General features: G+C 44.3%; 85 protein-coding genes, 2 pseudogenes and 1 riboswitch (1 of these 88 running past the window's edge). Of the genes and pseudogenes, 57 read left to right on the top strand and 30 right to left on the bottom strand.

Going from position 1 to position 94,877, the window contains the following annotated elements:
• The first annotated feature begins 397 nt into the window (after positions 1-397).
• Positions 398-1,003, top strand: a complete 606-nt coding sequence (locus BLA28_RS17635; RefSeq protein ID WP_069158345.1) for a PBECR4 domain-containing protein — start codon at positions 398-400, stop codon at positions 1,001-1,003.
• A 37-nt stretch (positions 1,004-1,040) separates the two neighbouring features.
• Here BLA28_RS17635 and BLA28_RS17630 read toward each other — a convergent pair whose 3' ends face one another.
• A complete protein-coding gene (locus tag BLA28_RS17630; RefSeq protein WP_044971057.1) occupies positions 1,041-1,289 on the bottom strand; it encodes a helix-turn-helix domain-containing protein in 249 nt (82 codons plus the stop codon).
• A 358-nt stretch (positions 1,290-1,647) separates the two neighbouring features.
• On the opposite strand from BLA28_RS17630, the gene BLA28_RS17625 reads away from it, so the two are divergent.
• The 19 genes from BLA28_RS17625 (at position 1,648) to BLA28_RS17535 (ending at position 23,827) form a co-directional block, all read left to right on the top strand.
• Entirely contained in the window at positions 1,648-2,676 is a 1,029-nt protein-coding gene (locus BLA28_RS17625) for a GGDEF domain-containing protein (protein WP_069158344.1), read from the top strand.
• A gap of 103 nt (positions 2,677-2,779) precedes the next feature.
• A complete protein-coding gene (locus BLA28_RS17620; protein WP_009252107.1) occupies positions 2,780-3,952 on the top strand; it encodes an AI-2E family transporter in 1,173 nt (390 codons plus the stop codon).
• A gap of 3 nt (positions 3,953-3,955) precedes the next feature.
• Positions 3,956-5,491, top strand: coding sequence for a cardiolipin synthase (gene cls / locus BLA28_RS17615; RefSeq protein ID WP_009252108.1), 1,536 nt, complete (start codon positions 3,956-3,958; stop codon positions 5,489-5,491).
• Positions 5,492-5,623: 132 nt separating this feature from the next.
• The gene (gene alaS / locus BLA28_RS17610) at positions 5,624-8,230 is read left to right on the top strand and encodes an alanine--tRNA ligase (RefSeq protein ID WP_242879842.1); all 2,607 of its coding nucleotides are present in this window, start codon (positions 5,624-5,626) and stop codon (positions 8,228-8,230) included.
• 208 nt (positions 8,231-8,438) lie between these two features.
• Complete coding sequence (gene rpsU / locus BLA28_RS17605; RefSeq protein ID WP_009252110.1) at positions 8,439-8,615, top strand: 30S ribosomal protein S21; 177 nt, start codon at positions 8,439-8,441, stop codon at positions 8,613-8,615.
• A gap of 143 nt (positions 8,616-8,758) precedes the next feature.
• Positions 8,759-9,352: a putative ABC transporter permease gene (locus BLA28_RS17600; RefSeq protein ID WP_069158655.1), complete on the top strand. Its 594-nt coding sequence runs from the start codon at positions 8,759-8,761 to the stop codon at positions 9,350-9,352.
• A 121-nt stretch (positions 9,353-9,473) separates the two neighbouring features.
• Positions 9,474-10,736 carry a glycoside hydrolase family 25 protein gene (locus BLA28_RS17595; protein ID WP_009252113.1) on the top strand — a complete coding sequence of 421 codons (1,263 nt, stop codon included), beginning with the start codon at positions 9,474-9,476 and terminating at the stop codon, positions 10,734-10,736.
• 246 nt (positions 10,737-10,982) lie between these two features.
• Positions 10,983-12,173: a D-alanyl-D-alanine carboxypeptidase family protein gene (locus BLA28_RS17590; RefSeq protein ID WP_009252114.1), complete on the top strand. Its 1,191-nt coding sequence runs from the start codon at positions 10,983-10,985 to the stop codon at positions 12,171-12,173.
• Positions 12,174-12,230: 57 nt separating this feature from the next.
• Positions 12,231-13,112, top strand: coding sequence for a metallophosphoesterase (locus tag BLA28_RS17585; protein WP_009252115.1), 882 nt, complete (start codon positions 12,231-12,233; stop codon positions 13,110-13,112).
• Complete coding sequence (locus tag BLA28_RS17580) at positions 13,112-13,945, top strand: segregation and condensation protein A (protein WP_044968800.1); 834 nt, start codon at positions 13,112-13,114, stop codon at positions 13,943-13,945. Before BLA28_RS17585 ends, BLA28_RS17580 begins: the two co-directional genes overlap by 1 nt.
• A gap of 1 nt (position 13,946) precedes the next feature.
• Positions 13,947-14,516, top strand: a complete 570-nt coding sequence (gene scpB, locus BLA28_RS17575) for an SMC-Scp complex subunit ScpB (RefSeq protein WP_009252117.1) — start codon at positions 13,947-13,949, stop codon at positions 14,514-14,516.
• Between the two features lie 165 nt (positions 14,517-14,681).
• Positions 14,682-16,190, top strand: a complete 1,509-nt coding sequence (locus BLA28_RS17570; RefSeq protein ID WP_016359791.1) for a flotillin family protein — start codon at positions 14,682-14,684, stop codon at positions 16,188-16,190.
• Positions 16,191-16,279: 89 nt separating this feature from the next.
• Entirely contained in the window at positions 16,280-17,653 is a 1,374-nt protein-coding gene (locus BLA28_RS17565) for a D-alanyl-D-alanine carboxypeptidase family protein (protein ID WP_081330107.1), read from the top strand.
• Between the two features lie 307 nt (positions 17,654-17,960).
• Positions 17,961-19,391, top strand: a complete 1,431-nt coding sequence (locus BLA28_RS17560; protein WP_069158343.1) for an acyl-CoA carboxylase subunit beta — start codon at positions 17,961-17,963, stop codon at positions 19,389-19,391.
• 18 nt (positions 19,392-19,409) lie between these two features.
• Positions 19,410-20,165 (top strand): OadG family protein, encoded by a 756-nt coding sequence (locus tag BLA28_RS17555; protein ID WP_009252122.1) that lies wholly within the window; start codon positions 19,410-19,412, stop codon positions 20,163-20,165.
• A gap of 29 nt (positions 20,166-20,194) precedes the next feature.
• Positions 20,195-20,575 carry a biotin/lipoyl-containing protein gene (locus BLA28_RS17550; RefSeq protein ID WP_044968797.1) on the top strand — a complete coding sequence of 127 codons (381 nt, stop codon included), beginning with the start codon at positions 20,195-20,197 and terminating at the stop codon, positions 20,573-20,575.
• 84 nt (positions 20,576-20,659) lie between these two features.
• A complete protein-coding gene (locus BLA28_RS17545; protein WP_044968795.1) occupies positions 20,660-21,811 on the top strand; it encodes a sodium ion-translocating decarboxylase subunit beta in 1,152 nt (383 codons plus the stop codon).
• A 55-nt stretch (positions 21,812-21,866) separates the two neighbouring features.
• Positions 21,867-23,273 carry an oxaloacetate decarboxylase subunit alpha gene (locus BLA28_RS17540; RefSeq protein ID WP_009252125.1) on the top strand — a complete coding sequence of 469 codons (1,407 nt, stop codon included), beginning with the start codon at positions 21,867-21,869 and terminating at the stop codon, positions 23,271-23,273.
• A gap of 131 nt (positions 23,274-23,404) precedes the next feature.
• Positions 23,405-23,827, top strand: coding sequence for an acyl-CoA thioesterase (locus BLA28_RS17535; protein ID WP_009252126.1), 423 nt, complete (start codon positions 23,405-23,407; stop codon positions 23,825-23,827).
• A 10-nt stretch (positions 23,828-23,837) separates the two neighbouring features.
• Here BLA28_RS17535 and BLA28_RS17530 read toward each other — a convergent pair whose 3' ends face one another.
• Entirely contained in the window at positions 23,838-24,647 is an 810-nt protein-coding gene (locus BLA28_RS17530) for a helix-turn-helix transcriptional regulator (protein ID WP_069158342.1), read from the bottom strand.
• A gap of 186 nt (positions 24,648-24,833) precedes the next feature.
• Here BLA28_RS17530 and arfA point away from each other — a divergent pair, with 186 nt between their 5' ends.
• The 7 genes from arfA (at position 24,834) to BLA28_RS17495 (ending at position 36,239) form a co-directional block, all read left to right on the top strand.
• Complete coding sequence (arfA, locus tag BLA28_RS17525; RefSeq protein ID WP_069154299.1) at positions 24,834-26,333, top strand: arabinosylfuranosidase ArfA; 1,500 nt, start codon at positions 24,834-24,836, stop codon at positions 26,331-26,333.
• Positions 26,334-26,552: 219 nt separating this feature from the next.
• On the top strand, positions 26,553-29,021 hold the full coding sequence (locus tag BLA28_RS17520) for an efflux RND transporter permease subunit (RefSeq protein ID WP_069158341.1): 2,469 nt from the start codon (positions 26,553-26,555) through the stop codon (positions 29,019-29,021).
• On the top strand, positions 29,018-32,971 hold the full coding sequence (locus BLA28_RS17515) for a GLUG motif-containing protein (RefSeq protein ID WP_071699268.1): 3,954 nt from the start codon (positions 29,018-29,020) through the stop codon (positions 32,969-32,971). The genes BLA28_RS17520 and BLA28_RS17515 overlap by 4 nt, the downstream gene beginning before the upstream one ends.
• A gap of 243 nt (positions 32,972-33,214) precedes the next feature.
• Complete coding sequence (locus BLA28_RS17510; RefSeq protein ID WP_069158339.1) at positions 33,215-33,664, top strand: LytTR family DNA-binding domain-containing protein; 450 nt, start codon at positions 33,215-33,217, stop codon at positions 33,662-33,664.
• Positions 33,661-34,101 carry a DUF6608 family protein gene (locus tag BLA28_RS17505; protein ID WP_009252134.1) on the top strand — a complete coding sequence of 147 codons (441 nt, stop codon included), beginning with the start codon at positions 33,661-33,663 and terminating at the stop codon, positions 34,099-34,101. Before BLA28_RS17510 ends, BLA28_RS17505 begins: the two co-directional genes overlap by 4 nt.
• Positions 34,079-34,771: a hypothetical protein gene (locus BLA28_RS17500; protein WP_069158338.1), complete on the top strand. Its 693-nt coding sequence runs from the start codon at positions 34,079-34,081 to the stop codon at positions 34,769-34,771. Before BLA28_RS17505 ends, BLA28_RS17500 begins: the two co-directional genes overlap by 23 nt.
• Positions 34,772-34,844: 73 nt before the next feature.
• On the top strand, positions 34,845-36,239 hold the full coding sequence (locus tag BLA28_RS17495; protein WP_069158337.1) for an RsmF rRNA methyltransferase first C-terminal domain-containing protein: 1,395 nt from the start codon (positions 34,845-34,847) through the stop codon (positions 36,237-36,239).
• A 39-nt stretch (positions 36,240-36,278) separates the two neighbouring features.
• On the opposite strand, the gene BLA28_RS17490 is transcribed toward BLA28_RS17495, so the two are convergent.
• The 5 genes from BLA28_RS17490 to BLA28_RS17470 form a co-directional block, all read right to left on the bottom strand.
• Entirely contained in the window at positions 36,279-37,151 is an 873-nt protein-coding gene (locus BLA28_RS17490; protein ID WP_069158336.1) for a GNAT family N-acetyltransferase, read from the bottom strand.
• Positions 37,152-37,153: 2 nt separating this feature from the next.
• Positions 37,154-37,606 carry a DUF3021 domain-containing protein gene (locus BLA28_RS17485; RefSeq protein ID WP_159464068.1) on the bottom strand — a complete coding sequence of 151 codons (453 nt, stop codon included), beginning with the start codon at positions 37,604-37,606 and terminating at the stop codon, positions 37,154-37,156.
• 2 nt (positions 37,607-37,608) lie between these two features.
• A complete protein-coding gene (locus BLA28_RS17480) occupies positions 37,609-38,052 on the bottom strand; it encodes a LytTR family DNA-binding domain-containing protein (protein WP_069158335.1) in 444 nt (147 codons plus the stop codon).
• 205 nt (positions 38,053-38,257) lie between these two features.
• Positions 38,258-41,062, bottom strand: a complete 2,805-nt coding sequence (locus BLA28_RS17475; RefSeq protein ID WP_069158334.1) for a response regulator — start codon at positions 41,060-41,062, stop codon at positions 38,258-38,260.
• Between the two features lie 518 nt (positions 41,063-41,580).
• The gene (locus BLA28_RS17470) at positions 41,581-42,438 is read right to left on the bottom strand and encodes a tyrosine-type recombinase/integrase (RefSeq protein ID WP_069158652.1); all 858 of its coding nucleotides are present in this window, start codon (positions 42,436-42,438) and stop codon (positions 41,581-41,583) included.
• 242 nt (positions 42,439-42,680) lie between these two features.
• On the opposite strand from BLA28_RS17470, the gene BLA28_RS17465 reads away from it, so the two are divergent.
• The 8 genes from BLA28_RS17465 to guaA all read left to right on the top strand — a co-directional run bounded on the left by BLA28_RS17465 (position 42,681) and on the right by guaA (position 50,732).
• Complete coding sequence (locus BLA28_RS17465; RefSeq protein WP_069158333.1) at positions 42,681-43,124, top strand: hypothetical protein; 444 nt, start codon at positions 42,681-42,683, stop codon at positions 43,122-43,124.
• A gap of 210 nt (positions 43,125-43,334) precedes the next feature.
• Positions 43,335-44,009, top strand: coding sequence for a GTP pyrophosphokinase (locus BLA28_RS17460; protein WP_069158332.1), 675 nt, complete (start codon positions 43,335-43,337; stop codon positions 44,007-44,009).
• Positions 43,997-44,677, top strand: a complete 681-nt coding sequence (locus BLA28_RS17455) for a response regulator transcription factor (RefSeq protein WP_069158331.1) — start codon at positions 43,997-43,999, stop codon at positions 44,675-44,677. Before BLA28_RS17460 ends, BLA28_RS17455 begins: the two co-directional genes overlap by 13 nt.
• On the top strand, positions 44,674-45,921 hold the full coding sequence (locus tag BLA28_RS17450) for a sensor histidine kinase (protein WP_069158330.1): 1,248 nt from the start codon (positions 44,674-44,676) through the stop codon (positions 45,919-45,921). Before BLA28_RS17455 ends, BLA28_RS17450 begins: the two co-directional genes overlap by 4 nt.
• 188 nt (positions 45,922-46,109) lie before the next feature.
• Entirely contained in the window at positions 46,110-47,303 is a 1,194-nt protein-coding gene (locus tag BLA28_RS17445; protein ID WP_009252148.1) for an NEW3 domain-containing protein, read from the top strand.
• A 2-nt stretch (positions 47,304-47,305) separates the two neighbouring features.
• Positions 47,306-48,331: an ABC transporter ATP-binding protein gene (locus tag BLA28_RS17440; RefSeq protein ID WP_071699267.1), complete on the top strand. Its 1,026-nt coding sequence runs from the start codon at positions 47,306-47,308 to the stop codon at positions 48,329-48,331.
• Positions 48,309-49,271, top strand: a complete 963-nt coding sequence (locus BLA28_RS17435) for an ABC transporter permease (RefSeq protein ID WP_069158328.1) — start codon at positions 48,309-48,311, stop codon at positions 49,269-49,271. Before BLA28_RS17440 ends, BLA28_RS17435 begins: the two co-directional genes overlap by 23 nt.
• Before the next feature lie 168 nt (positions 49,272-49,439).
• Positions 49,440-50,732 (top strand): glutamine-hydrolyzing GMP synthase, encoded by a 1,293-nt coding sequence (gene guaA, locus BLA28_RS17430; protein ID WP_069158327.1) that lies wholly within the window; start codon positions 49,440-49,442, stop codon positions 50,730-50,732.
• A 140-nt stretch (positions 50,733-50,872) separates the two neighbouring features.
• Here guaA and BLA28_RS33450 read toward each other — a convergent pair.
• Positions 50,873-51,043: pseudogene (locus BLA28_RS33450) on the bottom strand (TfoX/Sxy family protein); the annotation flags it as partial.
• A 160-nt stretch (positions 51,044-51,203) separates the two neighbouring features.
• Here BLA28_RS33450 and BLA28_RS17420 point away from each other — a divergent pair.
• The 3 genes and pseudogenes from BLA28_RS17420 to BLA28_RS17410 all read left to right on the top strand — a co-directional run.
• Positions 51,204-51,383, top strand: a pseudogene (locus BLA28_RS17420) (TnpV protein); the annotation flags it as partial.
• 49 nt (positions 51,384-51,432) lie between these two features.
• Positions 51,433-52,011 (top strand): TetR/AcrR family transcriptional regulator, encoded by a 579-nt coding sequence (locus BLA28_RS17415; protein ID WP_009252153.1) that lies wholly within the window; start codon positions 51,433-51,435, stop codon positions 52,009-52,011.
• Positions 52,012-52,527: 516 nt separating this feature from the next.
• Positions 52,528-52,908 carry a DUF4180 domain-containing protein gene (locus BLA28_RS17410; RefSeq protein WP_069158325.1) on the top strand — a complete coding sequence of 127 codons (381 nt, stop codon included), beginning with the start codon at positions 52,528-52,530 and terminating at the stop codon, positions 52,906-52,908.
• Between the two features lie 62 nt (positions 52,909-52,970).
• On the opposite strand, the gene BLA28_RS17405 is transcribed toward BLA28_RS17410, so the two are convergent.
• Complete coding sequence (locus BLA28_RS17405; RefSeq protein ID WP_069158324.1) at positions 52,971-53,756, bottom strand: class I SAM-dependent methyltransferase; 786 nt, start codon at positions 53,754-53,756, stop codon at positions 52,971-52,973.
• An 812-nt stretch (positions 53,757-54,568) separates the two neighbouring features.
• On the opposite strand from BLA28_RS17405, the gene BLA28_RS17400 reads away from it, so the two are divergent.
• From BLA28_RS17400 to BLA28_RS17350, 11 genes are all read left to right on the top strand, one after another.
• Positions 54,569-55,480, top strand: coding sequence for a prolyl oligopeptidase family serine peptidase (locus BLA28_RS17400; protein ID WP_141702961.1), 912 nt, complete (start codon positions 54,569-54,571; stop codon positions 55,478-55,480).
• Between the two features lie 89 nt (positions 55,481-55,569).
• Complete coding sequence (locus BLA28_RS17395; protein WP_069158322.1) at positions 55,570-56,184, top strand: DEAD/DEAH box helicase family protein; 615 nt, start codon at positions 55,570-55,572, stop codon at positions 56,182-56,184.
• A 111-nt stretch (positions 56,185-56,295) separates the two neighbouring features.
• Positions 56,296-57,021 carry a DUF3788 domain-containing protein gene (locus BLA28_RS17390; RefSeq protein ID WP_044970740.1) on the top strand — a complete coding sequence of 242 codons (726 nt, stop codon included), beginning with the start codon at positions 56,296-56,298 and terminating at the stop codon, positions 57,019-57,021.
• Between the two features lie 274 nt (positions 57,022-57,295).
• Entirely contained in the window at positions 57,296-58,126 is an 831-nt protein-coding gene (locus BLA28_RS17385) for an ornithine carbamoyltransferase (RefSeq protein ID WP_069158321.1), read from the top strand.
• A gap of 135 nt (positions 58,127-58,261) precedes the next feature.
• A riboswitch (cyclic di-GMP riboswitch) is annotated at positions 58,262-58,337 on the top strand.
• Positions 58,338-58,565: 228 nt separating this feature from the next.
• Positions 58,566-59,390: a zinc ribbon domain-containing protein gene (locus BLA28_RS17380; protein ID WP_016359783.1), complete on the top strand. Its 825-nt coding sequence runs from the start codon at positions 58,566-58,568 to the stop codon at positions 59,388-59,390.
• Positions 59,387-60,823 carry a zinc ribbon domain-containing protein gene (locus tag BLA28_RS17375; protein WP_069158320.1) on the top strand — a complete coding sequence of 479 codons (1,437 nt, stop codon included), beginning with the start codon at positions 59,387-59,389 and terminating at the stop codon, positions 60,821-60,823. Before BLA28_RS17380 ends, BLA28_RS17375 begins: the two co-directional genes overlap by 4 nt.
• Positions 60,824-61,037: 214 nt before the next feature.
• A complete protein-coding gene (locus BLA28_RS17370) occupies positions 61,038-61,820 on the top strand; it encodes a zinc ribbon domain-containing protein (protein ID WP_071699266.1) in 783 nt (260 codons plus the stop codon).
• A gap of 338 nt (positions 61,821-62,158) precedes the next feature.
• Positions 62,159-63,097, top strand: coding sequence for a zinc ribbon domain-containing protein (locus BLA28_RS17365; RefSeq protein ID WP_069158318.1), 939 nt, complete (start codon positions 62,159-62,161; stop codon positions 63,095-63,097).
• Between the two features lie 250 nt (positions 63,098-63,347).
• The gene (gene argJ / locus BLA28_RS17360; protein ID WP_069158317.1) at positions 63,348-64,595 is read left to right on the top strand and encodes a bifunctional glutamate N-acetyltransferase/amino-acid acetyltransferase ArgJ; all 1,248 of its coding nucleotides are present in this window, start codon (positions 63,348-63,350) and stop codon (positions 64,593-64,595) included.
• 102 nt (positions 64,596-64,697) lie between these two features.
• Positions 64,698-65,456 carry an endonuclease/exonuclease/phosphatase family protein gene (locus tag BLA28_RS17355; protein ID WP_069158316.1) on the top strand — a complete coding sequence of 253 codons (759 nt, stop codon included), beginning with the start codon at positions 64,698-64,700 and terminating at the stop codon, positions 65,454-65,456.
• A 45-nt stretch (positions 65,457-65,501) separates the two neighbouring features.
• Positions 65,502-66,515 (top strand): S66 family peptidase, encoded by a 1,014-nt coding sequence (locus BLA28_RS17350; protein WP_069158315.1) that lies wholly within the window; start codon positions 65,502-65,504, stop codon positions 66,513-66,515.
• Positions 66,516-66,520: 5 nt separating this feature from the next.
• Here the strand turns inward: BLA28_RS17350 and BLA28_RS17345 are convergent, their stop codons facing one another.
• The gene (locus BLA28_RS17345; RefSeq protein ID WP_069158314.1) at positions 66,521-67,090 is read right to left on the bottom strand and encodes a TetR/AcrR family transcriptional regulator; all 570 of its coding nucleotides are present in this window, start codon (positions 67,088-67,090) and stop codon (positions 66,521-66,523) included.
• 202 nt (positions 67,091-67,292) lie between these two features.
• Between BLA28_RS17345 and BLA28_RS17340 the strand changes: the two genes are divergently transcribed.
• The 5 genes from BLA28_RS17340 to BLA28_RS17320 all read left to right on the top strand — a co-directional run bounded on the left by BLA28_RS17340 (position 67,293) and on the right by BLA28_RS17320 (position 72,166).
• Positions 67,293-67,997, top strand: coding sequence for an SDR family NAD(P)-dependent oxidoreductase (locus tag BLA28_RS17340; RefSeq protein WP_141702960.1), 705 nt, complete (start codon positions 67,293-67,295; stop codon positions 67,995-67,997).
• On the top strand, positions 67,988-68,494 hold the full coding sequence (locus tag BLA28_RS17335; RefSeq protein ID WP_069158313.1) for a hypothetical protein: 507 nt from the start codon (positions 67,988-67,990) through the stop codon (positions 68,492-68,494). Before BLA28_RS17340 ends, BLA28_RS17335 begins: the two co-directional genes overlap by 10 nt.
• A 105-nt stretch (positions 68,495-68,599) precedes the next feature.
• Positions 68,600-68,860, top strand: coding sequence for a helix-turn-helix transcriptional regulator (locus BLA28_RS17330; protein WP_069158651.1), 261 nt, complete (start codon positions 68,600-68,602; stop codon positions 68,858-68,860).
• Positions 68,835-69,287, top strand: coding sequence for a peptide deformylase (def, locus tag BLA28_RS17325; RefSeq protein ID WP_044970731.1), 453 nt, complete (start codon positions 68,835-68,837; stop codon positions 69,285-69,287). The genes BLA28_RS17330 and def overlap by 26 nt, the downstream gene beginning before the upstream one ends.
• A 293-nt stretch (positions 69,288-69,580) precedes the next feature.
• On the top strand, positions 69,581-72,166 hold the full coding sequence (locus BLA28_RS17320; protein ID WP_069158312.1) for a glycoside hydrolase family 38 N-terminal domain-containing protein: 2,586 nt from the start codon (positions 69,581-69,583) through the stop codon (positions 72,164-72,166).
• 100 nt (positions 72,167-72,266) lie between these two features.
• Here BLA28_RS17320 and BLA28_RS17315 read toward each other — a convergent pair whose 3' ends face one another.
• The 3 genes from BLA28_RS17315 to BLA28_RS17300 all read right to left on the bottom strand — a co-directional run bounded on the left by BLA28_RS17315 (position 72,267) and on the right by BLA28_RS17300 (position 76,591).
• Positions 72,267-72,767, bottom strand: a complete 501-nt coding sequence (locus BLA28_RS17315; RefSeq protein WP_009252176.1) for a hypothetical protein — start codon at positions 72,765-72,767, stop codon at positions 72,267-72,269.
• Between the two features lie 17 nt (positions 72,768-72,784).
• Positions 72,785-74,308 carry a GH25 family lysozyme gene (locus BLA28_RS17310; protein WP_081330102.1) on the bottom strand — a complete coding sequence of 508 codons (1,524 nt, stop codon included), beginning with the start codon at positions 74,306-74,308 and terminating at the stop codon, positions 72,785-72,787.
• 1,524 nt (positions 74,309-75,832) lie between these two features.
• The gene (locus BLA28_RS17300; protein WP_143131505.1) at positions 75,833-76,591 is read right to left on the bottom strand and encodes a hypothetical protein; all 759 of its coding nucleotides are present in this window, start codon (positions 76,589-76,591) and stop codon (positions 75,833-75,835) included.
• Between BLA28_RS17300 and BLA28_RS33445 the strand changes: the two genes are divergently transcribed.
• Positions 76,578-76,871 carry a hypothetical protein gene (locus BLA28_RS33445; protein WP_141702957.1) on the top strand — a complete coding sequence of 98 codons (294 nt, stop codon included), beginning with the start codon at positions 76,578-76,580 and terminating at the stop codon, positions 76,869-76,871. The genes BLA28_RS17300 and BLA28_RS33445 overlap by 14 nt on opposite strands.
• Positions 76,872-76,879: 8 nt before the next feature.
• On the opposite strand, the gene BLA28_RS33440 is transcribed toward BLA28_RS33445, so the two are convergent.
• A complete protein-coding gene (locus BLA28_RS33440) occupies positions 76,880-77,200 on the bottom strand; it encodes a hypothetical protein (RefSeq protein WP_141702956.1) in 321 nt (106 codons plus the stop codon).
• A 332-nt stretch (positions 77,201-77,532) separates the two neighbouring features.
• On the bottom strand, positions 77,533-78,531 hold the full coding sequence (locus BLA28_RS17295) for a tyrosine-type recombinase/integrase (protein ID WP_044971945.1): 999 nt from the start codon (positions 78,529-78,531) through the stop codon (positions 77,533-77,535).
• Positions 78,532-78,617: 86 nt separating this feature from the next.
• Between BLA28_RS17295 and BLA28_RS17290 the strand changes: the two genes are divergently transcribed.
• On the top strand, positions 78,618-79,214 hold the full coding sequence (locus tag BLA28_RS17290) for a hypothetical protein (protein ID WP_071699265.1): 597 nt from the start codon (positions 78,618-78,620) through the stop codon (positions 79,212-79,214).
• Positions 79,215-79,326: 112 nt separating this feature from the next.
• On the opposite strand, the gene BLA28_RS17285 is transcribed toward BLA28_RS17290, so the two are convergent.
• The 9 genes from BLA28_RS17285 to BLA28_RS17245 are packed head-to-tail and all read right to left on the bottom strand — an operon-like array spanning position 79,327 to position 89,870.
• The gene (locus tag BLA28_RS17285) at positions 79,327-79,929 is read right to left on the bottom strand and encodes a hypothetical protein (RefSeq protein WP_071699264.1); all 603 of its coding nucleotides are present in this window, start codon (positions 79,927-79,929) and stop codon (positions 79,327-79,329) included.
• Positions 79,930-79,943: 14 nt separating this feature from the next.
• A complete protein-coding gene (locus BLA28_RS17280; RefSeq protein ID WP_069158307.1) occupies positions 79,944-80,246 on the bottom strand; it encodes a hypothetical protein in 303 nt (100 codons plus the stop codon).
• Positions 80,247-80,260: 14 nt separating this feature from the next.
• Complete coding sequence (locus BLA28_RS17275; RefSeq protein WP_069158306.1) at positions 80,261-80,557, bottom strand: hypothetical protein; 297 nt, start codon at positions 80,555-80,557, stop codon at positions 80,261-80,263.
• Positions 80,558-80,572: 15 nt separating this feature from the next.
• On the bottom strand, positions 80,573-82,180 hold the full coding sequence (locus BLA28_RS17270; protein ID WP_069158305.1) for a DUF5048 domain-containing protein: 1,608 nt from the start codon (positions 82,178-82,180) through the stop codon (positions 80,573-80,575).
• 3 nt (positions 82,181-82,183) lie between these two features.
• Positions 82,184-83,086 (bottom strand): hypothetical protein, encoded by a 903-nt coding sequence (locus BLA28_RS17265; RefSeq protein WP_044969319.1) that lies wholly within the window; start codon positions 83,084-83,086, stop codon positions 82,184-82,186.
• A gap of 17 nt (positions 83,087-83,103) precedes the next feature.
• Entirely contained in the window at positions 83,104-84,252 is a 1,149-nt protein-coding gene (locus BLA28_RS17260) for a hypothetical protein (protein ID WP_069158304.1), read from the bottom strand.
• Positions 84,253-84,262: 10 nt separating this feature from the next.
• Complete coding sequence (locus BLA28_RS17255; RefSeq protein WP_069158303.1) at positions 84,263-85,360, bottom strand: hypothetical protein; 1,098 nt, start codon at positions 85,358-85,360, stop codon at positions 84,263-84,265.
• Between the two features lie 30 nt (positions 85,361-85,390).
• Positions 85,391-85,642 (bottom strand): hypothetical protein, encoded by a 252-nt coding sequence (locus BLA28_RS17250; RefSeq protein ID WP_069158302.1) that lies wholly within the window; start codon positions 85,640-85,642, stop codon positions 85,391-85,393.
• A 40-nt stretch (positions 85,643-85,682) separates the two neighbouring features.
• Positions 85,683-89,870 (bottom strand): hypothetical protein, encoded by a 4,188-nt coding sequence (locus tag BLA28_RS17245; RefSeq protein WP_141702955.1) that lies wholly within the window; start codon positions 89,868-89,870, stop codon positions 85,683-85,685.
• Between BLA28_RS17245 and BLA28_RS33825 the strand changes: the two genes are divergently transcribed.
• Positions 89,839-90,000, top strand: coding sequence for a hypothetical protein (locus BLA28_RS33825; RefSeq protein WP_169897264.1), 162 nt, complete (start codon positions 89,839-89,841; stop codon positions 89,998-90,000). The genes BLA28_RS17245 and BLA28_RS33825 overlap by 32 nt on opposite strands.
• Before the next feature lie 589 nt (positions 90,001-90,589).
• Here the strand turns inward: BLA28_RS33825 and BLA28_RS17240 are convergent.
• The 6 genes from BLA28_RS17240 to BLA28_RS17215 all read right to left on the bottom strand — a co-directional run.
• Positions 90,590-92,179, bottom strand: coding sequence for a phage tail tape measure protein (locus tag BLA28_RS17240; protein WP_069158300.1), 1,590 nt, complete (start codon positions 92,177-92,179; stop codon positions 90,590-90,592).
• Positions 92,180-92,215: 36 nt separating this feature from the next.
• Complete coding sequence (locus tag BLA28_RS17235; protein WP_009252190.1) at positions 92,216-92,509, bottom strand: hypothetical protein; 294 nt, start codon at positions 92,507-92,509, stop codon at positions 92,216-92,218.
• Positions 92,510-92,556: 47 nt separating this feature from the next.
• Positions 92,557-92,853 carry a hypothetical protein gene (locus BLA28_RS17230; RefSeq protein ID WP_242880625.1) on the bottom strand — a complete coding sequence of 99 codons (297 nt, stop codon included), beginning with the start codon at positions 92,851-92,853 and terminating at the stop codon, positions 92,557-92,559.
• Between the two features lie 4 nt (positions 92,854-92,857).
• Positions 92,858-93,136, bottom strand: a complete 279-nt coding sequence (locus BLA28_RS17225) for a hypothetical protein (protein ID WP_069158298.1) — start codon at positions 93,134-93,136, stop codon at positions 92,858-92,860.
• 269 nt (positions 93,137-93,405) lie between these two features.
• On the bottom strand, positions 93,406-94,140 hold the full coding sequence (locus BLA28_RS17220; RefSeq protein ID WP_009252193.1) for a hypothetical protein: 735 nt from the start codon (positions 94,138-94,140) through the stop codon (positions 93,406-93,408).
• 55 nt (positions 94,141-94,195) lie between these two features.
• Positions 94,196-94,877, bottom strand: partial view of a hypothetical protein gene (locus BLA28_RS17215; protein WP_069158297.1) — the 3' portion only. It continues 137 nt past the right edge of the window; only the last 682 of its 819 coding nucleotides appear in the window; its start codon lies off the right edge, out of view — the gene reads right to left on this strand; its stop codon occupies positions 94,196-94,198.

Genomic DNA, 94,877 nt, shown 5'->3' with positions numbered 1-94,877 from the left:
CATGCGAGAACAGACTCCTTTGTATTTATTTGTGTTGTGGTGATTCAAATATAACACAAAAATCTGTTCTCGTATTTTTTATTTATACTGGTGTAACACATGTATTGTAATCCTACAACAGGGAATCGTATAGTTTGATATTTCCTGTTGACTAAGGTGGGAAGTTTGCATATACTATAAGTAGGTAAAGAGATTTGCCTGGGGTGTGCTGACACCTTAAAAATCTGACATATAAACCGTATATAAAAGGACGGTCGGTTGGGGAGCAACAGAAAAACTCCACATTTATGCCGCATATAAAAGGGCGGCCGGTTGGCAGACAACAGAAAAATCAGCATATATCAAAAACAAGAGGTTGCCCGGGAGGGCAGCCTTTTTGTGACATGGGGATAATAGGATGAAGTACGATAAAAAACAGGCGCTAAATATTATTGTAGCAACTGCTGCAAATTATAAGGAAAAATTAGAGGATAAGCATTTTCTTATTATATATCAATCAGAAAAAGGGATTCAGTATATACAGGCAGGGTTCAGAAGCAGCCATTTTTTACATATGACAGGCGCGGAAACCAAATTGACGGCACAGCGGTTTTATGAAAGATGTATTGATGGGAAATTGGCCGCCGGGGATTTCGAACTTGATTCCAAAGGAAATGCGCAGAGAAAATTGGAAGTGCTTCCTTATGTCCCGGAACTTTTATACAATAACTGTATGATTGGAAATTTTATTAACAGTGGAATATATATCAGGGCAGATTATTTTGTTGGAAACACAAAAGCAGTATTGAGTGTGGGATTTCGTTTTGGCAAAAAAGTTGACTATCCGGTTACCTTATATAATGAGGACATTAGAAAATTATCAAGCCCGACTTGTAAAGTTCTTGCTATTTTCAGGAAGAGGTTTGATGATGGGTTTTATGGAAAATGCACTTATTTGTCTAAAGGGTTACAGGCGGAAAAGCTGCCTGTTCCAAAAGAACTTAAAGGATTCCTGAAAGTGTAAATTGAATAAAGTCCATGTATATATTGCAATGTACTGCTCAGCCATAATCTTCATCTGCAGTCCGGAAGAAATCTTTGAGATCTGCGTGGAAAACCTCTTTCATGGCCAGAAGCTCCTGCACACTGATATTCTGAATACCTGCTTCTATTTTTGCATAGGATCCCCTTGTAAGGCTGCAGCCTAAAAGCTGCAGCTTTGCTATTGTCTGTTCCTGCGTAAGGCCGCAGGAATTGCGGAGAGTGCGTATATTGGCACCCAGAGAAACATCGTGTTTTACTTTCTGCATAAAAACTACTCCCTAGTGTTTAGTTCAGCCTCCGCCGCCATTTCCTGCCCGCCTTTTAAATACTCCTTAAGGCTGTGTCAGCCATAGCTTCCGATTCCATAAGGACACTGCAAAGTGACCTGCCTCATGTATGAGACTTATGCAAGACTCACCATATTATTCATTTACTTCAAATAAAATAATTATTCGGCAAATGGTTCCCAAGAGACTCGGATGGCGGGTGGAAAATGGAGACGGAGGCTGAACTAGAAGCTCCCGATCTCATTATTGGTATATATTATTGATTTTATTAAAAAAGTAGGATATAATTGCTCTATAATTAGAGCAAAAAGAAGATGTGCCCGGGAAAGGTGTTGGAATGATTGAAAAGGAATTATGTGCTTTAACAAAACAACTGATGCTTACCTGTATGGGCGGTCGTAATCTTGATAAAATACAGGAAATTACCGGGTTTTTCACAAATAATGCCGTGGTGATCGGAAGCCGCTCTGACGAATTCTATACATCTGTAGAACAAATAGAAAATGCACTGAATAATGATAAATGGAAAGAGGGCCGGAACTATATCTGCAGGCCTGTGAAAGAATGGTTCCAATGCATTCCATTGTCTGAAAAAGTCTTTCTGGTATGCGGGAATATCAGGCTTGAAATGATTTTTGGCTCAGGGGATGCAGGTGAGGCCGCACAGGACTACAGAGCCGGGCTGTCGGAGGCTGATGTCAGAGTCAGCGTGGTATGGAAGCTGGAAAAGGAACAGATTCATGCCTTACATATCCATTTTTCCCTGCCGGAGGAGGATTTCCTGCCATGCAGGGCGGAAGACCTGACAGGCACAGCCGCTGATGAATATCATGGCAGTGTGGACCGCAAGGAGGCAGCTTATTACAAGAAACTTTCGGAACGGGATTTGATGACCGGCCTGTATAACAGAGGAAGTTTTGAAAAATATGTGAAGCTGCAGCTTAATGAAGTCGGCGGCGGCACTTTTTATATGATTGATCTGGATGATTTCAAGGCGGTTAATGATACCTACGGACATGTGGCCGGGGATCGGGTGATTGCAGGTATGGCAGGAATCCTCAGAGAGGTATTCGGGGAATCGGCCGTCATAGGGAGGTTAGGCGGTGATGAATTCGCCGTTTTTGAAAATGGCAGCAGCTCAAGAAAAGAATCGGAGGAAAAGGCCAGGAGGGTCATGCAGGCATATCGGCTCATGTCGGAAAAATACGGGAATGAAATCCTGCTGAGCTGTTCCATCGGCCTTTACCGGGAAAAAGGAAAGGAAACCTTCGAAAATTTATATTCCTGTGCGGATGAAGCGCTTTACTTTTCAAAAAACAGTTATAAAGGGACTTTTCACTGGTATTACCGTCAGTGCAGAACATAACAGGTCTGCTGCTGACGGTTCTTTATTTCTGGAAAGATTTATGGTAATATAAGTTAATGCTGTGCAAAGCAGAACTTTAACGGCCATTTTGATTGGAGGTATTATGAAAAAGAAAAAGACGGACAGTGCTGTAATTATCTACATCTGCCTGGCCGCATTGCTTATTCTTGCTATCCGGTATTTTGATGATATCGCAGGAATGGCAGTCAATTTGTGGAATGTATTCTTTTCGCTTGTCCTTGGAGCGGCGGTGGCGTATGTGCTCAATATTATCATGGTGCGTGTGGAGCGGTTTTATTTTCCGGGTTCCCGTAATAAATGGATTAATTCCAGCAGAAGAGGCGTGAGCATCCTTCTTTCCATTCTGCTTGTGATGGGAATTATCGCGCTGATTGGAGGACTGGTCCTTCCTGAGCTGGGAAAAGCGTTCGGAGTGATCGGCCGGAATGTTCCGGTCTTTTTAGAGGAAGCCGCCGGATGGCTTGAGAAAAACAATGCCATGAACATCGCGGCGGGTATCAAGGACGTGGACTGGAACAGCATGATGGACAGGGCTGTGGACTTTGCAAAATCGGGCCTTGGGGATGTGCTGAATTCCACAATAACCGCGGTGGGCGCTGTGGTTGGCAGTGTTGTGAATTTTTTTATCGGGCTGGTATTTGCCATTTATATCCTTTCCGGCAAAGAAAAGCTGCGTTCGCAGGCGGGGAGAATCCTGCGTGCCTATGTAAAAGAAGATACGATTATAAGGTTAAGGAATATTTACAGGACTGCGGATGAGACTTTTTCCAGTTTTATTATCGGACAGTGTACGGAGGCCGTAATTCTGGGTACACTCTGTACTGTAGGGATGCTGCTGCTGCGTTTCCCCTATGCGCCCATGATAGGCGCGTTTATTGGGGCGACAGCTCTGATTCCCATTGTAGGAGCTTATCTGGGAGCCGCTGTCGGGGCGTTTATGATTCTCACGGTAGATCCTCTGAAGGCGCTGCTGTTTATTATTTTTATTGTAGTTCTCCAGCAGCTGGAAGGCAATCTGATTTATCCTAAGGTAGTGGGTTCTTCCATCGGCCTTCCGGGAATTTGGGTGCTTGCGGCTGTTACGGTGGGCGGCGGACTGGGCGGTATAGGAGGAATGCTCCTTGGAGTCCCTGTTGCGGCGACCGTATATAAGCTTATCCGCAATGATGTAAACAGGAGAAATCAAAGCGAAAAAAAGATTCCGGTTGAGGGGGCAGCATCTGCAAGGCAGAACGGAAAGCAGAAAGGAAGATAGCAGATGAAAGGGAAATACAAAAGACTGGTGGTCAACCGTATTGTGGTTACGGTTGCGCTTATTTTGCTTCAGATCCTCTGGATTGTTTTTATGCTGGAGGAGCTTGCGAAATATTCCAGTTGGATAACAACAGCTTTTACGGTACTCAGTATTGTTATTGTTTTGTATATTATAGGAAAAGATGATAATTCGGCTTATAAAATCGGCTGGATTGTATTAATTATGGTGCTGCCTTTGTTCGGCGGCCTGCTTTATCTGTTCTCGGGTGATAAAAAGCCTTCCCGCGGGATGCGCAGAAAGCTGAATGAGCAGCACGAACTGTTTAAGGAAAGCCTGCTTCAGGAAGCTGAAATACAGGATCGCCTGGGCAAGGTTCACGGACGTGCGGCGGGGACCTTTGATTATGTGAGGCGGGTGGGTGATTTTCCCGTCTACGGAAATACCGATGTTACCTATTATCCCAGCGGGGAAGAAATGTTTGTGGATATGCTGGATGAGTTAAGGGCTGCCAAACATTTTATCTTTGTGGAGTATTTTATCGTTTCCGAAGGGGAAATGTGGGAAGAGGTTCTGAAAATTCTGAAGCAGAAGGCGGATGAAGGCCTGGATGTCCGGATGATATATGATGATATGGGTTGCGTGACCCTGCTTCCGGGCGGCTATTTCAAATGGCTGGAGAAATGCGGGATTAAATGTATGGCCTTCAATCCGGTGATTCCGTTCTTTTCCCTGGTCATGAATAACAGAGATCACAGGAAAATCCTTGATATTGATGGGCATACCGCCTTTACCGGAGGGATCAACCTGGCCGATGAATATATTAACAAAAAGGTGCGCTTCGGTTACTGGAAGGATACCGGGGTAAGGCTGAAAGGCGAGGGCGTATGGAACTTTACGGAGATGTTTCTGGAAATGTGGAATGCTTTCCGGAAAGAGGATACGGATATCAGCTGCTTCAAGCCCCATGTGTACCATCCGGAACCCTTTGAGGGAGAAGGCTTTGTACAGCCTTATACCGATTCTCCTCTGGATAATGAAACAATTGCAGAAAATGTGTATCTGGATATCCTGAATCAGGCGAAGAAATATGTCTACATATTTACGCCGTATCTTATTGTGGATGACGTGATGCGCAATGCCTTGTGCATGGCTGCCAAGAGGGGAGTGGATGTGAGAATTGTCACACCGGGAACACCGGACAAGCCCACGATCTTCCGTCTCACCCGTTCCAATTATCCTCCGCTTTTAAGAGCAGGGATCCGGATATATGAATATACTCCCGGCTTTATCCATGCAAAAAGCTATATCAGTGATGATGAATTCGGTGTCGTGGGCAGTGTGAACATGGATTTCAGAAGCCTGTACCTTCATTTTGAATGTGCGACCCTCTTATACCGGACAAGCGGGCTGAAGGAACTGAAGAAAGACAGCCTGGATACGATTGAGGTGAGCAGGGAGATTACGCTGAAGGACTGCAAGCAGGGCATTATAGGCGGCCTGTTTGATTCCGTGCTCCGTGTCTTCGCTCCATTATGCTGAGGAATCGTAAAGTGTACCGGGAAAAGAACAGGGCGGCGTTGACAAGGGAAAAAATTAAATTTATAATAGGATAGATTAGCGATTTTGGAGGAAAGAAACGTGAATAAATACGGAGTAAATGAACTGAGGAAGATGTTCCTGGACTTTTTTGAAAGCAAGGGCCATCTGGTGATGAAAAGCTTCTCTCTGGTGCCCCATAATGACAACAGCCTACTGTTGATCAATTCCGGTATGGCGCCTCTGAAGCCTTATTTTACAGGGCAGGAAATCCCTCCCAGGAAGAGAGTGACCACCTGCCAGAAATGTATCCGTACCGGTGATATTGAGAATATCGGAAAGACGGACAGGCATGGAACTTTTTTTGAGATGCTGGGCAACTTTTCCTTTGGTGATTATTTCAAGCATGAGGCTATTGCCTGGTGCTGGGAATTTTTGACCGAAGTGGTCGGACTGGATCCGGACAGGCTTTATCCTTCCGTATATCTGGATGATGATGAGGCTTTTGATATCTGGAATAAGGAAATTGGTATCCCTGCGGAGCGTATTTTCCACTTCGGCAAGGAGGATAACTTCTGGGAGCATGGTTCCGGTCCCTGCGGCCCCTGTTCCGAAGTCTATTATGACAGAGGGGAAAAATACGGCTGCGGAAAGCCGGGCTGTACGGTCGGCTGCGAATGTGATCGTTATATTGAAGTATGGAATAACGTATTCACCCAGTTTGACAATGACGGGCACGGCAATTATACCGAGCTGGATCAGAAGAACATAGATACCGGCATGGGGCTGGAGCGTCTGGCGGCCGTAGTGCAGGATGTGGATTCCATTTTTGATGTGGATACCATCCAGGCGCTGCGGAACAGAGTATGCGAGCTTGCCGGAAAGACATATAAGGAAAACCATGACTGGGATGTTTCCATCCGTATTGTGACGGATCATATCCGTTCCGCCACCTTTATGATTTCGGACGGCATCATGCCTTCCAATGAAGGCAGGGGCTATGTCCTGCGCCGTATCATCCGCCGCGCGGCACGTCACGGAAGGCTTCTCGGAATTAAAGGGGATTTCCTGGCAAACCTGAGCCATACCGTAATTGAGGGAAGCAAGGACGGCTATCCGGAGCTGGAAGAGAAAAAAGACTTTATTTTCAATGTGCTGACACAGGAAGAAAGTAAATTTAATAAAACCATTGACCAGGGCCTGAGTATTCTTTCCGATATGGAAGATACTATGATGAAGGAAGGGAAGACTCAGCTGTCAGGCGAGGATGCCTTCCGCCTTTACGATACCTATGGTTTTCCTTTGGATCTCACGAAGGAAATTCTGGAGGAGAAAAACCTTACCATCGATGAAGACGGTTTCCAGGCTGCCATGAAGGAGCAGAAGGAAAAAGCCCGCGCTGCCAGAAAGGTCACCAACTATATGGGCGCGGACGTTACGGTTTATGAATCCCTGGATCCGGCAATCAGTTCGGAATTCGTAGGCTATGATAAGCTGGTATGGGAATCGGAGGTCACAGCCATGACAACGGAAGAAGCCGTGGTTGACGCCCTTACGGACGGAGAAAACGGAACCATTATTGTTTCCCGGACTCCTTTTTACGGAACCATGGGCGGACAGTGCGGCGATACCGGTGTGATCCGCTGTGCCGACGGTGAATTTGAAGTAAAGGATACGGTTCATCTGGCCGGAGGCAAGATAGGCCATATCGGCAGGATGACCAAAGGAATGATTAAAAACGGGGACAAGGTGGAACTTGCCGTAAACGCGTCGGAAAGAGCGGCTACCTGCAAGAACCACAGTGCAACCCATCTGCTTCAGAAGGCTCTGCGTACAGTGCTTGGTTCCCACGTGGAACAGGCAGGATCCTATGTGGACGCAGGCAGGCTTCGTTTTGATTTCAGTCATTTTTCCGCAATGACCCAGGAAGAGCTGGACAAGGTGGAAAAGATTGTCAATGAGGAAATCGCAGCCCATCTTCCCGTGCAGACCTCTGTCATGACTCTTGACGAGGCGAAGAAAACAGGCGCCATGGCTCTGTTCGGGGAAAAATACGGCGACAGCGTACGTGTGGTTCAGATGGGGGATTTCTCCACAGAACTCTGCGGCGGTACCCATGTGGCCAATACCGGTGACATTGCCGTGTTCAAGATACTGTCTGAAAACGGTGTTGCGGCAGGCGTGAGAAGGATTGAAGCCATAACGGGAACGGGTGTTTTTGCTTATTATAAAGAAGTGGAAGAAAAGTTAGCCGAAGCGGCCAGAATTGTAAAAGCAACTCCCGCAAACCTTGCGGAGAAGCTTACCCACCTCATGGCAGAAGTAAAACAGCTTTCCAGTGAGAATGAATCCCTGAAGAGCAAGGCAGCCAGGGAATCACTGGGCAATGTAATGGATCAGGTAAAAGAGGTCAGGGGTGTCAGGCTGTTGGCAGCCAAAGCAGATAACGTGGATATGAACGGACTCCGTGAGCTGGGCGATCAGCTGAAGGAAAAGCTGGGAGAGGGCGTAGTCGTACTCGCTTCTGAAAAGGACGGCAAAGTAAACCTGGTGGCGATGGCAACGGAAGAAGCCATGGCAAAGGGAGCCCATGCGGGAAATCTGATTAAGGGAATTGCCGCTCTTGTAGGAGGAGGCGGCGGAGGCCGTCCCAATATGGCTCAGGCTGGCGGAAAGAATCCGGCGGGAATACCTCAGGCGATTGTCGAAGTCGAAAAAGTTCTGGACGGACAAATAAAGTAACTGGTAACGGCACGGAAATAGGAAAAATGAACAAAAATTGCTGAAAATTAACGTTTTGACTCACTTTTTCATAAAATATACTTAATTTATTAAAAAAGTAGTTGACGTCCTTTCAATTTTTGGTATAATATTTCTTGTGCATTGGTATGCATAAAAAACCCAATCAGTCGTGAACTTGAAGGGACTGAAGGGAGGTCAGGTGTGAGCTATGTCTAACATTATCGTAAAAGAAAATGAGACTTTGGACAGCGCATTACGTCGTTTTAAAAGAAGCTGCGCAAAAGCTGGAATACAGCAGGAAATCCGTAAGAGAGAGCATTACGAGAAGCCCAGCGTAAGACGTAAGAAAAAATCCGAAGCGGCTAGAAAACGTAAATATAACTAAGAAAACGGAAGTCCTTGGCATTTATTACCAAGGACTTGTGTTTTATACGGTAGAGAATGCGCCGGTCCGGCAGTGGAAAGACAGCCGGGCGGGAAGCTTTCTATGAGGATGATAAGTCCGGATTATCAGAAGGGAAAGACAATATGTGGATAAATGGAATACTGGGAGCTGATGTTTGGCATCTGGTCGCGGCGTTCTGTATTTACAGTGTTCTGGGCTGGCTTGTGGAATCGATCTATATGTCAATCTGTAACCACAGACTGACTAACAGAGGATTTGCCAAAGGTCCGTTCTGTCCTATTTATGGGTTCGGAGCACTTGTCGGTTATTTTTTGCTGCGTCCTTTTGCCGGGAATCCGGTGCTGCTGTATTTGACAGGAGCTTTTATTGCCACGGTATTTGAATACCTGGTCGGAAGAGCCATGCTGCGTATATTCGGAGAGGTATGGTGGGATTACAGGGAGAAGCCCTTTAATTATCAGGGCATTGTCTGCCTGGAAAGTACGATTGCCTGGGGATTTTATGCGGTCATTATTATTGGATATCTGCATAAGGCCGTAATGAATATGGCTACATGGTATACATATGGACCAGGGCTTTGGGTGCTCAGGATTATTATTATATTATTTACGATTGACTTTTTACATCAGTTTCTGTCTGCGCTTCACATTAATGTGATGGAGCAGAGAGACAGGCTGATGGAAAAATACGAGGAATTTAAGGCCAGATGGTATTAACTCTGACGTATAAGGCGGGGACCTTCAGGCCCCTGCCTTTCTATTGTTCAGAATTGGCAGGAATTTCCGGGAATATGGAACAAATGGACATTGGTACAGAAGAGCAGGAGGAAAGTTACAGATGAACTGGAAGAAAAGAATTGTCAGCCTCGTATTGGCGGCTGTCATTGGTGTTGGAACATTTTTATCTTCGGGTGTGGAAGCGGAAGCAGCCGGAGTGATAGGCAAGGGGATCGATGTATCCAAATACCAGGGGGCTATTAACTGGAGCGCAGTGGCGGCAGATGGCTACAGCTTTGCGTTTATAAAGGTGGGAAGCGCCAAAAGCGGCCTGGATCCTTATTTTGCGGCGAACATGGTGGGCGCTAATGCCGCCGGGCTGAAAACAGGCGTTTATCTTTATTCCTATGCGACAACGGTAGAAGCGGCCATGGCGGAGGCCCAGTTCACGCTGGCGGCCATCGCTCCCTTTACGGTGAATATGCCGGTTGTATTTGACCTGGAGGATGCGGTACATAAATCTATGACGCCGGAACAGCTGGCTGCGCTTACCGTAGTTTTCTGTACCATTATCCAGAGTGCGGGTTATTACCCCATGGTGTATTCCAGCAAAAACTGGCTGACACAGCGTATCGGGCCTGTTCCCTTCGATGTTTGGGCTGCCCAGTATGCGGATGCCTGTGAATATCCGAATCCGGCCTTCTGGCAGTTTACCAGCAGCGGTACGGTAAACGGCATTCAGGGAAGAGTTGACCTGAACTTCCAGTTTAAGGATTATTCTAATATCATTATCCCTTATGGTTTTACCACAAGGGGAGGCAAGACCTATTTCTATAACAATTACCGTATGCAGTACGGCTGGGTTGATTATGAAGGCAACCGTTATTTCATGAATGCGGACGGTACCCTTTATAATAACGGCTGGCTGACAGACGGTGTGAATACGTTCTATATGGATACGAAGGACGGCCATATGCTCCGTGATTTGGTGACGATCCAGGGCAAGAATTATTATTTCGATGTCAACGGCTTCATGCAGAAGGGCTATGTTACCATTGCTGGCCTCACCTACCTGTTCGGTGCGGACGGTTCCATGCAGTATGGCTGGTTTACTGATGAAAAGGGTGTTCGCTACTTCCAGGAAGACGGCAGCATGGCTATGAACAAAACGCTGGTACTTGACGGAAAGACTTATGTGTTTGATGCTTCCGGCTATGGACAGGAAGTGGTTGCTCCGGATATTGATCTGACCGGTGTGGATCCTTCCACGTGGGTACTGGATCCGGCAACAGGCAATATGATTGACACCGCTACAGGACTTCCTGTGGATCCGGCGATTGCGGCTGCTGTAATCGCGCAGGCACAGGCGGCAGCGGCGCAGTAAAGCGATGGCGCGGCAGCCCGAGAAAAGCAGCTGTTCCGATTTGCCGGCTATTAAGCCATTAATAATACGGACTGTCCGGAAGGCGATCATGCCCTCCGGCGGTCCGTTTTTGTGTCGGAAGCCCGATTTGTGCAGGGACATGCCCAAAATCTGCCGAATACCGGAAATTAAAGAACACTCCAGGAATAATCCCCACGCACGTACATAAAATGTGTTATAGAACTTATGTGGAGGGGAGTTTCCCTTATGAATTGTGTGAAACAAAAGGCAATAGCGAAAAAGCTTATTTCCTTCATGCTGGTCATATGTCTGATAGGAATGCCGGAAATAAAAGGATATGCCCAGGAAGGGGCCCCGGTGTCCATTTCGGCGCCTTCCGCCATTTTGATGGAAGCATCCACCGGGACGGTGATATATGAGCAGAATGCGGATGCTTCCTGTTCCCCGGCAAGTATTACGAAGATTATGACGATGCTTCTTATTTTTGAGGCTTTGGACAGAGGGGACATAAAGCTGGAGGATGAAGTGATGACCAGTGCCCATGCCCAGTCGATGGGAGGCTCCCAGGTGTTTCTGGAGGAAGGTGAAATGCAGACTGTGGACACCATGATCAAATGTATCGCGGTGGCCAGCGGGAACGATGCGGCGGTAGCCATGGCGGAATTCATCGCAGGAAGCGAGGAAGAATTTGTTTCCCGCATGAATGAAAGGGCGGAGCAGCTCGGCATGCAGGGGACACATTTTGAGGACTGCTGCGGCCTGACGGATTCGGATAACCATTACACTACCGCAAGGGACGTCGCAGCGATGTCAAGGGAACTGATAACCAAACATCCTGCCGTTTTTAACTATACCATGATCTGGATGGAAGATATTACGCACAATACGGCCAGGGGAAGTTCCACCTTTACCCTGTCCAGCACCAACAAGCTGCTGAAGCAGTATCAGTGGACCACAGGCCTGAAAACCGGTTCCACGAGCAAGGCGAAGTACTGTCTTTCCGCAACGGCCCGTAAGGATGATATCGACCTGATAGCCGTGGTGATGACGGCACCGGATTATAAGGTCCGTTTCAGTGACGCGGCCACCCTGTTGAATTATGGCTACAGTGTCAGCGCCCTGTATAAGGATGAAAATAAGGATGCGCTGCCCCGTCTTATTGTGGACGGCGGCGTGGCGGAGGATGTGGGCCTGGTTTACAAGGAAGGATTTTCCTATCTGGATGTGAAGGGAAATGACCTGAGCGCGGTGGAAAAAATACTGAATCTGCCGGGAGCGGCCAGAGCGCCCATAGAAGCGGGAGAAAAGGCCGGAGAAGCCGTCTACAGGCTGAACGGGGAGACGATAGGAACGGTTCCGGTCCTGTTTGCGGAATCGGTTGCAGAGGCTGTATACAAAGATTATGTTTTGAAAGTTCTGGGATATTTTCTTTTATAATGGAAGAAAATATGATATACTTCTGAAAGAAGAGACTCAGAGGCAAAGGAGTAAATAGTGATTCAGATTGTTGCAGGCCTGGCGGCCTTGGTGGTCTTATTTTTTCTCGTTGTTATCATACGGGATGTTAACCGGTTTGTTACGATAGAGTACCATATACCCTGTAAGGGGCTTAAAAGAAGTTATTGTTTTGCAATGCTCTCCGATCTGCACAACAAGCAGTTCGGGGAGCATAACAGCAGGCTGCTGAACGCTGTGGATGGCTGCAGGCCGGACAGCATCCTGGTGGCAGGTGATATGCTGACCTCACAGATGCCCGCAAACTATACGCCGGCGCTGGAGACCATGAAGGCTCTGGCCGGAAAATACCCGGTTTATTATGCTAACGGCAACCATGAATACCGCCTGAAAACAGATACGTATAAATACAAAAATGCCTATGCCGATTATGCCGGACAGCTCAGACGTGCGGGGGTTGTGCTTCTGGAAAACGGGAATGTTCTCCTTCCCGACGCGGGTATCCGGATATTCGGGGCGGAAATAGATATGGATTATTATAAAAAGCTCAGCCGCAGGGAAATGAAGGTTTCTTATCTGAACTCCCTTTTGGGACGTCCTTCCTCAGACGAATACAATATCCTGATCGCGCATAACCCGGATTATTTTAAGGCCTATGCGGCCTGGGGAGCGGATTTGGTGCTGTCGGGCCATGTGCACGGAGGGATCATGCGGCTTCCGGTGCTCGGCGGAGTGCTGTCGCCTTCACTGCGCCTGTTTCCCAGATATGACGGGGGGCTTTATACGGAGGAAAAAGCTTCCGCGGAAGAAAAAAGCCGTATGATCTTGGGAAGAGGGCTGGGAACACACACGCTGCCCGTCCGTGTATTCAATCCGGGAGAATTGATTGTGGTCCGTCTGGATCCGGAAAGAGGAAGCTGATGGCAATTGAGGTAAAGCTGCAGGTATTTGAAGGCCCGCTGGACCTTCTTTTGCATTTAATAGAAAAGAACAAAGTGGATATTTATGATATACCCATTGCGGAAATTACGGAACAGTATCTTGATTATATACGCCAGATGCAGTCCGAGGATATGAACGTAATGAGTGAATTCCTGCTGATGGCGGCTACGCTGCTGGATATCAAATGCAGGATGCTTCTCCCGAAGGAAGTGAATGAAGAGGGAGAGGAAGAGGATCCCAGGGCCGAACTGGTACAGAAACTGCTGGAGTATAAGGCCTATAAGTATATGTCTTATGAATTGAGGGACATGCAGGTGGATGCCCGTAAGAATTTTTACAAGGCTCCCACGATACCGGCGGAGGTGGCAAAATATAAGGCGCCAGTGGATTATGAGGAACTGCTGGCGGACGTTACGCTGACACGCCTTCATCAGATTTTCCAGACCTGTCTTAAGCGGCAGGAGGACAAGGTGGATCCTGTCCGCAGCCATTTCGGCAGGATTGAACGGGATGAGGTCAACATCGATGCCAAGGCCAGTTATGTGGCCGGATACATAAAGAGCCATAAAAGAATGAATTTCAGGGAGCTTCTGGAAAACCAGGGGAGCAGGATGGATGTGATAGTCACTTTTCTGGTGGTTCTGGAGCTTATGAAGACAGGCGCTGTTTTTGTGGAACAGGAATCCATAGAGGATGATATTATTATAACGACCAAAGAGCTTCCGGAAGGGGAGCTGGAATTTCACGGACTGACATCTCTGGGCGAAGGCGGCGGGACAGAGGCGGAAGACGTGGACGGAGAGGAGAAATAGGATGGAGCGCAGACAGCAGGAGGCTGCCATGGAAGCGGTGCTTTTTGCTATGGGGGAATCCGTGGAGATTGGCAAGCTGGCTGAAGTGATAGAGGAAGACGAAGATACTGCAAGGCAGATCATTAACGAAATGAAAGAAAAATGGGAAAAGGAGGGAAGAGGCGTATCCATTGCGGAATTTGAGGATTCCTTCCAGATGTGCACGAGAGGGGATATGTATGAATACCTCATAAAGGTGGCAAGTACTCCCCGTAAATATGTGCTCACGGATACCCTTCTGGAAACCTTATCCATTATTGCTTATAAGCAGCCTGTAACCAAACTGGATATCGAAAGGATCCGTGGGGTTAACTGTGACCATGCGGTGAACAGGCTGATTGAATTCGAACTGGTCACGGAGCTGGGAAGGATGGATGCGCCAGGAAGGCCCCTGCTTTTTGGGACAACAGAGCAGTTCCTGCGCAGCTTCGGGGTGAAATCACTGGAGGAACTGCCGGAACTGAATGAAATGAAGCTGGAGGAATTTAAGGTGGAGGCCGAGGAAGAAGCCAGTTTGCAGCTGCATTTATAATGTTGCTGCTATGTATTTGCACGGCCCGGGCAGTAAATGCGCAGGCCTGTCCCAACTGATATGTTTCCAGGGCCGCCTGAGCGGTCATAGGAAAACAGCCGCGGTGTATGGCGGCTGCAATAAACATGGTGCCCGAAAGAGGCACGCACAAAAGGAGGAGAAGGTATGATAGGTTACATCATTGCCGGAGCAGTCATCATTTTAGTCATTGCTGTTTTATTTTCCGGGTACAAGAAAGCACCCCCGGATACGGCGTTCATTATTTCGGGTCTCCGGAAGAAAATCATTATCGGGAAGGCCAGTGTAAAGCTTCCTTTCTTCGAACGGATGGATAAGCTGAGCCTGAAGCTGATAGCCATTGATGTGAAGACTACCAATGCGGTCCCCACAGCGGATTATATCAATATCCAGGTTGATGCGGCGGTAAACATTAAAATCAGCAGCGAGCCTGATAAACTTGCCGTGGCGGCAGAGAACTTCCTGAATCAGAATACCCAGTATATCGCAGCGATTGCCAGAGAAGTACTGGAAGGCAATATGCGTGAAATAGTGGGACGTATGCGCCTGGAAGAAATGGTGAGCGATCGCCAGAAATTCGCCAACCTGGTAAAAGAAAATGCGGAGCCGGATCTGGCGGCAATGGGACTCGATATCGTCAGCTTCAATGTACAGAATTTTTCCGATGGAAACGGCGTAATTGAAGATCTGGGAATCGATAACATATCCCAGATTAAGAAAAAAGCGGCCATTGCCAAGGCGGAAGCGGAAAAGGAAATCGCTGTTGCCAAGGCGGATGCAGACCGTCAGGCGAATGACGCCCGGATCAATTCGGAACGTGAAATTGCCAAGAAAAACAACGAGCTTGCCCTTCAGAAGGCTGAACTGAAAAAGCTGGAGGATACCAAGAAGGCGGAAGCGGACGCTGCATACAGCATTCAGCAGCAGCAGCAGAGAAAAACCATCGAAGTGGCTACCGCAGAGGCCAGCATTGCCAAACAGGAAAAAGAAGTTATCCTGAAGCAGCGTGAGGCTGAGGTACAGGAGATGGCGCTGGACGCACAGGTAAAGAAGAAATCCGAAGCCGACCGTTATGCCCGTCAGCAGCAGTCTGAGGCTGAACTGTATGAAAGACAGAAGAGAGCGGAAGCGGAGAAATTCGAAACCGAAAAAACAGCTATGGCAATGAAGGCCACGGCAGAAGCGCAGAAATTTACCAAGGAGCAGGAAGCAGCAGGTATCCGTATGGTCGGTGAAGCGGAAGCGGAAGCTATCCGGGCAAAGGGTATCGCAGAGGCGGAAGCCATGGAAAAGAAGGCGCTTGCTTATCAGAAATACAACAATGCCGCTATGGCGGAGATGATGATCAACGTGCTTCCTGAAATCGCAGGAAAGATTGCCGAGCCTCTTTCCCAGATCGACAAGATCACTATTATCGGAGGCGGAGACAGCAATGGTGTGGCTTCGGTGGCGGATAACGTTCCCGTAGTCATGTCCAAGCTTTTTGAAACGATGAAGGATACGGTGGGAATAGATATGGCGGAAATCGTAAAGGCAGGAACCTATGATGCCAAGGTGAACCGCAATATCAATATCAACGGTGCTTCTGAGGAAGAAACCGCCAGGCTTGCACGCGCTGTGGAAACGGCTGCGGCTGTGGATTCCATAAGGGAGTAAGGGTCTTCGGAAGGAAAGGGAAAAGTAGTGCACATAAAAACGGATACCGTTAAATAAAATATAACAATACAAAGTGAACAGGTATCTGTATGCAAATGAAATATTTTCATTCGAAATCCTTTCGTTCGAAAACCATTCGCCCGAGATTTTTTTTCACTAAAATTTATCAGGCCATGTTTCTATCCTGTGTTTTGATTCTGAGCCCGGTTGTCCTGTTTTCTGTACAGACTATTGAGGCCTGTGCACAGGAGAATGACAAAGATGGTACAACCAGTGAATTATACGCCCTGTCCGCTGTCCTTATGGATGCGGACAACGGGCGTATTTTGCTGCAGAAAAACGGGACAGAGGTGCTGCCCATGGCAAGTACCACCAAGATTATGACCTGTATCCTTGCTTTGGAGCAGGCCAATCCAGATGATTATGTTTCCGTATCCTCTTATGCAGCGGGAATGCCCAAGGTACATCTGGGAGTGAGGAAGGGAGATGTTTTCCGGCTGGGGGACCTGCTCTATTCCCTGATGCTGGAATCCCACAATGATTCTGCGGCAATCATCGCGGAGCATGTGGGAAACTGCCTCGCCGGAGGAGGCAAGCGGAGCGCGGATAATTCAGAAGAGGAAAGCAAGGAGGCTATTCTGCGGTTTGCGGGCCTTATGAATGCCAAGGCGGAGGAAATCGGATGTGCCGATACGTTCTTTGTCACCCCCAACGGGCTGGATGCCATTCTCACCTATCAGGATGACAACGGCAACGAGGTGCAAAGACAGCATTCCACCACTGCCAGTGACCTGGCCCGCATCATGAGCTACTGTATTATGGATTCTCCTAAAAAAGAGGAATTTCTAACCATTACCCGGACACCGGCTTACTCCTTCTCCGATTATAAGCTGGGTGAGGACGGACAGTGGGCCGCCGGAGGCAGACAGTTTTCCTGCAGCAACCATAATGCCTTCCTGAATATGATGGAGGGCGCGCTGTCGGGGAAAACGGGCTTTACCGGCAAAGCGGGCTACTGCTATGTGGGAGCCCTTGCCCGGGACGGGAAGACCTTTACCATTGCCCTGCTTGCCTGCGGGTGGCCGAACCATAAAAGCTGGAAATGGCATGACGCCAAGCTGCTGTATGAGTACGGACTCTCCAACTTTGAAAAAAGGAATATTTACGAAAAGGCGGATCTTTCTCCGGTACCGGTGGAAGGCGGAATCTGTGAGGATACTGTCCTGCAGGTACAGGAACAGGATATATCCCTGCTGCTTTCCGAACAGGATGAGGTACATATGGAGCTGGAGGTGCCGGATTCTCTGACGGCTCCTGTGGAGGCCGGCAAAACGGTGGGCTGGGAAACCTACTATGTGAATGGAGAGGTGTATGCCCAGCTGCCGATTACAACGGCGGAGGATGTCCTGGAGCTGACCTACCGTTATTGTCTGGATCGCATTCTGGAGCTGTTCTGGCTGTAAGGAAAGTCAGGACTGCGCTCATTCCTTCCTCCATGACGTCCGGGAGCAGCATGTTGACAGGCAGGTATGTCGAATTGCTGCTCCCGCTGTGAAAAAAGAAGGGAAAATTTACGTTTTCCATCTAGTCCTTTTTTGGGTTTCGTGTTATACTACTAAAATACGGGTGCTATGAGTACAGGCCGCAGGACGGTGGGGAGGGTTCCTGATCGGAACCACTGTTTCTGGGCAGCAGATTTCAGCCTGCAGTGCTTGTACAGCCGTAGATTAAAGTTAACTTTTTTATTAATATAAAATGGAGGGCTGAAAAATGAGTATTACTTCACAAGCGAGTCAAAGAATTACCGCTTTGCTCGATGACAACAGTTTCGTTGAAATTGGCGCTATGGTAACAGCCAGGGCGACTGATTTTAATTTGAAACAGACAGAGACTCCTTCCGACGGTTGTATTACCGGTTATGGAGTGATTGACGGCAATCTTGTGTATGTTTACGGCCAGGATGCTTCTGTATTAGGCGGCAGTATTGGTGAGATGCATGCAAAGAAGATCGCCGGCCTCTATGATCTGGCGATGAAGACAGGTGCTCCTGTAATAGGGCTGATTGATTCCGCCGGACTCAGACTGCAGGAAGCTACAGATGCTTTAAACGCATTCGGTGAGATCTATAAGAAGCAGACAATGGCTTCCGGTGTGATTCCCCAGATTACTGCAGTATTCGGAACCTGCGGCGGAGGGCTTGCATTATTCCCGGCGCTGACCGACTTTACTTTTATGGAAGAAAAGAAGGCCAAGCTGTTTGTAAACACCCCCAATGCACTTGCAGGCAATGAAATTTCCAAATGTGATACCTCCAGCGCTGCTTTCCAGAGCGAAGAAGCGGGTATCGTTGACTTTGTTGGTGATGAGGCAGCTATTCTCGGACAGATCAGAGATTTGGTATGTATGCTTCCTTCCAACAATGAAGATGACAATTCTTTCGTAGAATGTGCGGACGATCTGAACCGTGCTGACGCGTCTTTAGCTAACTGCGTGGGAGATACCTCCATCGCGCTTTCCACAATCGCTGATGATAATGCATTCGTTGAGGTTAAGGCTGCCTATGCAAAAGAGATGGTAACCGGCTTCATGAAGCTGAACGGCGTTACCGTAGGCGCTGTGGCAAACCGCAGTGAAGTATACAATGAAGAAGGCGGGAAGGCAGAAACCTTTGATGCGGCTCTTTCTCCTGCAGGATGTGAAAAGGCAGCAGAATTTATCAGTTTCTGTGATGCTTTCAATATCCCCGTCCTTTCCCTGACCAATGTCAACGGATTTAAGGCGGACAAGTGTTCTGAAAAGAAAATCGCCAAGGCAGCGGCAAAGCTTACATATGCATTTGCGGATGCAACCGTTCCGAAGGTAAATGTTATCATCGGAAAGGCATACGGAAGCGCTTATGTTGCAATGAACTCCAAGGCTATCGGAGCAGACATGACCTACTGCTGGCCGAATGCTGAAATCGGAACCATGGATGCCAAGCTGGCAGCTAAAATTATCTGCGACGGACAGGGTGCTGACGCAGTGAACGAATGTGCAAAGGAATATGCTTACCTGCAGACCAGCGCAGTTTCTGCTGCTAAGAGAGGATATGTGGATGCTATTATCGAACCCGCCGACACAAGAAAATATGTTATCGGCGCATTCGAAATGCTCTTCACAAAGAGAGAAGACCGCCCTGCAAAAAAACACGGTACAGTATAAGAAAGGATGATACTTAATATGAAAAAAAGGTTATTAGTATTAGGTATGGCTATCATCTGTATCTTCGGCATGACGGCCTGTGGCAAAGCCGCAGATGAATCTGCTGCCAATACACTTGGTATAACGGAAGAGGGAGCCATTAACTATGCAGACCAGGTTCTGGATTCCGTAAGGACCATAGTGGATCAGAATATGCAGGAACAGTATGCAGGCGATGCGGTTGTTTCCGCCGCTCTGACAAGCTGGACCTCTGCGATGGAAGACATCGGCGAATTCAAGTCCATTACGGATCACGAAGTGATTACGGACAAGGATGGGGCCACTATCAATGTGATGATAGAGGGAACCGACCACAACGCAGTTGTGGAAATCCTTTTGGACAGTGAACTGACATTGACGGGCATAACAACGAATGTACAGTATTCCTTCGGAGAGCTGATGGAAAAAGCGGCGCTGAATACCATACTTGGTATGGGAACTGTTTTTGTTGTTCTGATTCTTATCAGTCTGCTTATTTCCTGTTTTGTTTTCATTCCCAAGATTCAGGCCGCCTTCTCCGGGAAAAAGGATGAAGATACGGCGGAGCCGGAGGCAGCAGTTGCAGCACCGGTGAGTACAGCAGCAGCCGTTACAGAAGATTTAACTGATGATTATGAACTGGTAGCAGTTATTGCGGCCGCGATTGCAGCAAGCGAAGGCGCTGCATCCACAGACGGATTCGTAGTAAGAAGCATCAGACGTGCCAATACCAGCAAATGGAAAGCAAATTATTAATAAATGAATTAACAGGAGGAATTTTCATCATGAAGAACTATACAATTACCGTTAACGGAAACGTATATGATGTAGTAGTAGAAGAAGGCGCTTCCACAGGAGCACCCGCAGCGGCTCCCAAAGCAGCACCTAAGGCAGCTCCCAAAGCAGCTCCTGCACCCGCAGCAGCACCTAAGGCAGCTTCCGGAGCAGCAGGCAGTGTGAAGATTGAAGCCGGAGCAGCCGGTAAAGTATTCAGCATTGATGCAAAGGTTGGACAGGCAGTTAAGGCCGGAGATGCAGTTGTTACCATTGAAGCTATGAAAATGGAAATCCCTGTTGTTGCACCTTCCGACGGAACCGTAGCAAGTATTGACGTAGCTGTTGGCGATGCTGTTGAAGCAGGAGCACTGCTTGCAACATTAAACTAATCAGAAGGAACGTAAAACGTCCTACCAAAGCCCATGAAAATGAGTTTATGAGTTTTGGCTGAATTAACATGGGAGGTCAACAGAATGGATTACATAGTAACCACATTAGACAATCTGGTGCATCAGACGGCGTTCTTCAATTTGACCTGGGGAAACTACCTGATGATCGCAGTAGCTTGTTTATTTCTCTACCTGGCTATAGCCAAGGGATTTGAACCGCTGCTTCTTACTCCGATTGCCTTCGGTATGCTGCTTGTTAATATCTATCCGGATATTATGCTGCATGCGGAAGATGCAGCCAATGGAGTTGGCGGTCTGCTTTATTATTTCTACAAACTGGATGAATGGGCAATCCTGCCGTCCTTGATTTTCCTGGGAGTAGGCGCCATGACGGACTTCGGTCCCCTGATTGCCAATCCTAAGAGCTTTTTATTGGGTGCAGCAGCACAGTTTGGTATTTTTGCCGCATATTTCGGAGCTATTGCCCTTGGCTTCAACGACAAGGCAGCGGCAGCTATCTCTATTATCGGTGGTGCTGACGGCCCTACTTCCATTTTCCTTTGTGGTAAACTCGGGCAGACGACGCTTTTGGGGCCTATTGCAGTAGCAGCATATTCCTATATGTCCCTGGTGCCGATTATACAGCCGCCTATTATGAAGCTGCTTACTACGGAAAAAGAAAGAAAAATTAAAATGGAACAGCTGCGTCCGGTTTCCAAACTGGAAAAAATCCTGTTCCCTATCATTGTTACCATCGTAGTATGTCTGATTCTTCCTACCACAGCGCCCCTTGTTGGTATGCTGATGTTAGGTAACCTGTTCCGGGAATCCGGTGTTGTAAGACAGCTGCAGGAAACTGCTGCCAATGCTCTGATGTACATCGTAGTTATTCTGCTGGGTACCTCTGTAGGAGCTACCACCAGTGCAGAAGCATTCCTGAATTGGGACACTATCAAAATCGTTGTCCTCGGCCTTATTGCTTTCGCATTCGGTACGGCGGCAGGTGTTCTGTTCGGTAAGCTGATGTGTGCGATAACACACGGCAAGGTTAATCCGCTGATCGGTTCTGCCGGTGTGTCCGCAGTGCCTATGGCCGCCAGAGTTTCCCAGAAGGTAGGAGCGGAAGCAGATCCTTCCAACTTCCTTCTGATGCATGCGATGGGACCTAACGTAGCCGGCGTTATCGGTACGGCAGTTGCTGCCGGTACCTTTATGGCTATCTTCGGAGTATTCTGATTGAAGCAGCCATTCAGATTACTGAACTTTATTAGAAATTTAGGAGGAAAAGGAAATGTCAGACCCGAAACCCATTAAAATTATGGAAACCGTATTACGTGACGCCCATCAGTCTCTGATCGCCACAAGAATGCCTACCGAATTAATGCTTCCTATTGCAGAGAAGATGGACAAGGTTGGCTATGAGGCAGTGGAGTGCTGGGGCGGCGCTACTTTCGATGCTTCCCTGCGTTTCTTGCATGAAGATCCCTGGGAAAGACTGAGAAAATTAAGAGCAGCATTTAAGAATACTAAGCTTCAGATGCTTTTCAGAGGACAGAATATCCTGGGTTACCGTCACTATGCAGATGATGTTGTAGAGTATTTCGTACAGAAATCCATCGCAAACGGTATTGATGTAATCCGTATTTTTGACTGTCTGAATGACCTGCGCAACCTGGAATGTGCGGTGAAAGCCTGCAATAAGGAAAAAGGACATGCACAGGTTGCACTGAGCTATACACTGGGCGATGCTTATACCATGGATTACTGGATGAACATCGCAAAAGAGATTGAAGATATGGGTGCTGATTCCATCTGTATCAAGGATATGGCAGGACTGCTTGTTCCTTATGAAGCAGATAAGCTGATCCGTTCCCTGAAGTCAGCTACCAAGCTGCCTATTCAGCTGCATACCCATTATACATCCGGTGTTGCCAGCATGACTTACTTAAAGGCAGTGGAAGCAGGCGTTGACGTTATCGACTGTGCAATTTCTCCTTTTGCACTGGGTACCTCCCAGCCTGCAACAGAAGTTATGGTTGAAACCTTCCGCGGAACTCCTTATGACTGCGGATACGATCAGGCTCTGTTAGCTGAAATCGCTGATTATTTCAGACCTTACAGAGAGGAATGCTTAAAGACCGGACTGATGGATCCCAAGGTTCTGGGTGTAAATATCAAGACCCTGATGTATCAGGTACCCGGCGGTATGCTTTCCAACATGGTTAGCCAGCTGAAAGAGCAGAATGCAAGCGATAAGTATGATGAAGTGCTTCAGGAAATCCCCAGAGTGCGTAAAGACCTGGGTGAGCCCCCGCTTGTTACTCCTTCATCCCAGATCGTTGGTACACAGGCTGTATTCAACGTATTGATGGGTGAGAGATATAAGGTTGCTACTGATCAGACCAAGGATCTGCTTTCCGGAAAATACGGTGTTACTGTTAAGCCCTTCAATCCGGAAGTACAGAAGAAGGTTATCGGAGATGCAGAGGTTATTACCTGCCGTCCTGCCGACCTGATTCCTAACGAGCTGGAAAAGATCGAGTCCGAAATGAAAGAATGGAAGCAGCAGGATGAGGATGTGCTTACTTATGCACTGTTCCCTCAGGTTGCAGTTGATTTCTTCAAATACCGTCAGGCTCAGCAGGAAAAGGTTGATATGACCCAGGCTGATACCAAAAACGGAGCTTATCCGGCATAAGTAATGCCTTAAGTTAGATTTTACATTGACAGGCGGACATCTCAGGGTGCCCGCCTGTTTAAACTGTGTGCGCAGGCCTGAGGAGAGTATGAATTTTGTGTGAGCAGGAAAGGGATAGTACGAGGTGAAGCATGACAGAAGTTAAGGAATACGGAAGAAAAATTCAATATTATGAAACCGACAGGATGGGAATTGTCCATCACTCCAATTATATCCGCTGGATGGAAGAAGCCAGGACGGACGTGCTGGAGCAGATAGGGCTGCCCTATGATAAGATAGAAAAAGCAGGAATCCTGATCCCGGTCCTGGGAGCCTCCTGTGAGTACAGGATTTCTTTCAGATATGCGGAAAATTTCAGGATTAAGGTAATCCCCAATGGATTTAACGGTATTAAGATGGGGCTGAAATATGAAATATACGGACAGGAGGACGGAAAGCTGCATGCGGCAGGGGAAACCAGCCACTGCTTTCTGGATCGGAAAATGATGCCTGTACATTTAAAACGGGACTATCCGGAGATTTATAACAGGCTTGTCGCATATATGGGCGATTAAATTGGGGTAATTATTGGGAGGAGCCAGGTACAGGCTCCTCTTTCTGTTTGCAGGAAAGGCCGTATTCCCTGGGGGAACAGCCGCAGTATTTCCGGAAATACCTGGTGAAGTGCTGCAGGTTGGTAAAGCCGCAGAGACGGGCCGCTTCCTGTACCTGGAGGGCCTCGTTGCTCAGGAGACTTTTGGCCTTTTCCATGCGTACATGGAGGAGGTCAGTCTTCGGGGTGGTGGAAAAGAAATGGTGGTAATAAACATAAAACTGGCTCTTTTCCAGATTCACTTCCTGGCAGAGACGCTCGATGGTCCATTCTTCCTGGCAGTTTGACAGCATTTTCAGGCGCAGATTCTGGAAAAGAAGATAGAGGTTTTCACCATCCTCCTTCCGGTCGGCACGGTGGAGAAGATCCCGGGAGATGGAAATAAACATCTGGGATATCAGGCAATGAATATACTCATCCCGGTATTCTGCAAGAGAGAAATACTCCATCTGTACGCTTCTGATAAAGGAATCAATCTCGGCAGGGTTGGAGGGATAGAAGATTTCATTTTCCGGAAAGCCATATTGTCTGGCAGGACTCAAATCGGAAGAAAAGTGAAGATAGCTGTTGCAGAAACGCTTTACGGCCTGGTAATGCTGAGGGGTCTGCGGAGTGAACAGAAGGCAGGCATTTTCCTTGGTGATGATGAGCTCCTCCTGCAGATAGATTTTCATGGGGGTTTTCAGCAGAAGGAACAGATAATCCCCGCTTCCGCCGGGGCGGAAAATCGTATCATAGTCCTGGTTAAAACGGTTGTATTCGCAAAAATGAAGAGTGATCATGGGTATCCTCCTGAGGAATGTCTGCGGTATAAAAACGGCGGAAGTTCTTTTCATGAGGATAGCATAGAACCGGAAGAAAAGTCAAATATATCGGAGAAAAAGAACTGGCGGTTTTTTATTTCAAAGATTATGATGAAAATACAGATATAGGTAAGCTTGCCGGGACACGGCGGAATGGAGAATGGTATGAAAAAAGCAGAATTGATTGTAGACAAATATTATCTTACCGGAGAGGTGGACAAAAGAATCTTCGGTTCCTTTATTGAGCATCTCGGGAGGGCTGTTTATGAAGGCATTTACCAGGAAAACAGTCCTTTTGCCGATGAACAGGGGATGAGAAAGGATGTCATTGATCTGGTAAGGGAACTGAAGGTTCCTATCGTGCGTTATCCCGGCGGCAATTTTGTATCCGGCTATCATTGGGAAGATGGTGTCGGCCCCAAGGACAAACGTCCTTCAAAGGTGGATCTGGCATGGTCTGTTATCGAAAGCAACCAGTTCGGGCTGAATGAATTCGCCGATTGGGCTAAAAAAGCGGGCACGGATATCATGATGGCTGTGAATCTGGGGACCAGAGGACCGGAAGAAGCTAAGGATGTATTGGAATACTGTAATTTTAAGGGCGGTACATACTATAGTGATTTAAGAAAGAAACACGGCTATGAAGCGCCTCATGATATCAAGCTCTGGTGTCTGGGCAATGAAATGGACGGCCCCTGGCAGATGGGACACAAAACGGCAAAGGAATACGGACGTATTGCGGCGGAAACAAGCCGTCTGATGAAATTTATGGATCCTACCATTGAAACGGTAGCCTGCGGAAGCTCCTCTCTGACCATGGATACCTTCGGTTATTGGGAAGAGGAAGTGCTCAGCGAGTGCTATGACCAGGTAGATTATCTTTCCCTGCATCAGTATTATGGAAACAGGGACAATAATACAACGGAATTTCTGGCAAATTCCAAGGGCATGGATGAATTTATCAGCTCCGTCCTTTCCATCTGTGACTGTGTGAAGGCAAAGAAGAGAAGCAAGAAACAGATTAACTTGTCCTTTGATGAATGGAACGTTTGGTATCACAGCAATGATGCGGACGCTCAGCTGGAAAAATGGGTACAGGCTCCTCATCAGCTGGAGGATGTATATAACTTTGAAGATGCACTGCTGGTGGGCAGTATGCTCATCACCATGCTGCGTCATGCGGACAGGGTAAAGGTAGCCTGCCTGGCTCAGCTGGTAAATGTTATCGCCCCTATCATGACTTCCGATACCGGGGCATGGAGACAGACCATTTTTTATCCTTATATGCACGCGTCCGTATTCGGAAGGGGAACTGTTCTGAATACGCAGGTACAGGCTCCTGTTTATGAAAGCAGGACTTATGGAGAGGTTTCCTGTCTGGATAGTGTATGTATCTGGAATGAAGAAGAGGAAGAACTCACTATTTTTGCGGTAAACAAGGATCTGGAGGAGGATCTGGAAGTGAGCTGTGATTTCAGGCAGTTTGCGGATTATAAGGTAGCGGAGCATATCGTGCTGACCAATGAGGATATGAAGGCCGTGAATACAGAGGCGGCTCCGGATTGTGTTGTACCCGGACACAGTGAAGCATCCAAAATGGACGGAGGACACTTTACGACTCTGTTCGGAAAGCACAGCTGGAATGTGGTAAGACTTAAGAAATAAACGAATGTGATAACAAAAGGGCGTTTTCCTTTACAGGAAGGCGCTTTTTTTATGATTTTCTTTTAAGGGTGTAACATATTTTGAATTACCGTTTCCTTTTTGGACAAATGAAACAAAATGGGTAAAAGGGAAACAGGAAATCCTCTTGCCTTCCCCTGGCGGCAGGGCTATAATTTCCTCTGACGATTCGAAGAAATGGAAAAGTAAGAGGTGTATCAAATGGAAGAAAAGAAAGAAAAAGGGAATTTTTGGCTTACGGTTGCGACTTTTATCGTAAACAAACGGAAGGCAATTTATGTTCTCTTTTTTATTGCTGTAATTTACAGCGTGGCGTCTATGAACAAAGTATCGGTGAATCAGGATATAACCAAGTACCTGCCCGCTGACAGTGAAACCAACCGGGGACTTTCCCTGATGGAAGAACAGTTCCTTACTTATGGAAGCGCGCGGGTTATGGTTTCCAATATTACATACACCAGGGCAGAAGAACTGGTGGAAAAGCTGGAAGAGGTAAATGGGGTAAAAGAGGTTGCCTTTGATGATACAGAAGATCATTATGCAGGGACTAATGCGCTTTACGATATTACTTTTTCTGCGGAAGAGGAGGAACAAATCAGTAAGGATGCCATGGAGGAAATCCGGGATATGCTTTCCGGTTATGATACCTATGTGTCCACTGAGGTTGGTTCCGAAGAGGCCTCAAGTAAGGCTTTGGAAAAAGACATGAACCTGATACTGGTTCTGGCTGTTATAATCATTGTTACGGTTCTGCTTCTTTCCACAAAGGCATATATGGAAATTCCCGTCCTGCTTATAACCTTTGGCGTGGCGGCAATCCTGAACAAGGGTACCAACTACTGGCTGGGGACCATATCCAGCGTTACAGACTCCATTGCTGTTGTGCTGCAGCTGGCGCTGGCGATTGACTATGCCATTATCCTGTGTGACCGCTTTATGGAGGAGCACGAGACCATGGATGCGGAAAATGCGGTGAAGGTGGCTTTGTCCAAGGCTATTCCTGAAATCAGCGCTTCCTCCCTGACGACTATTTCAGGTATGGTGGCCATGATGTTCATGCAGTTCCGGCTGGGCTATGACATGGGAATCGTACTTGTTAAGGCTATTATTTTCAGCCTGATTTCCGTGTTCATGCTGATGCCCGGGATTCTGCTCCTTTTTGCAAAGGGGATTGACCGTTCCCATCACAGATGTTATGTTCCCAACATTACTTTTGCCGGGAAGCTGGCAAATAAAACAAAATATATCATTCCGCCTCTTTTTGTGCTGGTACTGGTTTTCGCTTTTTTGAAATCAAATAACTGCCAGTATATTTATGATACCAGCTCCGTGGAAAGTGCAAAGAAAAGTGAATCGAAAATTGCCCAGGAAAAGATCGAAGAGGCTTTCGGCGTTTCCAACCAGCTTGTGGTCATGGTTCCTGGCGGCAGTTATGAAAGTGAAGAAGGGGCGCTGAAGGAAATTGAAAAGCTGGATTATGTGGACAGTGTCCTGGGGCTGGCTAATGTTTCCATAAATGATGATTATATGCTTACGGATAAGATTTCACCCAGAAATTTTTCTGAGCTGACGGATCTGGATATTGAAATCGTAAGGCTTCTTTATGTTGCATATGCTTACAATCAGGAGCAGTACGGTCCTGTATTTACAGGGATTGATGAATATGAGGTGCCTATTATTGATATGTTCCTTTTCCTGTATGCTCAGTATCAGCAGGGCTACGTGACCCTGGATTCGGAAATGGATAAAAATTTGAATGAACTGTATGACACGCTTCATGATGCAAAGCAGCAGCTTCAGGGTACGGATTATTCCCGTTTTGTGCTGTCTCTGCGCCTGCCGGTGGAAGGGGAGGAAACCTATGCGGCCCTGGATGAAGTGAGGGCTGTCTGCCAGAAGTATTATCCGGGAAAGGAAATCATTCTGGTGGGCAATTCTACCAGTGACCACGATCTGATGTCCTCCTTCGGTTCGGATAACCTGATAATCAGTATACTTACGGCATTGTTTGTCATGCTGATCCTGTTCTTTACCTTCCAGTCGGCGGGACTGCCGGTGCTGCTGGTGCTGACGATCCAGGGCAGTATCTGGATTAATTTTTCCGTACCTGCCCTTTCGGGCAGTCCGGTATTTTTTATCGCGTACCTGATCGTTTCCGCCATACAGATGGGGGCTACCATCGATTACGCTATTGTTATTTCCAACAGGTATCTGCAGCTGAAGCAGGTTATGCCAATCAGGGACGCTATCGTGGAGACGCTGAACCAGTCTTTCCCCACGATATTTACCTCCGGTTCCATACTGACCTGCGCCGGGTTCCTGATAGGCAAAATCGCTTCGGATGCAACCGTGGCATCCATCGGAATCGCTTTAGGACGAGGAACTTTAATATCCATTATCCTTGTTCTGTTTGTGCTTCCCCAGATTCTGCTGTTCGGCGACTTTATTATAGAAAAAACAGCTCTTACCATCAATCTGTCCAAATACAATACCAGGGAAATCGGGGGCCGGATGACGGTAAACGGCCATGTGAAAGGTTTTATCCAGGGTGAAATTGACGCGGAAATCAAGGGCAGCTTCCAAGGCCGGATGAATGCTTCTCTGGAGACCCGGATTCCCGGGAAGCAGACGGAGATTGAAATGCTGGAGGATGGAGGAGAAGAGAAATGAGAGGAAAAGTATATACAGGGAATAAAAGAATAAGAAACAGGCATTCCTCAAAGGCCATCCGGGTTTTGGGGAGGGTATCGGCAGTGGTTCTGCTGTCCGTTTCCCTTTTGCTTTCAAATGCAGAAACCTGTCTGGCCGTGAATATCGGGACAGGGAATAGTATACAGGAGGAAGAAAGCGACGGAGGGGAAGCTGCCGGCAGAGATACTGTCAGTGAAGATACGGCTGCAGCGGTGGAAATTGCTTCACAGGAGGATCTGGTAAAACTGGCACAGGATTGCCGGGACGACTGGTACAGCTATGGAAAAGTATTTACTCTGACGGCTGATATTGATTTGAAGGGAGTCGATTTTCAGGGAATCCCTTATTTTAACGGAACCCTGGAAGGCGGCGGACATAAAATATCCGGCTTTGTTCTCTCCCGTAAGGGTTCTGATTTCGGATTCTTCCGTTATCTTGGCAGGAATGCCAGAATAGAAGATTTGACGGTTGAAGGATATATCAGAATGGAAGGGAGCGGAGAAAATATCGGCGGCCTGGCCGGGGTGAATTTCGGCACGCTGTCGGGATGCCGTTTTACAGGTGATGTCTCCGCTTCGAAATCCGTGGGAGGGATTGTCGGCTATAACAAGGCTGATGGCAAAATCGTGGACTGCAGCTCGGCAGGAACGGTAACGGGGACTAACGGAACCGGAGGAATCTGCGGAGAAAATAAAGGCATTATCAAGGACTGCAATAACGAGAGCACGATAAACGGAGAGGATTTGAAGACAACACTCAATCTGGACGGAGTGGATTTGGGTGAACTGAATCTGACCCAGAATGTGGTAACAAGAAATGACAGCGGCGGTATTGCGGGCGTTTCTTCCGGCACCATTACGGGCTGTACCAATAAAGGTAAGATAGGTTATCCTCATGTGGGCTACAATGTGGGAGGCATTGCCGGGAGACAGAGCGGAACCATTATGGACTGCAAAAACGAAGGGGACATTCTGGGAAGAAAAGATGCGGGAGGCATTGCAGGCCAGGCAGAGCCCTATATGGAATCGGAATACCTGTCGGATCGTCTGGAAAAGCTGCAGGATGATCTTGGGAACATGAACCGCCTTGTGATTCAGATGTCCGATGCACTCAGCCAGACATCCAGCGATGCGGGACAGTATACCAAGGCCCTTCAGAAGCAGTATGAGGATACGATTGACAGCCTGAACCGGGAAGTGAGTTCCCTTCAGAAGAGTATATCCGATGATAAACAGCAGACGAAGAACTATCTTAATGACATCAGTGACGCACTGGACAATATCGGAAGTCTGGGGAATGAGACCATGCAGCGGATGGTGGACGGTATTCGCAAGGATATGAATTCCGCAATCGATGCCGTAAATGGTACGGTGAATGATGTAAAGGATAAGATTGAAAATATCAAACCGGGGGATATTCCGGGCATTGGGGATAAAGACAATGAAAATGACGGAGGAACGACGCCGGGGGAAACAGAAAATGGCGGAAATGACGGCGGTTCCGGAAATAATTCCGGGGGAACCGGCGGAAATGAAGGCGGAGGAACACAAGGAGGCGGAACGCAGGGCGGTACGGACGAGGATAAAAATGGAAATACCGGAAGCGGAAGCGGCGGAAATGAAGGAGATAATACCGGCGGCAATAAGGGAGAAGGCGGCTCGGGTACAACGGAGAGCGGAAGCACAAATACTGGTGAAAATACTGGAAACGGCGGAAATACCGGAAGCGGAGGAAATACGGAAGGCAGCGGAAATACGGAAAACGGCGGAGAAAATAAGAATTCCGGTGGAGAGAATAAGAAATCAGTAAGCGAGAGGAATGAGAATCCCTCAAAGGAGCCGGACAGTGCCAGAGTGGATAGTGTCGGAAGGGTTGATGCAGCAGCTGACAGTATTGCTGTCAGGGCCGGAGGCGTAATCAGGCAGGCTGGGTACGGAGGCAATCTGGTATATGTGGCGGATTTCCCGATAGGAAAGAGCAGAAGCGCAGCTCCCGGGAAAAACATCGGGGATGGAAGGGCAGTTACCTGCGCTGCTGTGACCGGAGCAGAAGGAGAAAACGGGGGAAATACGGGAAGCGGTGATAGCGGCACGGGAAGCGGTGATAGCGGCACGGGAAGCGGTGATAGCGGCACGGGAAGCAGTGACAGCGGTACGGAAGGCGGCAGCGGCGGAACAGACAGCGGTACTTCCGACGGTAACGGAAAGCTTCCGGATATTGACAAGGATGATATTAAGGACGGCCTGGAGGATATAAAAGGCAAACTGGATCAGGAAAAAAATAAGATCAGTATGCCCGAAGCGGATCCGGAAATAAAAGAGAATCTGAATAAGATGAAGGATGAGCTTTCTTCCATATCCGGCAACATGAAAAACATGCAGAATACCATATCGGACACCGGAGATTCCGTATCCGATGCGGCAGGAAATATTTCCAATGAACTGACGGATCAGAGCAAGCTTTCCGGAGATACCATTGACAGTCTGACGGATTCCATAGACGGCGGGATTCAAAGCCTGACAAACAGCATGAAAGGATTGATGAATACCCAGCAGCACATTACGGATTCCGTGAGTTCGGATTTGAATATCCTCATGGGGAACGGCGATTCCCTTCTGGATGTATCCTCAGGAAATATAACGGAAAAAACGCTGGGTGTGATTTATGGCTGTACCAACAGCGGTTCCGTGGAAGCGGATATCAATCCGGGCGGAATTGCGGGAACAATGAATGTGGAGTACGATTTCGATCCGGAACTGGATTTGGATTTATCCAGGCTGACGGATGTGGCAGTGCGTTCCACCACCAACGATGTGGTAATCCATTGCATAAATTATGGGGAAATAACTGCGAAAAAAAATAATTGCGGCGGAATAGCCGGCAGTGAAGAACTGGGGCTGATATACGATTGTGAGAATTATGGGAATATCAGCGCTGAAAGCGGGAAAAAGCTGGGAGGAATTGCAGGCGTCAGCACAAGCAGCATCAGCAGAAGCTATTCTTTCTGTAAAGTGTCCGGAGTGGATTATCTGGGCGGTATCTGCGGGGACGGCTTTAACATAAGCGGCTGCGGCGCCATGTGTACTCTGGAAACCGGCAGAGGGGAATATGTGGGAAGTATTTCCGGTCATGTGAATGAGGAAGCGGAAATTGCATCCAACTATTTTGTTTCCGGGGAGTGGGGCGGCATTGATAATATTAATTATTACGGAAAGGCTGAAAGCTGCACCTATGAGGAAATCATGCAGAAAGAAGGAATTCCCCAGGGCTTTACCACAGTTACGGTCACCTTTGAGAATGACGGTGATATTTGCAGAACAATGACAATTCCTTACGGCGGAGTCATTCAGGAAGAGGATGTACCAAGGATTCCCACCCGGGACGGTTATTTGAAATGGGAAAAAGAATTCCCGCTGCGCAACGTGACTGAAAATATGATATTGAAAGCTGTGGAACAGAGGTGGACGTTGAGCCTTGCATCCGCCGAGGAGTCGGAAAACGGAAAACCGCTGCTTCTGCTTGAAGGGAATTTTTATGAGAATACGGAGCTGGAGCTTACGGCATGCACACCCCCTTCCAAAGAGGAGGCCTGTGCTTATGCCTACTCCTGGAAGCTGGAAAACGAACCGGAGAACCAGAACTTGACGGAACTGACGGCTCATTTCCTGATTCCGGAGGGAGCTGACAGCGCACAGATTTGGATTTTGACGGATGGAAAATGGAAAGAGGCTAAAACACAAACAGACGGAAGCTATCTGACGGCATCCATTCCATCGGGGTCCTCCTTTGCGGTATATGGAAAAACGGAAAGCAAGGTTATGTATTATGCGGCAGGAATCGCTGCTGCGGTTATTCTTATCCTTCTTATGGTCGCAAGAGCGGGCAGAAGAAAAAGAAACGTAAAAAAGGCCGCTGCAAAAGAAAAATAGAATCATAAGCCGGAAAAGACTGAGGAAATCCGGATGGCTTCCCGCCCGTATGGGCTCGGGAACCTCCGGAGGCTTGCCCCGGTCTTTTTTTGTGAGAAGGCAGGAAAAACAGATTTGGTTCCTGCAGCAGAATGTAGATCGCGCACTCTGAGATGCAGTTTGCGCATTACGGTATTGCAGGAACGAAAGTGTCTGCTATAATCATAGGGTAGCCGGCAGAATTGAAACAAAGGTGGAAACAGTATGAAGGTCAATCAGTTCCGGGAGCCCGGGCTTGAAGAAGATTATGTGGACGTCCATTACAGGGAATATAATGATGAAATCAGGAGAATCCTGGCTTTGACGGAAAGCGGAAACACGCTTTGGGGAAAACGGGAGGGAGTGCAGGCCTGTCTGTCTCCGGAGGAAATTTATTATTTTGAGACAGTGGACCGGAAATGCTTCGCCTGTCTGAAGGAAGAGGTATACCAGGTGGAGATTGGCATACAGTCCGCGGTGGAGCGGTTTGGCTCTCTGGGATTCGTGCGTATCAGCAAATCAGCGGCGGTGAATGTTTACAAGGTTCGTCAGCTGACGGCGGATATGAATATGCGGATGCAGCTGCTTTTGGATAATGGGGAAAAGGTAGTGCTGAACCGGTCGTATAAAAACGAATTTCTTCAGTTCATCAAAGAAAGGAGAATGCAGAAATGAAAATAATTGACAGAAAAAATTACTTTGCTACTGTTTGTGAAGTGTATGCTATGCTTTCCATCGGGAAAATCCTCCTGGAGGCTTTCACGCATTACAAATGGGGAATAGATCAAATGAATTTTATTTTCATGTTTGTAGTTTCCCTTGCGGCCACCTTTGTTTTATCCCAGCATTACAGGCTGGACAGATTTCCGCTGCCTCTGGTGATTCTGGGGCAATATCTGGTGATTTTGGGCGCCATTATGCTTTTCCTGTGGATATACGGACATTTCGGTGTTTTAGGGAAACATGCTTACCGGGATATGTTTTTATCTTTTACAATCCCCTATATTATTCTGGCAGGGATCTATTATATGTCCCTTTTCAGAGAAATCAAAAAAGCAAATAAAATTCTTGAGGAGTTAAGAACGGATAATGATGAAAAAAAGGATGACTGAAAGAAAAAAAGGATGGCTCATATTAAGTCTGAGTCTGGATGCTTTTGCGGGTCTCGGCCTGGAGGTACTTCTGGCTTTCTGGCTGGAACCTATGATTTATGGAAGAACAATGGAACAGTGGAATACCTGGCAGTCGGTGCTGCACTGGTGCATCACATGTATTATATGGGGAAGCGTGGCGGGCTATCTGCTTTGGTCGGCGGATAAAAATTATGGTCTGAAGCTGATAAAACGTGACGGGGACGGCACAGAAAGCCTCCGGTCGGTAAAGCTCTGGCAATGGGGGCTTGTGATCGCAGGGTCAGCCTGCAAAATCATCACCTCCGTCATGGATTGGGGAGGCTTTAAGGTTTATATGGAATGGAAGAGCCGCGGGCCGCTTTTGTTCCTTTTCCAATACATATACTATATGTTCGAAACCGCTCTTTTCACCCTGATTCTTGTATTTGCCCAGATTGCCTTTGAAACCTGGTTTAAAAACAGGAAAATACCTTATGGGGGCATTATTTTGGGGCTGACCTGGGGACTTGCCCATATTTTCACCAAAGGTAACCTGGCTATAGGCCTGGAAGGCGTGGTGATTGGCCTTTTGTTCGGTTCTCTTTATCTGTTGCTGAACAGAAACCTGAAATGGACCTATGTTTTGCTGTTCCTTTTATTTGTATTGTAATTTCTACTGGAATTTGAAATGAAAATCTGATAAAGTTTCTTTTGGAGATTATACGAAGGAAAGGAACGAAAATATGTTTCCGGAGAAGTTTATCATACGAATGCAGGAAATGCTTGGAGAGGAATATGAAGCTTTTTATGAGACGCTCAGGGAAGAGCGGCATCAGGGGCTTCGGATCAATACACTTAAGGCGGAAACAGAGGGGTTTTTGAAGAAAGCGCCTTTTTCGCTCAGTCCGGTGCCATGGACGGAAACGGGTTTTTATTATGAGGGGACGGCGCAGCCGGGCAGGCATCCTCTTCATGAGGCCGGTGTTTATTATATACAGGAGCCCAGTGCAATGGCCCCGGCGGCATTTGCCGATGCCCGTCCGGGAGAGCGCATTCTGGATCTGTGTGCCGCGCCCGGAGGAAAGAGTACCCAGCTGGCGGCGGCCATGAAGGGGCAGGGAATTCTGGTGTGTAATGAAATCCATCCGGCCAGAGCCAGGATCCTGTCGGAAAACATAGAGCGTATGGGAATCCGGAATGCGGTGGTGACCAATGAGACGCCGGAGAGGCTGGCGGAACGGTTTGCCGGTTTTTTTGATAAAGTCCTGGTAGATGCGCCCTGCTCGGGAGAAGGAATGTTCCGGAAGAACGAAGAGGCCTGCGGGGAATGGAGCCCTGAGAATGTGGAGCTGTGCGCGGAGAGGCAGGATACCATTCTGGACAGCGCCGCGCAGATGCTGCAAAATGGAGGGCTGCTGGTATACTCTACGTGTACCTTTGCCCCGCAGGAAAATGAAGGGACAATCAGCCGTTTCCTGAAGCGGTATCCGGCGTTTTCCATAGTGAAGCCCGGGAAGCCGGAATGCTTTTCCCCGGGAAGGCCGGACTGGATACCGGAGCCTGCTCCGGGAATAGAGGCTACCATGCGGCTGTGGCCTCATAAGCTGAAGGGAGAAGGACATTTTCTGGCAGTCCTGAGAAAAGAAGGGACACTTTCGGATATCTCTTCTTTACCGCTCCGGAAGGACGGAAACAGAGGGGCTTCAGAAAAAGAATGCGGGGAATTCCTCACGTTTGCATCACAATCCCTGAAAGGCTGGCAGGGAGGCAATTATCTTTTCTTCGGTGAACAGCTTTATTTGCTCCCTCCGGGAATGCCTTCCCTGAAGGGGCTGAAGGTGCTGCGGCCCGGACTGCATCTGGGGACGATGAAAAAGAACAGGTTTGAGCCGTCGCATGCGCTGGCGCTGGCCCTGAAGCCAGATGAGGTATGTCTGTCTGCGGAACTGGTTTCCGGGGAAGAAAACAAAGATTACGGCCCTGCATTTGCCTGGCTGAACGGGGAAACGTTTCCTTTAACCGGTGAAAAGGGCTGGTATCTGATAACTGTTGACGGCTACAGTATCGGATGGGGAAAACTGGCAGGAGGGATTATGAAAAACCATTATCCCAAGGGACTTCGGAAAAACTGGAGGTAAAGCCGCCATATAAATAAAGAAAACGGCGCCGAGGCACCGTTATGCATGGGACAATCCGGGGAAGCGCAGCTTTTGCTGCTGAAACGGATTGTCTTCTTTTGTAAGGAAGAACAGAGTGCCGTCATCATCCAGAGGAGTCTGTACGCAGTCTGTGGTCTCTTTTGGAGTAAATTCAAGAATGACCCTTTTTGTATCCGGGAAAGACAGAAAATTCAGAATCTCCCGGAAATTTACATCTGCTCTGCAGAAAATATCATGGCAGATCATGGTATTTTCTTCCTCTGCCTTTTCCACAACGGCAACAGCATCGTATTTTGGCAGATAATAAACACAGTCTTTAAGGAAGGAACGAAGATAGAACATTAAAAGCGGATAGTTATCCAGCATGGGCAGAAGCGAGAACGGATTGGACATTTGGTAATGCTCTTTCAATATACGGCGATCTTCCGGTTTGTCCATGGAGAGTTTCCGTATCACTCCTTTTTGGGGGAGGACAGGGAGGCTGCACTGATACTGTTCCTGCCTGCTGAATCCAAATCTGGGATAGAAGTCAAGAACGGTGTTGTTGGCAAAGAGATACATACCGTCACAGCGCCCTTCCCAGTCTTTCTTTATTTCCTCCAGCAGAAAGCGTGACAGCCCCTGCTTCCGGCAGGACGGGGCTGTCATTACCGTACCAAGCTGGATATAATTTTTTATTTGCCCGTTCCAGATTGTTTTCATTGTGTTTACGGAAATATTGGCAGCGGCTGTATCCCCGTCCATAAGGGTATAGGGGATGTAGGCATCCGTCCAGTAGCCGTTTTCATACCAGCTTTCAAAGGAAAGCTGAAAAACCTGTATCGCCAGTTCATTAAATGCTTTTCTTGCCGCAGGATTATTACGTACCTTTTTTTCTAAATGCCAGTTCATGTTTATACCTCTCTGCCTTCCTTTTCCAGTTCTTTCAGCCGTTGATTCCATTTTTGGGCCTCATTTTTATTATAGAGATAGAAGAGCGCCCATATCACGATAAAACTCAGGATCCCGACGGCAAAAAAGGCGGCAAGGCTCCAGCTTAACTGCCTGGGGATCCATTCCAGATAAAGGGCGGTAAGAAAATAGACTCCCAGGCCCACCGTGAAATGAATCAGAATCTGAAGGCTGCGGGAAAGCTTTTCCATGGTATATACAATACTTGTGCTTCCGCATGCGATTCCTACGATAACGGAACCTAATGCCTGTTTGGGAAACTGCTCCATGATTTGCTCCAGATAAGCGCTTCCGCCCATAAGATAAAGTACGAGGCATATTAGGACAAAAAAGGTACAGCCCCAGGAAATTCCCCAATATAAATATTTAACTGCTTTAATCATTGTTTTTTTCATATTCATACCCCCAATCGTTCTTTGAATTGTTTCCGGTAGCTTCTGGTTATCACTTCCTCCGCACCATTTTTCATCACCAGCTCCATGGTACCGTTAAAGGAGGCCTCTACATGGCTGATCTGCCGTATATTGACGATGGCTGATTTGGAAATCCTTACAAAACTGCTGCCGAGCTGCTTTTCCAGCTCATACAGCGGCCTGCTGAGAAGAAACCGTTTTTTCTGCCTGTCATAAAGAACAAGCTCCCGGCCTTCCGTGCGGATCAGGTCTATGGTATCCGGATCCAGAAGATAGGTTTTTCCATCCCGCTGGGCGGAAAAAAGGATTTCATCCCCCTCCCTTTCCAGAAAGCTTACAGCAGTCTGCAGGGAGGGTGTAAGCCTGGCGATATGCAGAACGGCATATGGATCCCTGCAGTCCGGTTCCACTTTAATTTCCACTCTCATTAAGATACCTCCTGTATATATGTTCTAAAGATAGTATAGCATATTACTTTGGAAAAAACGTGCGCTTTGCCCTTCAGGGAAGCATCTTATACCGGAATAAAGCATCTTACCGCCGGTGAAGAAAAAAAGAGCTGATAATCACATTTTGCATAATGAATTATCAGCTCTTTAAAAATAATATTTTCCGGCTGAACAAGGCCGCTTCTTATCGATTCAGAAATCTGGAAATCGTACGGATAACAAGGTTTATATCCAGCGGCTTTGCCAAATGAGCGTTCATTCCAACCGCCATTGCCGCTTCGATATCTTCTGAAAAAGCATCCGCCGTCATGGCTAAAATGGGCACTGTCCGGGCATCGGAACGGGATAGCTCCCGTATTTTCTGCGTGGCGGTATAACCGTTCATCTGCGGCATTTGGATATCCATCAGAATCAGATCATAATAGCCCTCCGGAGATCCCGTGAATTTTTCAACACACTGGAGCCCGTTGCAGACAGAGTCTATGACGGCTCCGGTGGATGTGAGAAGCACTTCCGCAATTTCACGGTTCAGCTCATTGTCATCTGCCAGCAAAAATGTTTTTCCTGTAAAATCAAAGTTCTGCTTTTGTACATCCTCTGTCTGATCCGCGTCCTGATCCAGCAGATATTTTTTCAGGCTGGCGGCAAGAGTGGAGCGAAAGAGAGGTTTTTGCAGAAAGCCACGGACTCCTGCGGCTTTTGCCTCCGGTTCTATGTCTGACCAATCATAGGCCGATATAGCTAATATTGGCGAGGCATCCCCGGTTTTTTCCCGAATGAGCCGGGCCGTATCCACACCGCTGATATCCGTAAGCTGCCCATCCAATATGACGGCCCTGTAATCCCTGCCGCTTGCGTGGGCTTCCTCTGCTTTGGATAAAGCTTCATGTCCGGAGACCGCCCAGTCCGCGGAAATTCCGCATTCTCCTAAAAAACGGGAGCTGCTTTCACAAACCTCCCTGTCCGCATCGGCAATCAACACTCTGGCGTGGGGGAGCTGTATGCCTGCCGGTGTTATTCGGCCTACCCGGACAGGAAGCACTACGGTAAAGGTCGTTCCTCTGCCCACCTGACTTTCCACAGAGACAGTACCGCCCAGCATATCCATGACTTTCTTCGTTATAGCCATTCCAAGACCGGTGCCTTCAGCCTGTTCCATTCGGCTGTCATACTCACGGGAAAACGCATCAAATATTTTATCGACAAACTCCGGATTGATTCCGATTCCTGTGTCGGCAAAGGTAAAAGTATAAACGGCGCGATCGGCCTCCTCTGCGGCGCATTCCTCAATATCCATGGCAATAGAACCTCCCACGGGTGTGAATTTGCAGGCATTGGAGAGGATATTGATAAAAGCCTGTCTGAGCCGCAGCGCATCACAGTAGATATTTTCATGTATTACGTTTTGCAGGCGGACTGAGAACTGCTGGTTTTTGGCCTTAATATCAGGCTGCATGATGGTGACCACATTCTCTATCAGCTCAGTCAGAAGCATGGGGCCGATATTGGGCGTAATTTTTCCGCTTTCGATTTTGGACATATCCAGGACATCATTGATCAGGCTCAGCAGATGCTGGCTTGAAAGCTCAATTTTCTTCAGACAGTCCTCCATTTTTTCCGGCTCCTTTATATGGGAAAAAGCGATTTTTGTCATGCCAACAATAGCGTTCATAGGGGTACGGATATCATGGCTCATGCGGGAGAGAAAGTCTGATTTCGCAAGGTTTGCTTTTTCCGCCTTATCCAGCGCATTGTTAAGCATTTCCGTGCGTTCTTCCAGCTTACATCTGAGTTCACGCAGTACGGTGACATCGGTAATGTCGATAAAAACCGTCAGATAGACAGGATCGGCAGCGATCGTGTCTATGCAGGAAAAGCTGGCCTGAAACCAGCGATCATGATCGGATTTGTCCTTCATATGCAGGGTTGCCTCAAAATGCTCCCTGCTGCGCAGATGAGAAAATTGTTCCTGCATTAATTCCCGGCTTTCCGGCGCCAGTACGCGGAGAGGATCGGTGGAGGACGGATCTTGCACATCAAATAAGTTCCCGATCCGGTCGCTGGCTTCCAGCATTAAAAGGGAATCGGGGGTAACCCGGTATTTTACGATAAACCCGGGAATGTTGTCATAGGCAATGGTGCGTTCCTTTTGTATCTGCAGCATGTCGGTTACATTTACCATGGTGGCGTAGGTAACCTGCCTGCCGTCAATGTATTCATCCGTGAAAAAGCCCACCAGTTTAACCCAATAGACGGAGCCGTTGGGATAGTACATGGGAAGAAAAGCACTGTAGCTGTCATCATTATCTGCAATCGTAGCTTCGATTTTTTTATGCAGGATATTCCAGCTGTCCGGATTATTTGCAAAAAATTCATCCACATGGTCATGGAATATGGAATGGCATTCTTCTTTCGTATAGCCAATCAGCCGGTAGTAAAATTCATTTGCCCTGATACAGGTGAAATGCTCGTCCATCAGATGCTTGCTGACGCTGACATTCAGGGCGCTCATCAGCATATCCTGTTCCTGGCTTACCTGTTCAAAAACCCGCTGGAAATGCTGCTCTTTTTCCATGCGCGTCTGCATCATTTCCGTGATATCCGTCATAGTGGTATAAGAAACGCGGCAGCCGTCTATGTATTCATCGGTGTAAACAGACTTTAGCTTTACCCAGTACTTTTCCCCGTTGGGGTAGAGCATGGGAATATATGCCGTGCAGCTGTTTTCCCGGTTGGCTATGGAGGCCCTGACCTTTTCCGTTATTATCTGCCACCCTTCCGGATTATTGGCAAAAAACTCATCCGGATGGTTGTGGAAACGGGCTTCATATTCCTCTTTGGAATAGCGAATCATCTGATAATAATAGTCATTTGCCCAAATACATGTGAAATGTTCGTCCGCCAAATGCTTGCTGACGCTAACCTCCAAAACATTCATAAGCAGGTTATATTCACTGCTCAGCTGTTGGTAGTTCAAATTATCCGACATTGGGTATTCCTCCTCTGCATAATTGCCTACTGTTTCTTTGGTATAGCAGCATTTGGCGATTTCTTAGTGCTGTCTGTCTGCCCTGATGCAAAGACCAATAATTAAAACGGTGTGAGCGGCAGAACCGGATGGAAGGCAGGAGAAAACCGGCCTGTATTCTTAATCATGCAGGAGACGGTTTACTACACAATTTCGGTTCTGTTGTGGGGATATAAAAAAGAGCACAACAGATTTTCGGTTCTGTTGTAGCCACATTTCTCTAATGTATTGCCTGATTAACAGTAGGTTTAAATAAACCATCTGCCGGTATATTTTTAGCGTATAAAATAAAATTTTCCGAATTCAGGGTACAACAAAGCAAGCGAGATAAAAGTTCCTTTTTTTCTCGCTGGTTTTCATGTCCGGGAATATCTTATATCGATAATCTTTGAGAAATACTTGCCAATTTCCATGCCAATAGGGTATAGTTTAATATGTATAAAGCCTATTCGATCAATGTGGCTACAACAGAACCGAAATTATGTGATAATCAGCCCGATACGCTCCATCTGCCGGGCATGGACCGTGCCGCTCTCCATGGTATATATGCGTGTCGTATTGACGTTGGAGTGGCCCAGAATATCAGCCAGGCGGGAAAGATCCTTTTCAAGTGTGTAGTAGGTCCGGGCGAACAGATGGCGCAGGTTGTGAGGAAATACCTTTTCCGGTTCTACATCTGCACTTTCACACAAGGCTTTCATATCACGCCAAATATTAGAACGATTGAGCGGTTTTCCCGTCCTGGTGACAAAAACGGCTCCGGTTGTTCTTTTTTCTTTTTTCAGGTACTTTTTCAGCAGCCTGCACAGCTTGCCGGGCAGAAAAATGGTACGGTGCTTGCCCTTGTTGCTGATTTCCGCCCTGCCGGACTGAATGGCTTCTGCTGTGATGAACTGCAGTTCCGACACACGGATACCTGTGGCACAGATGGTTTGGATAACAAGGGACAGGCGTTCGCTGCCATCCTGTTCGGCGGCGCGTATCAGCCGTATATATTCCTCACGGGTCAGCTCCTTTTCACCGTCGGAAAACAGAGATCTCTGAATTTTCAGCGGTTTCACTTTTAATGCAGCCAGGCCGCAGAAATCCAGGAGACCGTTCATTGCGGCAAGCATGGTATTGATACTGGAAGGAGCGTAATCCTCTGTCAAATGGCCTTTCCAGCGAAGCAGGGCAGTTTTGGTGAGCTCCTGTCCTTCCAGATATTTGTAGAGGGCGGTCAGATCGTGGATATATTTTTCAATGGTGGCGGTACTTTTTTCCTGTTCCTGCAGATAGATACTGTATTGGCGTATCAGTTCGGGGGTAATCGTTTTCAGTTGGTCTTTTTTTCGCATGATGTTTTCCTCCATATTTAAAATACTACACTATTATTGTACCGTATCCTCTGAAATTCATACGAATGGCCTTGTATTATATAAAATCCCACTGTCTATAGCTTTTACATAAAATAAGGAAGGAGAAAAAAGCCGGGTGTCAGCTCGGCTTTTTTTAAGTGTCTTTATAGTATGTCTGTTAGTATCTTCCTATTAAATAAAGTATCAGGCTGCGTTATAGAGTGGAGGAATGGAGGAAATATATGGACAGAAGAGCCGTGAAAACCGCCGTTTTGCTGCTGGCTGCTGTTTGTATACTGGCGGCCTGCGGGGAAAAGGAGGAGGAAGAAAACCGACAGGCAAAGATATGTATAACGCTGCAGGATGCAAAAGGAGCTGCACTGCCCGGCGGTGAAATAGAAGCGGAGGAAGGCAGGGAAATACGAAAATGGGTTGCGGATGACAGAGGAATACTTGAAATTTCCGGATGGAAGGAAGATGAAATAATGGAAATAAGGATGTACAGCGCTTCAGGAACAGAACTGGGAGAGGCTGTTTTGAAAATGCTGACAAGCCAGGTCACGGATGCGGCTGTGCTGGAGAATAATCATATCCGGATTTGTGCGGCAAGGAATGCCGCCAGCGTGGATGTTATTTTCCGGCCTGATGGGACGGGAGGGATCCTGTGCAGTCTGAAGCTGGACTGAAGAACGATGGCTGTAAGAACTTTTGCCGGGAGCCGGAAAGAGATATATAAATTAAGGAAGAGACATCAGAGGGGCGGTATGACAGAACCGAAGGCATACCGGGAATGAGGACATTCCAAAACCGCACACACGGATCCGCACACAGACCACACGTACGGATCCGCAGATATTGACAGGAAAACATGGAAATTTTACAATAAAGGAGTATTTATGGAATATTTTGAAATGGATATTACCGAAAAGGAAAAGGATCTATACGGGGATCAGCTGATACTGCTTACGGGAACGCTTACGGAATTTCTATCCTGCATAGAAATGCTGAGACGGTACCGGAAAGCCGTTACGGGACGGGATCCGGTGTCCTCCTGCCGGGCGCGTATTAAAAAAGCGGACAGCATGACGGAAAAGCTGCGGCGTATGGACCTGGAGGTCTGCCGGGAGAATGCCCTGCAGAAAGTGTACGATGCAGCCGGCGTGCGTATTATCTGTCCTTTTGTGGAGGATGTATACAGCATGGTGGATTTGATTATGGAAATTCCGGGGGTCAGACTTTTTCAGGCAAAGGATTATATTGCCAGTCCGAAGCCCAACGGTTATCGCAGTTACCACATGATCATCCATTTCCCCCTGCGCTTTGTGGGAGAAGCAGGAGCGGATAACAGCCTCTGGCTGGAACTGCAGCTGAGAACCATTGCCATGGACTGCTGGGCCAGTATCGAGCATGGACTGAAATATAAAAAAGATATATCCAATCAGGAGTTTATGAAAAAAGAACTGAAGCGGTGCGCGGATGAAATCGCGTCCACAGACCTTTCCCTGTCAACAATCAGGGAAATGATCCGGGAAAATCAGGAAGGAAGGGACGGGGATAAATGCGTGTATTAATAGCGGACGATGAACGGGAAATGACGCAGGCTCTGGAAGCCATTCTAAAGCATGAGCATTATTCCGTGGATATTGTGTATGACGGCCAGGCGGCGCTGGATTATGGCCTGGCGGAAACCTATGACTGCCTTGTGCTGGATATTATGATGCCTAAGCTTAACGGCCTGCAGGTATTGGAGCAGCTGAGGGAAAACAACATTTCCACCCCTATTTTGCTCCTGACAGCCAAAGGGCAGGTGGAAGACAGGATAGAAGGGCTGAACTGCGGGGCGGATGATTATCTGCCGAAGCCCTTTGATGTGGGAGAATTTATCGCCAGGGTGAGAGCGCTTACCCGCAGAAACGGGGTGTTCACTTCCCATATACTGACGGTGGGGAATATCAGCCTGAACCGTTCTACCTTTGAACTCTCTCGTGATGAAATGGCTGTCCGTCTGGGAAATAAGGAGTTCCAGATGATGGAGCTGCTCATGAGGCAGCAGGGGCGTTTTATTTCCACGGAGCAGTTTATGGAACGGATCTGGGGCTATGAGAGCGAGAGTGAAATCAACGTCGTATGGGCATATATTTCTTACCTGCGCAGGAAGCTTTCCGCTTTGGGCGCCAATGTTAAAATTACAGCCAGCCGCGGACGGGGCTACATGCTTAAGGTGGAGGAAAAAGAATGATTGAGGCGCTGCGCAGACGATTCCTTATGATTGCAATGCTGTCCCTGACAGGGACGCTGTGTGTGATAGGGGCATCCATAAACCTGGGAAATCTGTACCGGATAACAAGGCTGGCGGATACGGCGATCGAACTTCTCTATCAGAATGACGGAACCTTTCCGCTTTCGGACGGAGAACGGCCTGATGTGGCGGGCGGTTTCCAGATTACGGAAGAAACCCCCTTTGAAACCAGATACTGCATTGTTCATCTGACAAAGAAGCGGGAGGTGCGGGAAGTGGAAATGGAGCACATCGCCGCCCTGGATCGGGAAAAAGTGGTGGATCTGGTCAGTGAAATAATCAGGGATGGGAAGAAAAGCGGATTTAACGGCTATTACCGGTATCAGGTTTATGAGAAGGGGGAGGAGAGCACCATTGTGGTATTGAACTGCTTTCTCCAGCTGCAGTCGGTCTACAACGTGCTTCAGGTGACGCTGCTGGTTATCGTATGCTGCGTGACTCTGGTTTTTTTCCTGCTTCTGCTTCTTTCCGGCAGGGTGATCCGGCCATTTGCGGAAAATATAGAACGGCAGAAGCGTTTCCTGACGGATGTCTCCCATGAACTGAAAACACCACTTGGCATCATATCCGCCAACACCGGCGTTCTGGAGCTTACAAAGGGAAAGGATGAATGGACGGAGAGTATCCGCAACCAGGTAAAGCGGCTGGACAGTCTGATTAAAGACCTGATAGAGCTGTCAAAATCAGAAGAGTATGTGAAGGAGAGCGAATTTACCGAATTCAGCGTCAGCCAGATTGCGGAAGCCAATGCGGATTCCTTCCGTACTCTGGCCCAAATGCAGGGAAAGCAGCTTAATGCTGAAATCGACCCGGGTGTGTATATGAGAGGCCAGGAGGATTCCATCATCCGTCTGATGACAATACTTTTGGACAACGGGGTAAAATACTGTGATCCTTCAGGCACCGTGGCGCTGCGGCTGAGGCAGAAAGGCAGACAGGTGGTGCTCCAGGTGGCCAATCCATGCCGGGATATGGATACGGCCCAGGTCCCTCATCTGTTTGACCGGTTCTATCGGGCGGACAGTTCCCGTTCCCGCCAAAGCGGCGGTTATGGGATCGGACTTTCTATTGCAAGGGCGGTGACGGAAGGCCACAAGGGCAGAATCGGGGCGGCCTATGAAGCCGGAAATCTGGTGTTTACTGTGGTGCTGCCGGGGATTGCCGGGAAAAACATACAGCTTTGACAAAGTTCACAAAATTTTCACACAGATTCCGTAAACGGGGGCCGTTTGCGGAGTCTTTTTTTAAGTTCATTTATACTTGGACGTATATAATTTCAAATACAAAAAGCAGTCCGCGGGCAGTGGGTAAATTGGTTTTCAATCTTAACCATTGCTTTTGCGAGAATAAGAAAAAAGGAGAGATAGGAATTATGAATGGATTTGCAGGTTCGCGGAGGAAAACAGCCATGCATATAATGGCAGCGCTGGTTTTGCCGGTACTTTTGCTTTTGGGAGCCGGCAGGGAGGTATCTGCGGCAGGAGGGCTGCAGATGAGCACCGGATATCCGGGAATGTCGGTGACGGCAGGGGATGAACTGACCTTTTCCCTTGATTTTTCGAATACCACAGGGGCTGGTATGTCGGTGTCCCTGGAGACGGTATCCCTGCCGGAGGGCTGGAAAGGCTATTTTACCGGAAACGGGAGTGAAGTGAGCCAGGTATATGTAAAAAGCGGTGATAATGACGGAAAGGCAGTCTATAACCTGACCATACCGGAAGAAGCGGCAGGCGGAGATTATGAGGTGGTCCTGCGGGCATATACAGCGGGAGAGGCCTCCGATACGCTCACACTGAACCTGAAGGTGACAGAGGAAGAGGTGGGAGGCAGCAGCTTCCGATCAGAATATCCTGAACAGGAAGGGGCATCGGGAGCCAGCTTCAGCTTTGATGCCACACTGGTGAATAACAGCGCCACGGAGCAGAACTACAGTTTTTCATCCAATGCTCCTGCCGGCTGGAGCGTGACCTTTACACCCTCCGGAGAGAGCAGCCCGGTCAACAGTATTTCCATGGAGCCGCGTAAAAGCCAGACGATTACGGTAGGGGTAACGCCTGCTGCCGATGCGGAAGCAGGGGCATATACCATTTCCTGTGCGGCCGTTTCCGCAGGGGAGAATCTCAAGACCGATCTTACGGCAACCATTACCGGAAAATATGCCATGGACGTGACAACACCCAGCGGCCGGCTGAGCACCGAAGCCTATGCCAATAAGCAAAAAGAAGTGGCTCTGAAAATCGTCAATAACGGAAACACGGATCTGACAAATGTGAATCTGTCATCCACGGCCCCTGACGGCTGGAATGTCAGCTTCAGCCAGCCGGTCATTGATGTCATTGAAGCAGGTGCTTCCGTGGAAGTGACCGCATACATAACTCCGGGAGAAGACGCCCTTTCCGGCGACTACGTGGTTTCTGTCAAAGCCTCAAATTCCGATACCTCGGACAGCGCGGAATTCCGTATTTCCGTAAAGACGGAGACAATATGGGGCGTGGTGGGAGTTCTCTTGATCGTATGCGTATTTGCCGGCCTTGGCTGGGTATTCCATAAGTATGGGAGACGATGATTATGTCAGAAACGATAATTAAAACAGAAGGACTTTCCAAGCGTTACGGCGGAATTACCGCGGTGGACAAGCTTTTTCTGGAAATCCGCAAGGGCGAGGTCTTCGGACTGCTCGGACCGAACGGGGCAGGAAAGACAACTACCACGCTGATGCTTCTGGGGCTGACAGAGCCGTCCGGGGGACGTGCGCAGATCTGCGGTTACGATTGCACAAGGGATTCCCTTCAGGTGAAAAAAATAACCGGGTACCTTCCGGATAATGTGGGCTTTTACCCGGATATGACCGGCAGGCAGAACCTGCGGTTTACGGGCCGCCTCAATGGCCTGCAGGGCGAAGAACTGGAAAAAAGAATTGACGAAATGCTGAAAAGAGTGGGCATGACAAATGCTGCCGATCGCAAGACCGGCACCTATTCCCACGGTATGAAGCAGAGGCTGGGAATTGCGGACGTTCTGATGAAGGATCCCCAGATTATTATTATGGATGAGCCCACGCTCGGAATCGATCCTGAGGGCATGCGGGAGCTTCTCGCCCTTATCAGGCAGCTGTCGGAAGAAGATCAGAGAACCATACTGATTTCGTCCCACCAGCTGCACCAGGTGCAGCAGATATGTGACCGTGTGGGTATTTTTGTAAAAGGAAAACTCATCGCATGCGGTTCGGTGGGTGAACTGGCGGTGCAGCTGCAGAGCGAAGGAAACTATATTCTGGAGCTGGAGGCCTATCCCCATGACGACAGGCTGGAAAACCTGCTTCATACAGTGGAAGGCGTAAAGAAAATCACAAAAGAAAATGAGATGATTCTTGTTCATTCTGACAGAGACTGCCATAATGATGTGATTGTGACACTGCTGATGAACGGCTATGATTTGCGCAGACTCCGCCAGCGCGGCGGTGATTTGGACGAAATATACAGTAAATATTTTGAAAAGGCAGGTGAGACCTATGACAGCGATACAGGTAAAAGAAAAGGTTTCCGCGACAATTTCAGGAGCCTTGTCCGGCATGCATTGGGAAAAGGAAAATAGCTCTGTCCACGGACTCCTTGTCCTGTTCAGGAAGGAACTGGCCGACCATCTGCGCAGTACCCGGTTCCTGCTGATGATTGCGCTGCTGACTCTGACGAGTATGGCCAGCCTGTACGGGGCGCTCAGCAATATCCGGGATCAGGCCACGGAAAACAGTGAATTTATTTTCCTGTCCCTGTTTACCACAAGCGGAAATTCCCTGCCGTCCATATGCACCTTTCTGGCGTTTCTCGGCCCGCTGGCAGGGATTGTCCTGGGCTTTGACTGTGTGAACCGGGAGCGTTCCCTGGGGACACTGAACAGGCTGACCGCGCAGCCTATCTATCGTGATACGGTGATCAACGGAAAGTTTATGGCAGGCTTTGCCGCGATTTTTCTTATGGTATTTTCCCTGGGGATTCTCGTGAGTGCCATCGGACTGCTGGTGATAGGAATTGCCCCGCAGACGGAAGAGGTGCTGAGGATACTGGCCTTTCTGCTTTTTACCGTTTTCTATATCGCCTTCTGGCTGGGACTGTCCATCCTGTTCTCCGTTATTTGGAGACATGCGGCTACCGCGGCTCTGGCAGGGATATCCATCTGGATTTTCCTTTCCTTCTTTATGAGTATGATAGCAGGCGCGGTGGCCGATATCGCTTATCCCACAGAAGGAATTGAAGGGTTATTTAATCTGAAAAGCAATTATTCCCTGGAACTGGGGCTGAACCGGATTTCTCCCTATTATCTGTTTGGGGAGGCGGCATCAACCATTTTGAATCCGAATATCAGGAGTATCGGAATCGTCACCAATTCCCAGCTTTCCGGAGCCATTGCGGGATATCTGCCCTTCGGACAGAGCCTGCTGCTGGTATGGCCGCATCTGGTGTGTATGGTGGCGCTGACTATGGTGTGCTTTGCCCTGTCCTATATATGCTTTATGAAGCAGGAAATCAGGGCATAGAAAGAATGCCTCCGAATTAAAATTCCCGTGGAAAAAATGTCTCCGTGCAGTTATAATGAATCTGTATAGAAAAATGCTTTTCCCGGCGGGCGGAGAACGGAAGGGGAGTGGAAGTCCCAATCCGCTGCAGGCCCGGCCTGCCGGGGCGATAGGAAAAGGAGACGAAAGATGAAGCAGGACATGATTGTAATTCTGGACCTGGGAAGTACCGAAAACACGGTGGTGGCACGGGCGATCCGTGACATGGGCGTATACAGTGAGATCCATCCCCATGATATCACCGTGGAAGAGCTGAAAGCTCTGGACAATGTGAAAGGTATTATTTTAAATGGCGGTGAAAACCGTGTGGTTGACGGCAGACCGGTTGATATTGACCCCGCTTTGTATGGCTGCGGCGTGCCGGTTATGGCAATTGACCATCCCACGGCACAGTGCGGACTTCGCTATCCTTCCATTCCGGAAGAGGAAGTTCTGAAGGATTTCGTACTGGGACAGTGCAAAGCGGAAACAAACTGGAATATGAAGAACTTTATCGAAGACCAGGTGGAACTCATCCGCCGCCAGGTAGGAGATAAAAAGGTTCTGCTTGCCTTATCCGGCGGCGTGGATTCCTCTGTGGTGGCAGCCATGCTGATTAAGGCCATCGGCCAGCAGCTGGTATGCGTCCATGTAAATCATGGCCTCATGCGGAAAAATGAATCCGAAAGCGTTGTGGAGATATTCAGGGATCAGCTTCATGCGAACCTGATCTATGTGGATGTCACGGAACGTTTCTTAGGTAAGCTTACAGGAGTTGCGGATCCGGAAGAAAAGAGAAAGATCATCGGCGGAGAATTTATCCGTGTCTTCGAAGAAGAAGCCCGCAAGCTGGACGGCATCCATTTCCTGGGACAGGGTACGATTTATCCGGATATTATTGAAAGCGGAACCAAAACCGCAAAGATGGTAAAATCCCATCACAATGTGGGAGGACTGCCGGAGGATCTGCAGTTTGAACTGGTAGAGCCTTTAAAGCAGCTGTTTAAGGATGAAGTAAGAGCCTGCGGTATCGAACTGGGACTGCCTGCGGCTATGGTATACCGTCAGCCGTTCCCTGGCCCCGGACTTGGCGTGCGCTGCCTTGGCGCGATCACACGCGACAGGCTGGAGGCCGTAAGGGAATCGGATGCGATTCTGCGTGAAGAGTTCGAAAAGGCCGGACTGGATAAGACGGTATGGCAGTACTTTACCGTAGTGCCGGATTTCAAGTCTGTCGGGATGAAGAACCATGCGAGATGCTTTGAATATATGGTGATTATCCGGGCAATCAATACGATTGATGCGATGACCGCCAGCGTGGAGAAGGTGGACTGGGAAGTGCTGGAGAAGATTACTAACCGGATTCTGGCAGAGGTGGAGAATGTGAACAGGGTATGCTATGATTGCTCGCCTAAGCCGCCGGCTACGATTGAATTCGAATAATTTGAGATGTCGAAGAAATCCAGTGGTTTTAGAATTAGAGAATGATTGACAGGTGGTTGTGCAGCAAGCTGTTCAGAGCCATTAGCTGTGGGTAGAAACTCATAGCTAATGGCTTTTTTGCGGTTTTTTTTGCGGTAGTTTTTTTCCTTTGGGGCAGGAAGTTCTTCGTACATAGATAAAAACAGGCTGCAAAGAAATTCTTTGTTGTTAACATCATCGACTAAGAGCATTTCTTTTGATACCTCATACGGCAATTCATAAGCAACCATAGGCATAAGGGCGATTGCGGAAGGAACAGGTTTTACGAGTACCGATCCCACCTCAATATAGATTACTGCAACGAGAGTATTAAGAAGAAAACGGTACTTGCCCGTTACTTTGAGGGGGGAGGATAACTATTATAGGTTGAATACAAAGACTATAAACTTTTGCGGAAAGTGTTTGGAAGTAAGCAGATGGACAGTCTGTTAGAGCGAGCATGCACAGGAATGCTTTGAAATGCTCACAGAGCAGATGAAACAGGCACAGGGTATCACGGAGCAGCTAAAGGCGGAAAATGCTTTAGAATGGACAGGGTGTAAAAACTCTGTCTGTTTTTGTATGAAAAGTAAATTTATTGTCCTGCTTGACTTTTGGAAAATTGAGTGTTAATATATCTATGACCGAAATAGTATTTTGAGTCATAGAGGGAGATTGAATTATGGCAAGAAGCTTTTCTGAAAGAGAAAAAGAAAATATTAGAAAAAGTTTGATGGACATTTGCAAACAGAACTGGACACAGTATGGCTATAAAAAAACAAGTGTTGATGAAATATGTAAACAGGCTGGCATATCAAAAGGAGCATTTTATCTTTTTTTTGAGTCGAAAGAAGCTCTTTTTTGTGAGGTGTTATGCTCTGTACAGCGTGAAATTTGTGAAATGGCTGCAGCGGCAATGGAAGAAGAAAAAGGAAAACCAGGTGTGGTAAAAGCCTTGAAACTTATCTATCGGGCTTATGATAAGAATTCTTTTTTGTACGGTTCGGATACTGCTGACTATACAATTTTAATGAACAAAGTATCAGAGGAACAGGCAAAAGAAATGGAACAAGCAGGAGAATTAAGCAGACAACTTTTTTCTGGTCACCCTGATTTGAAATTTAGAGTTGATGCCAATATGGCTATTTCCGTTATCTATTCACTGATTATGAATATCAAAAATAAAGATGTTTTACCACAAAATCATTTGGAAGTCTTTGATTTTATGGCCGACCATTTGATTGATAATTTATACGAATAACAGGAAGTTGAAAGGAACAATCCCAAAAAAGTCAGCGGGTCAGATGATGGATTTGACCTCTGGCAATGTAAAAAAACAATTTGCGCTACTTCCATTCCTATTTTTTTAGGAACTTTTATTGCAGCAGCTTTACAATGTCATTGACGCAGTTATTGCAGGTCGTTTGGTTAATGATAGTGCATTATCCGCAATAGGTTTTTCAGTTCCAATATAATCTATTGCGGTCATAATAACACTGTCCGCTGCTTTATTACTGGGTGGAAAGCAAATATTGGGATTGATTATTGGTAATAACGAAGCAATGATTTTACGTGGTTATAGTTACTTCAAGGTTTGATTGTGGTTTTATTCAGTTAATGCATAATATACGGCTTAGGTGGCGTCCTGTCAGGAACAGGCGATAGCTTCTTGCTGCGGATGGTATGTATCAAGGGTAATTGTGCTTTGTGATATAAAAGTAATCGTTGGCAAACAAAATCGGTAATAAAAACAATACAAAATTGATGGAGGTTAAAAATGGAAACGGAAGTTGTAAATAAGAATAATGTGTCTGTTGCTGTTATTCATAGCGATGAACACTTAATTACAGATGTTCAATCAGCATTAGATTTAATTATGTCTGTAAAATATGAAACTGGCTGTACTAATATTGCTTTAAATAAAAGTGCGATTGTAGATGACTTTTTTATTTTAAGCACCTGTATGGCGGGAGAAATATTGCAGAAATTCATTAACTACGGTGTGAGATTTGCAATATACGGAGATTTTTCACGATATACAAGCAAACCGTTAAAAGACTTTATGTACGAGAGCAATAGAGGAAAAGATATTTACTTTCAGCCAAGTGTTTCTCGTGCTATGGATAAACTCTCGGGATATTCCAAATTAAAGTTATAATTTGGCTTCTGGAAAGAGCAGTTCCACCGTCAGGAACAAGATGCGGAAGGGAAGTGTCTTCATTAAAGGCCTTCCCTTCCGCTATTTGTCAGTACGATACAGTCATAGCGGATCGTTTTTCCCTTAAGGGAATAATCAGGCTTACGATCAGCCAACCAGGCTCCTTTCAGCGGCCTTTTGATAACTATCTTGTACGGAGCACTGGCAATAGCAGCATGCAGCAGCGCATCCTCATCGGTACAGGGCTGTTCCAACTGCTGGAGCAGCTGAAACTTCTTTTTAATCAGTGCGCTTTTTTGTCTGGCCGGAAACATGGGATCCAGCAGGACAACATCCGGCCTGAATCCAAGCTGAGGCAATGCGGTCAGGCTGTCTGTTTCAAAAAGCTCCATTCGCCCGACAATCGCCGCCAAATCAGGAAGTGCTGCAGCCCGGGAAAGCGCGTCGCGCAGAAGTGCCGCAATTACGGGATCACGTTCATAAAGCCGTACGGAAAAGCCTGCTGCTGCCAACAAGAAAGCATCCTCCCCCAATCCTGCTGTAGCGTCAACTGCTGTCAGGCCTTCAGCTTTCCCTTTGATTTTAGAGGCCTTTATCAGGAGTTCCCTGTTCAGATTGCCGGGGTTGATCCGTGATCGCATCCGGGTAAAATCGCCCCGCAGCGATTGACTGTTTCCTGCTAGAGTGAGACCGTCCTTATCGGGACGCAGTTTTAAATCCGTATTTTTTCCGTAAGCATCTTTTTTTATAATATCTGTAATTAATTGCTCGTCAAGCTGTGGGGACACTTCTCTATCCATGTCACTTTTGGATATGATTTCCATATCATTATCATCTAAATCTGACATATGAAATTCTCCTTGCGTAAATAATTGTTATAATATATCTATTCTAACAAAATTTAATCCTATTTTCTATTATTAATATATACAAAGGAAAGGTTGAGTTTGTATGCATTAAAAAGATTTAAATACCATCGTGGATAGTCAGGCCTTTTTGATTAGAATCATCTTCTGTGATTATGCCATTTTAACCCCAAAAGGCTACAGTATGCCAAAGCTGCTTTTTCAGTTGGACATTTTATTTATGTCACCGATATCACTCCAATTATCTATTCACAGATGGCAATCACGCGATGCTTTACCAATAAGATAGGCATTTACAATTCCTTTGTCATTTCCAAAACAATATCCATTCATTGAGCTAAACAGCCAGTATAACTGGAATTAGTACTAGACGTTACAAACAGAAAACGAAATAAATTATTACCTTAACATTAAAATAATATCAAATCTTTGATATAATAAGACCACCACAAATATATCATATAAAAAATTAATTTTATGATATATTAAAATATTCAAAATGAAAATGCCCCAAACCAGTTTTTCAATACCATTAAATATCAATGATTCCATTTAAGATAAGGAAGCGGGAGGTATGCACAACTAATGGCAATAAGGTATTGGACGATTATGAAGAACTAAAGGAGTGGCGGTATAATGAAGAATAAGCCAAAATCAGCGTGCAGATTTATGAGTTAACGGATGTTTGATACTTATTCTCTTTTCAACGCAGAGAAATTATGGCAGAATAGAAATAAATATCTTTATCCAAAAGGGGTACGACAGATTCTTTATATAACAAGGGGAATAAAAAGATGAGTGTAATAAATAGAATGTCTGAAATTATCGGTCTTGCACCAATTTCAGATAAGATAGAATTTATCTGCGATTCCGTTGTTGATTGTGATGCTTACACAAGAAGTAAAATAGAATATCTGGTAAACGGCCGCAATATCCCTGCTTTTCTGCTTATTCCGAAAGGTGAAGGACCGTTTCCTGCCGTTTTGGTTAATCATCAACACCATAGCCAACGAAATTGGGGAAAAAGTGAGGTTTGCGGACTGGTAGGAGATCCACTGCAGGATTTTGGAAGTAAACTTGCTCGTGCAGGTTTTGTCGTAATTGCTCCGGATGCAATATGTTTTGAAGAACGAAGAGTAAACGCAGCGGGTACGGAAGAAAATCACAAAGAAGACGAATGGAATCATTTTCTTGCGTTATGTCATGGTATTCTGACAGGAGAAACCCTGGCGAAAATTGCCATAGAAGATGCGATAGGTGCAGTAAGTGTTCTGAACGGCCTGAATATGGTGGATAAAACAAAAATAGGCTGTTTAGGCCATTCTTACGGGGGAACAACTACATTTTTTGCGGCAGCTTTTGATAAAAGAATAAGCTATGCCGTGTCAAGCGGAAGTGTTGTCAGTTACAAATATCGTATGGATAATTCGACAGGAATAGAAATGTCCAGTATTATTCCCGGATTTCTAAAAGAATTTGAAGTAGCAGATGTAATAAAAGAAATAGCGCCGAGACACTTCCTGATAGTTTGTGCTGATGAAGATAAGTATTCAAAGGATGCACCACAAATTTTTGAGTCTGTGAAAGAACACTATATTTCAAAAAATGCGGAGAGTAATTTGTATATGAAACAATATAAAGGCGGCCATCAGTTGACGCAGGAACGTTTTGACTATATATTGAAATGGATTATCGGTTTTTCCTAATGAGTATCATACATAGAAGGATGGAGGGATGATAGATGGAAATTTGGATAACAGCATGTAACTGTTAACTTCGTTTATGAGGAAACTATATGGCAAAAATATATTTTATTGGCGGTTCACCATGCAGCGGCAAAAGTACAATAGCAGAAATATTATCCGAAAGATATGGACTTCAATACTTTAAAGTTGATGATCATCTGGAAGAATATACAATTCGTGGGGCGGCAGATAATCTCCCCATTTGTAAAAAGCAAATCGAATGGAATGCAGAACAAATATGGATGCGGGATCCGGTTTTGCAGTGCAAAGATGAGATTATTTTTTATGAAGAAATATTTGATTATATATGGGAGGATTTAAATAAAGTAAACCAAAAGGGAGCCGTTGTTACAGAAGGGGCAGCATATTTTCCTCATATTATGAAGAAGCTGCATGTACCGGAAGAACAGTACGCGGCGATAACTCCGACCAAAGACTTTCAGATTTCTCACTATAAAGAACGGGAATGGGTGCCTTATATTTTAGAAGGATGCAGTGATAAAGAAAAGGCATTTCAAAATTGGATGGGCAGAGACAGTCTGTTTGCTGACACGGTATGTAAGGAATGCATGGAATTAAATTATCTTTCGATCGTTAATGATGGGGGAAATTCGATAAATGAGATGGTTCAGATAGTTTCAGCGCACTTTGGATGGAAGGTATAGCAGGATAAAAGAAAAGATATTGTTTTTCTTCAAATACTGAAGCTGGAGATGAGTTTTTTATATCAGATTTATCGCTGAATGAAAAAAACAGAAATAAGGGGGATAAAGCTTATGACAATTCTTGAACAGGTTAGTCATGAAACGATGGTATTTATGCGCGGTAAGTATCGCCTGGATGAAATCGGAGACGGCAAAGATGAACTAAAGTTTAAGCAAGGGCAGAAAACTATTCTTACAGTGTATACACACGATGATAAATTCACATTTTTGATTATCTTTGGAAGAAAAGAGCGTGAATGTTTTGAAATGCAGAAGAACGAATTTTCAACATATATACATGATTATTATGATAACTCAAAAACTTATCATGATGGAAAATGGATGTTCATTGATGTAAGTACTTTGGAACAATTAGAAGAAGTCAAAAAGCTTATACTTATTAAAAAGAAGCCCAACCGCAAACCTTTTAAAAAAGAAAATGCGTTATATTCCAAATGCGGCCAACGCTGTGATTTATGTGTTCATTATGCAGATTTAGATGAGGATATGCGGGATATTATGATTCCTCAGCTGATTAAAATGTGGGGACAGACAGATTGGAGCATGCGCTGCGAAGGATGCTATAGTGAGAATTGCTATTGTAAAGATGAGCCATGCAATGCAAAAGGCTGCGCACCGCAGAAAGGATTGGCGGAATGCAGAGAATGCGGTGAATTCCCATGCGTTAAGGCTACATCAGCAGATTATCGTTCGATGATACATACAGAAGTTCATTATGCAGATGAAATTACATGGGGCATACTTCCCTATGTGCCTATGCAGTATGAAGAGCAGTAGACAGAGTGGTAAAATCCTCCGGATCCTTTTGGGGTTTGGAGGATTTTTTTATTAGATTATTTTTACGACTATTCCGAGACGATATGGTATAATTAGAATGCTGTAAAATGCTGATATCCGGAAAGCGGGATGAATTGCGCAGCGAGTGTTATCATACAGAGAAGATAACTTGACCGTGTTCAGATAATGTCTGCCAATTTTGGACGTTTTTCCATTACAAACAAGATAGCAATTAACAAGATGAAGTATCATTAATTTTCCGGAGGGTTACCATATGAAGAATTTAATCAGACTTACCGATTACAAGGCAAAAGATGTATATGAGATATTTGATATAGCAGATGAAATTATACAGGGGAAGTATAAAGATATTTTGAACGGGAAAACAGTAGTTTTGTTCTTTCCAAACAGCAGTATCCGTACCAGAGTTACCTTTGAAAAAGGAATTCGGCTTTTGGGCGGGCAAGCCGTTTTATTCCCGTCGGATACCTTGGACAAGAGAGAGAATAGTAAGGATGTTATAGGATATTTGAATAATTGGGCCGATGTAATTGTAGTGCGTCATAAGGATATAGCCATGCTGGAAACGATGTCGCAATATTCAAAGGTTCCGGTTATCAATGCCCTTACAGCTATAAATCATCCCTGTGAAATGCTTGCAGATATGTATGCGCTTTCAAAAATCAGAAAAGATTTTACAAAGGATAAGTATCTCTTTTGCGGCCTGAAAGGAAATATCGGACTGTCATGGAAAGAGGCGGCAGATGTCATGGGATTTGAGTTATCCCAGTGCTGTGCGGACGGATATGAAATGGAAGGAGTTCCGGTTTATCATAATATTGAGGATGCCATAATCGGCAAAGATATTGTCTGCACGGATTCGCTGCCATCGGATGTACTTGAAAAATCTTCCGGTTGCCAGGTGACAAAAGCAGTCATGGAAAAAGCAAATAAAGGTGCGGTTCTGAATCCATGCCCGCCCTTTTATCGTGGGGAAGAAGTATCCGGCGATGTAATAGATTCTGAGTACTTTGTGGGATATGAGTTTAAGAAATATTTGCTGGAAATTCAGCAGGCAGTTATTATATATTGTATGATAAATTAATATTTATTTGAGCAATGGATAAAAACAGTATATGCGGTTATATTTACTGCTTATATTATGGCGGGAATTGGATTAATGTTCAATGAAAAGTTCGGCGGAAATTGACATTTTTCTACAAAAGTGTTAAGTTATATGTATAAATTTTAGCAAAACAGTCGAAAGATTGTGACGCAAAGCTATAGGGCCTGTAATATGGTAGCCAGTTGCAAATCTGTTATATGCTGCTGATATTCAGTAGTTTTTTTATTTTAAGTGGATTTTGTTTACAATACATTGTAAGCGAAAATGCTTGATAAAAAAGTATAACGCTAAAAAAATATCAGGTATTGTGTCAATACAGAATTGTGTCTAATGACAAATTAAAGTAAAAAGGCAGAGAAAGCAACATTGGGTATTTATAAATATAGGCATATTAAACCAAGAGGGGAGAAATGAATAAATGAATTGCAGATTTTGTGGTGCAGAAGTAGAGGAAGGTGCTAAATTCTGTCAAAAATGTGGTAAAAATTTAGAGGAGGTTTCTGATAAAAAAAATTGCCCGAAATGCGGTTCGGAACTGGAAAAAGATGCGAAGTTCTGTTTGAAATGTGGCTATAGTATGGAAAAAAAAGCAGCGGGTAATGGAAAAAAGAAACTTATTATTGGGATAGTCGCTTTAATTGCTGTTATATGTATTGGCGGTGGTATTGGCGTTGTAGTTCATCAGAAGGCAGTCGAAAAGGAAAGATATGAACAGGAGTTAGCTGCTGAACGAGAACGTCAGGAGGCTGAACGTGCACGTCAGGAGTTGATAAATGCATATGGAGCTAAAGCAATGGAATTGAATAATGCGATTAATGGTACCGAAAATAATTTTAATTTACTCAGTTCCATGTATGATACTTCAACAGGTATTAATACAGGGTTGCTTGGACCTGATTTTTTCACGGACTATGTTGAAGGACTATGCTCCTCTGAAATCAATACGGAAAAAGACAGAAAGAGAGAGATTGATAAAATATATACGGAACTTCAGGATATTGGATGTGATGAGGAAGAAGTTAAGGAACTGAAAAAAGCCATGGAAGACTATTATTATGCATATTGTGAGAGATATAGTTTCCTTGTGGAAGGGGATTTTTCAGTTAATAATTTTAAAGCAAAAGAAGAAACAAGCAAAAAAGATTTTACAGATAAAGCGGCTGTAGTTAAAAGTTTAATTCGTAATGTGAATACTTTGGGAACAACGGAAGAGAGTGAGATAGAGGAGGGATCGACTTTATGATCTGTCCCAAATGCCAAAATGAAATACCTGACGAAAGTGTCTTTTGCCCTAACTGCGGATATCAATTAGGAGAATCTGATTTCACAAATACTGTTTCTAAAGGGAAAATATCCCTTAATATCCTCTTTTTTATCATTGGAATCGTATGTGCTGTAATAATAATTGTTATATTAATTGCCGTAAATTCTACACCAGCAGCGAAATATAATAAGGCCGAAGATGCATTCGCTGCCGGTAACTATGAAAGGGCTATTAAGTATTATACGGCAGCCGGCGATTATGAGGATGCTCAGGAAAAATTGGCGGAAGCAACCATTGCAGATCATTATGCGAAAGGTATTGAATTTTTCGGGAAAGAAGAATACGATGAGGCCTTAGCACAATTTAAAAATGCTGCAGGTTATGAGAATTCCGACGAGATGATTAAAAAATGTAACTATGCGAGGGGAAATCTGTATTTGGAAGCAGGTGATCTGCTATCTGCAGCAGAAGAGTTTAAAGCAGCGAAAGGTTATGAAGATTCTAATGAAAAGATTTTGGATATTGGGCGGGAATATGTAAAGAACAAAGATTATGAAACAGCTCTGACCGTATTTGGGTATGTTAAAGGCGGTAAAAATGATGAATACGCTCAATATGCGCAGGGTATGATTAGTTTTAATAATAAAAAATACGCAGAAGCTTCAGCATACTTTGAAAAAGCTGGTACTCTTTTTGATGCAGAAGGACTATACGCGGAATCAGTATATAACAATGCAAAATCATTCATGGATTCTCAAGAATATACATCAGCATCCAAGCTTTTTATAAAAATATCCGATTATCAGGATTCTTCTGAAATGTCCAATGCCTGTATTTTACTTTCGGCAAAAAAGAATATGGAGGAAGGAAATCTTAATCAGGCAAAAAAGGAACTGGGAACGCTTCCGGATAATTTCTCATATAATGGCACCAATTCTGCAGATCTAATTACAAAATTAAACAGCATTAGTAATTGGATAGGATTGTGTGGACAATGGAGTTCAACAACAGGTTTAGCGGAATCAAATTGTAAAGCAAGAAATTATTATTATGATGGAGGAACCTGGACCCATGATATCGAAAAGGGAGATTATAAACTGGATATAAAATGCAGATTAAATGATGATGGTTCAATCAACCTGTCGGGTAATGGCTCCATATTTGTCTTTACTAATTGGTCGACAATACAGATCGGATTAAAGTATAATATTAGTAAATCGATTTCCTTTGATAAAAAAGTCAGTGCTTCTGATTTTGGAACTCCGTTAGTGATAGACGATTATACTACCATAACACTTTCTGCGAAAGGTATCGAATTAAAATATAAGGAGACGGACAATAATTCCGTAACCAGTTTTATTTATACGTATACGACTAAGGTTACCTTTGGAACATTGTCAAATACATACTGATTAAAAATGGGGGGGACTTTTTATGTATTGTAAAAAATGTGGGCAGTTGTTGGATGAAACCATATAAAACAATTAATGCGTACGTTGGCGGCGATGCTTATAATTATATTATCAATGGTAATTATGCAACTGCTTATTTTGTTTTGGCAGTTGGATTAGCTTTAATTTGTATGGGATTTCTAATTGTATATTATATTTCAAGGGAAAATAAATAATGATTTGTAAAAATTGCAGTGCACAAATTGAGGATGATTCCGTTTTTTGTACTCATTGTGGTGCGAAAATAATTGTTGATAAACAAATAAATGATGATAATTCAACTATAACAAGGAAAGATGTGGAACACGTTAAATGTCAAAAGTGTAGAAATGACTTACCATATGGTGCAAAATTTTGCCCGAATTGCGGAGAAAAATCAGGTTTATCAAAGGAAATAAAAGTACTCAGTATAATTGGAAGCAGTTTAGTTGTTGTACTTGCTATAATTGGTTTTATATTTATCAATATAAATGCTCAGAAATCACCTATTGAAGGTGTGTCAAAGAAAATCTATGAGCAGGGAATGCAATATCTTGAGGACATGAATTCTGATGTTGTTAAAGAATATGTTGCAGAATTTATAGAAAGTAATAACGAAATGCCGCTCGATCAGGTGGCTGATAATATAACGGAGGTTTCGTTTCAGCTTGATCTTGGGAAAAAACCTTCTTCCAGTGAGGTGGTATTTAATGATACAATTAATGAAATATGGAGGAAAACATGTGTTAGCTATGTACAGGAATCTTTATTGGAAAAACTTTCAGATGATACAGATTCGTCTTCTGTAAATATAGCTGCAACTATCTTCAAAGGTGTTATCTATGAACAGAAAGATAAATTGAAGGATGCGGTAGATTCTTTAAAAGCCGCCTCTACATACGATGATTTAGTTTCTGTTTATAATAAGGCAAGCATGATTTATATGGATTCGGAGCAAGAGAATAAAGAAACGAATTAGTCATCGGCTCAAGATGTTTCGAATACAAATTCAGCAACTGCAGAGGAAAAAAGGACTTGAAAGAGCACATGATTATTTGGATTTTACAGCTTATTCATATAAAAGACTGATAGAACAGTTGGAATATGAAGTTTTTCAACAAAGGAAGCTGTATATGCAGCCGGTAATTGTGTGCTGATTGGTTTGAATAGGCTGTAAAGAGAGCAAAATTATGTTTGGATTATTATTCTTATTCAAAAACCGAATTACTTGATTAGCTTGAATCTTGGGGAATTACGAAAGAAGAAGTGGAGTACGGAGTAGAGATTGCTTATATATAATTGAGGAGAATTACGGAGATGTTCTGTACAAATTGTGGCTGCGAAATAAAGGAAGAAAGTGCTTTTTGTCCCAAATGTGGTAAAGTAGTAAGTGATACAGAAAATACACAGGATATTAGTATTACTGGAAGGAAAGTGCCAAGTAAGCGGACGCTCCGCTTGTTTATTCCCATTGCTATTTTGTTAGTAGTTGTATTAACAGTAGTAGTTATAATTTATAATGCTATGATGGGAGTAAAGGTAATTAATAATAAAGTCGAAGCTGGAAGTATTGTGCAGACGAAAGATATTATAATTCCGAGATCTTCTAATGGTATTATTCGTTTTCAAAATGAATTAGATACAAGCAAGTTAGGACAGCAGGCATTACAATATACAATTGAAAATGGAATTTTATCTATCAACAGGCATATAGAAATTGAGGTTATTGATACAACGGCACCAGTAATCAGTGGTCCTGAGAATATTAAGGTTCAAAAGGGTGAACTATTTAATCCTGCTGATTTTTATTCTGTTACTGATTTTGATGACGGATTGGAAAATAGTATTGTTGTTACCCCAGAGGTGAATATCAATGTTGTCGGCAGCAGTAAAGTACAGCTTTCAGCAAAAGATTCTTCTGGGAATATTGGGCTCTTGGATATTTCAGTTCAGGTTATTGAATTAACGGCAGATGAACAACTGGCGTTGAAAGCAATTAATAAATATGTTGAAAATAATGGATCTACTGATGGTGTTGCAAGTACTGTTATAGTATATAAAACGGATGCGGCAGGAACAAATGGAGTAGATTATTATGTGGAAATTAACAGTGATGTTTTATATGCAATCTATGATGATGGAGAAATCAAACCATTTACAGCAAAAGAAGCACAGAGTCAATTAGTATTGAAGTTATTGTTTATGGCTGTTGAGATGGATGGAACAGAAGTTAGCTCTTCAAAATTAGTTGATTAAAAGAACGGTAAGGATTGAAAATAACAAATTAGTGGCAGTTTTGTTTTGAACTAAAATGGTTACCCTGGGAATGTCCGTTTGATGGGCTTCCTGGGGTTTTTTGATAAATCATTCAAAGGATAAGATATTTTTTGTGTGATAATAGAAGAATAACCTTTTGATAAGAAGAGTATAAGAGATAGAATATAGTGGAAATGTCTTTTTGATGTTATGTTATATGAAATTTTATTGATATAGGGTGGGTAAGAATATGAAAATGGAAGAATATGCAGGCTATCAATATATAGAAGGCGGCGTTTGTGCCGCTCAGGGTTTTACGGCGAACGGATTGAACTGTGGCCTTAACCCGGATAAAGCAAAGAATGATCTGGGGATGGTATACAGTGAAAGGCTGTGTACGGCTGCTGCCGTATATACCACGAATAAGGTAAAAGGAGCTCCCGTTCTGGTGACAAAGCGGCATTTGGGAATGAGCGGGGGAAGAGCCAAAGCGGTGATTGTCAATTCAAAGAATGCGAATACCTGCAATGCAGACGGCGTGGAGATAGCGGAGAAAATAAGTGAACTGGCAGCGCAGGCACTGGAAATCAGGCCGGAGGAAGTGATAATTGCCTCTACAGGTGTCATAGGCCAGCCTTTGTCGCCAGAGCCGTTTGCTGCGCATATGCAGGAGTTGGCAGCAGGCTTGTCAAGAGAAGGACATACAGCCGCTGCTGCTGCCATTATGACCACTGATGCGGTCAGAAAGGAAGTGGCTGTGGAATTTCAGATTGCGGGCCGAAAATGCCGGTTGGGCGGTATGGCAAAGGGAAGCGGAATGATTCATCCCAATATGGCCACCACCCTGAATTTTATTACAACGGATGCGGCTGTCAGCACGGAAATGCTGCAGACAGCATTGAGCGACATTGTGGAAATCACCTATAATTGCCTGAGTATAGACGGAGATACCTCTACCAATGATATGGTCAGCATTATGGCAAACGGTGCTGCGGGAAATCCGGAGATCACTATGGATGGAACAGAGTATCAAAGCTTCCGACAGGCATTATATATTGTCATGGCAGCCATGACAAAAATGCTGGCAGCGGATGGGGAGGGAGCAACCAGACTTTTGGAATGTTCCTGTGTCGGATGTCCTGACCGGCAGACCGCAGTCAGTATAGCAAAAAGTGTTGTTCAGTCATCTCTGGTAAAATGTCTATTGTTTGGCTGTGATGCGAACTGGGGGCGGATCATGTGTGCAATTGGATATACGGATGCCGATTTTGATATTGATAAATTGGATGTAGACGTTGCTTCTGCGGCAGGTACCATTGAAGTGTGCAGGGGAAATGCGGTAATATTGCCATTCTCTGAAGAAAAAGCAGCAGAGGTTTTGGCGGAGGATGAGATTCATATTAACATTAATCTGCACCAGGGAGAAAAGCAGGCAAAGGCATGGGGCTGTGATCTGACCTATGATTATGTGAAAATTAATGGAGACTATCGTTCCTGAGTTCCTGTTTGCCATATTGTAGAAAAAATAACAATTTATGCGTAGGCTTGTTTTTAAAAAAGTAAACAAAAATCAAGAGAACTGAGATGAGAGGGTGAGAAAATGAAAATAGCTACATATAATATCTGGAATGATAACAGGGGCTGGCCCGACAGATTGGAACAGATATGCGATGAGATTAAAACACAGAATGCGGATTTATTATGTCTGCAGGATGTACCCGATGAAGATACCTGCAAGTATATAGCGGAGGAAGGAAAATATGGATTTTATTCTTTTGTAAAGCATCCTTCATGTGAATTGGCAATTTTAAGTAAGTATCCCTTTCTTGATGATTACAGCTTTGGTGAAGCCCAGATTGTCAATGTGAAAGCAGGTAATTATGTGCTTGAAGTAATCAATGTCCATTTACCCTGGGACAGTGTACTCAGCTGTGAAAAGCAGGTAATTGCGCTGGTGAACCAAAATAAAAAAACAAAAGCGGATTACTCTGTTTTCTGCGGAGATTTTAACTGCGAGGCCGGGAGCAGTGTCCAGAATTTTATCCTCGGTAAGCAGAGCCTTTATGGGGAGGAAGCCGTACCATATTGGGAAGATCTGGCGATAGTCTATCAGAATATTACGGGTATCGAACCGGAGGCAACCTTAGATCTGGCAGCGAATCCCCGCTGGAAGGATCATGGCTACAAACCTTGTGCGGGAACCAGGATTGATTGGATACTGCTTAAGTACAGTTATCCTAACCCATCCCCTAAGCTGAAAACATTCCGCTTATTTGGCAGAAAAATATCACCGAAAACCGGATATTGTCCTAGTGATCACTATGGTGTTTTAGCAGAACTGGATTTTGATAATATATAGAGGGAAAAAGGCATCTAAGGATATCTTTATCAGGGAGGATTATTTATGCACCAGCTTATCAAACCGAAGAAATTAAATCCCGGAGATACCATAGCAACAATATCCCTTTCGGGAGGCCGGGCGGGTGATCCTGATATGATAGAAAGATATCTATTTGGAAAGCGGCAGCTGGAAGAACACTTCGGAGTACATGTCATAGAAGCGCCCCATTCTCTGAAAGGAACAGATTTTTTATATGAGAATCCAAAGCTAAGAGCCGATGATCTGATTTGGGCACTGACAAATCCCCGGATAAAAGGAATCTTTGTGAATTCAGGCGGAGATGATGGCGGAAGACTGCTGCCTTATATAGATTTCAATATTATCAGGAACAATCCCAAAATTCTGCTGGGTTATTCTGATGTATCTGTATTTCATGCCATGTTTACCCATGCGGGAGTATCCTCCTTTTATGGGGCAAATCTCCTTGCAACGATTGCACAGCCGGGCGGCCTTGATGAGTATACAGAACGATGGATAAAAAAAGCGCTTTTTTCGGAGAATGTAATGGGTGAAATAGCGCCCTGTGATAAATGGGCCGATATCGAATGGGATAAAACCAAGAAATCCGCCTGGGTTCAAAATACCGGCTATGAGCTTCTTCAGGGGAGCGGCAGAGTCAGAGGCCGCTTACTGGGAGGATGCTGCGGTTCACTGCTGCAGATAATGGGAACGGAAATATTTCCGGATAAGAAGCTGTGGAAAGACAGTATTTTATTTCTGGATATCGGGACACCGTATGGTGTGGAAGTGGCTACCCTTCATCAAATCAGGGCCTTTGCCTCCGCAGGAATATTCCGACAGGCCGGAGGATTAATTTGTACGGGGATGCATGAAAGTGATAAGGAGATTCTGTTAAAAGTGATCCGGCAAGAGGAGGATTTACCGGATCTTCCGATTTTATATAATGCAGATATTGGTCACAGAATACCCATGACGGTTATTCCAATGGGGGCGCTGGCTGAAATTGACTGCAATAATAATACATTTTCCATTCTGGAAGCAGGGGTAAGGGAATAATGCCTTTACCTCTGTTTCTGAACGTACCCTGTCCAATAAGGGTTATCTTCGTCAAAAAGTTCCGCCGCAATTTCTGCAATTTCCTCAGGCTCTTCTTTTGCCCCGGTTTCAATCCAATACAGCAGTATATTCACAAAACCTCCAATCACAAACCGGGCTTTGTATTCAAAATGCGAGGGCAGATCGTTGTGATACTGCAGATAAACAGCCGGAATAAACTCATTTGAGGTTTGCAGCAGCAGGCCCGATAAGGCGCTGCGGCTTTGCAGTGAGGTAAGAAAAGGCAGATGCTTTTTACAGAAAACAAACTGTGATTCCGCCATGCTTCGGATGTTCCGTTTTTCCAGCCGGTTGAGAAAGGAGAGATATTCTTCTTTCAGAGCTGAAATATGGAATTCCATCACATCCTCCTTATTTTTGAAGTTACGATAAAAGGTGCGCCTGTCTACCTGGGCTTTCCGGCACAGCTCCGAGACGGTAATCGATTCATATGATTTTTTCCCTAAAAGGCAGATCAGGCTGTCAACAATCCTTTTCCGTGATTTCTGCGCCAAAGAGTGCATGCTCCGTTCCATCTGTTTATCCTCCGCAAACGCTACAGAATGTAAATAATTGTGGCTAGTTTTCCGAAACTGTTGTATCGTTATTTTCCTTATATTATACTCTCCCTGAATATGTGCCACAAGTGTGGCGGAAAGGATGGAAAGAAAACATGGAAAATACGTATACACTAATCACAGGCGCATCCTCAGGGATAGGAAGGGCTTTTGCACTTGAATATGGAAAAAGGGGCAAAATCTTATTATTACGGCCCGTTCCGGTGATAAACTCCAGGAACTGAAAAGAGAAATAGAGAAAGATAACCAGGTTTCTATCGAATGTATTATAATGGATTTAGCGGCAGAGGGAAGTGCAAAGCTGCTGTATGAAGAAATCAGGAAGAGGAAACTTCATGTTGATGCACTTATAAATAACGCAGGTTTTGCCACAAAAGGACTGTTCCATAAAACAGATTATAAAAGACAGCATGAGGAAATGCTTCTGAACATAGTTTCCTTAACGGAATTAACTTATCTGCTGCTGGAGGATATGTGCCAAAAAAGACATGGAACCGTCATTAACATTGCATCGGCAGCCTCCTTCAACCCGCTTCCGTATTCGGCAGTTTATGCAGCCACGAAGGCTTATGTGCTTTCTTTTACACAGGCCCTGAGCTTTGAATATCAGGATTATGGCGTAAAGCTTTTAGCTGTCTGCCCGGGAGCAACAGATACTCATTTCTTTGATGGCTTTAAGACTGCTGCCAGACGGCTGCGAATGCCGGAGGATGTGGTGAGAACCACAGAAAAAGCCCTTAAAAAAGGGAAAAGTATTTGTACGGACGGTACGTTTTGTAAAGCGCAGATGTTATTGAGCCGGATTGCATCAAGGAAATCTGCACTTGGGATTATGGGAAAAACAGGGAGGAAAACATGGGGATAGGTGTGAATTTGGATGATTTGCAGGATGAAATTTCAAGACAGCTTTCTGAGCAAGGGAAAAAGGATCTGCTGGAAGAATTTAGAAATCCGAAGAAACGTATTCATTTGGCTTTATGCAGAGAACCGTATATTCAATATATGATAAGCGGTTCAAAAACAATCGAGTCCAGGATAACGAAGAATAAATGTATTCCGTACGGGAAAGTGGAGAAAGATGATCTGGTTATCTTAAAACAGACAGGGGGCCCGATTCTTGCTGTTTTTTCTGTGAATAAAGTTTACAGTTATGAAACCCGATTTTTCAGTCTGGACGAAATAAGAAAAACTTATCAGAAACAGCTGTGTATCCATGACGACTGGTGGGAACGAAAGAAGGACGCCGGATATGCCACTTTGCTGGAAATCAGGGAGATAGCCGCGCTGAAGCCAATCAGTCTGTCTTTATATAAAAACAGACAGTCCTGGATTATATTGAGAGAACGGGAAAAGAGAATCTGAGGGTCAAAGACTCTTTTCCCTTTTCCTTTATTTTATATTGTAAGGTTGACATGACATGGGAAAAAGAATATAATCAATGTAATGTTTACCTTACAGGAGGATGATATGAAAAACAGAATCAGACAGTTTCGTGAAGAAAAAGGGCTGACCCAGGAACAGCTTGGAGAGATGGTGGGAACCTCAAGACAGGCAATTAATGCAATTGAAACGGAAAAATCCGAGCCGTCCATCTGGCTTGCCTATGATATTTCCCAGGTATTCGGCTGTACCATAGAAGAGGTTTTCTTTTTTGAAGAAAGTCCCAGAAAGTCAAGGGCTGACAGCAGCAGGAGGGATACGTATGGCAACAAGACAGCTTCGATATAATCAGGATCCTATTTTAAGGAAGCGGTGCAAAGAAGTAAAAGAGGTAGATGACAGAATCAGGCTGCTTTTGGATGATATGCTGGACACCCTGCACCACACGGAAAATGGAGCCGCCTTGGCGGCTAACCAGGTTGGGATCCTGAAACGGCTGGTAGTTATTGATTACTATGACAATCTGTTAAAGCTGGTAAATCCGCAAATAATGGAAAGCAGCGGAACACAGATATGCGTGGAAGGCTGCCTCAGTTTCCCGGATCGCTTTGTGAAAACAATCCGGCCTCAAAAGGTTACGGTAAAGGCATTAAATGAATATGGAGAGGAAATCATAATAACCGGAGAAGATGAAATGGCAAAATGCCTTTGCCATGAAATAGGACACCTGAATGGTGAAATATTTCTGGATAAAGCCATTGAGGATGAGTCATAAAATTTTTTTTGATAAAAATGCTTTATAGCCGTACCTAAATTATTACACCGCATCAGAAACACAAAATATCTTCCCCGCAGTAAAAATCAAGTCTTTGCATATGTCAACAAAACACCTGTATCATAATTATAAATTCTGGTGCCCCAAATGGGCGGAGAGTAAGATTGCCTTATATCTAACACCGCGGCAGATGGCAGAATATCATTTCATTTCGGAGGATGCAGCCTGAAAGGAAGAATGATAACTAAAGCCTGCTGCCTGCGCGGGAATTAAGAAAAGGAGAGGCTTTTATTATGATTAAGGAAATTTGGTGTATGCCTCACAGCCATCTGGATATCGGCTATACCCATCCGCAGCCCATGCTGATGGAACTGCAGGTGGACTATTTGAATCAGGCGCTGGAACTGACTGAAAAAACAAAGGACTATCCGGAATATGCCCAGTTCCGATGGACCGTTGAAGCCAATTACGTGCTTAAGGAATGGCTGAAAACGGCAGATAACAGCCAGATCCGGCGGATGCAGGATGCGGTAGCCCAGGGGAGAATCTGCCTTACGGCCCTGCCAATGCATACCACTCCCTGCTGTGATGCCAGGGAAATAACCGGAATGCTCAGGGATATAAAGGAATTGGAGGAACAATTCCATACGAAAATCCAAATCGCAATCAATCATGATGTAAATGGACAGCCCTGGTCAATGGGACAGCTTTTGCTGGACAGTGGTATTGATTTCTACCTCACCGGCATAAATATTCATTTCGGCGGCCTGCCGTTCGAACGCCCTTATTTCTTTCAATGGGAAATGGCGGATGGCAGACGACTGCCGTCTTATTTGGGAGAGCATTACTCCATGTTCAGCTTTTTTTCCGAAACATGGGAACACTCAATGGAGAAAATGCATAAGGGACTGGCTGAACATGCCGCATTTCTGGAGAAAAAAGGTTATAACAAAGATGTGATGTTTCTCACTGCCACAAATCCTCCTCTATATGATAATAATTGCCCGGATGCAGAACTGTCGGATTTGATAATGAAATATAATGAAGAGCAGCACGAATGGAAGATCCGTATCATTACGGCTCAGACGCTTCGTGAAAAATATAGGAAAGAGATGGAACAGGCTCCGGTGCACAGAGGAGATTGGACCGATTATTGGAATTTTGGTTGTGCAAGTACTGCAAAAGCGACAAGAGTCAGCCGCAGGGCCAAAAACACCTTACATATGTCGGAAACTCTGGAATGCTTTACAGGGGCAGGCGATGCACACTATGAGCTTGTGAAAAAAGAATACTTTAGAAATGCAATGATTTATGACGAGCACACATGGGGTGCGAGCCAGTCCATATCCGAACCGGATTCCCCGGAGGTCTGTTCGCAGCTGATTCATAAGGAAAAAACAGCTTACCAGGCTGCGGATCTGGCGGGATATCTTTTGGGAAGCCAGATAGAAGCCCTGTGTTCCAATCCGTACCAAAGCAATGAGGCGGAAGGGATCGTTTTGGTGAATACTTCCCAGGATGAGCAGGTGGTGGAAGCCGCATATCCTGTGCAGTACAGGAAAAAAGAAAGGCAGCTGAGTGCGCTGCGCTGTAAAAATTATATTCCATACCTGGAAAATCGGGAAGAAATGGAAAATGGCGGAATCTGGACCATCCCTCCTTTTACCGCCAGAATAATTCCGTTTGCTCAGCTGGATGAAAAAAAGAAGGAATGCGAAGGTCTGCGCGGTCAGTTTCAGCGCGAAGGAAATATCCTGAGTACCCCCTTTTACAGGATTGACCTGAGTGAAGAAGGAAGGATTATCCAGCTGTCGGAAAAAGAGAACGGAAAGCCGCTTCTTGATGAGTCACGCGGCTGGTCTCTGTTTGAGCCGGTCAGGGAAACCATTGACGAAACAACGGCGCCGGCTGTGCGTTCTGTTCTATATGGTGACAATATAACGGACAGACATACGGATATATCGCAGTGGAATCATGACTGGAAACCTGTACATTGCATACAGAAAGTGAAAAACTGGGAAATCAGGGAACAGGATTACAGCATTGCAGTGATTACCCATGGAGAACTTCCCGGGCTGAAACAGATAACACAGAAAATTACCTTTTATGCCTATAGTTCTTATATCCATGTGGAAACGAGTTTTTATAAGGAACCAGTGGTAATACCGGAGTCTCTTTATTTTGCAGTTCCTTTGAAAATGCAGCCGGACTGGAAATGCAGTTATGATACGGCAGGTGAGGTAGTGGAACTGGATGCAGGGCAGCTCGGAAATGTCTGCCGGGATTACCTGACGGTAGATACGGGGGTGGGAATTTATGATGAGGAACACTGTTTGACCCTTGCCTGTCCCGATGCACCTATGATTCAGGTAGGTGATTTCCATTTTGGAAAGGAAAACAGGAGCATTGCACGTACGGAAAATCCCTTGCTGCTGGCATGGCCTCTGAATAATTACTGGAGCACGAATTTTCTGGCAAACCAGAGCGGGAGTATGACCTTTACATATGAGTGTAACTTTCATAAAGAGTTTACAGGACGTATCTTGAGAAAAGATGGGATCCATGGCAAAGGCGCGGTGGTGACCGGAATAGCGGTACATGCAGAGGAAGAAGCGCGCCGGCTGATATCTGTCAGCGGATGCTCGACTTTACTTAATCTGTATCCCGCTATGGACAAAAAGGGAATTATACTTATCCTTAAAAATACGTCGGAAGAGACAGACTTGTTTCAGGTTACAGGGAATGTCTTTGATATTGTTTCGGCATGTTTCGTTAATCCGCAGGAGGATGAGATATCATCGATAGAGGTGAACGGTAAATGTGCAGGTATTATAATGCCGCCGGGAGGGCTGCGTTTGGTGAAGCTTTTTACCAGATGAGCAGAAGAAAGATATTTTTTTATGCAGTCTGAATTGTCAGAAAGCGGTAAAAAATCAGGCATGGTTATCATGCCTGATTTTGCGTGTAGAGAGAAAATTCTTATATTGGTTCCTCTTCATAATGAATGGGAAGTCTGAGGACTTCCGGTTCCAGTTTGTCATGGTATATGTCATCGCCCCCGGCTTCAACATAGACTTTTCCTATTTCCTTAAAGGTTTTCAGGCCTTCCGGAGTGACGTATTTTTGTTTTGTAAAATCCATATGAAGCCTGTAAAGAGTGGAACGGAAGGAAGAAATGGTCCGTTCGTTATCTCTGTCAATATGTGATTCAAGCAGAACCTTTATTTCTTTTACATCAGTATGAGTTTCCGCTTCATACTGCCGAAGCATGTCAATTTCTGTCTGATGCTGTTTCAGAGTATTTTGAATGATAGAATCTTTATCTTCAAGACCTTTTCTTTTTCTGTAATATTTCGTGAGAAGGCCGCCGAGAGTGGTGAGCAGCTTTGACAGACAGGAAATCAGAGTAGAGAGAAAAAAGATGACGCCTAAAATGGTGGTGAGGTCATACGTTTTGAGGGAATTTAAGATTGTATCCATATAAATGTTAAACCTTTCTACAGCTTGATGTATTTATTTGAAACATAGCCTGTTTTCCCATGGAATTCTATATAGAACCAGTTGGTAAGGGAATCCTGATGGAGGATATTTACGGTGTCGTTAACGGATAAGATGAAATCAGCTTGTCCGGAAACCGGGGTACGTCTGCAGTTTAATTTGCTGCAGTTTGATACGGCTCCCTGGGAAGAATGAATGTATTTATAACTGCACCAGATTTCGTCGGTGCTGCTGATTTTGCACCAGCTATTTCGGAGCTGATAGATATTTACTTTGTCTCCCTTGTGCATCTGATAGAGTATTTTACCGGATGTGGAGGGAGCATTTCTTATATTGAGGGTTGAGGCCGTGATTTCATTCCACAGAAGGGGTACAGGGTGGGAAGGAGGCAGTGGGTCTGTGCAGTATTCTTTATAAAGATGGTTTACATCAATAGGGTTGACCGATCCGGGAATGTTTGCAGAACCATATTGCCATATTTCGTATTTTTCGACAGATGGGGGATTTACAGAATAACGGGCACACCAAATATCGAATTGCTTAAGCTGGCTGTAGTTGAGCATTGTCTTGAACCAGTTGTCGGAGGCATATACACCCGGGATAAAGCCGGCTTCTTTGATGCGGCTGCAAAATGCAATAATATTTTTGGTGCGCTGATCTTTTGTGATATTATCTGCACGGCCTGAATGTGACTGATTGGCATATTCAGAATCTATGTAGACAGGATAGGTGACAGGGTAGTCCCTGATTTGACTGATTGTCCAGTCAGCCTGCTGGATGGCTTCTGTTTCATTTATGGATTGGTCATAAAAATAGAAGCCGAGCCTCATATTGTTGGCCAGGGCCTCTCTGGTATGCTCTGTGAATTTTTTGTCCTGAATCAAACTGCCTGTGGTGGAGGAGCGATAGCCTGCACGGATGATTACATCTTTGAATTTGGAGGCGGTAAGGGCGAGGTTGATTGTGTTGTGATGGGAAATATCGATTAGGTCGCGGAGTGGAGCAGAAGAGGAGGATTGTGTGGGAGAATTTATTTTTCTGGCGTTAGTATAGTCGACGCCGGTTAGTTCACCGTAATAGGTAAAGAAATTTCCTCGGGCAGAGTATTTGGTCCGGACGAGATCGTCTGCGGTACTTTTGGCTTCGAGAATCCAGGCTTCACCGGTGTCATCGATTTCAATGAGGCCGATATGGCCGCTGCGCCAGATGAGCATTCCGTTTACAAGGAGGCTGGGATCGGAGGTTGGGTATAGATGAGTCATTTGGGATTTTAGTTGAGAGCTTCCGATGTGGGGGATTCCGAAGGCTTTGCATATGAAACCGGAACAGTCGATTCCGATTTTTCCGACTTTGTTGAGGGTCATTGTTTTGATGGAGGGGGTATAGACGGTGGGGTACATGGAGGCCAGGGTGTTGATTTTTGTTGGGGTGATTGGCTCGTATTTAAAACCGTATGCGTAGACGATGTTGGTGGTGAGCATTTCGGTTGCGGTGGAGATGGCGGTTGGGATGGGGTGAGGCATTGGGAGGGCTCCTTTCTTTGGATAATAGGGGAATTAAGGGAAAGAAAATTAGAAAAATGAATGGAGTGATATTTTAAATGGGGATAGATTTTATTGGATTTTTCATAGAAAACGGATTAAGTAGAATATATTTGTTTAAGTTAATTATATTTGTTTGAGATTTATATAATGAAATAGCGATTTAGGAGGGTGCCAATTTGGATTTACATTCGATGGCCTGCCAGGTTACAAAAAGGTAGGTGCTGATACAGTTTACCCTTTTAAAGGATGGTATTATTTAGGAGAAGGATACTCATTTGATTTAAAAAGTTTTACTGATTATTCACATTTTACAATTGATAATTTTATAGTTGGAAGTAGTTCTGCAGGTGCAAGTCAGTCTGGTGGGCATGGTGAATTCAACACTTATGCAAAAATAAATGGGTTTAGCCTATCGAAATCGTATGATAATAAATTAGGAATACTTACAATAAATGGATATAGTCAGTTAGCTGGATGTTGGGATATTGATGGTTATTGGCGATATACAGTAACACAAAATGTTAAATGCTTTGCTTACTTAATATATAAATAATCCTTTAAAGCGGACATTAATGCTCATTTAAACTGTATTGTTCCCAGGCTTGTAGAATTACTCCCATCATAATTTCCAGTAGGGAGATTAAAAGTAAGCCTTAAATAATTGTAGTTCGACAAATCATAGTTTTTATTGGGTGAAAGCACTGAATCTCCAGGAAGACTTGTTGTTGATGATAATGCATATAAGTATTGAAACCATGAATTATTAATGTTCGTTGTTATCATTAATTTACACTTTGAGATATCAAACACTATGGATACAAATACCGTTTTATCATAACCTATAAACTTACAATAGGTTGAGACTGAAACTATTTTTTGCATACCAGAATTAAAAGGGTACGCTGTATCCGCACCTCCTGGTTTATATGTAGGTGTTCCATCCGAAGCAACAGAAAATTGGAAGCCGCCTAAATCGCTACTTTGTTTATTATTTATATGATAAAACTAATGAACTTAAACCTTAAATTAATTAGTCAATTACGATTGAACTATTGAATAAAGTAGCGATTTAGGAGGGTTATCCTTTTATGAAGATAATACCGGAAAGTATGTTGTGGGTGCCGATTCAGTCCCAAAAAAATTGGGTAAGGTTCCTTTCATGGTAACCGGTCTAAATTTCTATGTGCAACGTGATTTTAATGACTCTCATGGTGGCGCAATTGGATCATCCAATTCATTATATTTTTCGTTTGATATAGCCGAATACGAAACTATGTCCGTCGGAACAGTAGTCACAACTCAGACAAATACATATGATACCAGCAACGTATTCTATAAAGTAGATGATGGGGTCTGGGTAAAACTAACCTCTAATTTAGTACTGGATATCTCTTCTAATAGTTTAGTTACCATCCGTCCCGCTCCTACTTCATATGGAAATATGAATTCTACCGGGAGTGGTAGCGTAAAAATATCATCAATTATATTTTCCTAAAGATAGCTTTAGCCTGGCAAATATAGAAGTTTAGCGCTTACAGTAACTGCAGAATACTGGAATAAGACATCAGCGATTATAATATCTGAGCTATTGTCCATTGCCAGATTTCCTATGGCGGCACCTCCAGTCTGACTGGAAGAATAATCAGAGAAATGTAATACACCTCCGACAAGACGATAACCGGGAACGTTATTACTCAAATTTACTGTTGAGGTCTTTACTAGGGAATGTTCTTTGATTATATAAGGAGTTCCGGTTTTGACAAAATAGCCTCCATATGTAGCAGAAATAACGCTGCCGTATTGAGAGCCAGCCTGTACATGATTATTATCAGCACTTATTGTAGCAACATGCATTGCTCCTGAAGCGTATAAATTTGTAAATCCGTAAAGTGCAAGTTCGTAACCTTGGATTTCTTCTGGTGTAGCCGATATAACAGAATTGTTGCCTGTCCCATACTTACCTTTGAAATTGGTAATATAGGCTATGCTGCTAAATGGGACCCAGACTGAATCCGCACCTCGCACATATTTTATCCCGGCTTCTTCTTTGAAAGAGAAGCCGCCTAAATCGCTATATAGATTAATAATGAAAAAGAAGTATTTTATTGATTTAGTATAATAGTGATGTATATTAAATAGCGATTTAGGGGGATATAAATTTAGTAAAACAACGGACGGTAAACCAGGCTTTATTGTACCAGGAGGTGCTGATACAGTAATCCCTTTTAAGTTACTGGATATTATTGATTTGGGTACAGGCACAAATTTTGATGTCACACAGTATAGCGGATATGTCAATTATGCCGTAACTGATTTTATTGTGGAGCCTATTGCTAAAATTTCAAAGGGCTGTCATACGGGAGGCAATACAGATTACTTTGATATCTACAATACAATTACCTTAAATAAATCGTATAATTCAAATACGGGAATTTTTTCAGCGTATCAAACAGTAGATATAAATGCCATTGGATGCCAAAGCCGTGGTAATGCCAGGACAACATCAAATGCAGAAGTACACGCTTATTTGCTCTTACATTAATGCGGACTTTACGTTGGAACAAAGATACCTTGTACTACGCAGGTATTATTTCCTCCACCAGTTCCCCTCTGTGTATGTACAGACCAGGTGACAGTTTTACCTGATATACGTTGGCTTGTAAATTCAACATATTTAATTGTACCATTACTTATGTAAGTATTAAGTTGCTGGATGCCAGCATAAGCCAGCTTATAACCAGATATCCCATCAAATACCACCGAAAAATCAACTGTCTGCTCACCGTTCACACCTGCCATAGGGTATGTTGCAGATTTAGTCTGTATTTTCAGATCGCTACCCAATTTTTTTGGGACTGAATCGGCACCCACAACATACTTTCCGGTGTTATCTTCATAAAAAGATAGCCCCCCTAAATCGCTATCTTAGAAAATATAATATTTCATATAATCAATAATTTATTTGTTACAGAAATACTGTAATATTTAGTTTAGATGTTTCTGATATATGCATTGTATCTAGGAGAGCAAGAATATATAAAAGAAAGGCTTAAACTTTAAAATGAAAAAGGATTTGTTAATAAAATATATTGTGATTATATAATAAAGTACGTAATAAAATTATAACTAATTATTATTTCACAACAAATAGACATGAATAGAATCCATGTCAAAAAATAGATATAGGGTATTTTAGATTCTAATTATGCTGCATGTATTTTACACTCAGATCTAATTCTTTCAATGTTACTATAAATGTAATAATCATTAGTAGTATCTATGCTTTCATGCCCCATCATATCTTTGAGATCCTGAATTTTTACCCCTTTATTTATCATAGAAGTGGCAAACCATTTCCTGAACCGATGAAGATGAACATTTGTTACCTTAGCTCTTAAACCAATTTCCTTAACATATGCATGGATAGAATTAACTGTTAGTTTTCCATGTGGTTGACGGTCTGAGGCAAAGAGATATTCTGATTCATAACCTCGCGTTCGTAGATAAAACTGCATATGAACCTTACATCTGGAAGAGAAGTATACTATGCGTTCTTTGGCACCTTTACCATGTATCATTATAGACATTTGATCAAAATTTATATCTGATAATATGATTTTTGTCACTTCTTCTCTACGAATACCTGTTGATACTAATAAGTCTATAAGCGCGGTTTCTTTAGGCGTAGTACATGCATCCTGCATTAATGCAATATCTTCATCGGTATATGGCATTTCCATTTTCTTTTCAATTTTAACCCTTTTTATTCGTCTGCATGGATTTTTGATAACATAATCTTCATCTTCCATCCAACTGTAAAAGGTATTTAGGTTACGTCGGACATTATCAACATAAGAGTTTTGATTTCCTTTGCTGATAAGTCCGAGGTAACATCGAATTGCATTTGTATTAACCTTTTTTAAATCCATATTGATACATGAGGCAAATCGATTAATAGTATATTGATACTGAATAAGGGTATTTGGAAGGCAACCTTCAATTTTCTTACAAGATAGAAAATTTTGAATGAGTTTATTTGTATCATCCATATCCACAGAAGGAAGATCTTTTGCTTCCGAAATATCATAACATTGCAAGACATTAGATAACGTATAAATAAGCATATCCAATTGCTCAACCGTTAGATTTTCAGACATTGTTTGTGTTACTAGACTAATAAGCTTTTCTTTTGAATCATTCATACACATATTCTCCTTTTTAGTGTAATATTTACCATCCTAATAATTACAAATATATTTTATTTTGTCAATTAAATGGTTTGACGTGTATGAAAGTCCAAAATAATATTGTATTAAATAGCGATTTAACAGCAAAATACAATGATGAAACAGATTATTTAGAGATATTAACAAACGGAAATTGGCAACCTGGTTTATATGTAGGTGCAAAGTATTATAAAATATTTGAAGCTGGCAGTATTTTACGTTGGTCATTGAGTCTGGATAATGATAAAAATGGCTTACTTGACAATGGTGTATTAAATTATAATACGGCCGGAATGAATATCCAACTCAGAGGAGGTACATGGTATAGTTATGGAAAACTTCATATAAAAAGTAATTCATTTTATTCAGCAAATGGATACAAAAAGTTAAGAATGATTATAAGTGGTAACTCTGAAACAGGAACATTTACAGTTACATTACTTTCATCTATTGACGGTAATAGCATCCTAAAAACTAATAATATATCTATAACCAATATGTCATCTCTTACTTATGAACTAGATATTTCAGAATTAGGTAACACACCATTCTATATAATGCTATCTGTTCAGATGCCAAATTGCGGTCCTAGACAAGAGGGTGGAGGAGGCTCTCGTACTATGGCGTGTACAGTATCATCGATTGGATTTGTTAAATAAAATTGTGTTAAAGTATATCATAATACCAATGGACATATTTATACCTTTTTGAATAAATAAAGCTATAAATTGGAAATATTATCATATTTTATTTCTGTTTTATACTTTTTGACTAAATAGAAATCTCGTAGTCGCAACTACCATATCCACCACTACCTTCTTCAGATAAATATATGTACATATATATTACCAAGGTACTATTATCAGTATTTATTGTGTAACTACCATTTGCTGTAAGAACGGATACTCCATTTACCATAACATAAAAGATAATATTATTGTTAGGGCCATATGGTAACGAAAGATTAGAAATTTTTATTGAACTTCCATTTGGAATACTACTATATGTTATCTCGCCTAATCCCGCTCCACCTCGGGTTCTTCCGGCCTTAAGATGACCCTTAATAGGTATGCTACCCAATTTTTTTGGAACTGAATCAGCACCTACCACATACTTTCCACTAGAATCTTCATAAAAAGATAATCCTCCTAAATCGCTATTTAATTCACTAACCAACGCCGTACTAGCCGCAATTTTGTCACTGTTCGATTCTCGTGAACTGGAGATGCCATCGATGGCACCTAATTTGTCCTGAGCCGTCTTTCCGTCATCGAATTCCAGTGTATTTGCCTTTGTCCAATGGGACACAAGCTGGAATCCGGACGATGTTAAGATGTACTTTTTAAATTTTTTATAACCTGATGCAATACTCATATTATTTTCCTTTCTTAGTATTCTTTATTCCAGAAAAACTTGCCTTCCATTTCTTCAGAGGAAGGTTCTGTGTCTGAATAAACATTATAAATTTCTCGGTTTTTCCCTGAAAGCTGCTGCTCGATAAAAACCAGTTTCTGTTCTATGAAATTGAAAAGAGAGGCACTAAATGCCTCCAAGTCGGGACGGTTTTTGATTAGATCGGCGGCACTGGCCGGATTTCCGGTTTTCAGAAGCGCTTTATGCTGATCCGATATGTCCCGGTTACGCAGGCGGGCAGCGCTGCGGGGGATGTAGTTAAAATCTTCATTGTTCATGAATGCCTCCGTATTTAGTATTCGGCGAACCATTCGGTTCCCGGTCCAAAATCACCTTCCGGTTCTGTCTGATCTTCTGTAATGACTACTGATTGTGTTAAGGATGCAGTCTGCCAGAGATCGTGAAGGCCCTGTTCAATTTTGTTTATGCTGTCCATATCTATGATATAGGGCTTCAGGAGCTCGTGATTTTCTTCAAGCAGGCTGGAAGCGCCGGCATAATCTTCCTGGTCCATGTATTTATAATATTGCAGGACAAGGGGGACGACAGATGAATCTACATCTTTATAGTTTGATAACTGATAAGCCAATATTTCACCTCCTTTCTATCGTGGAATCTCATAATCATAAAGGAACGGATGAAAACGGTACATGGTTATGGAGGTAGTGGGAACGGTGCCTCCCAGATTATGAGATATGTTTTTTATGATATATTGACAGGGTTCCCTGGTATCCTGTTTCTGCCAGGTCACTTTTTCAAATACATCCAGCCAAGGGATGCAGAGGGTTGTTATTGTGACAGCATCGTTCCAGGAAGAGGTTTTGATATTGTCATAGATGGCGTTTTCTATCGCTACGGAATCAGATTGTATATTTTCATATTTATCTCCGGTTTTGACATCAAGTACGATGCCTATCTGCTGAATTGTGAAGGGATTATCCGGCTCCACGCGGAATACAATATTTTTGCAGTTGTATCGTTCCGTAAAATACTGTTTGGTGTATACAGGATCATCCGGGGACGCCGTAAGCACGCATACGGCGTGAGGCTGATATTGGCCAAGATAGTAAAAACGGCCTGTGGAATCCACTTTTTTGTACAGCAGTACATAGGTTTCATCTTTGTGCATGGTTCCCTTTGCAACCGGGGTAGTGGTATTCTCGTAATAGATCGGAACAGGAGAGAGGCCGTTAATCTGTAACTGCATTCCGTCCAGGCTGTCGGCGTTCGGAATAAAGGCGATGTAATCGTTGGATACATATTTATCATATTCCGTCAGCTGTAACCGGTAGGTATTTCCGGACATGGTGCATTCGGTAGCCATTCTATCGATGTCATAAACGGAGCCGAGAACTTCTGTAACATTCCTTATATTTTCTATATCATAGTCTGCGGATTCTCCGCTTTCCGTTATTACTGATTTGAGAAAAATGTTATCAAGTGTAATCGGATCATTTTCGCAGGAAGGGATCCCATGGCAGCAAAAGTTATTGTATACATCGAAATATTTCTGGATATATGGGTAAAGTCCGGTGATCTCATTGATTTCATCCGCGGCCATGCAGCCTATATTGAATTCCAGATCATAGGGGAGACGGTTCCAGTCGGGATTATCTTCCCGATATTTTTCATAGTCCGGGTTATTAGACTGCATACCATAAAATTCCCCGATATCATCAATTATGTAATTCTCGATTCCTCCCTGCTGTTTCACCACGACAGAAAGGACATCCCGGAGCGTGGATTTATTTCCATCCTCGTCCTGCACCGGAATTTTGATAAGGGGAGAGCCGCCTATCTGTCCGTTTCGGGTTCCGTTCAGTTTGGCGAACCAATCCGATACGGTTAAGGACAGGGTGTGGCTTGTGCTGTTATATTGGGTATTGGAAGCGGTAATCAGATAAGTGCCGCAGGGATACCATAAATAATCGTTGTTAAGAATGCTGTATATACCGATTTCAAATTTGAAATCCAGTCCGAACCAGCTCTGTATTTTTTCTTCGATATTTGTATGGAATTCTTCCAGGGTCAGTGTAAAATTCAGTGTGCGCCGGATATCGGATTCTCCGTTTATGCCATAGGTTCCCGCCTGGGAAACCCCGTAAAGGACATCCACAATCTGGCTGCCCTTCATGACGCTGAAACGGTATTTGTAATCCAGGGATCCCTGGCTGAAAAGAAGCTTGTCTTCTTCGGTTATTGTATATCTCATAAATCACCACCATTCCACGCCGACAGGACTTAAGCCATTGGTATATAAAGATTTGGGATCCCTGACATCACCGATTTCTGCAAACTGGAAGGTGATTTTCCGCAGATCCTTATGGCCTTCTTCCGTATCGGTGGGTGTCCCTACAATTTGAATCATCCAGATACGGCCGTCATCCCATTTGAGAATTTTGGGCGTTTTATCTGTCAGATAGTCAATAAAATCCTTTCTGAGCTGTATGCCGCCGGACAGGTCAGCCATGCAGTCCTGTGTATCTGTTTTGAGGAAAACACCGGTTACGGTGCCGGTATCGTAGTTATAGGCGCCGTTGCTGACAACCTTGGCATATTGGCTGTTTAAAAGGGGAACGGCCTCACCGGAAACAGTTCTGGTAGTATCGCAGCCGTCAAGGTTATAGACAGTTCCTATGGCATTATTCTGGTTGACCAGGAAAAATCCGTTAAAATCAGAGTGGACTTCTCTGGTTATGTAGCTGTTTTCAATACCGTTGCAGGTGGAGGAAAGCATAAATTCATAATCCGTGTTTCCGCGTGCATAACGGTAGAAGTAAAGCATTTTGAAATCTTCAATGGTATTGATATCTTTGGTATGGATGGTAATCCAGTCCATACTTCCCTTTTCACGGCATTTCACGATCATAACGTCGGTATTTCTCAAGCTGAAGCCGGAGTTGCCGGCATCGAGGCTGTCATCGAAGGGAGCACTCAGCAGAGTATCGCCGTTCCATTCGTTATGGGTGCTTTCGATGGTTTCCTCCGAGTTTTTACTGACATACAGATGATCAAATGTGCCGTTGGTGAGTTTTATTTCTGTGACAGGACTGACATGAACGGCGGGCGGATCCAGAGTGTGGGAGCCGCTGAAAAATGTGGTTCCAAGAAATAGCATAGTGCGTCAGTCTCCTTTCAAATGTCTTCGGTTACGGTATCTGCTTCATAGTAGATGTGTAAATCATAGAGTCCCTTTTTATAACTGATTTCAAATACTGTGGTATAGAGGTCCTGATAATCAGTGTCTGCAAGCATGATCAGGTTATTTTCCGTATCGGCGAGCAGGAAGCCCTGGGTATCGGCAAGACAGGATTGAGGAAGTTCTGCGAAAACATGATAAGCTCCAAGGGTTTTCCCATAAGGAACATGCAGGACTCCATAATAAGCTTTTCCCAGTTTTTCAACATGGATATCAAGATAATTTCCTGTTTCCGGACAGCGCATTTTGAAAAAAGCTGAGTTCAGTGGTAGTTTTCTGGCTTTGACAAATACCTTAAATTCGTCGGTTATTTTAAATCCGGCATTGTAGGTCAGGGTGTTGTCACTGCCTATGATCAGTTCGCTGTTTTTAATGGAATAGTTGTCATTATCGATTTCATAGCCGATATCGATGACTCCGCTTTCCAGAGTAATACTGCCGTTTTCAGGATGGTTTTTTGCTTCGAAAAGCACGTTGGCGGGCATGACAAAATACTGGATATTGATTTTTATATACCCGGTGTCGACAGAAAAACCGTGGACAGTGGTTCCGGTAGCTCTAATATAGTATTCGCTTTCATTTTTCAGCCCATAGAATGTATGGCTCATATCGGCGGGATCATATTTATGGCTGGAGGAAGCTGCCAGAGATTTATCATAGTCATAAAGGTAAAATTGAAAATCCTGGAGGGGTTCGCGTTCACTCTGAAAATAATGAAGTGTTAATTTCGGATTTGCTGTATGAAGGGTGGCAGTATCCTGCATATCTTCAAAATAAAATTCAGGTGTCGTAAAACAATAGAAGAGTACGGGAGCGGAAAGGGCGGATTCGTTGCCGTAAGCATCAAAAACCTGGATCCGGACCTGATAGGTTTTCCCGGGAACGAAGGTGCCGCCGGGGAAAACATGATCCAGCCGCATCCGGTCCTGTTCGGAATCATATACGGTCTGATAGGTATCGTTATCCAGAACGACAGCGCGGTTGCGGACGGTCTGGTTTCCGGTATAGGTAAAGGAAACGGAATAGTTATACTGAGGATCGAAAGCATAAATGGGATGTATTAAGGGAGTATTTAAAGTCGCCATAATATCCTCCTTAGTATTCCTGAAGCCAGTAATTGTTTAAGGAAAGCCCGGAAGGTTCGGTCTTGCTTATCGCTTCTTTTAATACGCCGCCGCTTAAGGTGGCGGCTATGGAAACATTTCCTGAGAGGTTGGTGGAGACGGAACCGCTGACATCGCCGGTCAGGGAGATGGTCCGGTTAGCGGAAAGCTTGGCCGCACTGGCAGCCGCTCCGCCCGGAGTATCTGAGCCGGCATAGTTGTGGGTATGGGATTTGGCGGCGGCGTCTGTAATGCCGTATCCGGCCAGGGTGGTAGGATTAGTTCCGCTGGTTACGTGTCCCTGGGCATTTACGGTAACACTTTTATAGGTTCCTGCGGTTACACCGCTGTTTGGGTGGACGTAGGAAGTATTCCATTTATCTACCGATTCCTGGGTGATGGAATCGAGAACGCCTTTATTGGCATGGGTATGGTTCTGGCCCGAATCAATATCGGCTGAGGTAAGATAGCCGGCATCATTGGTGAACTGGGACAATTTGGTGGGCATATCGGATATCTGGGCGACGACATGGGTGTGGGAGGAGGGCGGAAATGCAGCAGGTTTATTTTTGATGTAAGCGTCTGAAGAGGTATCACTTACATTCCAGTCCGCCTGTACATTGACCTGTGCTCCTTCCGCCACATCCGCAAGTTTGTCGAGCATGGTCTGGGTAAGCTTATCCAGCGTGCTTTTGTTATTGTGTACATGCTTTTTGCTGCTGGTGTCGTTCCATTCTGTCCGTTCTTCGTTTGAAATGTGTCTGCTGTTGTCAGCTTTATGAACGTTTACGCTGTCTTCCAGTTCTTTTCCGGCGGAACCTTCAAAGACCGTTCCGGCTTCGTTTCCGAAGAGAAGATTGCCGGCGGGGAGTTTTGTGTTTTCGTCCAGGGGGGCTATGCCGTTTGCGGCACCTATGTTCTCCTGGTGTGCATAATAGGTATTGATGTCATTGTGCCATTTCAGATATTGGACCAGCTGTCTCAGAGTTCCTTTCCGGGTGGTATCCAAATCTTCTATGATTGTGATGTCAGAATCCTGAAGATTCTGCGCTTCGGGTAAATTTTTCAGTTTTTTATAAGGGATTGACATATATTCACCTCCATGAGTGAGGATAATCTGTTACAATTTTGCAATTATCACCTTCCGGTTAAAATCGCCGGAAATGCAGTAGACAAGGCATTTATTTCCGGGAACAAAAGTAAATGCGGTTCCATTTTTAATATCGTAACGCTGCTGGTTGACGATGACCTGGCAGGTCCCGTCACCGTTGTCTTTTTGTATAAAACCTTCATAGTCGTATCTCGCATTGTTTAAAGTATCGGCAATTGCCCTGGCGAGAACGGTAATTGCCTTTTCATCGTATTTTTCCATAATTTAAAAGGGTATGCATGAACTGCATACCCTTAACTGATTACCCCCTTTTTGATAATTCCTGTTTGATTTGGGTCGGCAGCCGCATGACGATTTGTCTGGAGAGTGCGTCTGCATTCTGGACATTTTCAAGGATGACATCGCCGATACTGACATTGACGAGGCTGTTTCGGTTATCATTTGATAAGAACTGCGGTGCCATCGGGGATGCGAAGGAATGATCCAGAACGGTATTGCGCAGCTGCAATTCGGGCAGGGGAGAGAGGGAATTCCCTATGAATAATCCGTTTGAACGATTGGCGGCTGCCCTGTTTTTCGTCCTGATTAAGGAAAGAGTCTGGCTGTTGTTGAGAACCTGGTCCCCGGGGCGTAAATCTGTCAGTGTCGGAGATGAAGTGATTTCGTAGGTTCCATTTTTATGTATAATAGTTTCCAACTGGTTGTATTCAGATACCAGTACATTTCTGGCGCCATTGAAAACGCCGCCTTTTGCAGCGGCTAATCCTGCGGCACTTGCACCAGGCGCTGATATGTTTGTGTCTGAATTCAGTGTAGGGATAACGGCGGCGATATTTCTCAGGTTTTCCAGGATATTTGAAAGCACACCGTTCAGTTCCTGCCATTTCTGGATCTGGGCAGGAATTCCGGTTTCCTCATCCAGCGCGGCCTTGGATTGGACAGACATTGCTTCCAGAAGGGAGCCGGAATCTTCGCCGGAGCCTTCCTGGCCTTCGGATGATTTTTTCTTGCCGGAAGAAGAGCCTGCAATGGCTTCTTTGGCTTTGTTTACGCTGCCTGCGATGCTTTGGGAGGAGTTATCCGAGGATTCTTCGCCGGCAAAAGCATCCGCAACGTTGTTGAGCATGGGAACACTTTCGTCTTCCAGGCTTTTAACGGCATCAATAAAGGAGACGTTGCCGCTGGCGGAGCCGCCGGGAGAGGATTTTGTACTTTTATCTGTTCCGACGGATACACCGGTGCTTCCGATGACTGAACCTGTCATCATGCCTGCAGCGGCTGCAACGTTTTCGAATTGGTCGATTACGGTTGAGAGCGAGTCATCCAGGTTTGCGAAGTCTATACCTTCGCTCAATTTTTCCATATAACCATGGGTTTCCTCTAAAAAGCTGGGCAGATCAGAGACATCTACGCCGGCAAGGTCGGATAAGGAGGAGAGCATCTGAGAATTACCGGAAGAAATATCGGCAAGGATACCCAGATAGTGTTCTTTTACTTTTTCAAAAAGCTCTTCGCTTGTCAGCTGTGAGATATCATCCGGTGAAATACCCATGGATATCAGCTGGACATTCAGTTCAAGCTGTTCTTTGAGATCCTGAAGTTCTTCCCAGCGGGACTTGACGTCTTCAGCGCCTTTGATTTGTGTGTCCCAATAGGATTCTGTATTGGAAATCAATTCTTCATAATAGGCATCAACCTGCTCTATCTGATCATCGATTGCACTCTGCTGTTCTTCCAGGACTTCTTTTTTCTTTTCCAGGAGAGAGATTTCTTTTTCAATATTGGCAATACGGATTTGATCCTCGGCTTCTTTGACTGCCTGCTCCTGATCGCGGATGGCACCGCTGTCAGTTTGGTAGATGAAGCCTTTCTCTTTGCCGCTGTAGACGAATTCGGTACGCTGGTTGCGGAGCCTTTCAAGCTCGTATTGTTCCTTTTCAAGGTTTATGGCATTTTCACGTGCTTCGTTTTCTTCATTTATGGCATCGATTTGGGCCTGTTTGGAGTCTATTTGCTTATCAATTAGTTTGATTTGCTCTTCAATAGCATCTTTTTGGGCCTCGAGCGCTTTCTTGGCTGATTCCTGCTGTGATTTCAGGGAATCGACGGCGGAATCTTTTTGATCATTAAGGGATTTGATATGCTTATCGATTTGTTTGACGACACCGGAGATGACGGACTTGTATAGATCGAGCATGCCGTCGAGGTATTCTTTTTGGTATTTGTTGTATTCATCGATGTATTTATCTTGCCCTTTGTAATATCTTTCATACATAGCCCGGAGAGCATCAAGGTATTGCTTTTGACTGATTTTGTCGCGGTCGCGGATGTCTTTGAGCTTTTTGTATTGTTCTTCGAAGGCAGTGACGTGGGGGTCAGTGTCTTCTTTACCTGCAGTACCGGCTGATTTCACGTTATTTGAAGCTGATGTGTTACCAGTATTAACATTAACATGAGGTTTTAACTTCGCGACATCTTGCTTTAGTTGTTCGCTAGCTTTCAGTACTCTTTGCTCAGCTCTTTGTGCTGCTGCGTCATCACCCATTTCAATAGCTCTATTATAATCGGCTTTTGCACTTTGCAGCAAAGCTAAAGAACTTGATGTAACACCAGCAGCTTCAGCCAATCTGAGAATATTATTTATATCTTCATCACTACTTATTACTTTTGAATTGAGCAATGATTTTTGCAAATAGAATAATGCAAGAGCTTCAGAACAATTATTGGCAGCAAGCTGTTCAACACCAAACTTAGCAATTTCGGAACCAGTTGCATCGGAAAGTTCTTTAGTTCTCTTTGCTAGAAATTGTTTGGAAGCAATTAATTCTTCGTTTTTAAAATTTAATGCTTCGGCAACAAGTGTCTGAGCATTTGAAACCCCCATTTCTTCCAATTGTTTTTCTATGGAATCGGCAGTAGTTTCATTTAACTGATCCATAACATCAGTACTGTAAAGATAAGATGTTGCTAAATCATTAAAGGCTTTCTGTACCTGTTCGGAAGTTGATTTACTATTTGTCAGTATAGAGAAAAAATCTTCAAGTTCTGATGTATCAAAAGAAATACCTAATGATTCATCAAGGTTGCTAAAAGTTGAACGCAAATTTTCCAGCATATCATTATCTATATTTTCTTTAGTAAATCCATCTGGGGTAAAAATCTTTTGATACGCATCAGAAAGAGAATCGAACTGTGGCTTTAGTTGAGTAGATATTAGCGAAATAGTTTCAGAAATTGTAGGTAGGGGACTACTTTCCGATGATATACTGCCTTGGACATAACCTAATTCTATTAATTTGTCTATTAATAATTGAGTTTCATCTTCAGACAAGCCAAGGACATTAATTAATGAACTGAATGCTTCTTCGCCCGGTGCAATAAAATCATCATTAAAGTTAAATGATTTTAAATCAATATCACTAAGGCCACGAAGTTGTTCGGCATAATTTTGTACAGTCGTATCATTTTCAAATAGTTGACCGATATTATATGCTTTTTCGGAAGTACTATTTACCTCATCAAAAATACCTTCAAATACTTCTGATGAACCTTCCACCTGTCCTGTAACACCTTGTATGGACTCCTTAATTGAATCAAGATTCGCTTTGGCTTCAGAAACGCCTTCTCCGGATGCCAGAGCAGCGTTATAATCTTTTACAGCTTGAATAGAATCATGATATAAAGGACGAAGAGTATCATTACGCATAATCTCTGCATTTACAAATTCATCATATACCGTTTTATATTCCTGTAATTCATCGGTCCAAATAGTTCTTAACTGTGATGATACATTACTTGTTATATTTGTAACATCAATCCCATTTTTATCTCCGAAATTTCGTAGATCTTCTGAGAATTGTTGAAGCAAGTTATAGACTGATTCTGCATCACCTTGAACTTGTAGAGTTGAGCCTTTAGTAATTGCTCCAGAGGCAGCATATCCTACTCCACTTTTTTGTGAAACCAACTTTATTGAACTATCATAGTTATTAATAAAATCATTTAATTTATTTTGTTCATCAGTTAATGATGCATAAAAAGGTCTGGTAAAATATTGACCAAGATTATATGTTTTCTCTTCAGATAAAGCTTCTTTCGCTTCTTCGTACACATCTCTATTCTTAACTGTATGCTCTATTGCTTTTTCTTTTGATAGTTCTGTTAGAAGACCTAATTGATCTTTGTATTTCCCATTTACTAAATCAAGATTTGATACTTCATCACCATAGGAATCAACTAAAGATTCTTGTATTCCTAATAATTGTTCTTTAATTGAACGTGTTTCATCTGCGGTCAGGTTGCCCCTATCTAATTCTGTTTTTAGTTCCTTATATTTTTTGATTTGAGAATCCAAAGATGACTGTTGTTCTTTATAAGTATTAGATAACTCAACGGCATTTTGCCTTGCTTCTTCTTGTGCATGAATCCATTTGCTTATTTGGGAAACTACGGCAGATATGGCGAATGAAACACCAGCAGATAATGCCATTTGCATTGCTGAGGTTGCAATAGATAATGCAATTGTAGAAGCTTTTGCACTTAAAAGATATTTAATATATCCACCTACAGATCCTGAGGCACCGTTTAATGAAGATAAATATTGTTTGAAAGATGACTGACTTTCACCTAAACTTTCACCATAATTATTTTGAGAGGAAATAGTCTTAGATTGAAGAGAATTATATTTTGTTAGTTCTTCTTGTAATTGTGAATACTGTGAAATTAATTTACTTATATCTAATTTTTTGGAACTCAGACTAGTATAATTATTGGGAATTATTGAGTGGAATTTGAAATATATTTTCTTGATGCATTTATTTAATAATTTTTATTTACTATCATTTAACTTATATATTCCTAACATACAATAAAGACAGAAAGTAAAGTCTCTGCCTAATAATTTCACTGTATTGCTCAGCGCTAGTCCCGAATGTCTGTTTAAGCAGCATCGTTTCATATACTGCTTATGAGGATGTCATTACTGTGGGGATTCCGCTCGAGTGAGACGGCTTTCCTGCTGACCAAATGAAACTCACGCATTTTTACGATTCTGAAATTGTCACCAATAACAGAAGAGTAGCAGAGTATTAACATTTTTCCCAGGCATAGAATTATTAACCATGCACCTATTCAGGCCATATACCTCATTTAACTTAATGTATTTCATTAAGCGTAATATCTAAAACTTATCTTTGATAAGAAACTTTATTACTGTCGGCATATTAATATGAGGATTAACTTTTTAATCCTACCGACATTTTTTATCCCTGCGAATAAACCGCCGGCAAGTGCTAGAGAACCTGCCGGGCCCAGAGCATCTGTTAGCTTGTTTATCATTTCCAATAATGAATTCAGAGCATTAATACCAGATATAATGGCATCAGAATCTGTAATATTTCCGACTGTATCCGTCCAGGTATTTGATAATCGATTGAGACTGCCTTCCCAACTATCTGCAGAACGAGTAGCAGTTTCCATAGCACTGCCGCTGCCATTGGCGTAATCCGTTAGCATTTGATCGAAACTATCCATATTCTGGAGAAGAGCATCTAACTCTTCTGCTTGTTCATTTCCGCCAATATTAGTGAGAATTTTTCCTTTCAAGGAATCATTTTCACCTAATCGATTATAAGCATCCGATAGATCCCGAAGAATTGAAATAGGATCCCGTAGCTGTTCTGAGCCATTGACCATTTCTGTCATGGAAACATGAACGGAATCCAATGTTTTTACAATTTTGGAAGAGTCGGTATTTTGTAAGTTGCCAAGTAAGGAATTGATACTGTTACCAATTTCACTTCCCGTACTGTGTGTGATGGAACCAATGGTTCCTATCATGGCCGATAATTCTTCAACTGAGATCTGATAACCAGATGCGGCAGTCCCAATTGTACTCATTGCTTCTGCCATATTACTCAAAGAAACATTATTGTGTGTTGCAATGTTGGTTTGACCGTCCAGTACTTCATTTAGCTTTTTAGCCTCTCCATTAAATTTATAAGCCGCGTTTAAAGCCAATATATATTTGTCGGCTGTTTCTGCAGTCATATTCCCTGCGGCTTGAGCAAGAAGAGATTGTTCAGCCAGGTCAGTTCCTTGATTTCCATTATAACCGGAGTTAGCCATATTCTGTACTCCGGATAAATAATCTGATGCTTTTTTCCCATAGGTACTGGCCGCTTCGAAAGAGGTTTTACCAAGCTGTGTTAGCTGTTCTTTTGTGAAATTTCCCGATTTCCCTATATTAGTGAGAAGGGTATCAATACCTTTTAATTCTTTTAGTGATTCTTTGACTTGGGTGACGATTGTGTCTTTGATTTTTAAAGAGGAGAGTTTGTTTATGGCACCTTTAAATATATTACCTAAATTTATTCCTGACTGACCAGTTGTGATTGCCTCCATTTTTAATTCTGAAAGATTTTTCTTTAAAGTAGAAAGATCAGATTCATCATCAACTTTATTTATTGCTTTTCCTAGTTCTAAAAATTTTCCCTTTAAGTCAGAACTCATTTTGGCATTGTTTTTCAAAAACTGATCAAGGTCCGATTGTACTTCTTTCTTTGACTGAATCAGTTTTTCAGGTACCTTTTGCTTAGGAGTCATCTTTTCATGATCAAGACTGCGGCCAAGTTTTTGGGCTTGTTTTTCTAAATCCCCTTCATTTATTTTTATATTGATTCTTATCTGACTTTGTTTTTGCAACCTTTTCTGTATATTTGCTAATTGTTGTCTGATTATTTTTTCGGATTTTTTTTCATCTAGCCTAGCTGAGATAGATAAGCTATTGTCATTTCCCATAAACACCTCCTGTTTAGGAATACGAATCAAGCCGCACTATTCCGCGGCTTCCATTTCCCGAAGCTTTTGGGCATCATCGTGTATCTTTTCGTACATTTTATCCTTGAAATCAGGGGCTGCCACCATTTCTTCCATAAACTTCAGTACGGTATCCATGTTTTCTCCGCTAAGGTTATTCTGTAATTCAGCGGTATTTCCAAGATAAGTGTGAACAAGATTTACAATTTCCTTCACTTCCTCAGCAATATCCGCCCCATTAATAATAAGAAGCGTAAGAGCATCCCTGCGCAGTTTTCTCAGCTTCCAATAATTCTTTATTCTTGTTATCATAAAACTTCCTCATTTTCTCATATTTATTTACAGTTGCCAGTTTGTGATCACCGAAGCTGCTCAATCGCCTGCTTTACCTTATCATAACCCACCATGGCACCTATCCAGTTAGCGATTCCCATAAGCGGAATATAAGTAATATTCAGAGGAGCAAACGGTATTTCGGTACTAATATAATAAAGAACAGTACCTCCACAGCCCACAAGCAGCGCAATAATCAGCACAACAATATTGGACGCATAATGAACATGCTGTTCATCCAGGAACTTTTTCACCGCTTCCGTCACGACAGCCGTCAGAACAGCAAAAGATGTCAATAAAAATAAAAAGGTTGTTATGTTCATAAATTCACTCCCCTCCGGCGGAACGATTGCCGTCCCTGTCCGCTGCATTTTCTGCCTGTCCGGTATCCGGCCTGTTTTCCAGCCAGTATTTCCAGGCAACCTTGGTTTCCGGGATAAAATAATAGGCGATCAGTTTGCCGCCATAGCCTTCATCGATCCAGACAGGCTGGACTCCGAGTTTGGCATAAGTTATGATCTGTTTGATATTACAGATCTTGCATAAATTCGTTTTCCCATATACTTCGGTTACATCTTCAAAGGTTTTGTATTTGATGTTGTCCATCTCCTTTTCGTAAAAAATAGGGATACTTGAACCACAAAAAATATTGTGAATCCAGGTATCCCTGTCGCGGCTGTCCGGCTCTTCCCGATTCCGTATTTTCTTCTCCGGAATAAATCCGGACTTCCTGAAAAAACGGAACTGGGAAAAGTCGGACAGCCGCCGCTGTCAATCCACAATATGAATAATAAATCCAAAGCCGGAGCATGGCTGTAAGCCGCTCCGGTTTCGGAAAAGCAGGGCGGGAGACCGGCTCCCGCCATTTTGGCAGATTATTCTGCTTCGTCAGAAAGCTCCACGAATTCTGCAAAGTTGCCGTCCTTGTCCTCCAGAAGATCGAAGGTCATGGTAATGCTGGCAGGATCACCGGCAGAAGACTGGGAAAGGGAGAAGTTTCTCTGAGGCTGAGCCTTGTAGAAGATCATCTTATAAGGAGTCAGTACCTCGTTGTCATCCTTCTCAACGGTATCCATGGTAATGTAGTAAGCCTTCGGCAGCTTGCTGTTGTTGATGGTAATGCGCTTTACGCCGCTTGCTTTTGTAACAACATAGCCTACTTCATATTCAAGGCCGGTTTTGATATCTTCTGCGTTAGCAGCTGTGAACTTGTTGTCTGCAAAGGCACCTTCGATTTCTGCTCCGGCAAAATCACCTGCTTTATATACGAAAACGCTGCCGGGCATCGCGTTGTCCGGAACCTTCAGGCTGCCGTCCGCGTCTGCTTTGACTGTGGCTCTTTCCGGATATGCCGCATCAGTCTCGATCACGCCTCCGGAGATCAGGGAGTACAGTTCAAACGGATAAACCTGTGCTTCGATGGTAATGGTTCCTTCGATGGGATTTGCAAAAGCAATCCTTTTCACGCCTTTTGCCGTTGCATACACGGATTCCCCGGTGAGGGCCTGTGTAGTTGTGTTGGCAGTTTCGAAGAAGAGTACGGGTTTTCTGTCAAGGGAACGAATATCTACATCACAAACCTGTCTGTTAGCTTTATTAATATTGGGCATAATAATCCTCCTGAGTTTTTATAAAATAGCAGTCCGTCTTTTCGGCGGGCTTTGGTTACTGTTTGATACAATCAAACCATTGTGTGAAATCGACCTTATTGTCCTTGTTTCCCCATGCCGCAACAGACATTTTAAGTACGTCAAAAATGGTGTTTTGCTGCATGCGTGCGAACAGGTCATATACTTGGTAAACTGTCAGATCCCAGATGTTCAGAATATTGATGGAACTGTGATAAGCCGCAACGGCTGAAATAATGTTTGGCAGTTCCAGTTTGGGATCACTTTTGGCTTTTTTTTCGTTGCCTTTTTTTCTTTTATTCAGTTTTTCTATAATTTTGGCCGCCGCTTTGTTTTTGGCATTAGAGGTATCCATAGCATCTTTTGATACGGCATTCAGCTGTAAAATAATACTCTCGATTTCGGGAAGCAGCTGCGGGGTGATTGCACCGGTGGGCGTATCCGTTTCTTTTTCATAAACCATAAAGGCATGGTTTTCCTGTGAAAAAGAAAGAGTTTCACATAGGAAAAAGGAGAGTGCCTGGTTCAGCTGTTCTATGATTTGGGAGTCAAAGCTGAAGATATCCAGCGCCTGAATATGTACCTTGTCCTGCTCCGGCATTTGTTCATATTCGTCACGGATTTTCAGGATAAGCTGTTTTTCAGATTCCGAATAACCGGCAAAATAATTATCTCCCAGTTCTTTCAAATTTTTATAGTAGGAATCGATATCAAGAAGC

The sequence above is a fragment of the Eisenbergiella tayi genome (assembly GCF_001881565.1).
GTDB classification, from domain to species: Bacteria; Bacillota; Clostridia; order Lachnospirales; family Lachnospiraceae; genus Eisenbergiella; species Eisenbergiella tayi.
The sequence above is the reverse complement of the archived record's forward strand: the minus strand, read 5'-3'. Positions and strand labels throughout refer to the sequence as shown.

Excerpts from the sequence above, each read along its gene's own strand:
- BLA28_RS17220 (WP_009252193.1), bottom strand. The coding sequence starts at position 94,140 with ATGCCCAATATTAATAAAGCTAACAGACAGGTTTGTGATGTAGATATT.
- BLA28_RS33825 (WP_169897264.1), top strand. The coding sequence starts at position 89,839 with ATGGCGAATGAAACACCAGCAGATAATGCCATTTGCATTGCTGAGGTT.
- BLA28_RS17260 (WP_069158304.1), bottom strand. The coding sequence starts at position 84,252 with ATGGCGACTTTAAATACTCCCTTAATACATCCCATTTATGCTTTCGAT.
- BLA28_RS17450 (WP_069158330.1), top strand. The coding sequence starts at position 44,674 with ATGATTGAGGCGCTGCGCAGACGATTCCTTATGATTGCAATGCTGTCC.
- BLA28_RS17310 (WP_081330102.1), bottom strand. The coding sequence starts at position 74,308 with ATGCCTCACCCCATCCCAACCGCCATCTCCACCGCAACCGAAATGCTC.
- BLA28_RS17490 (WP_069158336.1), bottom strand. The coding sequence starts at position 37,151 with ATGAACTGGCATTTAGAAAAAAAGGTACGTAATAATCCTGCGGCAAGA.
- BLA28_RS17460 (WP_069158332.1), top strand. The coding sequence starts at position 43,335 with ATGGAATATTTTGAAATGGATATTACCGAAAAGGAAAAGGATCTATAC.
- guaA (WP_069158327.1), top strand. The coding sequence starts at position 49,440 with ATGAAGCAGGACATGATTGTAATTCTGGACCTGGGAAGTACCGAAAAC.
- BLA28_RS17235 (WP_009252190.1), bottom strand. The coding sequence starts at position 92,509 with ATGATAACAAGAATAAAGAATTATTGGAAGCTGAGAAAACTGCGCAGG.
- BLA28_RS17245 (WP_141702955.1), bottom strand. The coding sequence starts at position 89,870 with ATGGCATTATCTGCTGGTGTTTCATTCGCCATATCTGCCGTAGTTTCC.
- BLA28_RS17405 (WP_069158324.1), bottom strand. The coding sequence starts at position 53,756 with ATGTCAGATTTAGATGATAATGATATGGAAATCATATCCAAAAGTGAC.
- BLA28_RS17550 (WP_044968797.1), top strand. The coding sequence starts at position 20,195 with ATGAAGAACTATACAATTACCGTTAACGGAAACGTATATGATGTAGTA.
- BLA28_RS17630 (WP_044971057.1), bottom strand. The coding sequence starts at position 1,289 with ATGCAGAAAGTAAAACACGATGTTTCTCTGGGTGCCAATATACGCACT.
- BLA28_RS17320 (WP_069158312.1), top strand. The coding sequence starts at position 69,581 with ATGATTAAGGAAATTTGGTGTATGCCTCACAGCCATCTGGATATCGGC.
- BLA28_RS17620 (WP_009252107.1), top strand. The coding sequence starts at position 2,780 with ATGAAAAAGAAAAAGACGGACAGTGCTGTAATTATCTACATCTGCCTG.
- BLA28_RS17505 (WP_009252134.1), top strand. The coding sequence starts at position 33,661 with ATGAAAATAATTGACAGAAAAAATTACTTTGCTACTGTTTGTGAAGTG.
- BLA28_RS17625 (WP_069158344.1), top strand. The coding sequence starts at position 1,648 with ATGATTGAAAAGGAATTATGTGCTTTAACAAAACAACTGATGCTTACC.
- argJ (WP_069158317.1), top strand. The coding sequence starts at position 63,348 with ATGAAAATGGAAGAATATGCAGGCTATCAATATATAGAAGGCGGCGTT.
- BLA28_RS17350 (WP_069158315.1), top strand. The coding sequence starts at position 65,502 with ATGCACCAGCTTATCAAACCGAAGAAATTAAATCCCGGAGATACCATA.
- BLA28_RS17475 (WP_069158334.1), bottom strand. The coding sequence starts at position 41,062 with ATGTCGGATAATTTGAACTACCAACAGCTGAGCAGTGAATATAACCTG.
- alaS (WP_242879842.1), top strand. The coding sequence starts at position 5,624 with ATGTTCCTGGACTTTTTTGAAAGCAAGGGCCATCTGGTGATGAAAAGC.
- BLA28_RS17385 (WP_069158321.1), top strand. The coding sequence starts at position 57,296 with ATGAAGAATTTAATCAGACTTACCGATTACAAGGCAAAAGATGTATAT.
- BLA28_RS17520 (WP_069158341.1), top strand. The coding sequence starts at position 26,553 with ATGGAAGAAAAGAAAGAAAAAGGGAATTTTTGGCTTACGGTTGCGACT.
- BLA28_RS17635 (WP_069158345.1), top strand. The coding sequence starts at position 398 with ATGAAGTACGATAAAAAACAGGCGCTAAATATTATTGTAGCAACTGCT.
- BLA28_RS17565 (WP_081330107.1), top strand. The coding sequence starts at position 16,280 with ATGCAAATGAAATATTTTCATTCGAAATCCTTTCGTTCGAAAACCATT.
- BLA28_RS17440 (WP_071699267.1), top strand. The coding sequence starts at position 47,306 with ATGTCAGAAACGATAATTAAAACAGAAGGACTTTCCAAGCGTTACGGC.
- BLA28_RS17375 (WP_069158320.1), top strand. The coding sequence starts at position 59,387 with ATGATCTGTCCCAAATGCCAAAATGAAATACCTGACGAAAGTGTCTTT.
- BLA28_RS17555 (WP_009252122.1), top strand. The coding sequence starts at position 19,410 with ATGAAAAAAAGGTTATTAGTATTAGGTATGGCTATCATCTGTATCTTC.
- BLA28_RS17470 (WP_069158652.1), bottom strand. The coding sequence starts at position 42,438 with ATGCGAAAAAAAGACCAACTGAAAACGATTACCCCCGAACTGATACGC.
- BLA28_RS17485 (WP_159464068.1), bottom strand. The coding sequence starts at position 37,606 with ATGAAAAAAACAATGATTAAAGCAGTTAAATATTTATATTGGGGAATT.
- BLA28_RS17600 (WP_069158655.1), top strand. The coding sequence starts at position 8,759 with ATGTGGATAAATGGAATACTGGGAGCTGATGTTTGGCATCTGGTCGCG.
- BLA28_RS17250 (WP_069158302.1), bottom strand. The coding sequence starts at position 85,642 with ATGGAAAAATACGATGAAAAGGCAATTACCGTTCTCGCCAGGGCAATT.
- BLA28_RS17530 (WP_069158342.1), bottom strand. The coding sequence starts at position 24,647 with ATGATCACTCTTCATTTTTGCGAATACAACCGTTTTAACCAGGACTAT.
- BLA28_RS17510 (WP_069158339.1), top strand. The coding sequence starts at position 33,215 with ATGAAGGTCAATCAGTTCCGGGAGCCCGGGCTTGAAGAAGATTATGTG.
- BLA28_RS17280 (WP_069158307.1), bottom strand. The coding sequence starts at position 80,246 with ATGAACAATGAAGATTTTAACTACATCCCCCGCAGCGCTGCCCGCCTG.
- BLA28_RS17595 (WP_009252113.1), top strand. The coding sequence starts at position 9,474 with ATGAACTGGAAGAAAAGAATTGTCAGCCTCGTATTGGCGGCTGTCATT.
- BLA28_RS17285 (WP_071699264.1), bottom strand. The coding sequence starts at position 79,929 with ATGAGTATTGCATCAGGTTATAAAAAATTTAAAAAGTACATCTTAACA.
- BLA28_RS17560 (WP_069158343.1), top strand. The coding sequence starts at position 17,961 with ATGAGTATTACTTCACAAGCGAGTCAAAGAATTACCGCTTTGCTCGAT.
- BLA28_RS17435 (WP_069158328.1), top strand. The coding sequence starts at position 48,309 with ATGCATTGGGAAAAGGAAAATAGCTCTGTCCACGGACTCCTTGTCCTG.
- BLA28_RS17365 (WP_069158318.1), top strand. The coding sequence starts at position 62,159 with ATGTTCTGTACAAATTGTGGCTGCGAAATAAAGGAAGAAAGTGCTTTT.
- BLA28_RS17225 (WP_069158298.1), bottom strand. The coding sequence starts at position 93,136 with ATGGACAACATCAAATACAAAACCTTTGAAGATGTAACCGAAGTATAT.
- BLA28_RS17270 (WP_069158305.1), bottom strand. The coding sequence starts at position 82,180 with ATGAGATATACAATAACCGAAGAAGACAAGCTTCTTTTCAGCCAGGGA.
- BLA28_RS17390 (WP_044970740.1), top strand. The coding sequence starts at position 56,296 with ATGACAATTCTTGAACAGGTTAGTCATGAAACGATGGTATTTATGCGC.
- BLA28_RS17230 (WP_242880625.1), bottom strand. The coding sequence starts at position 92,853 with ATGAACATAACAACCTTTTTATTTTTATTGACATCTTTTGCTGTTCTG.
- BLA28_RS17500 (WP_069158338.1), top strand. The coding sequence starts at position 34,079 with ATGATGAAAAAAAGGATGACTGAAAGAAAAAAAGGATGGCTCATATTA.
- BLA28_RS17255 (WP_069158303.1), bottom strand. The coding sequence starts at position 85,360 with ATGTCAATCCCTTATAAAAAACTGAAAAATTTACCCGAAGCGCAGAAT.
- BLA28_RS17415 (WP_009252153.1), top strand. The coding sequence starts at position 51,433 with ATGGCAAGAAGCTTTTCTGAAAGAGAAAAAGAAAATATTAGAAAAAGT.
- BLA28_RS17370 (WP_071699266.1), top strand. The coding sequence starts at position 61,038 with ATGATTTGTAAAAATTGCAGTGCACAAATTGAGGATGATTCCGTTTTT.
- BLA28_RS17380 (WP_016359783.1), top strand. The coding sequence starts at position 58,566 with ATGAATTGCAGATTTTGTGGTGCAGAAGTAGAGGAAGGTGCTAAATTC.
- BLA28_RS17345 (WP_069158314.1), bottom strand. The coding sequence starts at position 67,090 with ATGGAACGGAGCATGCACTCTTTGGCGCAGAAATCACGGAAAAGGATT.
- BLA28_RS17330 (WP_069158651.1), top strand. The coding sequence starts at position 68,600 with ATGAAAAACAGAATCAGACAGTTTCGTGAAGAAAAAGGGCTGACCCAG.
- BLA28_RS17495 (WP_069158337.1), top strand. The coding sequence starts at position 34,845 with ATGTTTCCGGAGAAGTTTATCATACGAATGCAGGAAATGCTTGGAGAG.
- BLA28_RS17395 (WP_069158322.1), top strand. The coding sequence starts at position 55,570 with ATGGCAAAAATATATTTTATTGGCGGTTCACCATGCAGCGGCAAAAGT.
- arfA (WP_069154299.1), top strand. The coding sequence starts at position 24,834 with ATGAAAAAAGCAGAATTGATTGTAGACAAATATTATCTTACCGGAGAG.
- def (WP_044970731.1), top strand. The coding sequence starts at position 68,835 with ATGGCAACAAGACAGCTTCGATATAATCAGGATCCTATTTTAAGGAAG.
- BLA28_RS17590 (WP_009252114.1), top strand. The coding sequence starts at position 10,983 with ATGAATTGTGTGAAACAAAAGGCAATAGCGAAAAAGCTTATTTCCTTC.
- BLA28_RS17445 (WP_009252148.1), top strand. The coding sequence starts at position 46,110 with ATGAATGGATTTGCAGGTTCGCGGAGGAAAACAGCCATGCATATAATG.
- BLA28_RS17535 (WP_009252126.1), top strand. The coding sequence starts at position 23,405 with ATGACAGAAGTTAAGGAATACGGAAGAAAAATTCAATATTATGAAACC.
- BLA28_RS17410 (WP_069158325.1), top strand. The coding sequence starts at position 52,528 with ATGGAAACGGAAGTTGTAAATAAGAATAATGTGTCTGTTGCTGTTATT.
- BLA28_RS17580 (WP_044968800.1), top strand. The coding sequence starts at position 13,112 with ATGGCAATTGAGGTAAAGCTGCAGGTATTTGAAGGCCCGCTGGACCTT.
- BLA28_RS17315 (WP_009252176.1), bottom strand. The coding sequence starts at position 72,767 with ATGGATACAATCTTAAATTCCCTCAAAACGTATGACCTCACCACCATT.
- BLA28_RS17240 (WP_069158300.1), bottom strand. The coding sequence starts at position 92,179 with ATGGGAAATGACAATAGCTTATCTATCTCAGCTAGGCTAGATGAAAAA.
- BLA28_RS17480 (WP_069158335.1), bottom strand. The coding sequence starts at position 38,052 with ATGAGAGTGGAAATTAAAGTGGAACCGGACTGCAGGGATCCATATGCC.
- scpB (WP_009252117.1), top strand. The coding sequence starts at position 13,947 with ATGGAGCGCAGACAGCAGGAGGCTGCCATGGAAGCGGTGCTTTTTGCT.
- BLA28_RS17335 (WP_069158313.1), top strand. The coding sequence starts at position 67,988 with ATGGGGATAGGTGTGAATTTGGATGATTTGCAGGATGAAATTTCAAGA.
- BLA28_RS17295 (WP_044971945.1), bottom strand. The coding sequence starts at position 78,531 with ATGAATGATTCAAAAGAAAAGCTTATTAGTCTAGTAACACAAACAATG.
- BLA28_RS17570 (WP_016359791.1), top strand. The coding sequence starts at position 14,682 with ATGATAGGTTACATCATTGCCGGAGCAGTCATCATTTTAGTCATTGCT.
- BLA28_RS17515 (WP_071699268.1), top strand. The coding sequence starts at position 29,018 with ATGAGAGGAAAAGTATATACAGGGAATAAAAGAATAAGAAACAGGCAT.
- BLA28_RS17265 (WP_044969319.1), bottom strand. The coding sequence starts at position 83,086 with ATGCTATTTCTTGGAACCACATTTTTCAGCGGCTCCCACACTCTGGAT.
- BLA28_RS17455 (WP_069158331.1), top strand. The coding sequence starts at position 43,997 with ATGCGTGTATTAATAGCGGACGATGAACGGGAAATGACGCAGGCTCTG.
- BLA28_RS17540 (WP_009252125.1), top strand. The coding sequence starts at position 21,867 with ATGTCAGACCCGAAACCCATTAAAATTATGGAAACCGTATTACGTGAC.
- BLA28_RS17355 (WP_069158316.1), top strand. The coding sequence starts at position 64,698 with ATGAAAATAGCTACATATAATATCTGGAATGATAACAGGGGCTGGCCC.
- BLA28_RS17400 (WP_141702961.1), top strand. The coding sequence starts at position 54,569 with ATGAGTGTAATAAATAGAATGTCTGAAATTATCGGTCTTGCACCAATT.
- cls (WP_009252108.1), top strand. The coding sequence starts at position 3,956 with ATGAAAGGGAAATACAAAAGACTGGTGGTCAACCGTATTGTGGTTACG.
- rpsU (WP_009252110.1), top strand. The coding sequence starts at position 8,439 with ATGTCTAACATTATCGTAAAAGAAAATGAGACTTTGGACAGCGCATTA.
- BLA28_RS17545 (WP_044968795.1), top strand. The coding sequence starts at position 20,660 with ATGGATTACATAGTAACCACATTAGACAATCTGGTGCATCAGACGGCG.
- BLA28_RS17465 (WP_069158333.1), top strand. The coding sequence starts at position 42,681 with ATGGACAGAAGAGCCGTGAAAACCGCCGTTTTGCTGCTGGCTGCTGTT.
- BLA28_RS17290 (WP_071699265.1), top strand. The coding sequence starts at position 78,618 with ATGAAAGTCCAAAATAATATTGTATTAAATAGCGATTTAACAGCAAAA.